The organism is Pseudomonas sp. NFACC10-1 (genome assembly GCF_900119195.1).
GTDB lineage: Bacteria > Pseudomonadota > Gammaproteobacteria > Pseudomonadales > Pseudomonadaceae > Aquipseudomonas > Aquipseudomonas cerasi.
Map to the genome: position 1 here is coordinate 515,708 of NZ_FPJB01000002.1, position 112,119 is coordinate 627,826.

The following is a 112,119-nucleotide window of genomic DNA, read 5'->3' on the forward strand; positions in this document are numbered from 1 at the left end:
AACGCATTCAGGACAAGGGGCCCCTCATGAGCATCGAAAGCATCGTCGACTTCAGTGAAGCCAGCACCGCCGCCGAGCACTATCGCCCTGCACCGGAAAAGGTCTTCAAGGGCGATCCGGCACAAACCCTCTACAACCACTACAACAGCCCCTGCGGACAGATGAGCGCGGGCGTCTGGAATGGCGAGCCCGGGCAGTGGCAGGTGAATTATTCGGAACACGAGTATTGCGAGATTGTGCAGGGTGTTTCAGTCCTGCGCGACGAGCAGGGCAACGCGAAAACCCTGCGCGCAGGCGACCGCTTTGTGATTCCGGCCGGTTTCAAAGGCACCTGGGAGGTGCTGGAAACATGCCGCAAGATTTATGTGGTGTTTGAGGCGGCTCCAGATAAATAAGTACCGCATCACATCGGGTTTTCTGGAGGATTCTGAGCGCGTCCAGTGAGGACATTCACTCAAAAAGGATTTTGAAAATGACCAACGAAGTTATCGCCCAAGCGCTTCAGTACCTTGTAGGCAGCCGCTATGTGCCTACCGTCAAAGCCTATATCAGCGAAATTACCGGTCTTCAGAAGGTGATCGGCCCTGGCGACATCACGACCCAGGACCTCAACCCGAACCGTCTGTACGTCAATGTCGACAAGGACGGTCTGGTGGCCGGCTTCAGCTTCGGCTGATCAGGCGACCGTACCTTCGTCGACCGACAGCAGCTTCACATGCTTGAAACGCCCGGCGCATCGCGTCGGGCGTTTTGCTGCCTGGATACTGCTGGCAGCTACGCCAGGAACGCAGGCACAAAAAAACCCGCCAAGGCGGGTTTTTTTGTAGCCGACAGAATCAATTACTTGATTTTGCCTTCTTTGTAGATCACGTGCTTGCGTACAACCGGATCGAATTTTTTGATTTCGATTTTATCCGGGGTAGTACGTTTGTTCTTGTCGGTGGTGTAGAAATGGCCTGTACCAGCGCTCGACACCAAACGGATCAATTCACGCATGATTTTCTCCCTTAAATTTTGCCGTCGCGACGCAGTTCAGCGAGCACAACTTCAATGCCACGCTTGTCGATGATACGCATGCCTTTAGCAGATACGCGCAGACGAACAAAACGCTTCTCGCCTTCAACCCAGAAGCGGTGATGCTGCAGGTTTGGCAGGAAACGACGACGGGTTTTGTTGTTTGCGTGGGAAATGTTATTCCCAGTCACCGGACCCTTACCGGTAACTTGACATACTCTCGACATGCCTCAGCCCTCTAAAACCACATGCCCAACCCGGCATGGGTTGGCCGCTTAATCTCTCAGTCATTTGGCGCCAGGCGCCGCGTTTCTTTAAGGGTCTTACCGGCTACACCTACAGTGAAGGAACCGGGCCCCTAGAAAAGAGCGCTGCTTTATACCAGAAAGCCTTTGGCACAACAACAGGCAAAGCACTTTGACCCGAATGATCACGCCTCGCGCAGCGGTATGCTCAAGCACTGCGGGGGCACAGGCAAATCGACCGCTCGTCGCGCCGAGACGATTGTTCTGCGCCAGTACATGGTCTAGGGTTAGTCCCTCACCAGACTGCACCGGCAGATGGGGCCCTTTCTGAACAGGAAATAACGCCATGCGCCTAGCTGCACTCCCTTTTCTACTCGTTCCACTCCTGCTTCCCGTCGCTGCCCAGGCATCGAACCTTGTGGTCTGCACCGAAGCCAGCCCCGAGGGCTTCGACGTTGTACAGTACAACTCGCTGACCACCACCAACGCATCGGCCGACGTGCTGATGAACCGCCTTGTGGACTTCGATGCCAAGAGCGGCAAGCTGGTGCCGAGCCTGGCAGAAAGCTGGACCGTGTCCAAAGACGGCCTGACTTACGACTTCAAGCTGCGCGCCGGAGTGAAATTCCACACCACTGACTATTTCAAGCCGACTCGCGAGCTGAGCGCGGATGACGTGCTATTCAGCTTCCAGCGCATGCTCGACCCGCAGAACCCGTGGCACAAGATCGCCCAGAGCGGTTTTCCGCATGCGCAATCCATGCAGTTGCCCGCGCTGATCAAGAGTATCGAAGCGCCCGATGCACACACCGTGCGCTTTACGCTCAACCATGCGGACTCGACCTTCCTGGCCACGCTGAGCATGGGTTTCGCCTCGATCTATTCAGCCGAATATACCGCGCAGCTGTTGAAGGCGGGCACGCCGGAAAAACTCAACAGCCAGCCGATCGGCACCGGGCCGTTCGTGTTCAAGCGCTTCCAGAAAGACGCCGCGGTGCGCTATGAGGCGTTCGACGATTACTTCGCCGGCAAGTCTGATATCGACACGCTGGTGTATGCCATCACGCCGGACGCCAATGTGCGCCTGCAGAAAATCCGTCAGGACGAATGCCAGATAGCGCTCTCGCCCAAGCCTCTGGATATTCAGGCAGCCAGCAAGGACGACTCGCTCAAGGTCGAGAAGACTGAAGCGTTCATGACCGCGTTTGTCGCGATCAACAGCCAGCACCCGCCGTTCGACAAGCCGGAAGTTCGCCAGGCCATCAACCTGGCGTTCGACAAGGATAATTACCTGAAAGCCGTGTTCGAAGGCACCGCTGAAAAAGCCAGTGGTCCTTATCCGCCCAATACCTGGAGTTACGCCAAGGACCTGCCTGGCTATCAGCACGATGTTGCCAAGGCCAAGGCGCTGTTGGCCAAGGCTGGTGTAAAGGAAGGCTTCAAGACCACTATCTGGACGCGACCTTCCGGGAGCCTGCTGAACCCGAACCCGAGCCTGGGCGCTCAATTGTTGCAGGCTGACTTGAAGCAGGTCGGCATTGATGCCGAGATCAAGATTATTGAGTGGGGCGAACTGATTCGCCGCGCCAAGGCTGGCGAGCATGACCTGCTGTTCATGGGCTGGGCAGGCGACAATGGCGACCCGGATAACTTCCTGACCCCGCAGTTCTCGTGTGCAGCCGTGCAGTCGGGCACCAATTTCGCCCGCTATTGCGACAAGACACTGGACAAGCTGATCGCAGACGGTAAATCAGTCAGTGACCAGGCCGAACGCAGCAAGCTGTATCACCAGGCCCAGCAGCAGATTCAACAGCAGGCACTGTGGATCCCCCTTGCCCACCCGACGGCTGCAGCCCTGGTACGCAAGGATGTCACTGGCTATCAGGTCAGCCCGTTCGGCAGGCAGGATTTCTATAAAGTGCAGGTCAAGTAAGTCCCTTGGCTGACCTGAGGCTCTCTGGGTGACGTCGTGCCAATGCCTGCATTGGCACGACCCTCTGGAGACCGGACGCAGAGCGTCCAGAACGGCATTACCACGCAGAGCGTGGGAGCGATAATCCGGGTGCCCGCCCCATCGCGCACATTGCTCTGCGTCAGCTCTTTACATCAAACCGCGTTCCACCATCGACAGTGGCTCACCGTCTCCCACGATCACGTGGTCAAGCACATGAACATCCACCAGCATCAGCGCTTCCTTGAGGCGCTTGGTCAGGTCGATGTCGGAACGGCTGGGCGTGGTGATACCGGAAGGATGGTTGTGGCAGAGGATCAGACTCGCAGCGTTATGCGCCATCGCTCGTTTTACCACCTGGCGCGGGTGCACGTAGGACGCGTTGATCGTCCCGCGAAACAATATCTCGAAGGTCATGACCCGGTGTTTGTTATCGAGAAACAGGCAGCCGAAGACTTCGTGCGGCTCATGCCGCAGGAGGGCCTTGAGATAGCTGCGAACCTGGGTCGGATTTTCCAGCGCTGACTCACGGCGCAAGGACTCGGCCATATGCCGACGCGCCATTTCCATGACAGCCTGCAACTGAGCGAACTTGGCGGGCCCAAGCCCCAGTTGCGAGGTGAATGCCGACAGATCCGCATCCAGTAACGGTCTGAGCCCGTCAAATTGATTCAGCAGATGACGCGCAAGGTCTACGGCGCTTTTTCCAGCCACGCCGGTGCGTAAAAAGATAGCCAGCAACTCGGCGTCGGAAAGGCTTGCCGCCCCCAACTCCAACAAGCGTTCCCGGGGGCGTTCAGCCGCGGGCCAACTGCGAATACTCATAGCACCTCCATGTGATTGGGCACCGCTGTTCCGGTGCGGTCGCTGTGCTATCTTAGCCCATCTTTTTTGCACGACGATCTGGCCTGGGGAGGCGTCATGGCCGTTGTGTGTTCACTTGACCAAAAAGGCAGGTCTATGCAGCGGCTGTATCGAAAACGCATCGTTCTTGGCGTCGGCGGCGGCATCGCGGCCTACAAGGGCGCTGAGCTGGTCCGCCGCCTGCGCGATCAGGGCGCTGAAGTGCGTGTAGTCATGACCCGGGGCGGTGCAGAGTTCATCACCCCGCTGACCATGCAGGCCCTGTCCGGGCACCCGGTGCACCTGGACCTTCTCGACCCGGCCGCCGAGGCCGCGATGGGCCATATCGAACTGGCCAAGTGGGCCGATCTGATCCTCATCGCACCGGCCACCGCCGACCTCATCGCGCGCCTGGCGCAAGGCATCGCCAACGACCTGCTGACCACTATCGTGCTGGCCACCGACGCGACTGTCGCCATCGCCCCGGCGATGAACCAGGCAATGTGGCGTGACGCCTCGGTGCAGGCCAATACCCGTCTGCTCGAAGAGCGCGATTTTCGTGTGTTCGGGCCGGCGTCCGGCAGTCAGGCGTGTGGCGATGTCGGCTTCGGGCGCATGCTGGAGGCCGACGACCTGGCCCAGTGCGCGGCCGACTGCTTCCAGCGCCTGACGCTGACCGGCAAGCATGTGCTGATCACCGCAGGCCCGACCCAGGAAAACATCGACCCGGTGCGCTACATCACCAACCACAGCTCGGGAAAAATGGGCTTTGCTCTGGCCGAAGCGGCTGTGGAGGCCGGCGCTCGCGTCACGTTGATCACCGGGCCGGTCAACCTGCCTACGCCTGATCGCGTCTCGCGCATCGACGTGGTCAGCGCCCGCGACATGCTGGCAGCGTGCGAGGCGGCCATCCCCTGCGACCTGTTCATCGCTTCTGCAGCCGTGGCTGACTACCGTCCGGAAGTCGTTGCCCCGCACAAGTTGAAGAAAGATCCTTCGAACGGTGACGGCTTGTTGCTGCAGATGGTGCGCAATCCGGATATTCTGGCGACCATCGCAACCCGCCCTGATCGCCCCTTCAGTGTCGGCTTTGCCGCCGAGACCGAACACCTGCTCGACTACGCTGCCCGCAAGCTCAAGGACAAGAACCTCGACCTGATTGTCGCCAACGATGTCGCCAACCCGAGTATCGGCTTCAACAGCGAGGAAAACGCCTGCAGCGTGATTGACCGGGCGTTGCACGCAACGCTTTTTGCCCAGACCAGCAAGGCCAAGATTGCCCGCCAGCTGGTCACTTTTATCGCCGACCGCATGAATCAGGTTTAACTACGAATGCACGCTCTACAAGCCAAGATCCTCGACCCTCGCATTGGCAACGAATTCCCGCTGCCGGCCTACGCCACTGTCGGCTCGGCTGGCCTGGACCTGCGCGCCATGCTCAAGGAGGACACGGTCCTCGAACCGGGGCAGACCCTGCTGATCCCTACCGGCCTGTCGATTTACATTGGCGATCCGGGCCTTGCTGCGCTGATCCTGCCGCGCTCCGGCCTGGGCCACAAACACGGCATCGTGCTGGGCAATCTGGTGGGCCTGATCGACTCCGATTATCAGGGCGAACTGATGGTCTCCTGCTGGAACCGCGGCCAGGCTGCCTTCAACATCGCCGTCGGCGAGCGCATCGCCCAATTGGTCCTGGTGCCGGTCGTACAGGCGCATTTCGAGCTGGTTGAAGCGTTCGACGAAAGTCAGCGTGGCGCTGGCGGCTTCGGTCATTCCGGCAGTCATTGATCGCCATTCGGCACATAATCCGGGTTCGGGACAAGACTCAGGGAGAGGTCGGTGAAAGGTAGTCAGCACAGCGCTTCACAGCACGCCATACCCGCCGATAACTCGCCTCCGGCTGCGAGCCTCAAAGGACTCGCGCCGGGCCTGGTGCCTGCCGCCATCGGCCTGCTGATTGCTGCGGCACTGGTCTGGACAGCTCTGGCCACCGGTCCGCAGCAACAGGACCAGCTTGTTCAGGCCTGGGGCGGCAGTCAGGCAGCAGCGGTGGGTCTGGCGCTGCATCAGATCAACGCGGACACCCAGTCGGCAGCCTCCGGTGCAGCTCTTGTGCAGACGCTTCAGAGTAATGACGCCGCTGCCCTGCTGGCCGCTCAGGAGCGATTTACCCGTTGGGACGGCCTTGCAGGCGCTCGGCTGTACTCCAAGGGGCTGGCCGATGTGGACACGCAAGGCGCACTGCCCGTCAGTTTCGCCACCCTGGACATGCTCAACAAGGCCGCACAAGGTGAGACGGTCGCCCCGGAGGCGCGCAAGGTCGGCGAGCGCTGGTTGATCTACAGCGCCGCACCGGTGCGTGCCACTGCCACTCAGCCGGTGATGGGTACATTGCTGCTGGCCTTTGACCTGCAGCGCTTGCTCAATGCCTTGCCGACGCTGCCTGCCGATGCCGGGCAAGTGGTGCTAAGCCAGCAATTCGGCAGCGGGCCTGCTCAGGTTTTCCTGCAGCGCGGTCAGGCCGATGACGGCAAAGCCCAGGCCTTCGATACCGGTTATCCAGGCTGGAAACTCGAGTTCACGCCCGGTCCCGGGCTGAAAACCTCTCCGTCCGTGATGCTTATGCTGCTGGCATTGATTATCGCTGCAGCGGGTGTGCTGCTTGGCTTGCACCGCAATGAACGGGCCCTGCAGAAGCGTATTTGCGCCGACGCACGGCAACTGGATCAGCTGCTCCAAGAACTCTCACGCGGAAAAGCCGTCAAACCCTTCGGTTTGAGCCTCCCGGCCCTTAGTGGTCTGGCTCAGGCACTTGCTCGTGTCTCGCTTCGTAGTCAGCCTCAGGCAGCGCCTGTCCTGGCGGCGGGCGAGCAGCGCGATGCAGATATTGCCAAAGGCAGTGCTTCGTCCACCGTGGCTGCATCACGCACCGACTGGACCGATCCGCTGTTTCAAGATACCGATATCCTTGATATCGACCTTCTCGACGAAAACCAGGACTTCCTGAGATCGGAGCATAACCTCGCTATGAACAGCCCAGCATCCGTGGCACCCAACCTTCCCGAGACTATTTTCCGTGCCTACGACATTCGTGGCGTGGTCGGGGACACCCTCAACGCTGAAACGGCTTACTGGATCGGCCGCGCCATTGGCTCTGAAAGCCTGGCGCAGAACGAACCCAACGTCAGCGTTGGCCGCGACGGTCGCCTTTCCGGCCCTGAACTGGTAGAGCAACTGATTCAAGGTCTGCACGACAGCGGCTGCCACGTCAGCGATGTGGGCCTGGTGCCAACGCCTGCGCTGTATTACGCAGCCAACGTGCTGGCCGGCAAGACCGGCGTCATGCTGACCGGCAGCCACAACCCAAAGGACTACAACGGCTTCAAGATCGTCATCGCCGGCGACACCCTCGCCAACGAGCAGATCCAGGCACTGCACGAGCGCATCAAGACCAACAACCTGACGTCGCAGAAAGGCAGCATCACCAAAGTCGACATCCTTGATCGCTACTTCCAGCAGATCAAGAATGACATCGTCATGGCGCGCAAGCTGAAGGTCGTGGTCGACTGCGGCAATGGCGCGGCAGGCGTGATCGCTCCGCAACTGATCGAAGCGCTGGGCTGTGAAGTGATCTCCCTGTTCGCGGAAGTGGACGGCAACTTCCCCAACCACCACCCGGATCCGGGCAAGCTGGAAAACCTGCAGGACCTGATTGCCAAGGTCAAGGAAACCGGTGCCGACCTGGGCCTGGCGTTCGACGGTGACGGCGACCGTGTCGGTGTCGTGACCAACGCTGGCAACGTGGTGTACCCGGACCGTCTGTTGATGCTGTTCGCGCTGGACGTGCTCAAGCGCAATCCGGGTGCCGACATCATTTTCGACGTGAAATGCACACGCCGCCTGACTCCGCTGATCAGCGAACATGGCGGTCGTCCGGTGATGTGGAAAACCGGTCACTCGCTGATCAAAAAAGAAATGAAGAAAAGCGGTGCGCTGCTGGCAGGCGAAATGAGCGGCCACATCTTCTTCAAGGAACGCTGGTTCGGTTTCGATGATGGCATCTACAGCGCAGCACGCCTGCTGGAGATCCTCAGCCAGGAAAAGGCCAATGCCGAAGACCTGTTCGAGACCTTCCCGAACGATATTTCGACGCCTGAAATCAACATCAAGGTGACGGATGTCACCAAGTTCAGCATCATCAAGGCCCTTGAAACGGATGCGCAGTGGGGCGATGCCAAACTGACCACCATCGACGGTGTCCGTGTGGACTATCCGAAGGGCTGGGGTCTGGTTCGTGCCTCCAATACCACGCCGGTGCTGGTGCTGCGTTTTGAAGCCGAAACCGAGGCCGAATTGCAGCGTATCAAGGACGTGTTCCACGCAGAACTCAAGAAAGTTGCGCCGGACCTCGACCTGCCATTTTGATTGTTTTTCCTTTTGACTGGAGCCCTGAATGACCCTCGAACGCGATGCCGCCTCTAATGTAGCCAAGGTCCTTTCCGAAGCGCTGCCTTACATTCGCCGCTTTGTCGGCAAGACGCTGGTTATCAAGTACGGCGGCAACGCCATGGAGAGCGAAGAGCTGAAAACCGGCTTTGCGCGCGACATCGTGTTGATGAAGGCGGTGGGCATCAACCCGGTGGTGGTTCACGGCGGCGGGCCGCAGATCGGTGATCTGCTCAAGCGTCTGTCCATCGAGAGCCACTTCATCGACGGCATGCGGGTTACCGATGCGCAAACCATGGATGTCGTGGAGATGGTACTGGGCGGCCAGGTCAACAAGGACATCGTCAACCTGATCAACCGTCACGGCGGCAGCGCGATCGGCCTGACCGGCAAGGACGCTGAGCTGATTCGTGCGAAGAAGCTCACCGTCACGCGCCAGACGCCGGAAATGACCAAGCCCGAAATCATCGACATCGGTCAGGTCGGTGAAGTGGTCGGGGTCAACACCGGGCTGCTCAACATGCTGGTCAAAGGGGATTTCATTCCGGTCATCGCGCCTATCGGCGTGGGCCCGGACGGCGAGTCGTACAACATCAACGCCGACCTGGTCGCAGGCAAGGTTGCCGAAGCCCTCAAGGCCGAGAAGCTGATTCTGCTGACCAACATCGCCGGCCTGATGAACAAGCAGGGCGAAGTCCTGACCGGACTGACCACCGAGCAGGTCGACGGCCTGATCGCCGACGGCACCATCTACGGCGGCATGCTGCCGAAGATTCGTTGCGCGCTGGAAGCGGTTCAGGGCGGCGTCAACAGCTCGCACATCATCGACGGTCGAGTGCCCAACGCGGTCTTGCTGGAGATCTTCACCGACAGCGGTGTAGGTACTCAGATCACCAACCGCAAGCGGCACTGATTCAGACGCAACACCCAAAGGCCCCGTGAGCTAACCCTCACGGGGCCTTTTTGTTGGCTGATGATCGAGAACACTATTGTGTCCATGCTCCGCGCTCAGCGTTATACACAAGTCTGCTCTTGATTCTGGCCGCTGGCCTTGGGAGCGAGCTTGCTCGCGAAGAGGCCAGTAGAGCCCCTGAAAATGGGGCGTCTGAACCCTGCTATTCGTGAGCATGCGGATCGCCGCCCGGTCACTCTCACGCACTTAGGGCAGAAGCCCGAAAGTCACGTTTCCCGGGCTCTTCAAGGCTTATGTATAACATTGAGTGCTCCGCGCGGGCACGCCGCTCTGGACGCTCTGCGTCCGGTCATTGAGTCAGGCGCTGGACGCGGGCGCGGTCGACGGCGAAGTCTGCTTCGGCCTTTATGCGTGCGGCCTGATACCCGGCGATATCGGCTTGCAGTTTCTGCTGCTGATCGCGCAAATCGTTCAGTTGATCGACAAGTGCCTGCTGGACCGGTCGTCCTGCGCGCTCAAGGTCGGCGGCCTGGCCTTGCAGACTGCGCTGCTGCGCCGCCAGCCCCTGAATGTTACCCTGGGCAACGCCAACCAGCGCGTCCAGCTCGGCCAGTTTGCGGGCCTTCATGCGGTCCACTTCAGCGACGCTGCTGTACAGGCTCAGTAGTTGTGCATCGGCGGCGGCCTGGCGTTTGTCTGCCTCGGACTGGCGAATCTGCTCGGCCGTTGGCGCAGGCGGTACGACCTGAACCACCCGACCACGACTGTTGAGCACTTCATAGCCTTTGGCAACGTAGTCGGGCGGCACGCCTTGCGTGTCGATCACCGTCACCCCGCGGCTGTCGACGTAGCGATAAAGCCGTGGCTCAGGTGCGTCGGCCGCTTGGGCGAGCATGGGCGCAAGCATGACCACAGCCAGCAAGGCCCGAAAACCGCTCAGCGCGCCTGAAACCGATCGCCAAGACCTGCCGCCGACTGCCATAGGCACGTCCTCAGATTCCGAATTGCGCGCGATAGGCTTCGACAGCAGGCAGATGCTGCTTGAGTTGCGGATCGTCGGCCAGGAACTCGAGCACCTGATTCAGCGACACGATACTCACCACCGGAATCCCGAAGTCACGTTCGACTTCCTGAATTGCCGACAGCTCGCCATTGCCACGCTCCTGGCGATTGAGCGCGATCAGCACGCCCGCAGCTGTCGCGTCCTGGTCCTTGATGATCTGCATGACCTCACGGATCGCAGTACCTGCAGTGATCACGTCGTCGATGATCAGCACGTTACCGGTCAGCGGGGAACCCACCAGACTGCCGCCTTCGCCGTGCGCCTTGGCTTCCTTGCGGTTGAAACACCACGGCAGATCACGGTCATGATGCTCGGCCAGCGCCACAGCAGTGGCCGATGCGAGCGGAATGCCCTTGTAGGCCGGACCGAAAAGAACGTCGAAGGCAATACCGCTTTCAACCACGGCTGCCGCGTAGAAACGCCCCAGCTGTGCCAGTGCGGAACCGGTGTTGAACAGCCCCGCATTGAAGAAGTAGGGGCTGGTGCGCCCGGACTTGAGAGTGAACTCACCGAAGCGCAGAACACCGCGATCGATGGCAAAACGAATGAAATCGCGTTGATACGCTTGCATGAAAAAAGCTCCGAATACCACGGATTTAGCTAATTAGGTAGAGCTCGGGTATCATACACGCACGTGATTTTTGGGGCCATTTATGCGGATCATCAGTGTGAACGTAAATGGCATTCAGGCTGCGGTCGAGCGTGGTTTGCTCAGCTGGCTGCAAGCTCAGAATGCCGACGTCATCTGCTTACAGGACACCCGCGCCTCCACCTTTGAACTGGACGATCCAGCCTTTCAGCTGGATGGTTACTTCCTCTATGCCTGCGAAGCCGAGGTTCCCGCTCAAGGTGGTGTGGCGCTGTATTCGCGGTTGCAGCCGAAGGCGGTAATCAGCGGCCTCGGCTTCGAGACAGCCGACCGCTACGGGCGCTACCTGCAAGCAGATTTCGACAAGGTCAGTATCGCTACCCTGCTCTTTCCGTCGGGGATGAATGGCGATGAAGACCTGAATCAGAAATTCAAGCTCATGGACGATTTCGGCAAGTACATGGACAAGCAGCGCCGCAAGCGTCGCGAATACATCTACTGCGGATCGCTCTATGTGGCGCAGCAGAAGCTCGATATCAAAAACTGGCGCGACAGCCAGCAGTCGCCGGGCTTTCTCGCGCCCGAGCGCGCCTGGATGGACGAGATCGTCGGCACCATGGGCTACGTCGATGCCCTGCGTGAAGTCAGCCGTGAAGGTGACCAGTACAGCTGGTGGCCGGACAACGAGCAGGCCGAGATGCTGAATCTGGGTTGGCGCTTCGATTATCAGATCCTGACCCCAGGCCTGCGCCGCTTCGTGCGCAGCGCCCGTCTGCCACGCCAGCCGCGCTTCTCGCAGCACGCGCCGCTGATCGTGGATTACGACTGGACCCTGACTATCTGATAGCCAGGCAGACAGCGAACACGAAAAAGCCGACTTGAAGTCGGCTTTTTGCGTTGCCTGAAGTGATGCTACTTGATCAGGCGCAAGGTGAACGGATAGCGATAATCGACGCCGTCATTGGCTTTTATCCCGGCAATGATCGCAAGCACTGCGGCTCCGATCCCCACCAGCGTCAGTAACGCAAAGCCGATGATCAGCAGCACCAGCAACATGCTGACGGTGGCCGCAATGGCGACCGTGATCTGAAAGTTCAGCGCTTCCTTGCCTTGCGCGTCGATAAACGGATCGGCATCTTTCTTCAATTGCCAGATAATCAGCGGGCCCAGCAGATTGCCGAACGGAAACATCAGCCCGGCAAACGCCGACAAGTGACAGAACATCGCCCACTGGCGAGCGCTTTGCGGCGGTTTGCTGAACGGTTGCAAGCTGTCACTCATTATCGGACCCCTTCTGGCTATCAGTCGGCCAACGCGGCGCGCTGCAATTCAAACAGCTCGGTCATGCCTTTTTGCGCCAGCGCGAGCATCGCGTTCAGCTCTTCAGGCTGGAATGGCGCGCCTTCGGCAGTGCCCTGTACTTCAATGAAGCCGCCTGCACTGGTCATGACCACGTTCAGGTCGGTTTCGGCAGCCGAGTCTTCGAGGTAGTCCAGGTCGAGCACTGGCTCACCCTGATACATGCCGACCGAAACGGCCGCGATCATCTGCTTGAGCGGGTCGCCGCCTTTCAGGCCGCCGCGCTTCTTGATCACCTTCAGCGCATCCGCCAGAGCAACCATCGCGCCGGTAATAGAAGCCGTACGAGTGCCACCGTCAGCCTGAATGACATCGCAATCGACGTATAGGGTAACGTCGCCCAACTTGGACATGTCCAGCGCAGCGCGCAGCGAACGACCGATCAGGCGCTGGATTTCGAGTGTGCGACCACCCTGCTTGCCGCGGCTGGCTTCGCGCTGATTACGCTCGCCGGTAGCGCGTGGCAGCATGCCGTATTCGGCGGTCAGCCAACCCTGGCCCTGCCCTTTGAGAAAGCGTGGTACGCCGTTTTCGACGCTGACGGTGCAAATCACCTTGGTATCACCAAACTCGACCAGTACAGAACCCTCGGCGTGTTTGGTGTAGTTGCGGGTGATGCGGATCGAGCGGAGCTGATCGGCGGCGCGACCACTTGGACGTTTCATCTGGGATACCTGTACTGAGACGGAAAACTGCTGGGCATTATAGAGGTCACAGCTGCCGCTGGGCATCTCTAAAAGCCGCCAATGCCGATCCAGCGACAATTGAAGGCCCTGGACCAAGGCTTTCGACGCGCAGATGTCGGTTAAAACAACGCCTTGCGTCACTTGTCACACTGTCGGATTGGGAGCCTGCGCCGCACTGCGCTACAATCCTGCGCCTCTACAGCCAGCCGGCTTTCACGACGCCCATGACCGCCACTTCTGCGCGCTCATGAACCGAACCACGCTTTTGAAAGCGAACCAAGAGGTATTTCCCATGGTGCACAGTATGACTGCCTTTGCCCGAGTAGAGCGGGCCGGTGCCCAGGGCACACTGAGCTGGGAACTGCGCTCGGTCAACCACCGCTATCTTGAGCCGCACCTGCGCCTGCCGGAGTCGTTCCGCGATCTGGAAGGCGCGATTCGCGAAGCATTGCGTCAGGGCCTGTCGCGCGGCAAGGTCGAGTGCACACTGCGCTTTGTCGAGGAAACCGCCGGCAAGCCGCTGCAGGTGGATCTTGAACGCGCAGGCCAATTGATCGCCGCAGCCGAGTCGGTTGCCGGCTTGATCAAACAGCCTGCTGCATTGAACCCGCTCGAGGTGTTGGCATGGCCGGGCGTGCTGGTCGCCGATGCCAACGATCCGCAGGTGTTGAACACCGAGGCCCTGAAGCTGTTCAATGATGCGCTGACCGAATTGAAACGCGGCCGCGGGCGCGAAGGTGCAGACCTGGCGCGGCTGCTCGACGAGCGCTTGTCTTCCATCGTCGAAGAAGTCGCCACCTTGCGCACGCTGGTGCCACAGATGCTCGCAACCCAGCGTCAGAAGGTGCTGGATCGCTTTGCCGACATGAAAGCCGAACTCGACCCTCAGCGTCTGGAGCAGGAAATGGTCCTGCTGGCACAGAAAAGCGACGTCGCCGAAGAACTGGACCGCCTCAGCACACACGTCACCGAAGTGCGTCGCGTACTCAAGGCTGGCGGCCAGGCAGGACGCCGCCTTGATTTCCTGATGCAAGAGCTTAACCGCGAAGCTAATACACTGGGCTCCAAGGCCTTTGACCCACGCAGCACGCAGGCCGCCGTCAACCTTAAAGTGTTGATCGAGCAGATGCGTGAGCAAGTGCAGAATATTGAGTAAGGCTGAACCTGACATGACCCATATCACTGGCACCCTGTACATCATTTCCGCTCCGTCCGGTGCGGGCAAGACCAGTCTGGTCAAGGCGCTGATGGACGCTCAGCAAGAGCCTCAGCACGGCGCGCAGGCAAAGATTCGCGTCTCTGTCTCGCACACCACACGCGCCATGCGCCCCGGTGAAGTGGACGGCGTGAACTACAACTTCGTCGATCGTGCCACGTTCCTGAGCATGATCGAGCACGGCGACTTTCTCGAGCAGGCCGAGGTCTTCGGCAACCTGTACGGCACGTCGCAGAGCCACCTGCAGCAGACGCTGGACGAAGGCCACGACCTGATTCTGGAAATCGACTGGCAGGGTGCGCGTCAGGTTCGTGCGCAGATGCCCCAGGCCCGCTCCATATTCATTTTGCCGCCGACTCAGCAGGCCCTGCGCCAGCGCCTGACCAACCGCGGCCAGGACAGCGACGAGATCATCGAAGCCCGGATGCGTGAAGCGGTCAGCGAAATGAGCCACTACAACGAGTATGAGTACGTAGTGGTCAATGATGACTTCGCCGGCGCGCTGGAAGACCTCAAGGCGATTTTCCGCGCCAATCGCCTCACTCAACAGCATCAGCAAGAGCAATACAGCGAGCTTTTTCAGGAGTTGCTGGCTTGATCGAAACGTTTCCAGCCATCAGGCAACAGGTTAAAAGCATGCCGTTGGTGGCATGCCGCTTGATGACTGGTGCTGTCCGCTTGTAAACTACCGAGTCCGCTCGCCCATCCGGGCATCGCGCATCCGCATTTGCTACGAGGAATACCCATGGCCCGCGTAACCGTTGAAGACTGCCTAGAACACGTGGATAACCGCTTTGAGCTGGTCATGCTCTCTACCAAGCGTGCCCGTCAACTGGCAACCGGCGGCAAAGAACCAAAGCTGGCCTGGGAAAACGACAAGCCTACCGTTATGGCCCTGCGTGAAATCGCCGCTGGCGTAATGGATTACTCTGTAATCGCAGAAGCTGAAATCGTTGAAGATGAGCCATTGTTCGCAGCGTTCGAGGACGAGTCCAACGAGGCCGTCTAAGCCTATGCCAGGTCGACGTAGTACGGCGCAGGGTAAAAGCCATTGGCAAGGGGTAGCGCCTTGCCGAGCATAGACGCCCTCGCCGACAGACTGTCGGCCTACCTCGGCAAGGACCAGGTCAATCTGGTCCGCCGAGCGTATTTCTACGCCGAACAAGCCCACGATGGCCAACGCCGTCGCAGCGGTGAAGCCTACGTCACCCATCCCCTTGCGGTGGCGAACATTCTTGCCGACATGCACATGGACCATCAGAGCCTGATGGCTGCGATGCTGCATGACGTCATCGAAGACACCGGGATTGCCAAGGAAGCGCTCAGCGCCCAATTTGGCGAGACCGTCGCGGAACTGGTCGATGGGGTCAGCAAACTGACCCAGATGAATTTCGAGACCAAGGCCGAAGCCCAGGCGGAAAACTTCCAGAAAATGGCCATGGCCATGGCGCGCGACATTCGCGTCATTCTGGTCAAGCTCGCCGACCGCCTGCACAACATGCGCACGCTGGAAGTCCTGTCTGGCGAAAAGCGTCGGCGCATCGCCAAGGAAACCCTCGAAATCTATGCGCCCATCGCCAATCGGCTGGGCATGCACAGTGTGCGTATCGAATTCGAGGACCTGGGCTTCAAGGCGATGTACCCGATGCGCTCCTCGCGAATCAACCAGGCGGTCAAGCGCGCCAGGGGCAATCGCAAGGAACTGGTCAACAAGATCGAAGAGTCCCTGAGTCATTGTCTGGCCGTCGATGGCATCGAAGGCGACGTCAGTGGGCGGCAGAAACATCTGTATGGCATCTACAAGAAGATGCGCGGCAAGCGTCGCGCCTTCAACGAGATCATGGATGTCTACGCGTTCCGCATCATCGTCGACAAGGTCGACACCTGCTATCGCGTGCTTGGCGCTGTACATAATTTGTACAAGCCGCTGCCCGGCCGATTCAAGGATTACATCGCGATACCCAAGGCCAACGGCTATCAGTCCCTGCACACGACGCTGTTCGGGATGCATGGCGTGCCTATCGAGATCCAGATTCGCACCCGCGAAATGGAAGAAATGGCCAACAACGGCATCGCGGCGCACTGGCTGTACAAGTCCAGTGACGATGAGCAGCCCAAGGGCACTCACGCTCGTGCCCGACAGTGGGTCAAGGGCGTACTGGAAATGCAGCAGCGCGCCGGCAACTCTCTGGAATTCATCGAAAGCGTCAAGATCGACCTGTTCCCGGACGAAGTCTACGTTTTCACCCCCAAAGGCCGGATCATGGAGCTGCCCAAAGGCTCTACGGCAGTGGATTTCGCCTACGCGGTACACACCGATGTCGGCAACAGCTGCATTGCCTGCCGGATCAACCGCCGCTTGGCACCGCTTTCCGAACCGCTGCAAAGTGGCTCGACGGTCGAGATTGTCAGCGCACCCGGCGCACGTCCGAATCCGGCCTGGCTGAACTTCGTCGTCACCGGCAAGGCGCGCACCCATATTCGTCACGCACTCAAGCTGCAACGCCGCTCCGAGTCGATCAATCTGGGCGAGCGACTGCTGAACAAGGTCCTCAACGGCTTTGAATGCAGCCTCGACAAGATCAGCCAGGAACGCATTCAACTGGTGCTCAACGAATACCGTGTCGAAGTGCTGGAAGACCTGCTCGAAGACATTGGCCTGGGTAACCGCATGGCTTATGTCGTTGCCCGCCGCCTGCTGGGCGAAGGCGATCAGTTGCCGAGCCCTGAAGGTCCGCTGGCGATTCGTGGCACCGAAGGCCTGGTGCTCAGCTACGCCAAGTGCTGCACACCGATCCCGGGCGACCCGATTGTCGGCCACCTGTCTGCAGGCAAGGGCATGGTTGTGCACCTGGACAACTGCCGCAACATCAGCGAAATCCGCCACAACCCGGAAAAATGCATCCAGTTATCCTGGGCCAAGGACGTGACTGGCGAATTCAACGTCGAGCTGCGTGTCGAACTTGAGCATCAGCGCGGCCTGATCGCGCTGCTGGCAAGCAGCGTCAACGCGGCGGACGGCAATATCGAAAAAATCAGCATGGACGAACGCGATGGTCGCATCAGCGTGGTCCAACTGGTGGTCAGCGTGCACGACCGCGTGCACCTGGCTCGTGTGATCAAGAAACTGCGCGCCCTGACCGGTGTCACACGCATCACCCGGATGCGCGCGTAGGCCATCCCACTATCAGGAGTTCTCATGACCAAGACTGTCATCACCAGCGATAAAGCCCCTGCGGCCATCGGCCCTTACTCACAGGCCATCAAAGCTGGCAATACCGTCTACATGTCTGGACAGATCCCGTTGGACCCGAGCACCATGGAACTGGTTGAAGGCATCGAAGCCCAGATCACTCAGGTTTTCGAAAACCTCAAGTCGGTTGCCGAAGCGGCGGGCGGATCGTTCAAGGACATCGTCAAATTGAACATCTTTCTGACCGACCTGGGCCACTTCGCCAAGGTCAACGAGCTCATGAGCACCTATTTCACTCAGCCTTATCCGGCCCGTGCGGCCATCGGCGTTGCGGCATTGCCGCGTGGCGCCCAGGTTGAAATGGACGCGATTCTCGTCATCGAATAAATCCCCGACGGAGCGTGCCTTGCGCTCCGTTCTCCCTGAAGGAAGGAATCCGTTATGCGCTCCGCGCTCGCCATCTCGCTGCTCGCCGTCATTATGGGCGGCTGCGCCAGCCACGCCGACCGCAATCCGGACGGCACCTGGATCAACCAGACCGCCATCGACGCCGCCGTCAAGCAAGGCAACTTGCGCCAGGCCCTCCTCGCCAATGGTCCCAACCTGGAGTGGAAAATCAACTCCAAGGCCAATCAGGCCATTTACTCCAATGGCTTCGAGCTAGGCGAAGGCAAGATCGTCAGCGCTGCCGAAGGCAAGCTGCATGTCGATTTCTACGGCAACTTCTTCGAAGACCTGAGCGTCAAGGGTGACGAACTGGTCCAGGCGGCCAGCGAGTCAGGCCCTGAACAGCACTTCCAGAAACCCGAAGATCCGGCTCCGGACGGCGCTCAGCCAGGCAGCAGCTTCGAGAAAGCGCTGTATGGCGCCTACATGGGCGGCAAATGGACGGTCGTAGAGGGCGACGGTCAGGGCAGCACCGTGCAATTCATGCCTGACGGCAGTGTGCAGGGGCTTCCGGAAAACGATCGTTACGCGCTCTGCCTGGCAGGCGATTGTGCAGCCATGAGCGGCGAATACGACAGCATGTGGCTGGAGAAAGCCGAGAAAGGCAACCCGTGGATTTTCGCCCGCAAAGGCAAGCAGCTGGAGATATTCCAGGCGGTGAACAACGCTGGCGCCGACCAGATGCCCGAGCTGCGTCCCGGCCCACGTCGCTGGTTGCTCGAACAGCAGTAAGCGATTCAGGTATCAGGAGCGCTCTTCACGGCGCTCCTGATCAACCACCGTTCTAGCCCAGCAACGCCGCATAGCCCGCCCGATAATCCGGGTACATCGGCGCCCATCCCAATGCTCGCGCCCTGGCATTACTGCAACGCTTGCTGCCCACGCGCTGCACGCTGACCTCCTCCGACCACTCGGTCACCCCCAGATACTCACGTATCCACGCCACCACATCGGCCAGCGCGGCCGGATCGTCGTCGACGCCCAGATAGCAACTCTCCAGCGCAACGCCGCGTTGATCCGCCAGCAGCAGGTGCCCGAGCAGACCGGCCGCATCGTCGGCATGAATGCGATTGGCGTAGACCGGCGGATCGATCCTCACGCTGTGCCCCTGACGAACGCGGTTCGACAGGTCACTGCGGCCTGGGCCGTAAATACCGGTCAATCTCACCGCCGTGGCCGGCAGTCCGCTGTTCAGCGCGACCTGCTCGGCTTCCAGCATCACCGTGCCGGTGTAGTTGCCGGGCTCGGTGGCGGAGGTTTCATCCACCCACTCACCATTCTGCTGACCATAAACACCGCTGCTTGAAACAAAGATCAAGCGCTTTGGCCGCTGCCCGGACTGCTCGAGCCAGCTCAATACGTTACGCAGCCCCTCGACGTAAGCCATCCGGTAACCCGCTTCGTCACGCTGCGAGGGGGTCGCGCAATACACCACATAATCCAGTGCCGCAGCTGGCCAGTGCGCAGGTTTTGGCGTCTCGAACAGATCGCCCGCCACACCGTGAACACCGGCAGGAAGCTCGGAAACAGTGCGCCGCAGCCCATGCACGGTCCAGCCGTGAGGCAGCAGGCGGTTAGCGAGTCGCGAACCAATGTCGCCACAGCCGGCGATCAGAAGTGAGGGAGCTGTCATTCGGTATCTCCAGAAAAGGCAGTGTCAGTATCGTTAAAAACGCTCATCGACAGGCAAGCGTTCGGGCGAATATGTAAAAAAAGATACTGTATTACTTTTGTTAACAAGAACGATTTGCAATAATGGCGGCCCATTCGTTCCCCGTAAGCGCCGACAGCATCACGCGACGCACTGGAACCATCCCCTTTTTCCTCTCAGGTCCGGCCAGCATGAAACGCATTCAATCAATCGCTTCGCCTACCCAGATGCCTCGCCTGCCTCGTGCATGGCGCGGTATCGCAGCCCTTGTCTTGAGCCTGATGTTCGTCCCCATGGCACTTGCGGATCAGTCGGCTCCGACCGCGGCCCCTGCGACCTCAAGCGCACCTGCGGCAACGGCACCTGCTGCACCTGACGCAGCAGCCCCGGTGCAGGCCATGGAGCCTGTCGCCGAAGACAACAGCCTGGGCATGGCGCATGACCTGTCGCCGTGGGGCATGTATCAGAATGCCGACGTCGTGGTCAAAGCGGTCATGATCGGTCTGGCCATTGCCTCGATCATTACGTGGACCATCTGGATCTCCAAGGGTTTCGAGCTGCTGGGTGCCAAGCGCCGGTTGCGCGGCGAAATCGTTAATCTGAAAAAAGCCCGCTCCCTGACTGAAGCGAGCGCCACCGCCAGCAAGGAAGGCACCCTCGCCCACCTGCTGGTGCATGACGCCCTCGAGGAGATGCGCCTTTCGGCCAACAGCCGTGAGCGTGAAGGGATCAAGGAGCGTGTCAGCTTCCGTCTCGAGCGCCTGGTCGCCGCCTGTGGCCGCAACATGAGCATGGGCACCGGCGTGCTGGCGACCATCGGTTCGACTGCGCCGTTCGTGGGCCTGTTCGGTACGGTATGGGGCATCATGAACAGCTTCATCGGCATCGCCAAGACCCAGACCACCAACCTCGCCGTGGTCGCCCCCGGCATCGCCGAAGCCCTTCTGGCCACTGCCCTGGGCCTGGTCGCTGCGATCCCTGCAGTGGTGATCTACAACGTCTTCGCCCGCTCCATCGCCGGTTACAAGGCTCAGGTGTCCGATGCCTCGGCACACGTTCTGCTGCTGGTCAGCCGCGATCTGGATCATCTGCCTGAGCCGTCCGAGCGCAATCAACAACAACCGCACATGGTCAAGGTGGGCTAACACGTGGGCCTGCATCTTAATGAAGGCGGCGACGATCTCGCCGAGAACCATGAAATCAACGTGACGCCGTTCATCGACGTCATGCTGGTGCTGTTGATCATCTTCATGGTGGCTGCGCCGCTGGCGACCGTAGACATCAAGGTTGATCTACCGGCGTCTACCGCCACACCGCAGCCCAGACCCGAGAAGCCGATCTTTCTCAGCGTGAAAACCGACAAGAGCCTGTACCTGGGCGAAGAGAAGGTTGCCCGCGAGCAGATCGGTCAGGTGCTGGACGCCCGCACCAAGGGCAAGAAAGACACCACGATCTTCTTCCAGGCCGACAAGGGCGTGGATTACGGCGATCTGATGGAGGTCATGAACACGCTTCGGGGTGCGGGTTACCTGAAGGTCGGTCTGGTAGGTCTCGAGACGGCTGGTAAGAAATGATCAGTACGCGCCAAAAACTGACGCGCTATAGCGGTAGTCTGTTGTTGGTGCTGGCCGTGCACGCCATCGCAATCATCATTGCCGTTCGCTGGCCCGCCTCTCAGGCGATCGAGCTGCCACCGGCAGCCATGATGGTCGAGCTTGCGCCTCTGCCAGAGCCCGCACCGCCGCCACCACCGAAGGTCGTTCAGCCGCCCCCGCCGCCAGCACCGGAGGAGCCGACACCGGTGCCGGAAGTCGTGCAGGCGCCGAAGCCGGAAATCGTGGTGCCCAAGAAGGTCGAGAAGCCCAAGCCCAAACCGCAGCCGCCAAAGCCGCAGAAGAAGCCTGAGCCGCCCAAGGAGAAGCCTGCTGACGAAAAGCCGGTCGATACACCGCCGACCACGGCGCAACCGGAAAAGCCGGTGGCTCCCAAGCCTGCTCCTGCACCTTCGCCACCCAGCAACGCATTGCCGAACTGGCAGGGCGATTTGCTCGGTCATCTGAGCAAGTACAAGAAGTACCCTGAGGATGCACGCCGTCGTGGCATGCAGGGTGTCGCTCGCTTGCGCTTTGTGGTGGACGCTGACGGCAACGTGCTTTCCTACTCGATTGCCAATAGTTCAGGCAGCCCTTCGCTGGATCGAGCGACCATGGAAATGATCCGTCGCGCTCAGCCTTTGCCCAAGCCGCCGAAGGAAATTCTCAACAACGGCACCATTGAAATCCTCGCACCGTTCGTTTATTCGCTGGATAAACGCTGAATTGTACTTTTGTTACCCATAAGTACTTCTGATAACGTGCGTCTATCGATCGCACCCGCTATGCTGGGGTCGCAACTTCATGGACGCACGTTATGACTCTTACAGAATTGCGCTACATCGTTACGCTCGCCCAGGAGCAGCACTTTGGCCATGCGGCGGAACGCTGCCATGTCAGCCAGCCAACGCTGTCGGTGGGTGTCAAAAAACTCGAAGACGAACTCGGCGTGCTCATTTTCGAGCGCAGCAAGAGCGCTGTGCGCCTGACACCGGTCGGTGAAGGCATCGTTGCGCAGGCGCAGAAAGTGCTGGAGCAGGCCCAGGGTATTCGCGAGCTGGCCCAGGCCGGCAAGAACCAGCTGACCGCCCCGCTGAAAGTCGGCGCGATCTACACCGTCGGTCCCTACCTGTTTCCTCACCTGATCCCGCAACTGCACCGGGTCGCCCCGCAGATGCCGTTGTACATCGAGGAAAACTTCACGCATGTGCTGCGCGACAAGCTGCGTAACGGTGAGCTGGATGCCGTCATCATTGCCTTGCCGTTCAACGAAGCCGACGTACTGACCCTGCCGCTTTACGACGAACCGTTCTCTGTCCTGATGCCGGCCGACCATCCCTGGACTCAGAAAGAGACCATCGATGCCTCGGCGCTCAACGACAAGAGCCTGCTGTTGCTGGGCGAAGGTCACTGCTTCCGTGATCAGGTTCTGGAGGCCTGCCCGACGCTGGGCAAAGGCAACGAAGGTGCCAAGCACACGACAGTAGAGTCCAGCTCGCTGGAAACTATTCGGCACATGGTCGCCTCCGGGCTGGGCATTTCGATCCTGCCGCTGTCGGCAGTCGACAGCCATCACTACGCGCCCGGCGTGATCGAAGTGCGCCCACTGACGCCGCCCGTGCCTTTCCGCACGGTCGCCATCGCCTGGCGTGCAAGCTTCCCGAGGCCCAAAGCCATCGAAATCCTCGCTGACTCTGCACGCCTGTGCTCGGTGGCACGTCCGAAAACAGTCGCTAGCTAGGCAGAACAGAAATGAGCGAGCTTTCCAGGGTCTCGGTCACGGCGCTCAAGGGTGTCGGCGAAGCGATGGCAGAAAAGCTGGCCAAGGTCGGGCTGGAAACCCTGCAGGACGTGCTGTTCCATCTGCCGCTGCGTTATCAGGACCGCACGCGCATCGTACCGATCGGTGCGTTGCGTCCTGGTCAGGATGCCGTCATCGAAGGCGTGGTCAGCGGTGCCGATGTGGTGATGGGCAAGCGTCGCAGTCTGCTGGTACGGCTGGGCGACGGCACCGGGGTCGTCAGCCTGCGCTTCTACCACTTCAGCAACGCCCAGAAAGAAAGCATGAAGCGTGGCACGCACCTGCGTTGCTTCGGCGAAGCGCGTCCCGGTGCTTCCGGACTGGAAATCTATCACCCGGAATATCGGGCGATTACCGGTGATGAGCCCGCGCCTGTCGAACAGACCCTCACGCCGATCTACCCGACGACCGAAGGCCTGACCCAACAACGTCTGCGCCAATTGTGCCAGCAGAGCCTGGCGATGCTCGGCCCCAAAAGTCTACCGGACTGGCTGCCTGACGAACTGGCCCGCGATTATCAGCTGGCGCCGCTGGACGATGCGATCCGTTACCTGCATCACCCACCCGCCGATGCCGACGTGGAGGAGCTCGCCCTCGGGCATCACTGGGCGCAGCACCGGCTGGCGTTCGAAGAACTGCTGACTCACCAGCTTTCCCAGCAGCGCCTGCGTGAAAGCCTGCGTTCACAGCGCGCACCGGCATTACCCGTTGCGAAAAAGCTGCCGAAACAGTTTCTCGCCAACCTCGGCTTTGCCCCCACCGGCGCGCAGCAGCGTGTCGGCAAGGAAGTGGCCTATGACCTGAGTCAGCCCGAACCGATGCTGCGGCTTATTCAGGGCGATGTGGGGTCGGGCAAGACCGTGGTCGCCGCGCTGGCAGCCTTGCAAGCACTGGAAGCAGGTTATCAAGTGGCGCTGATGGCGCCCACCGAGATTCTCGCCGAGCAGCACTACATCAACTTCCAGCGCTGGCTCGAGCCCTTGGGCGTGGGCGTGGCATGGCTGGCGGGCAAGCTCAAGGGCAAGGCGCGCGTCGCGTCTCTGGAGCAGATCGCCGGTGGCACACCCATGGTGGTCGGCACCCATGCGCTGTTTCAGGACGAAGTGCAGTTCAAGAACCTGGCGCTGGTGATCATCGACGAGCAACACCGGTTCGGCGTGCAGCAACGCCTGGCGCTGCGCAAAAAAGGGGTTGGCGGTCTGATGTGCCCGCATCAGTTGATCATGACTGCCACACCGATCCCGCGCACGCTGGCCATGAGCGCCTACGCCGATCTGGACACGTCGATCCTCGACGAACTGCCGCCGGGCCGGACGCCAGTCAATACCGTGCTGGTTGCCGATAGCCGCCGCCTGGAAGTCGTTGAGCGGGTGCGCGCCGCCTGCGCAGAAGGTCGCCAGGCCTATTGGGTGTGCACGCTTATCGAAGAATCCGAAGAGCTGACCTGCAAGGCCGCTGAAACCACGTACGAAGAATTGAGCAGTGCGTTGGGTGACGTGCGCGTCGGACTGATTCACGGGCGCATGAAGCCCGCAGAAAAAGCCGCGATCATGGCCGAGTTCAAGCAGGGTGCACTGCAATTGCTGGTGGCGACGACGGTCATCGAAGTCGGTGTCGACGTGCCGAACTCCAGTCTGATGATCATCGAGAACCCCGAGCGCCTCGGCTTGGCGCAACTGCACCAGCTACGCGGCCGCGTCGGGCGCGGCAGCGCGGTGAGTCATTGTGTGCTGCTCTACCATCCGCCGCTTTCACAGATCGGACGGCAACGACTGGGCATCATGCGCGAAACCAACGATGGTTTCGTCATCGCCGAAAAAGACCTCGAACTGCGTGGCCCCGGTGAGATGCTCGGCACCCGACAAACGGGCCTTCTGCAATTCAAGGTCGCCGACCTGATGCGTGACGCGGATCTGCTGCCGGCCGTACGCGACGCGGCTCAGGCCCTGTTGGAGCGCTGGCCCCAACATGTCAGCCCCCTGCTCGACAGATGGCTGCGTCATGGCCAGCAGTATGGCCAGGTGTGATGCAGGCTACGCTTTATAAACCGCGTGCGACCCAAATCGAATAACGTGGTTATACTTCAGAAAATGTAGGAATTTGGACATAGCTCATGACAGAAGTCGCCCACGTCAATGATCCGCACCATGCGCCGCCGGTAATCCGACAGCTGCTTGAAAAATTGGCTATCAGCTACAACGAAGTCGTGGACGAAAAGACCCTCCCTCCAGCGCGCAAGGTGCAGGCCGTGCTGGTCGAGGATGCTGTCGGTGCGTTGCTTATCCTGTTTCCGCAAAGCCAGTTGCTCGACCTCTCCCGCATCACCGAGCTGACCGGCCGCCAACTGACCGCTGTGCCGCATGATCGTTTGCAGCGCATGCTCACCAAGCACAACCTGCAAGTGCTGCCGGGGGTCCCGGCACTGACTAGCTCACCGTGCCTTTACGACAAACATCTGCTGGACGAGCCCATGCTGCTGGTGGGCTCGGGCGAGCCAGGCGTGCTGCTGGAAATCAGCAATGATGCGTTCAAAGTCATGGTGAACAAGGCCAGTGCGGCGAACTTCGGCGAGCCGCTGGCGAAGATTCATCCCAATCTTGATCGTCCTCACGACGATCCGGCAGAAATCACCCAGGCCATGCATGTCTTCACGGCGCGCCGCATCCAGCAGCGCCTGGAAGCGACTCTGGAGATTCCACCGCTGGCCGGCACTGCGCAGAAAATCATCAAACTGCGTGTCGACCCTGACGCAACCATCGATGACATCACCGGCGTCGTCGAAACCGATCCTGCGCTGGCCGCTCAGGTCGTCAGCTGGGCCGCTTCGCCGTATTACGCGTCGACTGGCAAGATTCGCTCTGTCGAAGACGCAATCGTCCGTGTACTGGGCTTCGATCTGGTGATCAATCTGGCGCTGGGCCTTGCATTGGGTAAAACCCTGAGCCTGCCCAAGGATCAGCCGCAACAGACCACGCCGTACTGGCAGCAATCCATCTACACCGCTGCCGTCATCGAAGGCCTGACCCGCGCCATTCCGCGCGCCAGCCGTCCGGAGGGTGGCCTGAGCTACCTCGCCGGTTTGCTGCACAACTTCGGTTACCTGCTGCTGGCGCACGTGTTTCCACCGCACTTCACCCTGATTTGCCGCCAACTGGAAGTGAACCCGCATTTGCACCACAGCTTTATCGAGCAGCACCTGCTGGGCATCAGCCGCGAGCAGATCGGGGCGTGGCTGATGCGCTACTGGGACATGCCGGATGAGCTCGCCATCGCGCTGCGCTTCCAGCACGACCCGCACTACAAGGGTGAGCATCACGTCTATGCCAACCTGGTCTATCTGGCGGTGCGCCTGCTGCGAGCCAACGGTATCGGCTCCGGTCCCGAACAGGATATCCCGGACGAACTGTTCGAACGCCTGGGCCTGACCCGCGACAAGGCCAACGAATCGGTGAAAAAGGTGCTCGAGGCCGAGGTGCTTCTGCGCGAACTGGCGTCACAGTTCAGCAAGTAACCTGCGGATGTAACGTACGAATAGTGCCGAAGGCTCCGGCCTTGGCACTCTCCCCTCGAGCCTTAGAAAGGCTCGCCTTCAACCCCCGGCAGGTGCTCATCCAGGCGTAGCCATGGAAGCCGGTTGGTAACACAGCCCGCCGCAATGGCAGCCACCCGAGTGTATATCGCTCATCCGTGCTTCTCCCGTTCATGCCCATAATCCCTGTGACAATAAAATTCCGGCAACTGCCGAATGAAAGCTCGGTGAAAGCTTGGCCAATTAGCATCAGCTCACTTCCGGCAAAAAGACCGGTTAGCCAGGAACGGACTCCAAGGTGTTTCAGGCCCAATTAACAACAATAATGGTGATTCCGATGCTTGCTGACTTCTCGCTCCACACTCTCCTTGCGCCCCCACTCCACGTACCGATCTGCTGAGCTGACTCGTTCATTTCACGTTCTGTAGCCGTATGACGTCTGGAGTATTCCCATGCTGACTTTCCTTGGCTTTGCCATGGTTATTGCGTTCATGTACCTGATCATGAGCAAGCGCCTGACTGCGCTGATCGCCTTGATCCTGGTTCCGATCATCTTCGCCCTGTTCGGTGGCTTCGCGTCGCAGATCGGTCCGATGATGCTGGCAGGTATCACCAAGCTGGCGCCGACCGGCGTGATGCTGATGTTCGCCATTCTGTACTTTGCGCTGATGATCGACTCCGGCCTCTTCGACCCGGCCGTGCGCAAGATCCTGAAAATGGTCAAGGGCGACCCGATGCGCATTTCGGTCGGCACCGCCGTGCTGGCGCTGGTGGTGTCCCTCGACGGTGACGGCGCGACCACCTACATGATCTGCGTTGCCGCCATGCTGCCGCTGTACAGCCGCGTGGGCATGAGCCCGCGCATCATGGCCGGCCTGATCATTCTGGCCGGCGGCGTGATGAACATGACCCCTTGGGGCGGCCCGACCGCTCGTGCGGCCAGCGCCCTGCACGTCGATGCCTCCGACATCTTTGTACCGATGATCCCGGCCATGCTGGCAGGTGTGATCGCGATCCTGGCGATTGCCTACTTCTACGGCAAACGCGAACGTGCCCGACTGGGTGAACTGCACCTGCAGGGTGATGAAGTCGACCACAGCGAAATCAGCGTCTCGCAATTCCCTGACGCGCGCCGTCCAAAGCTGATCTGGTTCAACGCCGCCCTGACTCTGGCACTGATGGTCGCCCTGATCATGGGCCTGCTGCCGCTGCCGGTCCTGTTCATGATCGCGTTCAGTATCGCGATGATCATCAACTACCCGAACCTGCAGGACCAAAAGGACCGCGTATCGGCCCACGCCGGTAGCGTACTGGCGGTGGTCGGCCTGATCTTCGCCGCGGGGATCTTCACCGGCATCCTGTCCGGCACCGGCATGGTCGACGCGATGTCGAAAAGCCTGCTGGCCGTGATCCCGGATGCGCTGGGCCCGTACCTCGCCGTGATCACCGCGCTGGTGAGCATGCCGTTCACCTTCTTCATGTCCAACGACGCGTTCTACTACGGCGTACTGCCAGTGCTGTCCGAAGCTGCTGCCCACTACGGCATCAGCCCGGTGGAAATGGCCCGCGCCTCGATCGTCGGTCAGCCGGTCCACCTGCTCAGCCCGTTGGTGCCTTCGACCTACCTGCTGGTGGCTCTGGCCGGTATCGAGTTCGGTGACCACCAGCGCTTCACCCTGAAATGGGCGATTCTGGTGTGCATGTGCATCCTGGTTGCCGCGCTGCTGATGGGGATCTTCCCGCTTTATAGCAGCATGTAAGCTTCTTTGGCTGACCCAAGGCTCGCCGTCGACTTGATCGTTGACGGCGAGTTTTTGCGTTTGGACGGTCAATTGGTTGAGGGCCGATACTGCAACGCCTCGGCCAGATGACTACGACTGATCGCATCCACCTGTTCCAGGTCCGCCAAAGTCCGCGCCACCTTCAGCAATCGATGCGCTGAGCGCAACGACAGGGTCAGACGCTCGCACGCCGTCTCCAGCCAGCTTTCATCGACACTGGACAGCGCGCAGTACTCACGCAGCCCCGGCAGATCGAGAAACGCATTGGCACAGCCCTGACGACGTTGCTGACGGTGTCTCGCCTCAGCGACCACAGCTGCGGCACTGGCGGTGTTTTCACTGGTGGTCGGGTCAGGGTTGAGGGCGGTGGCTTCGCGGGCGACGGTCAGGTGCAGGTCGATGCGGTCCAGCAGCGGGCCGGACAACTTGTTGCGATAGCGCTGCACCTGCTCAGTGGAACAGCGGCAGCGCCCAGTCGGCTCACCGAGATAGCCACAGGGACACGGGTTCATCGCCGCCACCAACTGGAACCGCGCCGGAAAGCGCACGCGATCCCGCGCCCGGGAAATCACGATATGCCCGGACTCCAGCGGCTCACGCAAAACCTCCAGCACGCGCCGGTCGAACTCCGGCAACTCATCAAGGAATAGAACGCCGTGATGCGCCAACGTGATCTCGCCAGGTTGCGGACGACTGCCACCGCCCACCAACGCAGGCCCGGACGCCGAGTGATGCGGCTGTCGAAACGGCCGCTGCGGCCAACTGGTCAGCGGCACCTGGCTGGCAACCGACTGAATCGCCGCCACCTCCAGCGCTTCGTGCTCGTCCAGCGGCGGCAACAAACCCGGCAGGCGGCTGGCGAGCAATGTCTTGCCGGTGCCAGGCGGCCCGCTGAACAGCAGGTTATGCGCACCGGCAGCGGCGATTACCAGCGCACGCTTGGCCGCCGTCTGGCCCTGCACTTCGCTTAAATCCGGATACGGCTTGGGCTGATGCAGCAAACCGCTGGACTGATAAGGGGTAATCACCGTGCGCCCGTTGAAATGCGCGACCAACTCCAGCAAGTGGCTCACCGCAATCACCCGCAGCCCCGAGGCCAAACACGCTTCCTCGGCGTTCACCGCCGGAATGATCAGCGTCCGCTCCGCCGCACGTGCCGCCAGCGCAGCAGGCAGCACACCCTGAATCGGCCGAATCGCCCCCGATAACGCCAACTCGCCCAGGCATTCAACATCCTGCAACGCAACCAACGGCACCTGCCCGCTGGCGGCCAGCAAACCCAGCGCAATCGCCAGATCAAACCGCCCGCCATCCTTGGGCAAATCAGCCGGCGCAAGGTTGAGCGTGATCCGCCGCGCCGGAAAATCCAGCCCGGAATTGAGAATGGCACTGCGCACCCGGTCCTTGCTCTCCTTGACCGCCCCCTCCGGCAAACCCACCAGCGTCAGGGCCGGCAGGCCGTTGGCCAGATGCGCTTCAACAGTAACCGCCGGGGCTTCCACCCCGACCTGGGCACGACTATGGACGATAGCCAGCGACATGGATCATTCCTTGATATGAGCGATGGGCGGGTATCGTGCTTTATTTACGGGGTGGGGGTGAGGGGGGAATGGATACAGGGTGTGAGTGGGGCAAGAAAGACGGATATATGTTTGGTTGCGTAGAAATGCCATAAACATTGCTTTAAATGCTGAAACACAACTAGCAGGAGCATTGATATGAGCATCCGCCTTGCCCTTCCCAAGGACTCGTTGCAGATAGCGACGATTCATCTTGAGTCATGGAGAAGTGCCTACGAGGGCATCATTCCCTCTGCCTATATCAATCGGATAACGCTTGAGGCGAGGCTGTCCCACTGGACCAAGGAGATCGCTTCAGGCGAATCGGACCTGTACGTCAAAGTCGACAGGTTAGACCGGGTCTTGGGCTGGATGGCCACGGGGGCTGACAGGGAACATCCCGAAGACCGCAGCGTCGCAGAAATACAGGCCATCTATGTCAGCCCAATGCAAACACGCCAGGGCATTGGGCGAGAGCTGTTCGACCATGTGATGCCTGTCTTTCAATCCGCTGGCCGCACCAGAGTTGTCGTTTGGGTGCTGGAGAGCAATGCCCCTGCCATCGATTTTTACCATCAGCGAGGGTTCGCAAAAGAGCCGATCAAAACCAAGACGATCGAACGAGACAATGTCAGGTTGGTCGAGATAAAACTTGAACTGCTCATCACGACACCGCCCTCAACGGTGCCCTGCTCACCCTAGTCAGGCCTACACCTCAATAAGCACTCCCCGTAGGCCGCACCACAATCTCGCTCACATCCACACCATCCGGCTGCTCGATCGCGTAAACAAGCGCTCGTGCGATCGCATCCGGCTCCAGCGCAACCTTTCGAAATGCTTTCATCGCTTCGCGCGCGGTCTCGTCGGAAATCGAGTCGGCCAGTTCTGATTCGACCACGCCTGGGCAGACGACGGTGACGCGGATTTTGTCGGTTTCCTGCCGAAGACCATCGGAGATGGCACGAACAGCGAATTTGGTGGCGCAGTACACTGCGGCGGTCGGGGAAACGGCGAGGCCGCCGATGGACGAGATGTTGATGATCTGGCCATGCCCTTGCGCTTGCATGCTCGGCAGCACGGCGGCAATGCCGTGCAGTACGCCGCGCACGTTGACGTCGAGCATCTGGTTCCACTCTGCGATTTTCAGTGCGGCGAGCGGCGACAGGGGCATGACGCCGGCGTTGTTGATGATCACGTCGATCTTGCCGAACGCGTGTGTGGCGAAGTCGACAAAGGCTTGCATGTCGAGCGCATCGGTCACGTCCAGCGCGCGGAAGCGTGCCGAGCCGCCCTGCGCTTCGATGTCTGCCGCCAACGTCTGCAGACGCTCGATGCGCCGAGCGCCCAGCACCATGTGTGCGCCCTTGGCCGCGATGAGTCGGGCGGCAGCTTCGCCAATGCCGCTGCTGGCACCTGTGATCAGTACGACCTTGCCTTGAATGTTCGACATGACTGGCTTTCCTCGTGAGTCATCGTTGGCTCAGTTTCAGCGCGCGGCTCAAACTGATTGCGATGACCATGCTACGAGTCGCTCATCACTGCGCGCATGCCGATACCTGCGCGACACTTGCCTATTCCTGTCTGTGGGTCTGCCTTACGCTGAATCGCCGCACAATGGCCGCTATGATGGAGTTCGATGCAAAGGAAAGGCGTGCAGCAACACTGACTTTGGGACGGGGTTCTTCATGGATACACACAATGCCGCGAGCGCTCCGGGCACCGATGTTTGCCGGGCTGAAATCATCCAGTTGCTGACGCAGCGCTTTGCGGCACCCGGTGTCTATGAAACCGCTATCGCGCCGCTGCACGTTATCCGCTGCGATGCGCCGTCCGAGCTGATTCATGCGCTGCATCGGCCAGCCCTTTGCGTGATCGTTCAAGGTCGCAAGGAGGTTGCGCTGGGCGATGAGCAGTATGTGTACGACCCGCTCAGCTATCTGGTCGTCGCGGTGACTGTTCCGGTCGCCGGGCGCGTGCTTGAGGCGACTGGCGAGGTGCCCTATCTGTGTATTCGTCTGGATTTCGAGCCTGCGCACATCGCCCAGCTCATTGCGGAGGCGCCACTGAACGGCGTTCCGGACGAGCCGCAGCGGGGCCTGTTTCTTGAGCAGATGGATCAGCCATTGCTGGAGACGGTGTTGAGGCTGGTGCGCCTGCTCGACACGCCTCGCGACATCGGAATGCTCGCGCCCCTTGCACTTAGGGAGCTCTACTATCGGCTGCTACGCGGCAACAACGGGCGGCGACTCTACGAAATCGCGGTCGGGGATTCGCAGACGCATCGCGTTACGCGGGCGGTCGACTGGCTGAACAGTCATTACACCGAGCCGCTGCGCATCGACGAGCTGGCGCGCATGGCCAACCTGGGTAATTCGACGCTGCACCACCGATTCAAGGCGCTGACGGCCATGAGCCCGCTGCAGTATCAGAAAAAACTGCGCCTGCAAGAGGCCCGACGACTGATCATCAATGAAGGCCTGGACGCCTCCAGCGCCTGCTATCGCGTCGGCTATGAAAGCCCTTCGCAATTCAGCAGGGAGTACAGCCGCCAGTTTGGCTGCCCGCCCTCAACAGATCTCAGTAGAGTGCGGCAGATCGGCTGACCTCCCCGTCCGGCATCAGCGACCGGGCGCGGCCAACCGCGCATATTGGTCCTGACTGATCCACCCGGTAAACGAGCGATCATTGGCACTGATGAACTCGACCTGAGCCGCGCCATCCTTGAATGCCAGAACCCCGACTACGTCATCCTTGACGATATAAGCGCCTCGGGTGGCCTTGGCATTCGGCGTTTTCTGCAGCCAGGCCTTGTCCGCGGTGACGGTCACCAGACCGGCCCACTGTTTGCTGGCGGTCCGGGTCAGATCCATGCCGGTGACGATGTCCGGTACCAACACGTTCATACAGCCAGGATGCTGCTGGCCTTGCTCTATCGTCAGAACCACGCCATCAGCCGAGGCCTTTAGTGTTCCTGGGTAGACGTCATCAAGCCAGGACGACACCGCTGCGCCCTTCCCGGCCTCGACCTTGCCTTGCAGATAGAACGCACAGCTGAATGCCTCGCCGCGCGTCTCCGAGTAATAACCCTCGACTTGATGATCAGGCGTCACGGCCAGCATCAACTGCTCGTATTTGCCGGAATGCAGTGCCGAGTCCTGAGCGAAAACCGACGTGCCAACACACAGCAATAGAGTTGCGGCCAGGGACCAGCGAGTAAGGGGACGTTTGTCAGTCATGCTTCCATCCATAGAACGTTCGAGTAGCCGGGAAGAGTGGCCAGTCCATGACTGGCGCGCCGAGACGTTAGCGTATTTCGGCGCGCAACTGTATCACTGAAAATCAGGGGCGATTCATGGCTGCGACGCGAACGCCAGTACACGTTTGAGCATCTCGTCACAGGCGTCAAGTTGCGCGACGCTGATGAACTCGTCCGGCTTGTGCCCCTGCTCCATGCTGCCCGGCCCGCAGACCACTGCCGGGATGCCTGACTGGTCGAACAACCCGCCTTCGGTTCCGAACGCCACCGTGCCGAACGCCCGGGAGCCGCAAAAACCGGCAATCAATTCCGCCGCATGGCTGTGCTGGGGAATATCCAGTCCCGGATAGCTCGACAATTCAGTGAAGCGAATCTCGCTCCGGGCACTGACCGCCTGCATGGCCGGCAACAGTTTTTGCGCGGCGTAGGTGTGCATAGAAGTGACGATCTGCTGCGGGTCCAGGGTGGGGAGAGCACGCACTTCGAAATCGAAACGACACTGTTCGGGCACAATGTTCAACGCCGTGCCGCCGCTGATTACGCCGGTCTGAATGGTCGAAAACGGCGGATCAAAGCGCTCGTCAAGGGCATCAGCTGCCCGTAATGCTTCGCCCAGGCGACCCAGTTCACCGATCAACTGCGCCGCATACTCAATGGCGTTGACGCCACTGGGCGCGTGGGCCGAGTGGCAGGCAGCACCCTGTACATCGCAGCGCACCGCGACCTTGCCTTTGTGGCCGAGTACCGGCTTCAGCTCCGTGGGTTCGCCAATCACGCATAGCATCGGCTTCACCGGCCGCGACCGCAGCGATGCCAGTAACGAGCGTACGCCCAGGCAACCCACTTCCTCGTCGTAGGACAGCGCGATATGCACCGGCATGTGCAGCGATGCCTGGGTCAGCGCCGGAACCAGCGCCAGCACGCAGGCAATGTAGCCTTTCATGTCCGCAGTGCCACGGCCGTAGAGTTTGCCATCCGCTTCGCTCAGTTCGAACGGCGGGAACGTCCATGGCTGGCCGTCGACCGGCACCACATCAGTGTGGCCGGACAATACGATGCCTGGCACGTCAGCCGGGCCGATGGTGGCGAACAGATTGGCCTTGGTTTTCTGCGCGTTGTAGATCAACTCGCAGGAGACGCCGAGGCGCTCGAGGTATTCACCCACAAAGTCGATCAGGGCCAGATTCGATTCGCGACTGGTGGTGTCGAAGGCCACCAGCCGCGCCAACAGCTCGCGGCTGGAGCTCATCGCTCATCTCCGGGCACGCCGTAGCCTGGTGCGCCAGCCGGGTTCAGGGCGCGGTCGAGGTAATCCTGCATTTGCGGCTGGTAGGCCTGCCAAAGACGTTTCAGCTCGCCTAGCGGGTCGTGCTCGGCCCAGTCGACGCGCAGATCAACGATGGGCCAGGACTGCTCGCCCACGACTTTCAGCGCCGCCGAATGGACCGGCCCTGCTTCGCCGCCTGCTGCCAGACCGGCCTGCATCGCCTGTAGCAGACGCTCGGCCAGGTGCCCGGTTGCCTGCTCGAAGCACTGAATCATCGCGTCGATGACGGCCTGGCTCGCCAGCATGTTGCCAGCCACCACGCACTGATCGCCGCTGCCCGCGTTGTTGATGCCCAGTGTTTCGCTGCCGCTGAAATGCGCGACTCGCCCCTGATGATCAATCGCCGTGATCTGCCGATACTCGCTGAACGGGCTGGCGTTCATGACCTGGTCCAGCGCTTGAGAGGCAGACATGCCCTGCTCCATCAGGTCCAGCGTTTGCGGTCCCAGGGCCGGCAGTGTGATGTTCTGCGACGACACCGCGCCGACACCCGCACGCAGCCAGGGGCAACGCGCGCCTACGGCAATACTCGACGAGCTGATGGCAATGCCCAGCTGGCCGGTTTTGGCACAGCGGGCGGCAATGGAAAAAGTCATGGGCAACAGTCCTTATTCAGGGATCACGGCGATCACGTCGATTTCCATCAGCCATTGCGGCTGCCCCAGCGCCGACACCACCAGCCCGGTGGAGATCGGGAACACGCCTTTCAGCCACTTGCCCACTTCGTGATAGACCGGCTCGCGGTAGCGCGGGTCGGTGATGTAAGTGGTGGTCTTGACGATGTGCGACAGGTCACTGCCCGCCTCTTCGAGCAATTGTTTGACGTTTTTCATCGCCTGCTGCGCCTGTGCAGCCGGATCACCGAGGCCGACCAGATTGCCGTCGAAATCGGTGCCGACCTGGCCCCTGACGTATACGGTATTGCCCGCGCGCACCGCCTGACACAGGTCGTTGTTCAGGCTTTGATTGGGATAAGTGTCCTTGGTGTTGAACATGCGGATACGAGTATGAGTCGGCGTAGTCATGGGTAACTCCTGGGGGCATTGAGCGCGATGATCAACCGTTGACGTTGCGCAACGGCACGACGGGGGTGGCACGTTTGCCGGCGTCATAGGAACGGTATTTGTGCTGCGTGGCGATCTGATCGGCGACGTGTTTGGCGTCGTGCCATACGCCCCAGATAAACGCGGAGCCGCGGCGTGACAGCCATGGCAGGCCGACGAAGTACAGGCCTTGCTCGCAGGACACGCCACGCTGGTGACGAGGTTTGCCTTTGCTGTCGAAGGCATCGACCTGCAGCCAGCTGTAATCCAGGGCATAGCCGGTGGCCCAGATGATCGACGTGACGCCTGACTCGATCAGGTCCAGCTCGCTGAGCGGATGGGTGATGCACGGCGCATCCGCCACGCGTTCACGGGCCGACGGCTCCAGCGGCAGGTCCAGGCCGTTGCGTGCGGCGTAGGCATCAGCGGCATCGAGCAGCGACAGGTAGTTCGCGTCGCCACTGTCGAGGTTGCTCACCAGATCATTCTGGAAGTGCACCTTGTTGCCGACGAAGCTTTCGGTCAGGCCCACGAGGTTCATTCCGGCCTGAGCCAGCCGGCGGAAATCGACCGTGTAGCCTCCCCTTGCACCACTGACCGCGATGGTCACGTGCTCCTTGCCGGGCTGCATGGTTTCGCTGTCCCACAACCCCAGCACACCCATCCACCAGCAGAAATCCCGGCCGCGATAGGCGCGCGGCGGACGGTCGTGAGGGCCGACCGACAAGTACACTTTGCGACCCGAGAGCAGCAGCTCCTCGGCGATTTGCACACCCGAGGAACCAGCGCCGACCACCAGTACGCCGCCCTCGGGCAGTTGTTGCGGATTGAAATAGTGCGCCGAGTGGATCTGATGAAGCGCCTCGTTAACCGGCGCAATCGGCGGGATGACCGGTTTCTGGAACGGCCCTGTCGCCGAGACCAGATGATTGACCACATAGGTGCCGGCACTGGTTTCGACGGTAAAGCCTGCACGCCCGGTATTGCGGGTAACGCGCTTGACCTCGACGCCGGTCTTGATCGGCGCATTGAATTTGCGGGCATAGCGCTCGAAGTACTCGGCCACTTGCTCCTTGCCCGCGAACCCGTCCTGATCCATGGCGAATTCAAGGCCGGGAAACCGGTCATGCCAGGCCGGACCGTTGGCTACCAGCGAGTCCCAGCGGCCACTGCGCCACGCCTCGGCAACGCGGTGTTTTTCAAGCACCAGGTGCTCGATGCCAAGACGGCTCAGGTGTTCGCTGGTGGCCACTCCGGCCTGTCCTGCACCTACGACGAGCGTATCGATTTCTATGATTTTTTCTGTCATCTCGGCATCCCTCGACAGGTGGCTTACGACCTGTTGGACGTAATGAAAAGTGTTGAAACGTCGATGCGCGGGCGCAAAAAGCCCTACGCCATCCGCAGACGCGCATCCAGTCAGTAGCAGGGGCGATCAGTCGACCAAAGAGGGGTCAGCCTGAATCATCAGCAGTTTCATTTCCTCGAAGTGCTGATGAGAGAAATCCGTAATCTTCTGCCAGTCACGGGCGGTCTTCTCGGCGACATCGTCCGCCAGCACCTTGAGCGGCTGGCCGGTGGACCAGGCCGTCACCAGAATCTGGCAAGCGCGCTCCAGGGTCCAGATGTCATCGAAGGCTTCGCCAACGGTGGGCGCGGTGACGATCACGCCGTGGTTGCCCATCAACAAGCGGCTCTTGTCCTCCAGCAAACCGGCCAGTCGAGCGCCCTCGGCGGTCGTGTCGGCCATGCCGCCGTAAAGCTCGTCTACCGCGATGCGGTTGAAGTAGCGCGCAGTGTTCTGATCGATGGGCGGAATATGCGGCTTGGCCAGGCACGCCACGGCTGTGGTGTAGACCGGGTGCAAGTGCAGCACCACGCGCGCATCGGGCAGACGCTGGTGGACCTGGCCGTGAATGGACCATGCCGTCGCATCGACATCAGGGCGATGCGCCGCGTCGGCATCATCGGCGTCGAGCAGCAACAGATCGCTGGCACGTATGCGTGAAAAATGTTTCCACTTCGGGTTGAGCAAAAACTGTTTGCCATCCGCCGAAATGGCCGCGCTGAAGTGGTTGGCGACCGCTTCATGCATACCCAGATGGGCGATGATGCGGAACGTCGCGGCCAGGTCTATGCGCGTCTGCTCTTCGAAATTAAGGGCCATGCTAATTGCTCTCCGGTCGAGCGTGCCTGCCGAACCTGCCAGGCACGTCCTTTGGTTGTCAGGGCTTGGGCATCAGGGCGGCGATGTCATCGGCTGTCGGTGCCTGGAACTTGTATTTCTCCAGCAACGCGGCGTATTCCGGGGTCTTGCTGTACTTCTCAAGGCCGTCTTCCAGGGCCTTGCGGACCTCGTCGTTGCCCTTCTTCACGCCAAAGCCGTTGAGCACCGGGTAAATCAGGGTTTCGGAAGAAATCACCACCCGGCTACCCAGTTTTTCGACCACGCCGCGTGCGACGGCTGCGTCAGTGATCTGCGCTTCGACGGCATGGGCCAGCATGGCCTGGGTGGTCTGTGGGTCGGTGCCGTACTCGCTGATGGCGATTGGTTGCAGGCCGTTCTTCACGCAGTAGTCGGTCGAAAGTTTCTGCAGTTGTTGCAGCCAGGAAGTGGCCGCCATGGAGCCGATCTTGTGGCCACAGAAGTCCTCTGGCGTCTTGGGCTGATAGTCGCTGCCCTTGACCGACAGAATCGCCTCGCCGCTTTTCAGGTAAGGAATCATGTCGATGACTTTCAGGCGGTCGGCGGTGATGTACATCGACGAGTTGGTGATGTCGAAACGTCCGCCCTGCAGCCCGCCGATCAGATTGGGAAAGCGCGTGTCGATGTTCTCGGCCTTGAGCCCCATGACCTTTGCCAGGCCGTCGAGAAACTCGATGTCGAAACCGGCGGGACGGTTCTTGTCCATGTATTCATAGGGGAAGAACGTCATGTCCGAGCCGGCGATGATCTTGCCGGGCTGCTGGAAAGCCGAAGCGGCAGACGAGGACATGGCAACCACCGCGCCCAGCAAAGCCAGGGCTACGGGACGAACAATCAGAGCTGACAGCTTCATAGGTATTCCTCGTGGAGTCATGGAGATCAGGCAACGGCGGCGTCTTTTCCGGCTTGCTGCACGAAAAATGAAGCACCCTTGGGTTTCTGCGGCAGGCGGATATGGTTCTCGGTGCTGCGTACCAGACCGCTCTCCTGGCCAGCGACCATCAACCCGGCATGCTCGCTGGGCAAAGGGTTCTCACCGAACGGCAATGCGTCTTCAGCCGCATAGACGCTGATGAACAGCGTGCGCGGGAACTCGGTTTCGTTGGGGCTTGAAGCATGCAGCAGGCGTGTGTGCATGAAGCACACCGAGCCCGACGGGCCATAGCAGGCGACCGGTTGCTGGCAATGCTGTTCAACCACCGCATCTTCCACGGCACCGGTGAAACGCTCGTTCTGCCAATGCGACCAAAGCGCCTGCTTATGGCTGCCCGGCGCGACGTTCAGCGGGCCGTTTTCGGGGGTCACATCGCTGATCATCAGCAACGCGGTAACCAGGTCATCGTTGCTGTGCGGTGTGAAGAGGAAGTCCTGATGCCACTTCACCTGAGTCGCGGTGTGCGGCAGCTTGGAGTTGATCTTGCTGTGATGAAAACGGGTGCCATTGCCGCCGATCAGCTGCGCCGCGATGGCTGCCATCCGTGACTGGAATGCCGCGTGCTGGTAGGCCGGCGAGATCTCCGTGGGCGAAGCCACGCGGCGCAGCGACGGGTGATCCGGCCGATGATCGCTTTCGATGTCGAAGCGCGGACGCCCGTCCTGAGTCTGCCCCCAGGCCTGACTCTGACTGCGGCTGTCGTCGACCCAATGGTCGAAGTCCTGCTGAAGCGCTGCCACTTCATCGGCTGCCAGCACGCCCTCCACTACCAGAAAACCCTGCTCGTGAAACTGGTCAATCTGCCATTGCTCGATCATGTTCTTCTCCTCTTCAACAAGGCCTCAGGCCAGTGAGACATCTTTAAGAAAGGCTTCAACGCGGGGGTGCTGGCCGTCGCGTAGCGTCTGGGGTTTGTCATCGCAGATCACGCGTCCCTTCTCCATAAAGACGATGCGGTCAGAGACCTTGAAGGCGAAGTTCATTTCATGGGTCACGATGACCATCGTGATGCCTTCCTGGGCCAGGGTTTCAATGACCTGCAACACCTCGTTGACCTTCTCCGGGTCAAGCGCCGAGGTGGGCTCGTCGAACAGCATGATTTGCGGGCGCATCATCAGGGCGCGAGCGATGGCGACACGTTGCTGCTGGCCACCCGACAACTGATGCGGGTATTTCCAGGCGTGCTCCAGCATCCCGACCTTGTTCAGCAATTCGTAGGCCTGCTGCTTGAGCTCGGGGACCGGCGCCAGGCGGTGATAACGCGGGGCCAGCAGCAGGTTGTTCAACACCGTCAGGTGCGGAAACAGGTTGAAGCTCTGAAACACCATGCCGATGTTCAGGCGGTAGGCGGCGTTCTCCACGTAACGCGGCTTTTGCGCGCCCTGGCGAACCAGGTGAATGAATGGCTGGCCGTTGATCTTGATGTCGCCGTTGTCGATCTGCTCAAGGCCATTGAGCAGCCGGATCAGCGTGGTTTTGCCCGAGCCTGATGGGCCGATCACCGACACCACCTCGCCGGAATTGATCTGCAGGCTGACCGCACCGAGTACTTCGATGTCGTTGTACGCCTTGTGCAGTCGCGTCGCTTGCAGTGCCGGCCCTTCGAAGTCGATGACAGGACGAGCGACAACCGCCGATTTGCGGCTGGCCAGCTCAAGCATTTCGGCGTCCGGCGTGCGGGTCACCTTGTGCTGCGTGACGTCCAGATAGCGCTCCAGGCGTTTGAGCAGGAAGTCGAATACGGTCACGATCAGCACGTAATAGAACGCCACGGCCGCCATGGTTTCCATCACCAGAAAGTTCTGCGAATACAGGCGCTGACCGACCATCAGGATCTCGGTCAGCGAGATCACTGAAACCAGTGAACTGAGTTTGACGATGGAGATGTATTCGTTGGTCAGCGACGGCAGCGCCACACGCAGCGCCTGCGGGATCACGATCCGCCATTGCGTGCCCACGAAACGCAGGCCCAGTGCCCGGGCAGCTTCGGTCTGGCCCTTGGCGATGGACAGCAGGCCGCCGCGATGAATTTCCGCGACGTAGGCCGTTTCGCACATCACCATGGCAATCAGGCCGGCCCAGAACGGATTGGCCAGCACCGCCGAGGTAGCGGGTACTGCCTGTGGCAAGTTGTAGACAAAGATCAGCAGTACCAGTAACGGTAAACTGCGAAATAACCAGATATAGGCTTTGGCCGGCAAGTTGATCAGCGGCAAAGATGATTGTTTGGCCAGCGCGAGAACAAAACCCAGAACAATACTGATGACCCAGGTCAGTACACTGAGTTGAATGACCGTCCAGGTGGCCATCCAGAATTCCGTATCGCTGAACAGGCCAAACATGTATTTCCAATCAAACGTCATTGTCGGCTCGCTCGGCAAATTGAATAGTGATGGGCGACGTCCTGTTGAAGTTGAAACGGGACGCTGTCCGTTTGCCCTTCTGAAGCCATCATGATTGATGCCAGGTCCGGTAGCCAAATAGTAAGTTTTAGCCCGCAGCATAGGAAAATCCTAAGCAGAGATGCCTGTATTCATCTTCAGGGTGGCAGCGCGTTAAAAAGGCTTAGTGATGCTTTAGTGTCACACCGAGTGGATTGCACACTTTTAGGGCGATTGAATAAAGACGCCGCGATAATCGCTCGTAATAGGTGCGCCGCCCGCATTTGCGGGCTTGTCTGGCAAGCGCCTATTATTTAGGGATGCTGCTGAATGACCATGGCCAGCGGCGGGCTCGACTAATACCGCAAGACGCGAGCGGCTGGCACGCTCCTCGCTAAGCATAGGTAAAAGCTATTCAAGTGCAGCCGTCCAGGGTCTGCTCAGCACGAGGTAACACGTGGCTCACTTCACCTTGAAACAGCTCAAGTATTTCGTGACAGCGGTCGAAATGGACAGCATTGCCGAGGCCTCGCGACAGCTGCATATTTCGCAGCCGTCTATTTCCGTCGCCATCAAAAACCTCGAAGAAGCCTTCAATCAGCCGCTGTTTGTCCGTCACCACGCTCAAGGTGTTTCGCTAACTTCCGGTGGCGGGAAAGTGTATGAGAAAGCCAAAGAGTTGCTGCGACTTTCCGAAGAGCTCGAACAAAACTCCCGGGCTGAAAACAAACATGTTTCCGGCACTATCGCCATTGGCTGTTTTGAATCGGCCGCCCCGCTTTACATGCCCAGACTGGTGGCCGGTTTCAAGCGCTTATACCCGGACGTCACCATTCAGCTCTATGACGGCGAGCAACATGAACTGATGCACGGGCTGCACCGTGGGCGCTTCGATCTGGCGTTTCTGTACGACCTGGAACTGGGAACCACGATCAACAAGGAGGAATTGAATGCACCGCACAAGCCCTATGCGCTGCTGCCGGCAGCCCACCCTCTGGCGAAGAAAAAAACCGTGACCTTGCTGGAGCTGAGCCACGAACCGATGATCCTGCTCGACGCCGTACCCAGCAGGACCTACTTCATCGATATCTTCACGGAAAAGGGCTACGCGCCGGTGGTCGCGTACAGTTCACCATCGATCGAAATGGTGCGCTGTATGGTCGGCCAGGGCCTAGGGTTTTCGGTGCTGGTCACTCGCCCCAGAACCAACATGACCTACGACGGTGAGCTGCTGGTGCAGCTCGATATCGAAGACGACATGCCCGCCTCCACGCTGGTCATGGCCTACCTGCGCAACAACCAGCCAACCCGTGCGACACGCCTGTTCATGGATTATTGCCGGACCATCGAGCTGGCACCGCCTGCAGCCTGAAGGCGCTTGCGAATCCTGCAACGAATGCTGGCTGAACCTGCAACTGACTCACCACCTGGGCAAGACAGAAATGGAAAAGGCCGTTCAGATTCGCGAGCAGGTCAGGTGCCTGGCTCGCTGTGCATGACAATGTTCAGCGCTGCAGCGCACTGACTGCAAAACAAGGAAAGCTTATTCGGCTTTTTCAGGCCCTGCGGCCCCGGCGGCCTTTTCTTCCAACTCGGCCATCTTGGCCTCCAGCGCTTCCAGGCGGGCGCGGGTGCGGGCGAGGACGGCCATCTGGCTGTCGAACTCTTCACGGCTGACCAGATCCAGTTTGCTGAAGCCGCTTTGCAGCAGGGCCTTGAACTGGGTTTCGAATTCGCTGCGCGGTACAGGCGTTTCGCCATTGAACAGGCGAGAGGCGTGGCCGCTGAGAGCGTCAAGAAAGGCTTTGGGCGCGAGCATGGTGATTTTCCTGAATCAGAGGGCGGCAGTGTAACACGCAGTGTCTATAGTCACTTCCAGGTGCGCGATGCACGCTTATGGAGCGCGATGACGGGCACATGAGCACCATTGCTGTGCATTCGCTCCTTGATGGACCCTGCAAGGTCGTGCAAAACCAGCCCAAGAGCCTGTATTCAATGAATATTCGCGAGATGGCAAGCTTTCTGCTTAGTGGCTTATGACCCATGCACTGATGCAGTCGCTGTGACGAATGCAGTGCGGCAGGCGGAGCGGGGAAGTGTTTCGTCAGAAGCGGTTTTCTGGAGTTGGTCTGGCCTGATCAGGCGGCCAGCACGTTACAAAGCCAGACACTGCGCTTAGACTTGAGTCGGGTTTGTTTTCCTGGGGCAAGTCCACCAAATTCGGGAGAAAGTTTTCATGAAGCTAGTCACTGCCATCATCAAGCCGTTCAAACTGGATGACGTGCGCGAGTCGTTGTCTGAAATCGGCGTGCAGGGCATCACCGTCACTGAAGTCAAAGGCTTCGGGCGTCAGAAGGGTCACACTGAGCTTTATCGCGGTGCTGAATACGTCGTCGACTTCCTTCCCAAAGTGAAGATCGATGTCGCCATCGATGACAAGGATCTGGATCGTGTCATCGAAGCCATAACCAAGGCTGCCAACACTGGCAAGATCGGTGACGGCAAGATTTTCGTGGTCAATCTGGAACAGGCCATCCGCATCCGTACCGGCGAGACCGATACAGACGCTATTTAAGCCGCCAAACCCAACGCCCCAGGAGAAAACAATATGACTCTGCGTCAATTCGCAGGGCTCGGTGCCCTGTTGTCCCTCGCATTACCTGGTCTTGCCCTGGCGGCTGACCCAGTGGCCGAGCCGGTGCTGAACTCTGGCGACACTGCATGGATGCTGACCTCGACCGCTCTGGTCCTGTTCATGACCATCCCCGGTCTCGCGCTGTTCTACGGCGGCATGGTTCGTTCCAAGAACATTCTGTCGGTGATGATGCAGTGCTTCGCCATCACCGGCCTGATCAGCATCCTGTGGGTCGTCTACGGCTACAGCATCGCGTTTGACACAACCGGCATGGAAGCGGGCGTCGTCAACTTCAATTCCTTCTTTGGCGGTATGGGTAAAGCGTTCCTGGCAGGCATCACGCCGGCAAGCATTACCGGTCCTGCTGCGTTGTTCCCTGAGGCGGTGTTCGTCACCTTCCAGATGACCTTCGCAATCATCACCCCTGCCCTGATTGTCGGTGCTTTCGCAGAACGCATGAAGTTCTCCGCGATGCTGGTGTTCATGGGTATCTGGTTCACTCTGGTCTACGCGCCAATCGCCCACATGGTCTGGGGCGGCGTCGGTGGTTTGCTGTGGGACTGGGGCGTTCTGGACTTCGCTGGCGGCACCGTCGTACACATCAACGCCGGTATAGCCGGTCTGGTGGCCTGCCTGGTACTGGGCAAGCGCAAAGGCTTCCCGACCACGCCGATGGCACCGCACAACCTGGGTTACACCCTGATCGGCGCAGCGATGCTCTGGGTCGGCTGGTTCGGCTTCAACGCCGGCTCCGCGGCTGCAGCCAACGGCACTGCCGGTATGGCCATGCTGGTTACTCAAATCGCTACCGCGGCCGCCGCACTGGGCTGGATGTTCGCCGAGTGGCTGACTCACGGTAAGCCAAGTGCTCTGGGTATCGCTTCGGGCGTGGTTGCCGGTCTGGTTGCCATTACCCCTGCCGCCGGTACCGTTGGCCCGATGGGCGCTTTGATCATCGGTCTGGCAGCGGGCGTGATCTGCTTCTTCTGCGCAACCAGCCTCAAGCGCAAGCTGGGCTACGACGACTCCCTGGATGCGTTCGGCGTTCACGGCATTGGCGGTATCGTCGGCGCGATCCTGACCGGCGTGTTCGCAGCACCTGCACTGGGCGGTTTCGGCACCGTGACTGACATCGGTGCTCAGGTCTGGATTCAGTTCAAGGGCGTTGCGTTCACCGTTGTCTACACCGCAATCGTGACCTTCATCATCCTCAAGGTGCTGGATGCGGTCATGGGGCTGCGCGTCACCGACGAGGAAGAGTCTGTCGGTCTGGACCTTGCGCAACACAACGAGCGTGGCTACAACTTGTAAGCTTCGGCCTACGCAAAAAAGAATGCCCGGTCTCCGGGCATTTTTTTGTCTGACGTTTGTGGATATACCGCCGCTTTTTGCTGTCATTGATCTTGCCCGTGTCAATGATTTCGGCACCGTGACGCAGCGCAGGTAACGAGGTTGCGACAGTCTTCGTCAACTTGCAGGGAAGCCGGTTTATTGCGCGCTTTGCTTTTTTCTCAGTCGAGTTAGAATGCGCGCCGAAGGTGCGGAGAACGGTATGTGGCATCAATCCAGGATTGCCTTGCGGGCCAGGCCCCGCGGGTTCCATCTGGTGACTGACGAGATAGTCGCGGGTTTGCCCGCATTACGCGATTGTCGTGTCGGTCTACTGCATGTATGGCTGCAACATACCTCGGCTTCGTTGACCGTCAACGAAAATGCCGATCCGGCGGTACGTCGCGACTTTGAGCGTTTTTTCAACCGTCTGGTGCCCCAGGGCGTGGACGGCTACGAACATGACGACGAAGGCCCTGATGACTTGCCAGCGCATTTCAAGGCCAGTCTGCTGGGCTGCCAGTTGCTGTTGCCGGTTACGGCTGGGCGACTGGCGCTGGGCACCTGGCAAGGTATTTACCTGGGCGAACATCGAGACGCTGGTGGATCTCGTAACGTCCTGGCCACCCTTCAGGGTGAGTAGACATCACCGCTGAGATCAGCGGTTGTTGAATTTTTCCGATCGCCTTAGCATTTCCGGGCGGTTGGGCTATAACTAATCAGCTTTCGCAAGTCATGAGGTACAACATGAGCGACGACGACGATATTAAGGATGATCTGGAAGACGATCTGGACGGCGAAGAAGACGATGGTCTCGCAGCTGCCTCCCCGGAAGACGAAGCAGCCGAACCAGACGATTCCGACGTTCCGGCGGCACCCGCAAAAGGCAAGGCCAAGGCTGCTGTCTCGGTCGATGAACTGCCCAGCGTAGAAGCCAAGAACAAGGAACGTGATGCGCTGGCACGTGCCATGGAAGAATTCCTGGCGCGTGGCGGCAAGGTGCAGGAAGTGGAGGCCAACGTGGTCGCCGATCCGCCCAAGAAGCCTGACAACAAATACGGTAGCCGCCCTATCTGAGGCTGCATGGCTGTATGAGGAAAGCCCGCCGTCGCTGCGGGCTTTTCTATGCGCGCCTGTCAGTGCGCTTTCAGGCCCAGCGCGCCAGCACCTCGGGCAGTTGCGACAGGTTGTGGATCTCGGCATCCGGCAGTCGATCCGCATCCCAGGCCTTGCCCTGCGGGTTGTACCAGATGGCGCGCATGCCAGCCTGCTGGGCGCCTGCGATATCGTCCCTGGGGTGGTCGCCGACATGCACCGCCGAGCCGGCATCGACCCTTGCGCGGCGTAGCGCCTCCACGAACGGCGCCGGGTCAGGCTTGCCGATGCCCAGGTCCTCGGCGCACAGCGCGAAGGCAAAGTAGTCTGCCAGTCCTAAACGACGCACATCGGCATTGCCATTGGTAATCACGCCCAGCGTGAAGGTCTTGGCAAGAATTTCCAGCATCGGTTGCACCTCAGGGAAAATCTGCACCTGATGGCGGCCATGCAGGAACACCTCAAAGCCCCGGTCGGCCAGGTCCTGTGCCGCGTCAGGGTCGTAACCGGCATCTTCGAGTGCATGGAACAGCACGCGGCGGCGCAAGGCGCTGATGCGGTGCTTGAAGGACGGGTCTTCAGCCACGAGACGCGAGCGGATTTCCCACAGGTGCTCGACAGGAACCGCCCCCAGCCTGGGCGCGTGTTCGCCCAGCCAGTCACGCAGCGTGACTTCGGCACCGGCAATGGCAGGAGCGGTGTCCCAGAGCGTGTCGTCAAGATCAAACGTCACCAGCTTAATCATCTGCAGCTCCTTTACGTTTGGCTCGGGGATGGGCGCTGTCATAAACAGTAGCCAAATGCTGGAAATCCAGGTGCGTATATATCTGCGTGGTCTTGATATCCGCATGACCCAGCAATTCCTGCACGGCGCGCAAGTCCTGTGACGATTCGAGCAGATGGCTGGCGAAGGAGTGACGCAGCATGTGCGGGTGCAGATTCTGCCCCAGCTCTCGCTCACCGGCCGCCTTGAGTCGCACCTGAATCGCGCGCGGGCCCAGGCGCCTGCCTTGCAGGCTGACAAATACCGCATCGTCCTGCGGATTGGTCAGGGCGCGTAACGGCAACCAGACTTCCAGTGCCTGGCGCGCCTTGCTGCCCACAGGCAATACGCGGGTCTTGCTGCCCTTCCCCAGCACCTGCACCAGACCGTCGCGCAGGTCCAGTTGATCGAGGTTCAGGCCAGTCAGTTCGGACAATCGCAACCCTGATGAGTAAAGCAGCTCCAGAATGGCCTGATCACGGTGCGCCAGAAAATCATCTTCAACGCCGCCGTCCAGCAATTGTGCGGTGCGGTCGGTGTCCAGGGTCTTGGGCAGACGCCGCTCGCCCTTGGGCGGTGACAGGCCGTTTGCCGGGTCGTGCTGGCAGATGCCTTCGCGATTGAGGTACTTGTAGAAGCCGCGCACCGCCGACAGCATCCGCGCCAGGCTGCGTGAAGACTGGCCCTGCTGGTGCTGGCGTGCAGTGAAGCTGCGCAGGTGCTGGATATCCAGGTCACTCCAGCTCGACAACCGGGCCTTCTGGCAATACGCCAGAACCTTGCCCAGATCGCGCCGGTAGGCTTCCAGCGTGTGAGGCGACACCTGGCGCTCACTGCGCAGGTGCATGCAGTAGGCGTCCAGATGCTGTTCCATGGCTAGCGAACCGAGCGTAATGAGTGGGCGAAGCGCGGCAGCAGGCGGCTCAGCACGTCGGCGATATAGCTGAGAAACAGGGTGCCGACCGAGCTTTTGTAATGCTGCGGATCGCGGCTGCCGATGGCCAGCACGCCATGCAGGCCCAGATGATTGAGGCTGGCGATGGCGGTCGAACCGACCTCCTTGCCCTGTTCTGCACCAAATAGAAACGCCAGTTCATGCTCACGCAGGGCGCCGCAGATGATCTTCTCGCCAATCAGGCCGCCGATGGCTTTCTGTGCTTCGGCACCGCTGACCCAGCGCCCCACGGGCATCGGGCTGTCGCTGAACAGGATCAGGCTGACGAAGGGCACCTGAAAGTCCTGACGCAGGCTGTCTTCGACGGCGATGACCAGCTCGTCCAGGCTGGTCGCATCCATCAGCGCGAGGTTCAGGCGTCGGGTCTTCTCGAACAGGCGGTCGTTGTCCCGTGCGACGTCCATCAATTGCGACAGGCGATGGCGCATTTCGATATTGCGCTCGCGCAGCAGCTTGAGCTGACGTTCGACCAGCGAAACGGTGTCGCCACGCTGGTGCGGGATGCGCATCGACACCAGCAGCTCGTCGTGCTCGGCGAAGAAGTCCGGGTGCTCGAGCAGGAAGGCGATGACCGCCTCTGCTTCAAGGTCTGGCGCTGCGCTATCGACAGGCGATTCGCAGGGGGTGCCTGTTGAAGCGGGAGGTTGATCGGTCATGGTACTTACTCACTCAAAGACGAACTTGGCCTTCATAAACCCTGACTGCGGGGCCGGTCATCATGACAGAATGTCCCGGCCCAGCCCATTCGATGGACAGGCGCCCTCCGGGCAGGTCGATCAGCAGTGGCGAATCCATCCAGCCCTGACTGATGGCAGCGACAGCCGCCGCACAGGCACCGGTTCCACACGCCTGGGTTTCCCCGGCGCCGCGTTCCCAGACACGCAACTGCGCCCGCTGACGGTCCACAACGTGGAGAAAGCCGACGTTGACCCGGGCCGGAAAGCGCGGGTGATGCTCGATCTTCGGCCCCAGCTCATGCACCGGTGCGTTATTGATGTCATCGACCCGCAGCACGGCATGCGGATTGCCCATGGACACAGCCGCCATTTCGATACTCTGTCCGTCGACGTCAACGGTGTAACAGGTGGCCTGCTCCGCTGCTTCGAAAGGTATCTCTTCGGGGACAAACCTTGGCGGTCCCATGTCGACGCTGATCTGCCCGTCGCTGCGGATATCCAGTTCGATGATGCCGCTCTTGGTCTCGACGCGGATCTGCTTTTTGGCCGTCAGACGCTTGTCGAGTACAAAACGGGCAAAGCAGCGCGCGCCGTTGCCGCATTGTTCGACTTCGGAGCCGTCTGAATTGAAGATTCGATAGCGAAAGTCCACATCCGGATTGTTCGGCGCCTCGACCAGCAAAAGCTGATCGAAACCGATACCGGTGTGGCGGTCGCCCCATTGTTTGGCGTGCTTGGGCAAGATATGCGCGTGCTGACTCACAAGGTCAAGGACCATGAAGTCGTTACCCAGCCCGTGCATCTTGGTAAAACGCAGCAGCATGGGGATTACTCCGGCAGCAGGCTTTCGCCAGCGAACAGCTCGGCCACGGTTTCGCGACGACGCACTTCAAAAGCCTGGGAACCGTCGACCAGCACCTCAGCGGCACGGCCACGGGTGTTGTAGTTCGAGCTCATGACGAAGCCATAGGCGCCGGCTGAATGAACGGCCAGCAGATCGCCCTCGGCCAGCGCCAGCTCGCGACCCTTGGCGAGGAAATCGCCGGTCTCGCAGATCGGCCCGACGATGTCGTACGCACGAGGTTCGCTGTCACGCGGACGCACCGCCGTGACATCCATCCAGGCCTGATACAGGGCAGGCCGGATCAGATCGTTCATCGCCGCATCGACGATGGCAAAATCCTTGTGCTCGGTGTGCTTGAGGTATTCGACACGGGTCAGCAGCGCGCCCGCGTTGGCGACGATGAAGCGTCCCGGCTCGAACAGCAGCCCCAGGTCGCGACCGGCCAGTCGCTCACGCACGGCCTTGATGTAGTCGGCCGCCAGCGGAGGTTCTTCGTCGCGATAACGCACGCCAAGGCCGCCACCCAGATCGATGTGGTGCAGATGAATGCCGCAGTCGCCCAGACGATCAACCAGGTCCAGCAGACGATCCAGTGCATCGATAAACGGTTCGAGCGTGGTCAGTTGCGAGCCGATATGGCAGTCGACCCCGATCACTTCGAGGTTCGGCAGTTGCGAAGCGCGAATGTACACGTCTTCAGCCGCTGCAATGGCGATGCCGAACTTGTTTTCCTTGAGGCCCGTGGAGATGTAGGGGTGAGTGCCTGCATCCACGTCCGGATTGACCCGCAGCGATATCGGCGCACGAACGTTGAGTTCGGCGGCCACTTCCTGCAGGCGCTCCAGCTCGTCGGTGGATTCGACGTTGAAGCAATGCACGCCGACTTCAAGGGCGCGACGCATGTCTTCGCGGGTCTTGCCGACACCGGAAAAGACGATCTTTTCGGCTTTGCCACCTGCCGCCAGTACACGCTCCAGCTCGCCACGCGAGACGATGTCGAAACCGGCGCCGAGGCGCGCCAGGACATTGAGCACGCCCAGGTTGGAGTTGGCTTTGACGGCGAAGCAGACCATGTGCGGCATGCCGCTCAGCGCGTCGGCGTAGGCACGGTATTGCGCTTCGATGTGAGCGCGCGAGTAGACATAGGTCGGCGTGCCGAAGCGCTCGGCAATGGCAGACAATGCTACCCCTTCCGCGAACAGCTCACCGTCGCGGTAGTTGAAGGCGTCCATTGGAGTCCCTTAAAGGTGCTTGTGCGATTGCGATTTGGCTTGTTCGTCCGGGGTCTTGGTGTCATCCGGCAGATACAGCGGGCCTTTCTGGCCACAGGCTGTAACAAGACAAGCGACCGCGACAAGCGCAGCAAGCGAAGAGATCAGGCGCTTCATGGCGAAATCCTTTGTAAAAGCATTAATTGCGCCCGAGTATACCGACCACCCGGCACCTTGCCTATGCGAGCGGCGTCCCGTCTGGCGGGCCTTTGGCGTGAAAGCCGCAGCAGAGCGGTGGTTGATCGGATTAATACGATCGTGTGTTGCCAATGATGAGTAAGCTTTGCATTTGCCTGCCTGCGTCCGTATCTTGCCCCTCTGCGCTATTTGCAGACACTTATCGAGGTTCCCGCAATGAGTTTGACCGAAGCCCGTTTTCACGACCTCGTCGATGCGACGCAGCAGGTGTTGGAAGATGTTTTCGACGAGAGCGGCCTGGATGTCGATCTGGAAAACTCGGCCGGCGTCCTCACCGTCAAGTTCGAAAACGGCTCGCAACTTATCTTCAGTCGTCAGGAGCCGCTTCGTCAGCTGTGGCTGGCAGCCCGCTCCGGCGGCTTTCATTTCGATTATGACGAAGAGAACAGCCGTTGGGCATGCGACACCAGTGATGAGCTGCTCAGCGAAATGCTTGCGCGCATCACCCTTGAGCAAGCCGGCGTCGAACTGGATTTCGACGAGATCTGATCGTGAGCCAGTCCCCCGTTCGACCGCCCAAGCCGCTTTTCAGCAACGTTAGCCCGGCAGTAGCCTCTCCGTGTATCAGCCTGTGTCGGCTCGATGAGCAGAAGGTTTGCCTGGGGTGCTTCCGTCATGTCGAAGACATCCGCGAATGGCGCTCGGCCGATGACGACCGCCGCCGCCAGATTCGCCATGAGGCCGATCAGCGTCGAGCCCGCGCCGAGGTTGATCAGGCCGCAGGCTGAAACCGCGTCGGGTTGTGTATTTATTGCGCTGTGTTAGTGTCAGGCCATGCCTCTGCAGATCAGGAGGCTCGTCAAACCCCGCCAATTGGTGGGGTTTTGTTTTATCAGGGAGAATAAAGGAGTCTGCCCAGACCATGACCACAGCACCTTCGATCATCCTCACCCGACTCGATGTACAGCGTCTTGAGAGCTTTATCGCCAGCCAGGACGAAGACACGCCGGGTATCCAGGCGTTGCAGGCCGAACTGGACCGCGCCGACCAGGTGGTTGGCCACGATGAAGTGCCTGCGGGCGTTGTGACCATGAATTCGCGTGTGCATTGCCGCGAAGAAGTCAGCGGCAAGGACTACCACCTCAAGCTGGTTTATCCACAGGATGCGGGCGCGGACGGCACCGTCTCGGTCCTGGCGCCAATGGGCTCGGCGCTGCTGGGCCTGCAAATCGGCCAACACATCGACTGGCCTGCACCGGGCGGCAAGACCCTGAAACTGACCTTGCTGGCAGTGGAGTATCAGCCGGAAGCGGCGGGCGAGTACGAGTAATCGAAGGCGCCGCATCCGCAGAGTGCGTCCGCATCCAGGATGCGGACGCAGAGCGTGCGGAACGATAGGCGCGCGCGGAAGGACAAGCGTACGTCAGGCCTGATCCATCGCCTCGTTCAGCAGCTTTTCCAGTTCGGCCTTGTGGCGCAGGAAGAGAATGCTTTGCCCGTGCTTGCCGTCCAGCAGACCGGACAGGTCCAGGTCGGTGATGTAACAGCGATAGCGCTGGGGCTCCAGGCGTTTGCCGAGGATTTGCTGCGCGACGGCGGCGTACAGTCGATCGCCGTATTCCAGTTCTGAAAACTCGCTGTTGTCGCAGTACAGGGTGGCGTTCAGTTGCCCTGGCGAGGTTTCTTCGATGATTGCCTGCACGTCGTAAAACGCCTTGTCCACTGCAATCGGCACCAGTCGATGTTCGACACGTCGTGCAGGCCCAGCACCGGAGGGCAGCATCTGATAGTAAAGGGTTTCCAGCGTAACCGGCGCGGACGGATCATCCAGCGGCAATGAAGCGCCGCGGCGATAAACCAGCGCGTTCAGAAAGCGCTGCAGCGGCACCAGCAGGCTTTGTTCATCGTGATACGGCAGACGCTGGTGCCAGAGCGAATTGTGTTCGTCGAGTACATACAGGTCAGCATCCGGCTCGTTGACCCGGTAGAACACCTGAATGCACTCAGGCTGACCCAGCGGCAGGATCAGGGACAGATCGTGATCATCGAGTGCCTGCGGGTCCAAGTGCAACGGGCTGTAGGACGACAGTTCCTCACCCAGGTACTTGAACAGACCCGGCAGGCTGTTGACCACCACATGTCCGATCTGACCCGGCTTCATCTCCAGCACGTGATACTGCTGCTGCACCTGAATCAGGTAACGGTGATTGAGCCGCCTCTCCAGTAACAAACGCGCCGTGCCGATCAGTTCTTCAACACGCTGGGCAATCGCGGGCGCGCGGTTGTGGCAGAAGCAGCGCACGTGAATCTGCGGCTGCTTACCACTCTGCGGCAGGCTGCCGAGCAGTTCGCTCATGCAGTCGAGCAGGGCGTGCGGGCCGTCGTAGCGGCTGACCAGGGTTTCGTTCCAGGTATTGAGGGTGATCTGGTCCAGCGTCAGCACCAGATTTTCCCGGACACCCGCATAACTGAGCGAGTCGGTGCGCTCGGTGGTCATCAGAATATTCAGGTCGCGGTGATGCCTGAGCGGATCGACGCCGACATTGATCAACAGCAGGATCTCACTGGGCGTACTGGGCATCAGCAACGCCTCATCGCTGACCTCGGGCAGTGGCAGTTGAATGCTCTGCTGCAAGGCGCCCATCAGGTTGAACAGCTCGAACTCGCTCAGGTCACTGGCGCCCGGGTGCAATGCCACGCGGGTGGTGCTGTCGATCACGGTATTGCGATGGCACCAGGTCAGCAGGTCAAGCAATTCACGGCTGCGTTTGATGGGTGAGAAATTCGGCCACTCATGAATGCCCAGATTGCCGTTGAACAAGGCCCACTGATGCTTGCCGGGCTCGCGCTTGTCGGGGGAATGCACCAGCGTCAGCGTATCTTCGGCAAGGTCAGGGGCGATGCCCGGGTTGATGAACTCGACCTTGCCCGCCTTGCGCTCAAAAGCCGCATAAAGGCGCCGCCCCAGAATGGTCAGGTCGCGGGCGTTGAGCGCATCGGCAGTGCTTTGCGTTTTGGCGAATCGGCTCTGAAAGCGGTAGCTGTAATTCAACTCGTTGACCAGTGCGCGGCGCTCGCCGGCCACCTGGCGGACTTTCCACTGGCTGCGGCTGTCGAGCAGCGCCAGTTGTCGCTCGTCCCAACCCCACTCCGTCGTCAGGCGTTCCAGCAGTTGACGCTGCCAACCGACGTTGCGCAGGCGGGTCGACCCGGTGAGCTTCTTGTTGACCTTCAGGTACAGGCTGCGCCGCACCAACTCCAGGCGTTCCGGCTCGTTGCGTGCCTGCAGGTGCTCCTCGATACGTCGGTACACGACCACGTAAGGGTCCAGCTCATCCGGGTCCAGTTGATTGGCGAACACCGCTTGCTTGAAACGCAGACTCAGGCACTGCACGCGAGGATGCTCGCTGGAATAGACCTCGATCAACAGCAGCTTGAGCACAGACTTGTAGGGCGACTCGATGCCTTTGAACAACTGCCACAATCCGGCACCGATGAACTCGGCCGGAGGAATGTGCGACATCGGACCGAGATCGAGCACCTCGCTGGCGCGGATGAAGCGCTTGCTCAGCAGGGTATGGGTGTAATCCTCGTAATTCTGCTCCTCATAGACCGGCACCAGCCACCACATCGGGGTGCGCCCGGCGAGCCAGATCGCCGTGCGATAAAACTCGTCGAGCAACAGGTAATGCTGAGTAGTCCCGCAATCGTCCGAGCTGAGCTGCGAATCGCGCTCGCCACTCTTGAAACGCTGTGGGTTGATCAGAAAGAAATGCGCCTCTGCGCCCATCGTCGCAGCCCAGGCTTCAAGTGCCTGGCATTTCTTGCGCAGTTCGACGATAGCCTCCGGGTCCAGCTCGCTGTCGTGGCAGACCCAGACATCCATATCGCTTTGTTCAGCCTGAGCCAGTGTGCCGAGGCTGCCCATCAGAAACAGGCCATGAATCGGCTGGGGCGGGTTGCCGTGCCGGGCCTTGTAGGAAAAGGAGCGTGTCAGCCGCTGCGCCTCGGCCAGGGCCAGCGTGTCCGGCTCGTAATGCGAAACGCCAGCAGGCGTGCTGCCGGAAACATAACCGGGCAACAGCGGATGATTGACGTGAAAGAACAGCGGCAGCAGGGTCAGAACGCTTTGCTGGCGAGTCGACATACCTTCCAGCGCACGCGCGTATCGCCCGTCGTTGAGCGACAGGAAACGGTTACGCAGCTGGCTGAGAACCTTGCGGTCGATGCCCTCATCCAGGTCGGGGCGAATTTCAGGATTACGCGTCATCGCAACTCAAGGCATCTGGCCTGTGCAGGCGTGGAATTACCGAGAAAGATGGCGGAGAAGGTTTGCAGCCGAGGGAAGCGGATCCGGTCGGATGGTTATTCTGGCGCCAACGTCCTGTATCGACTGGCGCTCGAATAAGTGAAGGGCCTGCCACGCTTTTTTGTGCGCAGGCCCTGCGCCTGTCAGGCAGCTTGTTTAGAGACGTTGAGGATGGTCAGCAATGATTGGGCATGCTGGGCGGCCTCGAGCCCGAGGCTGGTCAGATAACCGCCATCGACCTGGGTCGTCAGCCCTTTATCGAAGAGTCTTTGTGCTGCTGCGACGGCCGTGGGTGCCGCTACATGGTGGACTTTGAGGCCTTCCTGGGTGTTTCCCAGATTGAACAGTGCAAGGATTTCCAGTTCGGCAACCAACTCAGGGGTATACGACATAGGTACTCCAGACTTTTTGTAGTAGTACGACCTCACCGGCTGGTGGGTGTGCTCTGGAATCGACGTGTCCGATCTGCGCTCGTCGGTTCTGGATGACCGTTAAAGCCGGTTTGGCGTGTGGCCCCGGAGGATCAAGCGGCAGCGGGGCATTTGCAGTGTAGTCAGCGTCTGAAGTGTTTGCAGCATATATCTTGCTGGCATGCTCGGACCGCAGGATTACTTTTCCGGCGGCAGGTCGGGCAGGGCGCGCAGCGCTGCTTCATACCATTGAGTGTCGAACGGACGGTCCTGCTCCAGCAAGGCATCGATCTCGATAGCCAGCACGTGGGCCATCATCTCCAGAATATCCTCACGCTCATAGTTCACCAGGGTCAGCATGTTGAAGACCGCTCTGGCTGCAGGCGGATTACCGGCTTCGATCTGGTTTTCGATGGCTTCGATCAGGGTCGAGGCAGCAAAGTCTTCTTCGTCATTATCGATGTCGTCGGTCATGGTCACTCCTCAGGTAAGGCAGGCAGTCTAACCGGCGACCTGAAAACAACAAACCCCGGAGGTCCGGGGTTTGTCAGTACATTGGCGAAGATCAGTCCGCTGTCGGCTGGCCCATCGGTACAGGCTCTTTGCTGCGCCAGTGCGGCAGGGATTCCCAGTAGCGTTCGCCCTTGGCATCGTCGTACATGCCTTCCCAGCGCGAAATGACCAGCACTGCCAGCGCATTGCCGATCACGTTCAACGCGGTACGCGCCATGTCCATGATCCGGTCGACACCGGCGATGAATGCCAGGCCTTCCAGTGGAATACCGGCACTGCCCAGGGTCGCCAGCAGCACGACGAAGGAAACGCCTGGCACACCCGCGATGCCTTTGGAGGTGACCATCAGGGTCAGTACCAGCATCAACTGCGCGCCAATCGACAGGTCGATGCCGTACAACTGAGCGATGAAGATCGCTGCGATGCTCTGATAGAGCGTCGAGCCGTCGAGGTTGAACGAGTAGCCCGTAGGCACCACGAAGCTGCAGATCGCCTTCGGCGCGCCATACGCTTCCATCTTCTGGATCACGCGTGGCAGCACGGTTTCGGAGCTGGCGGTGGAGTAGGACAGAATCAGCTCGTCCTTGAAGATGCGCATCAGCTTGATGACCGAAAAGCCGAATGCACGAGCGATCAACCCCAGCACCACAAAGGCGAAGAAGGCGATGGCCACATAAACCAGAATCACCAGCTTGGCGAGCGGCAACAGGGAGGCGAAGCCGAAGTTGGCGACAGTCACCGCAATCAGGGCAAACACGCCGATCGGCGCGTAGTTCATGATCATGTGAGTGACCTTGAACATGGTTTCCGAGACACCCTGAAACAGTTTCACCAGCGGCTCACGGACCTCGGCCTGCAGGCTGGAAAGCCCCAAACCGAACAGCACTGAGAAGAAGATGATCGGCAGCATCTCGCCACGCGCCATGGCGGCGAAGATGTTGGACGGGATCAGGTTGAGAATGGTCGCGATAAATGCGTGATCGTGCTGAACCTCGGCCGTAGTCTGCTGATACTTGGAGATGTCAACGGTGCCCAGGGTGCTCATGTCGATGCCGGTGCCCGGATGGAACACGTTAGCCAGCACCAGGCCCACCAGAATCGCGATCGTGGTGACGACTTCGAAATAGAGGATGGTCTTGAGACCGATACGCCCCAACTTCTTGGCATCGCCCACACCCGCGATGCCGACGATCAGCGAGGCAACAACGATAGGGATAACGATCATCTTGATCAGACGAATGAAGATATCGCCTGCGGGCTGCAGGATGTTGGTGATCCACCAGGCCTTTTCTGCGCTGAAATGATTGAGTAACGCCCCCACAGCGATACCCAGTACCAGTCCGATCAGAATCTGCCAGGCCAGACTCAGCTTTGCCTTCTTCATATTATTACCCTTGTTCAAAGTGGCTTGGGCACGTCCAAAACCAATGCGCCGAGCTGCTTTTTCACAGCAGTTTCGGGGCAGAAGCTCCCTTTGGAAATGTCCCGAGAAGGTCACCGCAGACGAGCATCCCAGCTCTGTAGCAGGCGAAAAAAGTCGCAACTATTCCCATGGCGCGCGTATACGTCTAATGCCGTAAACGACTACCTCATGCATGATCGGCATACAAATACGGGAGAAATGTGTTGATTTATGTCACGCGGGAGGATGGCTATTCGGCGCGAAGCTGGCTATTACGTCGCCTTAAGCTGAACAGGGGGATACGGGTACAAAGACGCGATGCAAAGACCCGGACTCGACTACCAAGCCTATTTACCTGATGTACGGTAGCTGAGAGCCCAGGCCAGTCTGTCCGCAGACAGAACGCCGGCCCGAGCAATCTGAACGGGTGCGGGACCCGTCAGCCCTTACCTTTGGTACGGGTCATGTGCGGGCCGCTGTTTTTCTCGAGGTACTCGATAATCATCCCGGCCACGTCCTTGCTGGTGGTCACTTCAATGCCTTCCAGGCCAGGCGAGGAGTTGACCTCCATCACCAGAGGGCCGTGATTGGAACGCAGGATATCCACACCCGCCACGCTCAGTCCCATGACCTTGGCTGCACGCAACGCGGTCATGCGCTCTTCAGGCGTGATCTTGATCAGGCTGGCGCTGCCACCGCGGTGCAGGTTGGAGCGAAACTCGCCCGGTTTGGCCTGACGCTTCATCGAGGCAATGACCTTGTCACCGACCACGAAGCAGCGAATGTCGGCGCCGCCCGCTTCCTTGATGTACTCCTGAACCATGATGTCCTGCTTGAGGCCCATGAAGGCTTCGATCACCGATTCGGCCGCCGTGGCCGTTTCGCACAGCACCACGCCGATCCCCTGAGTGCCTTCAAGCACCTTGATGACCAGCGGCGCGCCGTTGACCATCTGGATCAGGTCGGGAATGTCGTCGGGCGAGTGAGCGAAACCGGTGACCGGCAAGCCGATCCCCCGGCGTGACAGGAGTTGCAACGAGCGCAGCTTGTCCCGCGAACGGGCAATGGCGACCGATTCATTGAGCGGAAACACGCCCATCATTTCAAACTGACGCAACACCGCACAGCCATAGAAAGTCACCGAAGCACCGATGCGCGGGATCACCGCATCGAAGCCCTCCAGAGGTTTGCCGCGGTAATGGATCTGCGGCTTGTGGCTGGCGATGTTCATATAGGCGCGCAGGGTGTCGATCACCACCATCTCATGGCCACGCTCAATGCCAGCTTCGACCAGACGACGGGTGGAATACAGACGCGGATTACGCGAAAGCACAGCGATCTTCATGCAACACCTGAGGAAGTAGAGGCCGGGAACACCGGCTTGTCTTGTACGTAAGTTATGCCCGGATTGACCACCAGCTGGCCGTCGATCAGAGCCTTGGAACCCAGCAGCAGTCGATAACGCATCGACTTGCGGCAGGCCAGTGTGAATTCCACCGGCCAGATAAGATCACCCAGCGCCAGCGTTGTGCGAATGACATAACGCACCTGCGCCTGACCGTTGGAGCTTTTAATGGTTTTCATGGCAACCAGTTGCGCCTCGCAGCGACGATGGCGCAACTGCACCACCGTGCCAAGATGCGCGTTGAAGCGCACCCATTTCTGGCCATCGCGTTCAAAAGGTTCGATTTCCGTGGCATGCAGACTCGACGTGCTCGCACCGGTATCGATTTTTGCCCGCAGGCCTGCCACCCCCAGATCGGGTAGCGCCACCCACTCGCGCAGGCCGATGACTGTCAGATGATCGAATGTCTTCAATGTGATTCCGTACTTCTCAAGACTTCTGCCAGGCCTCGGGACTTATCCGGGCCAGGGCTTTGAATGCAGGTTTTGCGAACAGATAACCCTGCATCAGGGAAATGCCGCAGTCGGCGAGAAAGTCTCGTTCCTCCACCTGCTCTATACCTTCGGCAATCAGCTTAATCCCCAAGTCCGAACACATTGTGACAACCCCACGAACAATGGACTGACGCGCGCGATTGCGGTGAATGTCGCGGATCAGGTTCATGTCGAGCTTTATCAGGTCGGGTTGAAAATCCGCGAGCAGCGTCAGCCCGGAATACCCGGCCCCGAAATCATCGATGGCGGTCATGAAGCCGAACTCGCGATACTCGCGCAGAATGTTGCTCAAATGACCGTTGTTGTTCACATGTTCGCTTTCGATGGTTTCGAAAATCAAACGCTCGATAGGGAAGTTGTGTTGCCTGGCGGCCTCCAGCGTACTGCGGATGCACAGCTCGGGACGATACACGGCGTTGGGCAAGAAGTTGATCGATAAACGCTCGGTCATGCCCAGTTTCGCGGCACCAGCAATGGCGGTGGTGCGACAGCTTTGATCGAATCGATAGCGGTTCTGGTCGGTGACCTGACTCAGGACTGACATTGCGCCCTCGCCATTGGGCCCGCGAACCAGCGCCTCATGAGCGAAAATCGACTGGTCGTGAAGGTTCACGATCGGCTGATAGGCGTAGTCAAACGAGAAATCCAGCTCTGGACTGCCAGTGCATCCAGCACACCCTTTTCTAGGGGCGGTCAACGAAGTTGGAAAATCTGTCACGTCGCGCTCCATTTAGGTGTGGGGCAATAAAAAGATGAATAGCTGTTTTTGACAAGCACATATCGGTTACTTCATGTTCATGGCGGCGCAGAAAAAGGGGGCGAGCGTGTGCCGTCGCTTTGTTTATCTGGCCTGGTAAAGTTCAGACTGTCACATTGATGAGGAATTCAAATGGCGCAAAAGCCAGAAGAAGACGATAAGGTCCGCCTGGATAAATGGCTCTGGGCCGCGCGCTTTTTCAAAACACGTGCGCTGGCCAAAGCGGCTATCGAAAGCGGCAAGGTGCACTGTCGCGGCGAACGTTGCAAGCCCGGCAAGGAGCCGCGTATCGGTGACGAGTTTCAGATTCGCATGGGCTTCGACGACCGCACGGTGGTGGTCGAGGCATTATCCATCGTTCGGCGTGGCGCGCCGGAGGCTCAAACGCTGTATCACGAGACGCCCGAGAGCATCGCCAGACGCGAGAACGCGGCGGCTCAGCGCAAGGCCGGCAACCTGGGTGTAACCACCGACGGAAAGCCGACAAAGAAGCAACGCCGGGAGCTTTTCGGTTTCCGCGCCAGCCAGAGCAACGACTGAAACACTGCACCGGGCAGCTCCGGCTATCAGTCCGAAGTGCCATCCAGCTTGGAAGCGCACCGGATAGCTCCTAAAATGCCGGTCAATCCGCATGGCCCACGGCGCTTTCGAGTGCCGGACGGCGTTTGCTCAGCCGCGTGCCATCCATTGTCATTACTTAAGATACCTTTCCTACCTATGCATGATTTCCCGGACATCGATTTCACCCAGCGCTTCATCTTCGACGAAAGCGACGTTCGCGGAGAACTGGTCGCTCTGGAGCGCAGTTACGCCGAAGTGCTCGCCAAGCATCCCTATCCGGAGCCGGTCGCGCAGTTGCTCGGCGAACTGATGGCAGCGGCGGCGCTGCTCGTCGGCACCCTCAAATTCGACGGCCTGTTGATCCTGCAGGCTCGCTCCAGCGGCGCAGTGCCATTGCTGATGGTCGAGTGCTCCAGCGAGCGTGAGTTGCGTGGCATCGCTCGCTACGACGAATCGCTGATCAACCCCGGCGCGGGCCTTCAGGACATGATGCCTGACGGATCGCTGGCGCTGACCGTCGACCCGCGCCAGGGCCAGCGTTATCAGGGCATCGTGGCGCTGGACGGCGTCGACTTGTCGGAAAGCCTCTCCAACTATTTCGTGATGTCCGAGCAGTTGGGTTCGCGTTTCTGGCTCAAGGCTGACAGTCACCGTGCGCGTGGCTTGCTGCTACAACAATTGCCTGCCGCGCAGATCACCGACGCTGAAGAGCGTGATGCCAACTGGGAGCATGTCATCACCCTGGCCAACACCCTCACGGCCGAAGAAATGCTGAGTCTGGATAACCAGACCATCCTGCATCGCCTGTTTCACGAAGACCCGGTTCGCCTGTTCGATATTCAACCGATCTGCTTCCGTTGCAGTTGCTCTCGCGAACGATCTGCCAATGCGCTGGTCAGTCTCGGGCTGGAGGACGCGCAGCAATTGGTTATCGAGCACAACGGTACGATCGAGATCGACTGCCAGTTCTGCAACGAACGCTATCTGTTCGATGCCACTGACGTCGCGCAGCTGTTTGCTGGCGGCGGTGTCGATTCGCCATCTGACACGCGCCATTAATCATCGCGTAAAGGGCCTCAGAATACGGTGTGGGCCCCTGTAATGCTGTTCTGACAGGAGGGTCCTACCATTTCCGGGCATTTCTGGCATAATCCGGCCCACTTTTACGCTGTAGTAGTGGTTGTTTTTTTACTACAAAACCGTTTGGAGCACTCGGCAACAGGCCGACGGGGAACCTCATGACGCAAACCAACAACGCTGTGTACACCGATCTGAGCACCGACGAACTGGTCAAGGAAGCCCTTGCCCGCAAAGAAGGCGTACTTTCCGATACTGGCGCACTGGTTGTGGAGACAGGCCATCGTACTGGCCGTTCGCCGGTCGATCGTTTCATCGTTGAAGAGCCGAGCACTCAGGACGCCATCGCCTGGGGCCCGATCAACCGCAAGTTCCCGGCCGAGAAATTCGACGCCCTGTGGAACCGTGTCGGTGCGTACCTCGCCGAGCGCGAGCGCTTCGTTTCCCATGTTCATGTAGGCTCCGATCCTGCGCACTACCTGCCCGTCAAGATGACCACCGAGACTGCGTGGCACAATCTGTTCGGCCGTTGCCTGTTCATCAACCCTGAACAGTACAACCCGGCTGGCAAGGACGAGTGGGAAATCCAGAACGCGCCATGGTTCGTTTGCGACCCTGAGCGTGACGGCACCAACTCCGACGGCACCGTGATCATCAACTTCGCAGCCCGCAAGGTGCTGATCGCAGGCATGCGTTATGCCGGCGAAATGAAGAAAGCCATGTTCTCGGTGCAGAACTTCCTGCTCCCGGCTTCCGACGTTCTGCCGATGCACTGCGCAGCCAACATGGGCGAAGAGGGCGATGTAACCCTGTTCTTCGGCCTGTCCGGCACCGGCAAAACCACCCTGTCCGCCGACGAAAGCCGTTACCTGATCGGTGACGACGAACACGGCTGGGGCGAAGGCGTGGTGTTCAACATCGAAGGCGGTTGCTATGCCAAGTGCATCGACCTGTCCGAGAAGAACGAGCCGGTCATCTGGAAAGCCATCCAGCACGGCGCGGTACTGGAAAACGTCGTACTCGACCCGGTTACCAAAAAAGCCGATTACGCCGACAGCAGCCTGACCCAGAACAGCCGTGCGGCCTACCCGCGCGAACTGATCGAAAAACGCGCACCGAAAAACCTCGGTGGCGAGCCGAACGCCGTTATCTTCCTGACCTGCGACCTGACCGGCGTACTGCCGCCTGTGTCGATCCTCAGCGAAGAACAGGCCGCCTACCACTTCCTGTCGGGTTACACCGCACTGGTCGGCTCGACTGAAATGGGTTCGGGTTCGGGCATCAAGTCCACCTTCTCCACCTGCTTCGGCGCACCGTTCTTCCCGCGTCCGGCTGGCGAATACGCAGAACTGCTGATCAAGCGCATCCGTGGCTTCAAATCCAAGGTCTACCTGGTCAACACCGGCTGGACCGGCGGCGGCTACGGCGTCGGCAAGCGCTTCAACATCCCGACCACCCGTGGCGTGATCGCAGCGATCCAGAGCGGCGCACTGATCGGTGCCGAAACCGAGCACCTCGACACCATCAACCTCGACGTACCGAAGTCGGTACCCGGCGTCGATACCGGCCTGCTCAACCCACGTAACACCTGGGCTGACAAAGCCGCCTACGACGAAGCCGCAAAAGCACTGGCTGGCCTGTTCGTGGAGAACTTCAAGAAGTTCGACGTGAGCGACGCCATCAAGGCTGCGGGTCCGAAGTTGTAATTAAACATCTTCAGGGTCACACGCCCGTGTGACCCTCGAAAATGCTCAAGCAAACGCCTCGACTTGTCGGGGCGTTTGCTTGTCTGGAATACTGATTTCCACTGAGAACGATGGCCAGGAGGTGTGTTGTGGGGGTAACCGGGATTCAGATACGGCGTTTCGTGCCGAGCGACGAGCAAGGTGTATCGGCGATGATTCTGCCCATCCAACGCGAAGAGTTCGGTATTCCCATCACCGCCGAAGACCAGCCTGACCTGAAAGCGATTCCGGACTTTTACCAGACCGGCACGGGGGATTTCTGGGTCGCGGTACAAGACGATCAGGTCATCGGCAGCATCGGCCTCAGGGACATCGGCGCAGGCCAGGCAGCACTGCGCAAGATGTTTGTCGCCGCGCCGTTTCGCGGCCGGGAATTCTCCGTTGCAGCCAGACTGCTCGAGCGCCTGATCGAGGAATCAACTCGCAAGGGCGTCACCGAAGTATTCCTGGGCACGACCGACAAGTTTCACGCTGCGCATCGCTTCTATGAAAAGCACGGCTTTAGAGAGATCACGAAGGAGGACCTGCCTGCGAGCTTTCCGTTGATCGCGGTGGACAGCAAGTTCTATGTGCTGGGCCTGAAAGAACAATGACGTGGCTACACCGCAGCGGTGTCGGCGAACCGCAATGCAGCAGAACGCGGACAGCCATAGAGGGCACGCGAACCCGCGTGCTCCGTCACAGGCGCTCAAGTCCCCTGAGTGCCTGACTGGCTTTTCAGCGTGTTAAAAATGTCCATCGCCGAGCTGTCCCCCGATGTAATGTTGGCGGCGTAATGGGCGGGGTATTGGGCTTTTTCTATGGGTGGCAGCTGATCGTAATGGGCGAGAAGCATGACCAGCGTTTGAGTACTTTTGCCGGTTTCGTTGTACTCGTCGGTATACCTTTGGCATATGGCCCTTTTCCATACTTGCTCTTGAGAGTAGTTTTCGGAGTAAGCAGCATTTCTTTCGTTTATTGTGAAGTCGCCACCCTCGTCATAAATAATCAACCTCAGTTGATCCTGAGATAAACCCGCGAATGGGTTTTTTCCTGCCCCGTTGTTGAACGAAGTCGCTTGCACGGCTCTTTCGAGCAATGCAGGGTCGTCCGTATCCGGAATCTCTGCGTCGTGCAGTTTTCTATTGGCGTAATAGCTGTTGCCTGCAACTTTATCACTAATATTTTTTGCCAAGCCCCCCAGGCTTTTGAAGTCAAGACTGCTGTCGCGAGCCTGAGCTCGTGCGGCACTACTACTTAATTGACGGGACAATGTCGAGAAGGTGGCACCGTCAATAGCAGATGCAGAATCAAGTTCTTTCAGGCTGGAGTTTAAAGTCGTGGCGGAGGTGCTTTTCTCGACAGTCGTTAGTGCAGTTTTATGGGTGAGGTGTGTGAGGGATGTTGTATCAATCATGCTGCGTCCTCGCGGCAGGGGCCAATCCATGGCTTTATATTCACTCTTTGTATCGGCCCAGCCAGACACCGCTTTAGTTTTCCGCTGAAAAGCGTGCGTATCAAAATGCGACACGCACGCTCCGGGGGCTTATTTCATGGTGAATTCAGCAGCCCACGCGTAGGTAGAGAGATTGGTGGCGCGAGACGTCGCCGCGCAGACAGCGCCGCCTTCAGAATTTGCAGTCCGGTTCCATTTCGGCACCTTGGCCCCGCCTGCACCGGGAAGCTTTATAAAGGTGGTCGAGAATACGCAAACCTTGGACCCCATGACGTAGCGAACACTGGCGTAGCTGGTATCCGGCGAGAGAGTGCTTTGCATCGAGTAAGTATCTGAACCTCCCGGGGGGACTGCAGAGTTAATCGGTGATTTAGCATTCAGCCGGGCAGATATCTCATTACGCGTAACGGGTTTATACTCCGCCACTTCGGAGCCCAGGTTTTTAAATGTAACAGTAACTGCTGGTCCCGCTTGCGCCGTAACGCTGGTGCACAGTGTTGCAAAAGCAAGGGAAGCCAATAAGGTCTTGTTGGTTTTCATCGGGAATAATCCTTGAGTTAAATGAGTAATTTCATATTGATTTTGAATAAGGTAAACGCGAGACGAAACGGGGTAGCGGTCGTTCGTGCCCATACGGATCGTTCAGCTTATAGCGTGTCGCGGAGGGTTAGTAAGTCGTGCGCACAGTGAATGCGTCGGTCAGATAAAGTATCTCCAGTCAACATGATAGATAAAGGTTAAGCGATGCATAAAGCGCATGACTGCCTTGATGGGCCCGTCAGGAGCAAATTTTAACTTGCTGAAATTAGTTATTGTTTTTTAACACAAGCGACACGGAAGGCAAGTAGGAAACTTCTGATTTTTCGTGCATTGGCGAAAGAAATTTTTAATTCTTGTCTTTTAGCGCTGCATTGGATTAACTGCGCTGGCGAGAGCTAAACATGTAAGTATATTGCGCCCTACAAGGCTGAAGGGCGCAATAACTTTCTTCACGTCACCGCATAAAACTTGCGCACATACCCCGTGCTGGTCCATTTGCAGGGCGCGCCCTGGGCGACGAATACGGTATCGCCGGTATTCACACTCAGGCTCGGGCCGTTTTCCAGGCTCAACACTACGCTGCCTTCGATCAGGTTCATCAGTTCATGGATCTTGTGCGGCCGCGAGATGCGCTCGTAGGGTGTGGAGTCCCAGACGCCGATGCGCAAAGTGCTTGCGGTGTCTTCAAACAGGTTGTTGCTGCGGCACTGCGGCAGCGCGCTGATCATGATCGCCGGGTCTGGCGGTGACGACGGCGTGAGCATGGCGAGGCGGTCGAGCGCGGTGATGCCGGGTTTGTCTGGCCCGCTGGCCTGGGTGGACGCGCAGAACGCCCAGAGGCTGTCCGGTTGCGCTTCGATACGTACTTGAGTGCCGCGCCCGATCACGGCACTTTCGCCGGTCTTGATCGTGATGCTCTCGGTGCCGGAGGTCAGAGTGGCGGACCCGCGATGCATCACCAGCATTTCGGTGTAGGGGTAGGCCTCTATCGAGAGCGCCGTACCCAATTCAACGATGCCAGCCGCAATACCTTGCTCATCGACAAATGCTGTGCGGCGGCCATTATCGAACGGGTCGTGCGCATCAATGGGGCCGGTGGTGAATTCGGTATCTACCGGGCTGAGGTCAGCGCGGGCCAATAGCAGGACTGTGGGGTGGGGCATTGAGTCGGGCTCCTGAAGTTGAAGAGTGGCTGATCGTTCCCACGCTCTGCGTGGTAATGCCTTTCGTGACGCTCTGCGTCACATGCTCAAGACCGGACGCAGAGCGTCCAGAACTGCATGCCAACGCAGAGCATTGGCACGATGATGTTCTTCCGGGCGATCAGCCGATCGCCTGGGTAATCAGCGCAAACTGGCGCACACCCTGACTGGCTTGCGGGACTGCGCCCATGCTCATGCAGGTCACGCTATCGACGCGCTTGAGGCCGGCGTCCTCCAGCCAGTCGGCCAGGCCGCTGTCGGTCGGGATGTCGATACGCACGAAGGCATAAGGCACGCGGGCCAGCAGTTCTCCGATCATGTGTTTGGCCTGGTCGACGCTCTGGGCGACGACAGGGCCGAGGCACAGGCCACGGCCGAACGGGCGCAGCAGAGCAAAGGCCTGTAACTGGCCGTCGTGCTCGATGCCGACGGCGTGCTCAAGGTTGTTCAGCACATCGCCCAGCGTCACCGAGCGGTCCATGCCCGAACCGGCGTTGGCCAGTTCCAGCACGCGAGGGTGGTCAGCCTCGCTCAGCCCCCGGCAACGTTCCTGTGCCTTCAATTCGGTGGTGCCGGTCGGTTGTGCCTGCCCCTGACGCTGCTGGATCTCGCCAAAACTGACAAACCCCATCTTCGCGTAGAGCGGCGCACCCGCCAGTGTGGCGTTGAGGACCGCCGTGCGGGGCGCGACGCAGCCGACGGCCAGCTCCATCAACTTGCGACCAATGCCCTTGCCCTGATATTCGTCGCTGACAATCACCAGACCAATGGTAGAAAACTCGCCCTGATGGCAGGCAAAGGCACTGCCGATCAACCGCCCGTTGTGTACCGCGACAAAGCCTTGGGCGACACGTTGCAGCATGGCCCAGTCCTCAAGCCGATGCGGCCACTTCAAGGCGATGGATAACTCGTGCGCGTTGCCGACGTCGGCTGCGGTCATGGGGCGAAATTCAAAATCGAGGCGTTGCTGAGCGAGCATGACGTGTCTCCGTCCAGAAGGATGCACAGGCAATAAAAGGATGCGTCAGGCATGTTGTATCCCACCTGCTGCGGACGGTGACAAGAGGGCTGCACGCATTCGGCAGATTCCACGAAGTGCCGTTCGCCAGACCACAGTTACTGCTTAAATCGGCGCGGCCTCCGGCAGCAAATGCTTAGGGTTTTCACCCCGTGTTCAAGCCTTTTATATAGGGCTCGGAGTTTGTCGCCCGCCAAGCGCTGTCGCGGCGCAGTTTCTGCGGCGCAAACCCGCGGGTTTGAGCCCGAGCGCCCTGAAAAGGGTCATAAAAGCGCCGAAAACCGGGCTCTGCCCAAGGCTGGAGCGCCCCGCAAAGTCTGCTGAGCGCGCACCTCAAAACGGTGGTTTCTATCAAGCAGCCATCACTTTTAACGCCATCTGCTGATTTCACGGTGTTGTAATGAGGTTGTGCTGCAGCGTGCATCACCGCCCCTGAACATCAGGCCGGATTGCTCGTCATGCCATGACCTCAACGAACTTTCAGGACCGCACACAATGAGCTTTCTTCGACCAAAATTCATTACGTTCGACTGCTACGGCACCTTGACCAATTTCCACATGGGCACCATGACGCGCGAGCTGTTTGCCGACCGCGTTGCGGCTGAACAGATGGATCAGTTCGTCAAGGATTTTTCGGCGTATCGTCTGGATCAGGTCATGGGTGACTGGATGCCGTACGACGAAATCCTCAAGGTCGCACTGGCTCGCACCTGCAAGCGCTGGAACGTTGAATACCGCGAAGAAGGCCAACTGTATTACGACGCCGTGCCGACCTGGGGCCCGCACGCCGATGTGCCCGCCGGCCTGTCGAAAATCGCCGACAAGATCCCGCTGGTGATTTTCTCCAACGCCAGCGACAGCCAGATCATGTCCAACGTCGAAAAGCTCGGCGCGCCGTTCCACAAGGTGTTCACCGCTGAACAGGCCAAGGCCTACAAACCGCGTCTGGCTGCTTTCGAGTTCATGCTCGACAACCTGGGTTGCGGCCCGGAAGACATCTTGCATGTGTCCTCGAGCTTCCGTTACGACCTGTTCTCGGCGCATGACATGAAGATCAGGAACAAGGCATTCGTGGCGCGTGGTCATGAGCAGCCAGCCAACAGCAGCTTCGAATACCACCAGATTCCCGATATCGGCGGACTGGCCGGGCTGGTCGGCCTGTAAGCCAGGCCCGACGCCTGACACCGGCATTTTTCAAGGTGCTCTTCGATGAGTGACAAGGGGAACGAGATGCGCAGTGAGTCTTACTGGCTCGATACGGCTCCAGGCTTTACCGGCGCGCAGGACGGCGCAGTGGAGGGGCAGGCTGACGTGGTAGTGGTCGGTGGCGGTTTCACCGGCCTTGCGGCGGCGCGTGCATTGGCCTTGAAAGGTGCCAGCGTGGTGGTTCTGGAAGCAGGCCGGGTGATCGGCGAAGCGTCGGGCCGCAATGGCGGACAGTGCAATACCGGCGTGGCCCAGGACTATGCGTCGCTGAGCGCAACCCTGGGTGCCGATCAGGCACGCGAGTATTACAAGGCTTACGAAAGTGCGGTGCAGAGCGTCGTGACCGTGATTGAGCAGGAAAACATCACCTGCGACATCAAGCGTAACGGCAAGCTCAAGCTGGCGGCCAAGCCAGGGCATTACGAGGGACTGGCGCGCACCTGCGAGCTGATCCGCCGTGAAGTCGATGCTGACGTCGAGCTGCTGTCCGCCCAGGACGTGCGCGCCGAAATCGATTCGAACGAGTTTCACGGCGGCCTGCTGCAGCGCAACGGCATACAGATGCATGTCGGACGTTTCGGTCTGGGTCTCGCCGACGCGGCGGTGCGTCATGGCGCAAGGGTCTATCAGAACGCAACGGTAAAGGACTGGAAGACCAACCGTGGCGGCTTTGTGGTCAACACCTCGAAGGGCTCGATCCAGGCCGGCCAGCTGCTGCTGGCGACCGGTGCCTGCCAGCATGGCGGACTGGGCTGGTATCGCCGGCGCATCGTGCCGGTCGGCAGTTTCGTCATCGTCACTGAAGTGTTGCCGCAAGCGCTGATCGACCAACTGTTCCCCCACCAGCGCGCTTACGTGACCAGCCGTTTGATCGGCAACTATTTCCGCCTCACGCCGGACAACCGCCTGCTGTTCGGCGGGCGGGCGCGCTTCGCCATGTCCAACAGCAGCTCCGACGCCAAGAGCGGCAAGGTGCTGCAGGCGGCCATGGTGCAGATGTTTCCGCAACTGGCACACGTCAAGGTCGACTACTGCTGGGGCGGGCTGGTGGACATGACCTCGGACCGTCTGCCGCGTGCAGGCGAACACAACGGGGTCTTCTACTCGATGGGTTACAGCGGCCACGGTGTACAGATGTCAGTGCACATGGGGCGGATGATGGCCGAAGTCATGGAAGGCAAGGCACAGGCCAATCCGTGGAAGGACCTGAGCTGGCCAGCCATTCCCGGCCACTTCGGCAAGCCATGGTTTCTGCCGCTGGTAGGCGCGTATTACCGCTACCAGGACAGCCGCCACTGAGTGTTTGTTTGACCGTCGTCGTGTGTGTTTGAAGGACGCTCCGGCCAACCGTGAGCAATTCGGAATTTCCCCTTTTCGACAGGTAGAACTGATATGGCTGATAACAAAACCGACTCCGCGTTGATCACAGGCCAAGACAGCCTGCGGGTTTTCGAAGGTCTCAATCGTGGCCTGTCGCGGCGCGATGCGTTGCGCATGCTGGGTGTTGCAGGTGTGGTTGCGGCGGGCTCCACCAGCCTGTTCGGCGCGGCCGGCAAGGTCTTTGCCGATGACGCGGATGCCCCTGTCAAAGGCAAGCCGGGCGGCCGCATTCGCGTTGCCGGCATGTCCAGTTCTACCGCCGACACGCTGGATCCGGCCAAAGGCGCGCTGTCTACCGACTACGTGCGTCATTTCATGTTCTACAACGGCCTGACCCGTTTCGACAGCCATCTGGTGCCGCACATGGAGCTGGCCGAGAAGATCGAAAGCGACAACGCGACCGTCTGGACCGTGACCCTGCGCCAGGGCGTGACCTTCCACAACGGCAAGGCGCTGACCGCTGGCGACGTGGTGTTCTCCCTGTCGCGCCACAAGGACCCGGCCACTGGCTCGAAAGTCCTGCCACTGATGGCACAGTTTTCCGAGATCAAGGCCACCGGCCCGCTGGAAGTGCAGATCACCCTCAGTTCGCCCAACGCCGAGCTGCCGTCGATCCTCGCCGTTTCACACCTGCTGATCGTGCCCGAAGGCACCACCGACTTCAGCAAAGGCATCGGCACCGGGCCATTCACCGTCAAGGAATTCAACCCTGGCGTGCGCTCGGTCAGTGCACGCAACCCCAACTACTGGAAGCCGGGCCTGCCGTACCTGGACGAGATCGAATTCATCGCCATCAGCGACGAGCCATCGCGGGTCAACGCGCTGCTTTCCGGCGACGTACACATGATCAACGAGGTCAATCCGCGCTCCACCACACGCATTGCCGCCAGCGCCGAACACCGCGTGGTCGATGCACCGTCCGGCAACTACACCAACCTGATCATTCGTCAGGACCAGATGCCCGGCAAGAGCCCGGAATTCACCGAGGCCATGAAGTACCTGCTGGACCGTGAACAGGTCAAATCGGCGGTGTTCCGTGGCTACGCGCGCGTGGGTAATGACCATCCGATCTCGCCAGGCTCGCGCTACTTCAACGCCGACCTGCCACAGCGCGCCTACGACCCGGAAAAAGCCAAATTCCTGCTCAAGAAAGCCGGCATGGAAAAGATCACCATGGCCGTCGCGGCATCGCCTGCCGCCACGGGTTCGGTGGACATCGCCGTGCTGCTGCAACAGTCCGCCAAACAGGCCGGGCTGACCCTCAACGTCAACCGTTTGCCAAGCGACGGCTACTGGTCCAACCACTGGATGAAACACCCGCTGAGCTTCGGCAACATCAACCCGCGCCCCAACGCAGACGTGATTTTCTCGCAGTTCTTCCAGTCCACCGCGCCGTGGAATGAATCCGGCTGGAAAAACGACCAGTTCGACCAGTTGCTGTTGCTGGCCCGTGGCGAAACCGACGACGCCAAGCGCGCCAAAATGTATGGCGACATGCAGGCGCTGGTGAGCCAGAACTGCGGCATCGGCATCCCCGTGTTCATCAGCAATATCGACGGTGTGGACAAGCGTATCCAGGGCTACTCCAGCAACCCGCTGGGCGGCTTCATGGGCTACATGTTCAGCGAGCAGGTGTGGCTGGACGCATAAATGCAACGCTGAACCGAGCAGGAGGATGCAGATGAATAGCAACACACTCTGGTTGATCGTGCAGCGCTTCGGCGCGGCGATCGTGACGTTGTTGATCGTTTCCATCGTGGTCTTCGCCATCACGGCGGTGTTGCCCGGAGACGCAGCGCAACAGGCCCTTGGGCAATTCGCGACGCCTGAACAGGTCGCGGCATTGCGTACCCAACTGGGCCTCGATCAGCCAGGTGTGGTGCGTTATCTGCATTGGTTGACCAACCTGCTCGGCGGCAACCTCGGCGAATCGGTCTCCAACGCGATGCCGGTTTCAGAGCTGATTGCCGGACGCTTTCCGAAAACCCTGATGCTCTCGGCCACCACCGCGCTGGTATCGGTGCCGGTTGCGCTGGCACTCGGCATCGGCGCCGCAATGGGCCGTGGCGGTCGCCTCGATGGCGCGCTGAATTTCATCACCCTGTCACTGGTCGCGGTGCCCGAGTTTCTGGTGGCGACGCTGGCGGTGCTGATTTTCGCCGTCAACCTGGGCTGGCTGTCCGCGCTGTCCTACGGCGCCGATGTCAGCTCGCCGTGGCAGTTCATGCGCACGTATGCATTGCCGGTGATGACCCTGTGCTGCGTGATCGTGGCGCAGATGGCGCGCATGACCCGCGCTGCGGTCATCGATCAGCTGGACAGCCCGTATGTGGAAATGGCGCGCCTCAAGGGCGTCAGCCCGGTGCGCATCGTCTTGCGCCATGCCTTGCCGAACGCCATCGGGCCGATCGTCAACGCCGTGGCACTGAGCCTGTCGTACCTGCTCGGCGGGGTGGTTATCGTCGAGACCATCTTCAACTATCCCGGCATCGCCAGCCTGATGGTCGATGCCGTGACCAACCGTGACATGGCCCTGGTGCAGGGCTGCACGATGCTGTTCTGCTCCGCTTACCTTGGGTTGGTGCTGATGGCCGACCTGTGTGCAATTCTTTCCAATCCGAGGCTGAGAACCCAATGACTCAATTCATTGCGAAATCGACGCCTGCGGCGCCGCAACCGGTGCTTCGCAAAAAGGTGTCCCGTCCGACCTCATGGCTTGGCCTGCTGGGCGCTACGGTGTGCTTCATCTGGTTGATGGTCGCCCTGTTCGGCCCCTGGCTCGCGCCGCATCCGGTGGGCGAAGTGGTCTCCGACAACATGTTCGAAAACATGAGCGCAGCCTACCCGTTCGGCACTGATTACCTGGGCCGCGACATGCTCAGCCGCGTGCTGGTCGGTGCGCGCTTCACCGTCGGTCTGGCATTGATTTCTGCCGTGCTGGCCAGCGGCCTCGGCACCCTGTGTGCGCTGCTGTCGGTGGTCGCGCCAAAATGGCTGGACGAAATCATCAGCCGCCTGATGGACGCGTTCATCTCGATCCCTAGCAAAATGCTGGCACTGATCATGGTCTCGGCGTTCGGCTCGTCCGAAGTGTTGCTCATCTGCACGGCGGTACTGAGCTACACGCCAGGCGCGTTTCGGATCGCCCGCAGCCTGGCGGTGAACATCGAGGCGCTGGAGTACGTGCAAGTGGCGCGCACACGCGGCGAGGGCCGTATCTACATTGCCTGCCGGGAAATCCTGCCGAACATGCTCAACCCGGTCATGACCGACCTGGGCCTGCGCTTCGGCTTCATCGTCTTGCTGCTCAGCGGCATGAGCTTTCTGGGGCTCGGTGTACAACCGCCTGACGCCGACCTTGGCTCGCTGGTACGCGAGAACATCGGCGGCCTCAGCCAGGGCGCTCCGGCCATCGTGATCCCGGCACTGGCCATCGGCACCCTGACCATCGGTGTCAACCTGTTCATCGACCGGCTGGCCTCGCGGCGCGGCCGTCGTTCGGGAGGGCATTGAGATGAGCCAGTTGATTCGTGTGCAAGACCTGCGTGTGGTTGCCGAGGGCGACCATGGCGAGCTGGAGATCGTCAAAGGCGTCAGCTTCTCGCTGGAAAAAGGTGAAGTGCTGGCACTGATCGGCGAGTCGGGCTCCGGCAAGACCACCATCGCGCTGGCCCTGCTCGGTTACGCCCGACGCGGTTGCAAGCTGGCTGGCGGGGTGGTTCAAGTGGGCGAGCACGACATGCTCAGCCTGCCCGAAAGCCAATTGCAGGGCCTGCGTGGCAACCGCGTTTCCTACATTGCACAAAGCGCCGCAGCCGCCTTCAACCCGGCGAAAAAGCTGATCGATCAGGTGATCGAAGGTGCGCTGATTCATGGCCTGGGCAGCCGCGCGGATCTGGAAGCCAAGGCTGTCGAGCTATTCCGCGACCTGGCCCTGCCCAATCCGGAAAGCATCGGCCGGCGTTACCCGCATCAGGTCTCGGGTGGCCAGTTGCAGCGCGTCATGGCGGCCATGGCGCTGATCAGTGATCCGTTGCTGGTGATCCTCGACGAGCCGACCACCGCACTGGACGTCACCACGCAGATCGACGTGCTGCGCGCATTCAAGCGGGTCGTCCGCGACCGGGGTGCCACGGCAGTCTATGTCTCCCACGACCTTGCGGTGGTGGCGCAGATGGCCGATCAGATCGTGGTGCTCAATGGCGGGCGGATCATCGAACAGAGCAGCACCGCCGAGCTACTCAAAGGCCCGGCGGATGCCTACAGCCGCAGCCTGCTGGCGGCGGCGCGTCCGGATAAAGTACTGAGTCCGGCCAGCGAAGTGGTCAAGGACAGCACGCTGCTGACCATCAAAGGCCTGACGGCGGGGTATGGCAAAAAAGACCTGCAAGGCATGCCGATGATTCGCGTGCTGGAAGACATCGACCTGACCATCCGCCGTGGTCAGGCCATCGGCGTGATCGGTGAGTCGGGCTCGGGCAAATCGACGCTGGCCCGTGTGGTCGCCGGTCTTCTGGACCCGGCGCATGGCAGCCTGACGTTCGACGGTGCCGACTTGTCCGGCACCCTGGCGGGTCGTACCGAAGAACAGTTCCGGCGCATCCAGATGGTGTTTCAGAACGCCGATACCGCGCTCAACCCGATGCACAGCATCAGCGCGATTCTGGCCCGCCCGCTGAAGATGTATTTCGGCCTGAAGGGCAAGGCCCTGCGCGAGCGCATCGATGAGCTGATGGACCTGGTGCGCCTGCCCCGCGAGCTGGCCGAGCGGCGTCCCAACGAACTCTCGGGCGGGCAGAAACAGCGCGTCAACCTGGCCCGCGCCCTGGCGGCCAAGCCGGACCTGATCCTCTGTGATGAAGTGACCTCGGCGCTGGATACCGTGGTCGGTGCATGCATCCTCGAACTGCTCGGCGAACTGCGCCGCAAGCTGGGAGTTTCCTACCTGTTCATCAGCCACGACATCTCCACCGTTCGCGCGCTGTGCGACGACATCGTGGTGATGTACAGCGGCCACAAGGTCGAAGAGGGCAGCCGCGAAGCCTTCAGCCGAGTGCCATTCCACCCTTACACCGATCTGCTGGTGCATTCGGTGCCGGAATTGCGCCAAGGCTGGCTGGAAACCTGCGGTGTGACCAGCGGCAAGCTGCCGCCCATCAGCGCACCGGCCAACAATCCGGAGCTGTGCACCTTCCTCAATCGCTGCCCGGCCCGCATCGAAGGCCTGTGCAACAAGACCGCGCCGGGTCGTCGCCTGATCGCAGGTGGCAGCGAGATCCTTTGCCACCGCGACAGCGACGAGCTGCAGGCCGTGCAAGAAAACCTGAACCCTGAAACCGTCGGAGCTTACGCATGAATGGCCGTTTTGTGAGACTGGGCGAACGCGAACGCCCGGTCGTGAGCCTGATGGTCGATGGCGCGCCCATCGAGGCATTGCAGGGCGATACCCTGATGGTGGCGTTGCTGACCCGCAAGGCCACATTACGCCAATCCGAGTTCGACACCGGGCGCCGTGCAGGTTTCTGCCTGATGGGCGCCTGCCAGGACTGCTGGGTCTGGACCCGCAGCGGCGAGCGGCTGCGCGCCTGCTCCAACGAGGTCCGCGACGGACTCGACATCGTCACCACCCAACCGGAGGCGAAATGGCCACTTCTTCACGGTTAGACGTTCGCAACCCTGGCAGCCCGAGAGTCGTCATCATCGGCGCCGGCCCGGCAGGCACCCGTTGCGCCGAAACCTTGCTGGCTGCAGGCATCAAACCGATTTTGATCGACGAAAACCGGCGTGACGGCGGGCAGATCTATCGCCGTCAGCCAGAGGGCTTCAAGCGCGATTATTCAGCGCTGTATGGCACCGAAGCGGCCAAGGCGCGTGACCTGCATGAAAGCTTCGATCGCCTGCGCACGCAGATCGACTACCGCCCCGACACGCTGGCCTGGAACCTGACCCACGGCGAACTGTGCTGCGCCAGTCAGGGCGTGCACACCGTGGTCGAATACGACGCACTGATCCTGTGTGCCGGGGCCACCGACCGCCTGATGCCGATCAAGGGCTGGCAGCTGGCAGGCACCTACAGCCTCGGCGGCTCGCAGATTGCGCTCAAGTCGCAATCGGTCTCGATTGGCAGTCGCGTGGTGTTCATGGGCAGCGGCCCGCTGCTGTACCTGGTCGCCAGCCAGTACGTCAAAGCCGGTGCCGATGTCGCTGCGGTGCTCGACACCTCACCGTTCGGCAAACGCGTCAGCGCGATGCCCAAATTGCTGGCGCGTCCCGGTCTGCTGTTCAACGGCATGAAACTGCTGGGCCAACTGTACAGCGCCGGGGTGCCGGTGCATCTGGGCGTGCAGCCCGAGGAAATCATCGGCAGCGAACAGGACGGCGTGGTCGGCGTGCGCGTGAAGCTGGCCAATGGCACCTCGCTGAACGTCGATTGCGATGCTCTGGCGCTGGGTTACCACCTGCGTCCGGAAACCCAGCTGGCTGATCTGGCCGGCTGCCAGTTACGCTTCGACGAAGCGTCCGGGCAATGGGTGCTGGCAGTTGATGAAGAGGGGCGTACTTCGGTCAAAGGTTTTTACGCCGCAGGTGACGGCGCGAAGATTCGTGGCGCCGATGCCGCCGAACAGGCCGGTCGACTGGTGGCGATGGCACTGCTGGAGGACCTCGGGCGACCTGTGGATAACTCGCGTCAGGAAGAAGTACGCAAGAGCCTGGTGGCAATGGATCGCTTTCGGGTCGGGCTGGCCGAGGCGTTCCCGTGGCCTGCGGCCCAGGCCGCTGCCTTGCCCGATGACGCCATTGTCTGCCGCTGCGAGATGATCAGCGCGGGAGAACTGCGCGGCGTCGTACGTGAAAAGGGCGCCTGCGAAGTCAATCGCGCCAAGGCTTTCAGTCGCGTCGGCATGGGCCGCTGCCAGGGCCGCTACTGCTCGCAGGCCGGGGCCGAGGTGATCGCGGCCGAAGCCGGTGTGCCGGTCGAACAGGTCGGTCGCCAGCGCGGTCAGGCGCCGGTCAAACCGTTGTCGATGCTGATCGACGAGGTGGTGTCATGAGGCAGCCGAGAGTCGATGTGCTGATTGTCGGCGGTGGCTTCATGGGCTCGGCGTCAGCCTTCTTTCTGCGCCAGCGCGGCAAGTCGGTGACGCTGCTGGAGCGCGACGTGATCGGCCAGTACGCCAGCGGCGTGAACTTCGGCAACGTGCGCCGTCAGGGGCGGCATCTTGGCCAGCTGGAACTCGCCAACCGTTCCAGAGCGTTATGGCAGCGGCTGCCGGAGCTGATCGGTGAAGACCTGGAATTCCTGCCCAGCGGCCACATGCGCGTCTGCTATCGCGAGGACGAAATCGCCGAACTGGAAGCCTACGCAGCGGCATCGGAAGCCCGTGAGCTGGACCTGAAAATCTATAGCGGGAAAGCGCTGCACGAGCGCTTTCCGTTTCTCGGGCCGGACGTGAAGGGCGGCTCCTACGCGCCACACGATGGCCACGCCAACCCGCGTCTGGCAGCACCGGCTTTCGCCCGCGCGGCGATTCGGGCCGGGGCGCGGATCGAAGAGCGTACCGAAGTGGCCCATGTGGAAAAGGTCGGTCACGAATTCGAAGTCACCACCACTGACGGGCGCATATTCACCGCCGATCAGTTGCTGATCACCGCTGGCGCCTGGGGACAGAAACTCTCCACGCAGTTTGGTGAATCCGTGCCGTTGGACACCCACGGTCCGCAGATGGCCGTGACCGAGCCGGTGCCTTATGCACTGCCGACAGTGATCGGTGTGTTCACCAAAATCCCTCACGAAGTGATCTACTTCCGGCAGATCGCACGCGGCAACATCGTCATCGGTGGTGGTTTTCGCAGCAAGCCGGACATGATCAACCGCCGCGCCTACGTCGAGCCGCGCAGCATCATCAATCAGGTGCAGCAAATGCGTCGCCTGTTGCCCGGCGTCGGCAACCTGAACATCATCCGCGTGTGGAGCGGCATCGAAGGCTACACGCCGGATTCGCTGCCGGTGATGGGTCGCAGCGGCAAGGTCGACGGCCTGTTCTATGCGTTCGGCTTCTGCGGCCACGGCTTTCAGCTCGGTCCGGGCGTGGGCGACGTGATGGCTGAGCTGATCAGCACCGGCGCGACCAGCACCTCGATCAGCCCGTTCGACATTCGCCGGTTTGATGTCAGCCTTGTGGACAACCTCACTGAACAGACGAGTAAAGCCTCATGAGCCCACGCGCACTGGAAATCCTCAAGCGCCTGATCGCCTTCGACACCGTGTCGTCGGAGCCGAACATGGCGCTGATCGAATACGTCCGTGAACTGTTGGCCAGCAAAGGCATCGAGTCGCTGATCGTCAAGGACGAGACCGGCAAGAAGGCCAACCTGTTCGCCAGCACCGGCCCGCGTGATGTACCCGGCGTGCTGCTGTCCGGCCACACCGACGTGGTTCCTGCGGCCGGTCAGGCGTGGACGATGCCGCCGTTTCAGGCCACCCTGCGTGACGGGCGCATCTACGGCCGTGGCACCTGCGACATGAAGGGCTTTATCGCCCTGGCTATCGACGCGATGCTCAATGCCGCGGACATGCCCCTGATGCGACCGCTGCAATTGGCGCTGTCCCACGACGAAGAGATCGGCTGTGTCGGTGTGCGGCGTCTGCTCGACGTCCTGCATCTGGCACCGGTACGCCCGTTCCTGTGCGTGGTTGGCGAGCCGACCCTGATGCAGTTCGCTGTCGGTCACAAGGGCAAGGCGTCCTATCGCACCTTCTGTCGAGGCCAGGAAGCGCATTCCTCGCTGGCCCCAAGAGCGGTCAACGCGATTCATCTGGCCAGCGATTTCATCGCCGAGCTGCGCAAGAGCCAGAAGCAGATCGAGCAGCAGGGCGCGCGTGACGAGGGCTACGACATTCCCTACAGCACCGTGCACATCGGCCGTATCGATGGCGGCAAGGCGCTGAACATCGTGCCCAACCTGTGCACCATGGAATTCGAGTTCCGCAACCTGCCGGGCGACAACCCCGATCTATTGCTGGAGCAGCTGCGCGAGCGTGCCGAAGTGCTGGTACGTGAAGCGCGACAGCTGTCGGGAGTGGCGGACATCGAGATCGAGGTCATGAACGAATACCCGGCGCTGGAGACTCATCCGAGCGTTGAGGCGGTGCGCATGCTGCATGCGTTTGCCGAGCCGGGCACACAGCACATCAAGGTCTCTTATGGCACCGAGGGCGGCCTGTTCGCCGGGCGCCTGAATGTGCCGGTGGTGGTCTGCGGGCCAGGCTCCATCGAGCAGGCACACAAGCCGGACGAGTTTATCGACGAGAGCCAGATGGACGCGGGCGAGCGGTTTCTGCAGAGCCTGCTGGGGTCTTTGAAGCAGTAGAGGCTGCCGTCCGCAGGCAAATTTCAGCATCGGACGCTGCCGTTATCCTGCTTTCAGCATCCTGGACTGTGGCGTCTGCCTAGACTGGCAGTCATCCCGGAACAGGACTCGATCATGCTCAAGAATCAGTTGAAAGACCCCAGCCTGCTGGTAGACCGCGCCTACGTCGATGGGCAATGGATCAGCGCTGACGATGGTGCAACCCTGACCATCAGCGACCCGGCCACCGGCGAGGCGCTGGCGCAGGTGCCGGCCCTGCAGGGCGTCGAAACCCGGCGTGCCATCGAAGCGGCCGATCGCGTCTGGCCTGCCTGGCGCGCGCGTCCCGCGGCCGAACGCGCGGCGCTGCTGGAGCGCTGGCATCAGGCAATGCTCGACAACGTCGAAGACCTGGCGCTGATCATGACCCTTGAGCAGGGCAAGCCGCTGAACGAGTCGCGCGGCGAGATCCGCTACGGTGCCAGCTTCGTCAAATGGTTCGCCGAAGAGGCGCGTCGCTCGTACGGTGAAACCATTCCCGCCCCCAGCGCAGACCGTCGCTTGATGACCCTCAAGCAGCCGGTGGGTGTCTGCGCCGCGATCACGCCGTGGAATTTCCCCAACGCCATGATCACCCGCAAGTGTGCGCCAGCCTTGGCCGCAGGGTGCCCGATCATCGTCAAGCCATCGGACCTCACGCCCTTGTCAGCCCTCGCGCTGGCGGTACTGGCCGAACGCGTGGGCATTCCTGCCGGGGTGTTCAATGTCATCACTGGCATGCCCGCCGGGATTGGCGAAGAACTGACCGGCAACCCGGTGGTGCGCAAGATTTCCTTCACCGGTTCGACGCCGGTCGGCCGTCTGCTGATGCGCCAGAGCGCTGAACACATCAAACGTCTGAGCCTCGAACTGGGCGGCAACGCGCCCTTCATCGTGTTTGACGACGCGGACCTGGAACAGGCGGTGACGGGCATCATGCTCAGCAAATTCCGCAACGCCGGGCAGACCTGCGTGTGCGCCAACCGGATTATGGTGCAAAACGGCATCTACGACCGTTTCGCTGCGCGGCTGGTGGAAGAGGTCGCCAAGCTCAAGGTCGGCAACGGCCTGGAAGAGTGCGTGACCATCGGCCCGCTGATCAACCCGGCAGCGGTCAGCAAAGTCGCCCGGCATATCGACGATGCGCTGAGCCAGGGGGCGAAACTGCTGCACGGCGGCTCTCCCGACGGCACCAGCCAGTTCGTCCAGCCCACGGTACTGGGCGATACCCACGCGGGCATGCTGCTGGCCAACGAAGAAACCTTCGGCCCGGTCGCGCCGCTGATGCGCTTCACAGATGAAGCCGAAGCGCTGGCACTGGCCAACGCCACGCCTTATGGCCTGGGTGCGTATTACTTCACCCAGGACCTGCGTCGCTCATGGCGTTTCGGCGAGGCGCTGGAGTTCGGCATGGTCGGCCTCAACACCGGCATCATCTCCATGGAAGTCGCCCCGTTCGGCGGCATCAAACAATCCGGCCTGGGCCGCGAAGGCTCCAGCTACGGACTGGATGAATACCTGGAAGTGAAGGCGTTTCATGTGGGGGGGTTGTAGCGTTCAGAACGGCGTACCAACGCGGAGCGTCGGCACGATAGTTGAGATTATCGTTCCTCACGCTCCAGCGTGGGGAACGATAATCCAACGCATCAGTAACCCTGGCCGCGATCCACCTGCCCCTGCATCGCTTCACCACGCTCAAAACGGCGAATGTTATCGAGCAGGCCAGGAAAGGCGCTTTCCGGCTGGGTCATGGCCGCCACATGCGGGGTCAGCAGGATCTTCGGGTGGGTCCAGAACGGATGGTCGGCTGCCGCCGGTTCCTGCTGCAGCACATCCAGTACCGCAGCGCTGAGTTGGCCGCTGTCCAGCGCTTCCAGCAAGTCCGCTTCCACCAGATGCCCGCCACGACCCATATTGATCAGCGCGGCACCCTTGGGCAATTGTTCGAAAAGCTGACGATTGAGGATGCCTTCGGTCTGCCCGGTCAGCGGCAGTACACACAGCAAAATGTCGCACTGCCCCAGAAAGGCTTGCAGTTGCCCTTCCCCGGCATAGCACTCGACAGCGTCGATTCGATGCTCGCTGCGCGCCCAGCCCGACAGTTGGAAACCGAACGGTTTGAGGCTCGACAGAATATGCTGCGCCTGCAACCCAAGCCCCATCACGCCCACTCGACGTTGCCTTGCCGGTATCAGCGGGTGGGCTTTCCAGACGCCTTCAACCTGCTGCTGCCGATAACGCAGCATTTCCCGGTGCAGGCTCAGCACGGCAAAGGTTGCGTACTCACACATCCCGTGACTGATGCCGGGGTCCAGCAGACGCACCACCGGCAGCGATTTCGGAATACGGCTCAGGTCCAGCTGGTCCACACCTGCCGAGAGGGCGAACAGCACTTTCAGGTTGGGCAGCAGCTCCTGCAGATCATCGGGCGCCAGCCAGGCACCCAGATAGTGGATGTCGGCCGGGTCGCCGATGTCCGGCCATACCCTCCATTCAATGTCCGGCGCGTGCTCGGCAAACAGGACACGCCATCGTTCGGCACGTGCGGGATCGGCTTTGTAGAGCAGGGCGGGCATGGGCATTTCCTGAGCATGAAAGGGGAGCCCCATCATGCCGCAAATGCAAAGCAGGATCTGTCGAAACGCCTGCTTCCTGGCCTCTCCAATGTCCGAAAAGCGCCGCTGCCCGGCAGATTGCATGGCGATTTGCGGGCATGAAGGAATCTGCCGTTTGCAAGGCGAAAAACAGTCGATATGGACATCTGAGGGGGCAAGTTCGGCGTAGATCATTTCGCTGAACGCTTAACCTGAACAGCATCGCAGCCACCCCGCCGGCTGCCTGGCCCACGACAGGTATAACCATGAACAGCAAAGTCGACGAAACCCCTCATCTGCTCCGCCAGCGCGATCAGTTCGTGCCGCGCGGGATTGTCACGGCCCACCCGCTGGTCATCGACCGGGCACAGGGTTCTGAATTGTGGGACGTCGATGGCAAGCGCTATCTGGATTTCGTCGGCGGTATCGGCGTGTTGAACATCGGCCACAACCACCCGAACGTGGTCGCGGCGATTCAGGCGCAACTGACCAAAGTCACCCACGCCTGCTTTCAGGTGGCGTCCTATCAGCCCTATCTGGACCTGGCCAAACGCCTGAGCCATCTCATCGCGGGCCAGAGCGGCATCGATCACAAGGCCGTGCTTTTCACCTCCGGCGCCGAAGCGGTCGAAAACGCGGTGAAAATCGCCCGCGCCCACACCAATCGCCCGGCAATCATCTCGTTCCGCGGCGGTTTTCATGGGCGTACGCTGCTTGGCACCACGCTGACCGGCATGAGCCAGCCGTACAAACAGAATTTCGGCCCGATGGCCCCCGAAGTGTTCCACACGCCGTACCCGAACGAGTATCGCGGCGTGACCAGCGAAGTCGCGCTGGCGGCGTTGCACGAGCTGTTGGCCACTCAGGTCGCACCGGAGCGTGTGGCGGCGATTCTGATCGAGCCAATGCAGGGCGATGGCGGCTTCCTGACTGCGCCAGTGGAGTTCATGAAGGCCTTGCGTGCGCTGACCGAGCAACACGGCATCGTGCTGATTGTCGATGAAATCCAGTCCGGTTTCGGGCGGACCGGCAAATGGTTCGGTTTCGAGCATTCGGGTATCCAGCCTGATCTGGTGACCGTGGCCAAGAGCCTCGCGGGCGGCATGCCGCTGTCGGGCGTGGTCGGGCGTGCCGAGATCATGGACGCACCGCTTCCGGGCGGCCTGGGCGGCACCTACGGCGGTAATGCGCTGTCGTGCGCCGCTGCGCTGGCAGTGATCGACACGTACGAGCAGGAAAACCTGCTGGCACGCGCCGAGCAGTTGGGCGAACGTCTGCGTGCGGGTCTGCTTGCGCTCAAAGAACGTTACGCGTGTATTGGCGACGTGCGCGGCACGGGTTTCATGCTCGCCATGGAGCTGGTCAAGAATGACGCGGCACGCAGTCCGGACGCCGATCTTAACCAGAAGGTCATCGATCAGGCGCGCATCGGCGGCCTGCTGGTGATCAAGTGCGGCGTGTACCGCAACGTCCTGCGTTTCCTGGCCCCACTGGTGACCACCGAGCAGCAGATCGATGAAGCACTGGGCATTCTCGACGCTGCCTTGGCACGAGTATTGAAGTCCAGCTGAGCGCAAGCGTGGTCGCGGCCGTCGCGAGACGCTGCGACCACCCGCGCTGGGGATCATTGTTGAATGGAGACGTTGCCTGCCATGGGGCTTATTGATTACCGCGCACTGCTGATCGATTGTGATGAAGTGCTGGTGGACCGTGATTCAGGTGTCTGGGCGGCGTTGCAGCCGTTGCTGGAAAACGGCCTGAATACGCCGGAGAAAGATCAGGTGCTGACCGAGTTCAATGACGTGGTCCGCACCTTGTACCCGCGCTTCGACGAACTGGGTTTCAGCGGGCTGCTGTGCTTTGCGCATCGACAGCTGGCCGAACGACTGGGGATCAAGGCGAGTTGGGAAGAGGGCATGACCTTCGCCCGCTCGGTGCCGAACTGGACGCTGTTCGAGGATGCGCCCGGCGCGATGCTCTACCTGCGCAAGTTCTATCGATTGCTGGTGTACGCCGACCGCGACCTGCAGGATCGCGGTGTGCTGTGCGAACGACTGGGGCTCGAGCCCGACAGCCTGCTGTCACTGACCACCCACCCGCTGGACGACACGGCGTGGCTTGCCGACATGGATCTGGAGCCGCGTGACACCCTGATAGTGTCACGCCCACCGGCCTCGGCGCTAAGCACCGGCGGGCTGTGCCTGATCCGCCGCAGCCGTGAGCAACACCGTCAGCCATGCACCGCCGACCTGTGCATCAACAGCATGGCCGATCTGGTCGCTCAGCATCAGCTGTCTTTACGGCGCTGATTTTGCTAGAAGGTAGGCACCGTGAATGGCAATACAAGAGGTAGGTAATGGAAGGCTTGGTCAAACTGGATCGGATTGATATCAATATTTTGGTAGAACTCCAGAAAGACGGGCGCATGACCAACGTCAGCCTGGCCGATGCCGTCGGACTTTCCGCGAGCCCTTGCCTGCAACGCGTCAAACGTCTGGAGTCGGCAGGTTATATTTCCAGCTACAAGGCGCACCTTAATCTGGCCAAGATCACCGAATCGGTCACCGTGTTCACGGAAATCTCCCTCAGCGACCATAAGCGCGAAGACTTCGCCAAATTCGAAGCCAACATCCGTCACGTCGACGAAGTGCTGGAATGCCACCTGATCAGCGGCGGCTACGATTACCTGGTGCGCTTCATGACCCGCAGCATTCAGCATTATCAGGAAGTGATCGAAGAGCTGCTGGACAAGAACATCGGCATCTCCAAGTACTTCAGCTACATCGTCATCAAATCCCCGGTCATGAAAGACGGCGTACCGCTGCGCAAACTGTTGCGCCACTGAAGCTCCAGCCAAGAGGACGCGGAGCGTCCGGAACGGCATACCCACTTCAGAGCATGGGCACGAGGGCCATGTGGATTGTGGGAGTGGCCGGGACGGCGATCTGCATTGCTTCGAAGGCGGTGGTTAAAGCGACCTCATATCAAGGCTTACTGGCCTCTTCGCGAGCAAGCTCGCTCCCACAGAATGTGTGTATCGCGCTGAGCCACGATGGTGTTTGCCCGAACACCTCGCGCGCCACCCGCTCCGCGATCTCCCTGACACCTATCGTTCCTCACGCTCCAGCGTGGGAATGCCTTGCGTGACGCTCCGCGTCACAGACCTGCGCAGCACCGCATACGCAGCCGTGAATACCGGGCAAAGAATATGTATTTCTGAAATTCTGGCATAGGGCTACTATCCGGACGGCACTTTGGCCGGGCTTTTGCTCATGCAGATTTGAAAACCGGCAGGAGCCCCTGTCGCCATGGATTTCAAAAGGATGTGTTCGATGCCCGTAGCCCCTCGTTTCCTTGACCATTACCGCAAGGCCGACCGGATCATGCTGGGTCTGATCTGGCTGTTGTTCATCTACGCGCTCGGGTTGGCGTTCTGGTTCGACACCTTCACCCAGGCAGTCGTCGTCGGTGGCGGCACCGCGGTGGTGCTGACCGGGCTGTATCGGGCCATCGGCGGCACCCGATTGATGCGTTGCTGCTTCGGTGTGGGCCTGATGGTCATGACCGCGCTGCACATCAATCAGACCCACGGGCAGGTCGAGATACATTTCGGCATCTTCGTCCTGCTGGCAGTGCTGACCTTCTACCGCGACTGGCTGCCGATTCTGGTCGCTGCCGTCACCATCGCTCTCCACCACATCGTTTTCCATGCCTTGCAGCACTCCGGCTTCCCGGTGTACGTCATGCACCACGGCTTCGGCTGGAGCATGGTCCTTGTGCATGCGGTGTATGTAGTCGTTGAAAGCGCGATTCTGGTTTACCTGGCCGTGCAGAATCAGGCCGAGGCGGTCGAGAATCAGGACATGCTGGACCGGATGCTGGCCACCACCAACCAGTTCTCTACCGATAGCCAGTCCAGCGAGCGCTCGGGCAAACATGTCTCGCTGGCGCAACGTTTCGAGCAGTTTCTGGCGCAGATCACCAGCCTGGTCGACGGTGTGGTACGTGACACTCGCGGGCTGGGCGAACTGGGTCATGACCTCGCCAAGGCCAGTGGTACGCTGGAAACCGGTGCGCAGCATCAGCTCAGTGAAATCGCCCGCATGACCAGCGCCATGCAGCGCATGGGCGAAGCCATGAACGATATCTCCAGCCACGTCGCGCAAGCTGTGCAGCGGGCCGGTGACGCCAGCGATCAGGTCGCCCACGGGCGCGACAGTGTCGACCGTGCGCAGAGCGAAATCACCCAGCTTGCCGCACGCATCACGACCACCGATGAAACCGTACAGGCCCTGGCCAACCAGTCAGAACAGATCGGCAAAGTGCTGGACGTGATCGGCAGCATTGCCGAGCAGACCAACCTGCTGGCCCTCAATGCTGCAATCGAAGCCGCACGCGCCGGTGAGCAGGGCCGAGGCTTTGCGGTGGTGGCGGACGAGGTGCGCAACCTCGCGCAGCGCACAGCGTCGTCGACCAAGGAAATCCAGACCATCATCGAAGACCTGCAAAAAGGCAGTCGTCAGGCCGCTACGGCCATGAACGACAGCCTGCAGGGCGTCGGGCGTTGTGTCGAGGACAGCCAGCGCGCTTCGGAATCCTTGCGCGCCGTCGGCGAAGGCATCGGCCATATCACCCAGCTCAACGGCCTGATTGCCACGACGACCGAACAACAGTCCACCGTCAGCCGGGAAATTGCCGATCAGCTGCGCTCGGTACAGACCATCGCCGAGCACACCGCTGCCAATATCGGTGTGTTGGCGACCAGCAGTCAGAGCCTGTCGCCGCTGGCCATTCGCCTGGAAGCGCTGGGCCAGAGCTTTCACGCGTAGCTTTCGGGCTCAGGCAAACACCAGCCCCGATGAGCGCAGCAGTTCCTGAGTGTAGGCCTGCTGCGGTGCGGCGAAGATCTCACGGGACGGGCCCTGCTCGACCACCTTGCCGTCCTTGATCACGATCAGATCATGGGCCAGGGCGTGAACCACCGCCAGGTCATGGCTGATGAACAGGTACGTCAGACCGCGACGGATTTGCAGGTCACGCAGCAGGGCGACGATTTGCTTTTGCACGGTCCGGTCGAGCGCCGAGGTCGGCTCGTCGAGCAGGATCAGATCCGGTTCAAGCACCAACGCCCGTGCGATGGAAATACGCTGGCGCTGACCGCCGGAAAACTCGTGCGGGTAACGATGCCGGGTGGCCGGGTCCAGGCCGACTTCCTGCAACACGCGGATCACCGTCTGTTCCCGCTCTTTCGGCGTACCTATGTTGTGCGTCACCAGGCCCTCGGCAATGATCTGTTCCACGGTCATGCGCGGGCTGAGGCTGCCGAACGGGTCCTGAAACACCACCTGCAACTGGCGACGCAACGGGCGCATCAGGTGCTGACTATGCAGGCTCAGTTCCTTGGTGCCGAAGCGTATGCTGCCCTCTGAATCGACCAGGCGCAAAATCGCCTGACCCAAAGTCGATTTACCCGAACCCGACTCGCCGACAATGCCCAGCGTCTTGCCCTTGAGCAGCTCGAAACTCACCCCGTCCACCGCCTTCACATACTGCGGCTCACGTTTGAACCAGGCCTTGCCCAGCGGGAACCAGACCTTCAGGTCCTGCACCGACAGCAGCGTGTTGCTGTGCGTGGACGGCACCGGTTCGCCATCCGGCTCGGCATTGATCAGCAGGCGGCTGTAAGGGTGCTGCGGACTGTCGAACAGGGTCTGGCAATCGGCCTGCTCGACAATCTCGCCCTCACGCATCACGCAGACCCGCTGAGCGATGCGCCGCACCAGATTGAGGTCGTGGCTGATCAGCAGCAGCGACATGTTCAGCCGCTGTTGCAGGGACTTGAGCAATTCCAGGATCTTCACCTGCACGGTCACGTCCAGCGCGGTGGTCGGCTCGTCGGCGATCAGCAGATCCGGCTCGTTGGCCAGCGCCATGGCAATCATGATGCGCTGCCGCTGCCCACCCGACAGTTGATGCGGATACGCCTTGAGACGTGACAGCGGGTCACGAATGCCGACCAGTTCCAGCAGCTCCAGGGTGCGGCTCAGGGCGGCCTTGCCCTTGAGGCCCTTGTGGGTCACGAGGATTTCGCCGATCTGTTTTTCGACCGTGTGCAGCGGGTTCAGCGAACTCATGGGCTCCTGAAAAATCATCGCCACGCGATTGCCGCGCAGGCTGCGCAACTGCTTGTCGCTGGCGCTGACCAGATCCAGCCCGTCGTAACGAATCGAGCCTTGCGTGCTGACGGTTTTCGCCGGCAACAGGCGCAGAATCGAATGCGCCGTGACCGACTTGCCCGAGCCGGATTCGCCCACCAGTGCCAGGCACTCGCCACGACGGATATCGAGGCTGACGCCATGCACCACTTCGCGGCCGTTGAAAGCGACCCGCAGGTCGCGAATTTCAATCAGGTTGTCTTGCATGTCAGCTCCGAGGATCGAACGCGTCGCGGCAGGCTTCGCCGATGAACACCAGCAGAGAAAGAATCAGGGCCAGCACCACGAACGCGGTCAGCCCCAACCAGGGCGCTTGCAGATTGCGCTTGGCCTCGCCGATCAGCTCGCCCAGCGACGCACTGCCCGCCGGCATGCCGAAGCCGAGAAAATCCAGCGCAGTGAGGGTGGCGATGGCGCCGGTGATAATGAACGGCAGGTAGGTCAGGGTGCTGGTCATCGCGTTGGGCAGGATGTGCCGCCACATCAGCGCAGCGTCGGTCAGGCCCAGTGCGCGGGCGGCTTTGACGTATTCCAGATTGCGCCCGCGCAGGAACTCGGCACGCACCACGTCAACCAGCGACAGCCAGGAGAACAGCGCCATGATCCCCAGCAGCCACCAGAAACTGGGGGACACGAAGCCGGACAGAATGATCAGCAGGTACAGCACCGGCAGCCCCGACCAGATCTCCTGAATGCGCTGGCCGATCAGGTCGGTCATGCCGCCGTAGTACCCCTGAATCGCCCCGGCACAGACGCCGATCACCGTGCTGATCGCGGTCAGCAGTAGCGCGAACAGAATGGAAATCCGCGCGCCGAACAACACCCGCGCCAGCACATCACGGGCCTGTTCATCCGTGCCCAGCCAGTTGATGTGGTCCGGCGGGCTGGGCGATGGCGCGTCCAGGTCGTAGTTGATGGTGTCGTAGCTGAACGGGATCGGCGCGAACAGCATCCAGCCGTTTTTTGCCGCGATCAGCTTGCGCACATAATCGCTGGCATAGTCCGGCTCGAAAGGCAGCTCGCCGCCGAAATCGGTTTCCATGTAGGTGTGCAACACCGGGTAATACATCTGCCCGTCGTAGCTGACCAGCAGCGGCTTGTCGTTGGCGATCAGTTCGCCGCACAGGCACACCAGCATCAGGCCGATGAAGATCCACAGCGACCACCAACCGCGACGGTTGGCCTTGAACAGGTCGAAGCGACGCCGGGTCTGGGGAGAGAACTCGAACATCAGGCGCTCCTCGCGGAAAAGTCGATGCGTGGGTCGACCAGCGTGTAACACAGGTCACCGATCAGTTTGATCAGCAGGCCGAACAGCGTGAACAGAAACAGCGTGCCGAATACGATGGGGTAGTCGCGCGAGACGGCTGCTTCGTAACTCATGCGCCCCAAACCATCGAGGCCGAAGATGGTTTCGATCAGCAGCGAGCCGGCGAAGAACACCTCGATCAAGGCCTGCGGAATACCGGCGATCACCAGCAACATGGCGTTACGAAACACGTGGCCGTACAGCACGCGATGCTCGGTCAGGCCCTTGGCGCGCGCCGTAACCACGTACTGGCGGCTGATCTCGTTGAGAAAGCTGTTCTTGGTGAGGATGGTCAGCGTGGCGAAGCCGCCGATTACCAGCGAGCTGACTGGCAACACCAGGTGCCACAGATAGTCCTTCACCTTGCCCCAGGTGCTCAGGTTGTCGAAGTTGTCCGAGAACAGCCCTTGCGCCGGAAACCAGCTCAGGTAACTGCCTCCGGCAAACACCACGATCAGCAGAATGGCGAACAGAAACGCGGGCGTGGCGTAACCGATGATCACCAGCGTGCTGCTCCAGACATCAAACGCGCTGCCATGCCGCACCGCTTTGCGAATGCCCAGCGGGATGGAAATCAGGTAGGTGATCAGCGTCGCCCAAAGCCCGAGTGACAGCGACACCGGAAGCTTCTGGGCAATCAGTTCGGTGACCGGCGCGCCGCGGAAGAAGCTGGTCCCGAAGTCCAGCTGTGCGTAATTCTTGAGCATCAGCCAGAGTCGCTCGTGCATCGGTTTGTCGAAACCGTAATGTTCCTTGATCTGCTCGATCAGCGCCGGGTCCAGCCCGCGCGTGCTGCGGCTGGCAGTGCCGGAGGCAGCCACTTCGCCCCCGCCGCCCCCCACACCGTTGGGGCTGAAGCCCTGAATGCGCGCGATGGCCTGCTCGACCGGTCCGCCGGGAGCGGCCTGCACGATCAGGAAATTCACAATCAGAATGGCCAGCAGCGTGGGAATGATCAGCAGCAGGCGTCGAATCACATAAGCCAGCATCTCAGTACTCCTTGGCGGCGGCAGGCTTGCCGGTCAGCGCAGCGGCCTGAGCATTGGTCAGCGGCGTCGGGCTGATCTGCCACCAGGTTTCCAGACCAACGTCATAGGTCGGTGCCACATCCGGCATGCCGAAACGGTTGGCGAACACCAGTGGCGTGCCCTTGGAGTAGTAGTTGGGAATCATGTAGTAACCCCATTGCAGGACCCGGTCCAGGGACCGTGCGTAGAGCACCATGTCATTGCGCGTATTGGCGCTGACCAGCCCGTCGATCAGCGTGTCCACCGCAGGATTGCGCAGCACTATGGCGTTGGAGCTACCCACTTCGGTGGCGCTTTGCGAGCCGTACAGGTTGTACAGCTCACGGCCAGGGGAAATGATCGGATTACCGTTTTTCGGCAGGCTGACCACGATCATGTCGTAGTCCCGCGCATTGAGCCGGTTGATGTACTGCGCCGAATCGATGCGCAGGAAATCCAGGGTGATGCCGATCTGCGCCAGCGTGCGCTTGAACGGCAGAATCAGCCGGTCGAAACCGCCTTGACCGTCGATGAAGCTGAACACCATCGGCTCGCCCGCCGCGTTGACCAGCTTGTTGTCCTTCGGATGCCAACCGGCTTCGGCCAGCAGCTTGAGGGCTTGCAACTGCTTGTCACGGATGTAGCCGCTGCCGTCGGTTTTCGGTGGCTGATAGACCTTACTGAACACCTCTTCCGGCACTTGGCCACGCAAGGGCTCGAGAATTTTCAGCTCGGCCGGGGTCGGCAGCTCGGTGGCGGCCATGTCGCTTTTCGGGAAATAGCTTTGTTCGCGCACGTAGAAATTGCGCATGACCCGACGATTGATCCAGTCGAAATCCCACAGCAACGACAGCGCCTCGCGCACGCGGCGGTCCTTGAACATGGGTTTGTCCAGATTGAACACAAAGCCCTGCGCGGCGACCGGACGTTGCGGTGCGAGGATGCGCTTTTGCAGGCGCCCGTCGTCAATCGCCGGGCCGCTGTAGCCGACCACGAAGCCTGAAGAGGAGAACTCGCGGTTGTAGTCGAACATCCCGGCCTGCAGCAACTGGCGGGCGATTTCGGTGTCGCCGTAGTAGTTCACGGTGAGCGTGTCGAAGTTGTACAGGCCACGGCTGACCGACAGGTCCTTGCCCCACCAGTCCTTGACCCGTTCGAAGGTGACGCTGCGCCCGGCGTCAACCTTGGCGACCCGGTACGGCCCGTTGCCCAAAGGCGGCTCGAAACCGCCGCCGTTGGCGAAGTCGCGGGTCTTCCACCAGTGTTCGGGGAGGATGTGCAGGCTGGCGATGTCCAGCGCCAGCATGCGGTTGAGGTTGTTCTTGAAGTCGAAGCGAATCTGCAGCGGCCCTTCGATGGTCACCTCTTTGACGTCGGCGAACATGGGTCGATAACTGAAGCTGGCCTTGGTGGTTATCAGCTCGAAGGTGTAGCGCACGTCTTCGGCGGTGACGGGCTTGCCGTCCTCGAAGCGCGCCTTGGGGTTGAGGAAAAAACGAATCCACAGACCGTCCGGGTCCATCTCCATCTTTTCCGCGATCAGGCCATACACCGTGTACGGCTCATCCAGCGAGCGATAGGCCAGTGGCGAGTACACCCAGCTGTCGACCTCGCGCACATTGATGCCCTGATCGACGTAGGGATTGAGGTAATTGAACTGGCCGATTTCTTCCGCCGACCGGGTCAGCGAACCACCCTTGGGAGCGTTCGGGTTGACGTAATCGAAGTGCTGGAAGCCGGCCGGGTATTTCGGTGCCTCGCCATAGACGGTCAAGGCGTGGGTCGGCGTCGCCAGCACAGTCTGCCAGCCACTGCACAGTGCAACACCCAGAAGCAGGCGCCGCAGAAAACGGTTAAGACGCGACATGGTGGGGCTTTCCTCGTACGCACTGAATGACGGAACACTGCGAAAAAGCCCCCGGCCGGGGAAGGCGGATGAAACCTGGGCCGGAGGGGGCGAGCTCGCAATCTGACGTGGCCCACGGAGCGTTATGGGCCACGTCGTCACACTCAGAAGTGGTAAGTCGCGCGGGCGAACAGGGTGCGCCCCAGCGGGTCGGCGTAACGAGGATCGTAGCCGGACTGGAAGTTGTAGGCCTGGTTGGAGAACGGCGGGTTGCGGTCGAACATGTTGCGCACACCGGCGTCGATATCCAGCACTTTGTCGAAGGTATGACCCACCGACATGTCCCACAACGCATACGATGCGACCCGCGCATTGGTGGTGCGGTCATAGTCGTTGTAGCCGCTGGTGAAGCGGTTGGTGATGGAGGCGCGGGTATCGCCCAGTGCCCAGGTACCGGTCAGCACGTGTTTCCAGCGCGAAATCACGCCGTCGCCCTGGAAGTCGCCGACCTTGTCGGTGTACGGGCCGTCGATGATGTTCTGGAAGTCATAACGCGTCACATAGGTGCCGGTCATGCCCAGACCGAACTGACCATAAGGCGTGTTCGGGAAGCGATAGTCGAGGGTTACGTCGACACCGCTGGTCTTGACGATGCCCAGGTTGGCGTTGCCGGTGACGATATTGGCGATCGAACCGTCGGCAGCGCGCACGTAGCGGTCGGCGTAGGTGTTGGGGTCATCGAACACGGTCGACTCGGGGAACGCCTGGATCTGGTTGGAAATGTGAATCCACCAGAAATCCAGGCCCATCGACAGGTTGTTGACCGGCTGATAGACGAAGCCCAGGGTCATGTTGCGGGCTTTTTCCGGGGCCAGCTCGGTGTTGCCTCCACCATTGTTGAGGAACTGCTGCTGGCAATCACGACCGGCGTTACCACCCGGCTGGACGACACCACCGGCACACAGCACCGGGTCGTTGTAATAGCCCTGGGTGAAAGTCGTACTGCGCGGGGCATACAGCTCGTAAAGCGACGGCGCGCGGAAACCTTCGCTGTAGGCACCACGGACCACCAGTTGCTTGAACGGCTGGTAGCGGAACGAGTATTTCGGGTTGGTGGTGCTGCCGAAGTCGCTGTATTTGTCGTGACGGACGGCGGCGGTCAGTTCAAGGCTGTCCAGCACGGGCACGTTCAGTTCGGCGTATTCCGCCTTGACGCTCCTGTCGCCTTCGACGCTACCGGCGGCATCTGCGCCCAGGCTGCTGATGTCGTTGACGTAGGCTTCGTACTGCTGATGCATTTTCTCTTTGCGGTATTCGCCGCCCAACGCCAGACCCGCAGGGCCTGCACCGAACCAGTCACCGATTTCCCGGCTGATGCGCGCATCGAGCCCGGCCACCCGGCCCACAGCACTGGAGTACTGGCCGTGATATTCGTTGGCATCGATCAGTGCCTGACCGGCAGCGGTTTGCGGGCCGAACGGGTTAAGGGTGCCATTGGCCAGGCCGTTGAGCATTGCAGCGTCACTGACATAACCGTTGGTGAGCGATGACAGGACTTTGTTCTGGTTGTAAGAAGCACCTACGTTGTAGTCCCAGCCGCCCACCAGGCCGTCGAAGTTCAGCAGGAAACGCTGGCTGGTGTTCTGGTCGCTGGACCCGCGTGGCCCGGCTGCGGTTTCTCGCCAGGCTGTGCTGATCGGTTGGGTCGGGTCGAGAGTAAAGTCGGTCGGTGCCGGAGTGATGCCGTTGCCGGGATAAAAAGGCGACGATGAGTCCAGAGACAGGCCGGTAAGGGGCGCAGGCCCGATATCGGTATGGTTGTTGTTACGAGCCCAGAAGTATTCGAGGCTGACGTTATGATCGTCTGCCAGCTTGCCGGTGGCCTTGCCAAAAAACGAGGTCTTTTCGGTTTGCGGGATCAGGTCGATGTATTCACGGGTGCTGAACCGGCAGATGCCGTTGCTGGCGATCAGGTTAGGGCCGCCGCAGTTTCTGCCCAGCGGGTTCGCAGAGTTGTCACCCTGGAAGTAATTGCCGGGATAGGCCGTACCGGAGGTCTGATTGAGCCCGCGTCCTGGCACGTAATCTCTGGCAAACGAGCGGTCGTTGGCGTCCAGGTTTTGCTGCTTGTTGTAGTTGAATACACCCATGACGTTGAAGCGGTCTTGCTCCAGATCACCAAAGCCCCAACTGGCGCTCATGTCCTTGGTGGCACCGCCGCCGCTGGCGGTCGGGGTTTCTCCACCCAGGGTCAGGCTGCCGTCGGTCAGGGATTTTTTGGTGATGAAGTTGATCACACCGCCAATGGCGTCAGTGCCGTACAACGCCGAGGCACCGTCACGCAACACTTCGACGCGGTCGATGGCGGCGAACGGGATCATGTTCAGGTCGATGGCGCTGCCGTTGGGCGTGCCCACACCCGACAGTGCGTTATTGGCCAGACGGCGGCCGTTGAGCAGCACCAGCGTCTTGTTGGCGCCGATGCCGCGCATATCGGCAAACGAGGCACCACCTGTTCCGGCGCCGACCGAGCCTGCGCTGTTGTTGATCGACTGGCTGCCGGTGATGCGCTGGACCATTTCCTGGGTGGTGGTCACGCCCTGTTTCTTCAGGTCGTCAGCGCGCAGGATGGTAATTGGCACGGCGGTTTCGGCATCGACCCGGCGGATCGCCGAACCGGTCACTTCTACACGTTGCAGTTGGGTTGTGGCAGGCACAACCGCTGCACTGGTGGACACGGCCGAGCCGCTGGTGTCCGCATCGACGGCGTCTGCCGCCTGGGCACCGCTCATGCCCATGGCCAATGCACAGAGCAGGGCACGTGGATGACGCCGGACCGCGAGGGCCAGTGGTTTGAGGGTGCAACCGGGAAGATTCATCAGCATGGTTAGTTCCGACTTGATCCAGACATTATTGAAATGGCCTTGTGAGCCCTCTGTTCCCGACGCGGTTGTGCCGAGCGGGAGTTCCACTTCTTCTTTTTCCAGCAAGCCGCTCCCCTCCAGGGGCTTTTCAGCCCACGGACAACCGCATTCACGGGGGTCGGGTCAGACGGCTTCGCGAGGCGAAGCCACCCGGTCAGTCGAGCGTCATTTCGCTGTCATGACGGATATCTTCGTAATGCCGGAACGTTCGATGGAGGCCATGGCCTTGGCCACCTGGCCATAATTCACGGCGGTATCGGCCTGCAACTGAACGCGGATTTCCGGGTCCTTGGCCTTTTCGTCCTGCAGGCTTTTTTCCAGCAGCTCCGGGGCGATTTCCGATTTGGCGAGGTAGAACTTGCCGTCCTGATCGACGCTGACCACCACCGGGTTTTTCTTCTCGGCGGGGGCGACTGCGTCGGTCTTGGGCAAGTTGACCTTGATCGCGTTGGTCATCAGCGGCGTGGTGACGATGAACACCACCAGCAGTACGAGCATCACATCCACCAGCGGCGTGACGTTCATCTCGCTGAGTACTTCATCGCTGTCCTGAGTAGAGAAAGACATTAGCTGGCCTCCCGAACGGCATGGCCATTCTTGCTGGCGATGGGCTGACGGGTGACCGCGAAGGCGCTGCGCTGGGCGAGGGCGTCGAAGTCGTGGGCGAAGTCATCCATGTCGGCCACGGCGAGCTTGAGGCGGCGCAGGAAGAAGTTGTAGATCAACACTGCTGGCACGGCTACGGCGATACCCACACCGGTGGCGACGAGCGCGTGACCGATAGGCCCGGCGACCGCTTCAAGGCTCGCCGAACCGGTCACACCGATGCTTTGCAGTGCTTCCATGATCCCCCAGACGGTACCGAACAGGCCAATGAAGGGCGCGGTGCTGCCGATACTGGCGAGAATCGCCTGGCCGCTTTCCAGCGCGCGACGCTCTTTTTGTATCTGCTGGCGCAGGTTGCGCTCCAGACGGTCCGAGCGGTTGATGGTGTGCGCCAGTTGTTGCGTGGTGCGCGGCGACTCATCGACCGCCATGGCTTCGAAGCCACTGTTGGCGATACGCGCCAGCGCGCCGGGGTATTGCGCAGAATGCTCGGCAGCGGTGAGCAGGTCCGGTGCGCTCCAGAAGGCTTTGGTGAATTGTTTGTTCTGGGACTTCTGGCGGACATACTGCGCCGACTTGATCAGCAACAGTGCCCAACTCAATACGGAAAACAGAATCAGTGCCCAGAGCACGGCCGGGACGATCATGGAGGAGAGCGATGCGTTCATGGTTTAAACCTCACCAGCTTTGATAATTGAAGTGTCGGTTGTCAGGTGCCGGATCATTCCGGCAACTTGAAGTCGATGGTCTGCGTCGCGAAGCCTTCTATCGGCGTGTCACCGCGTTTGGCCGGTATGAACTTCCAGTTGCGCACAGCCTCCACGGCCGCTTCGTCCAGTACCGGTTTGCCGCTGGATTTGGTCACCTCGACAGCGCCAGCGCGGCCGTTTGGCAGCACCTTGATGCGCAGAATCACGCGACCTTCCCAACTGCGTCGCAAGGCCAGCCCCGGGTATTCCGGCGGCGGGTTGCCCAGGCTGGCGAGCCCGGATACCGCAGCGCTTTCCTTGACCGGAGCCGGTGGCGCAGCAGGTGCCGGCGGCGCGGGCGCAGGCGTTGGCGGCGCGGGCGGGCTGGGTGCGGCGGCAGGCGTTGGCGCAGGCGGCGTCGGCTTTTTCACCGGCTCGACTTTCTTGACCGGCTTGGGCTTCTCGACCTTGGGCTTTTCCACTGGCTTGGGCGGCGGCTCGACCGCGTCCGGATCCTCGACCGGTTGTTCCGGTTCGGGGGGAGGCGGTGGAGGCGGCGGCGGAGGTGGTGGCTCGGGCGGCGGCGGTTCCGGTGCGGGTGGCGTAGGGCTGGTCAGTTCAATGGTCATTTCCGGAACTTGTGGTGCAACTTCCGGGACGTCTGGCTGGGCAGTTTGCATGTACCACCAGATCACACCATGAATAAGGACCGACGCAGCAATCAACACCATTACTTGCGGCTTGTTAAGGCCGCCCGGACGCGACGTATTGGCGCTGAAAGGAATACCCTGCCACGCCGTCGAAGTGTCATCGGGCGAGGGAGAGGGAACCGCTTTCATTATTACCGCATCATTCATTAACGCTCCCTCGGGTAGTTAAAGGGCAATAAGATTCCGCTCGAACAACGGGTAACTGTTCGATTGATGGAGACCTGCATATTGTGAATAGGCAGGGCAACGCGGTGGGTGCGCACACGGCGAACTCAAACGGTTAAAGGACGTCTTGAATCAGGGCACTGACATTGCAGATCCTTGCTTGCTTATCGTCATGTACGGGGACGTACAGCGATGTTCCTGAATGCTTACATTGCAACCGCTGTGCCAGAAAGCCCTCGCTGGAACCGCTGATGCAGAGCGGGTGTCGCATTCGTATAACTATTTATCGATTCCCGATTTCGTTGACTTCAAAGCGGCAGATATGAATAAGACTTTGAACAAAAAAACAGGCAAACAATGGCCCTCTGCTTGAGCAGACGCGTTCGAAAATCATGACCTGCAAGTCACTTTTTTAAATGCACCAATACTGTGTCATGAGGACCACGTTGGTGCGTTAGTTGATCAGCGCCTCATAAAAACAATACTCCGTGTGGGTACGGCGGTTGTGTGGACAGTTGTGGTTATTGAAATAAAAGCCACCCTTTTAGATGATGGCAAAATGAAAGCACTTAAAATAAAGTGTCGGACACTCTTTATAGGTCGACCGTCTTTTAATTAAAAACAACCCCGTGTGTACTTAATGACGCGCACAGGCGTGCAAGGCGCTGATTCATCATCAGAACATTCAAGGCACACGCGAAATGTCTTAAGTCCAGACGTGCAGGGCGGTCGAATAACAGCGCGCAGATCGGGACAAGGTTGAAGCGGCCGTGCCGGCATCGCTTGAGGCAGGTGATGCCCAAGGTGTGAATTGCCAGCGTAACGGTGGTCTGACGCAAGACTGATAGGGCACAGCTAGATTCCTTTCCTGGCGGGCAGCGAGACTTGTGGTCTGCTCCCCTGCACTGTTTGTGGACGCTTTGACGTCCGTGAACTGCACTTTGGTGCGTGTAGGCACCCCATGAATGCAGCGTGCACCATTGGTTTATGGCACGACCGTTCCACTTGAAAGATCTGTGCCAATTTGTGTCTTTTTGTATCTGGAGGGGTACATTTTCATCTGCAGACGAGTTTTTGCGGCTGCAAGGCGCAGTCATAGACCCTGGCGGGTATCAACTCGGCAGAGTGGCGCGGGTGCGCCGGGAGAGAGCCGCCCGGGATTAGGGCGGCCAATAGGCATGGTGAATTACCAGAACGCAGCAGGTGCGCTGAGCGCCTTGCTGAACACCTCGATGGCGCGCTCAACATCTGCCTGCGTGGTATAGCGGCCAAGGCTGACGCGCACGCTGGCCAGGGCCTTGGCTGAATCCATACCCAGAGCGAGCAGCACATGCGAGGGGGCATTGCTGGCCGAGTTGCACGCGGACGTCGAGGACAACGCCAGGCTGTGGGATAGCTGCGAGCTGGTGAAGCCACTGCGGGTGATGCACAGGTTCAGTGTGTGCGGAATGCGTTGTTGCGGACAGCCATTGAGCTGCACATCCGGCAGGCTCAACAAGCCTTCGCGCAGGTGGCGACTCAGCTCTTCAATACGACGGTTTTCAGTGTCGGCCTGGCTGATCGCCAACGCAAAGGCTGTACCCATGCCGACGATCTGATGGGTGGCCAAGGTGCCCGAACGAAAGCCGCCTTCATGTCCGCCGCCGTGGATCTGCGCTTTCAGCAACGAATGCGCGCGTGGGCCCACGTACAGCGCGCCAATGCCCTTGGGGCCGTAGGCCTTGTGCGCCGAGAACGACATCAGGTCGACGGCCAGACTCGCCAGATCGACCTTCACCTTGCCGACGCCCTGCGCAGCGTCCACATGAAACAGCGCACCGTGCTCGCGTACCAGCGCGCCAATGCTGGCGATATCGGTCAGCGTACCCAACTCATTGTTCACCAGCATCAGCGATACCAGCAGCGTGTCTTCGCGCAATGCAGCCTGTACGGCGTGAGGCTGGATCAGGCCCTGAGCGTCCGGCCTCAGCCAGGTGACGGGAAAGCCCTGGCGCTCCAGTGTGCTGACGGTGTCGAGCACGGCCTTGTGTTCCAGCACGCTGGTGATGATGTGACGGCGCTGCGCGCTGGCATCATGGGCGATGCCCTTGATCGCCAGGTTGTTGGACTCGGTTGCGCCGGAGGTCCAGACAATGGTGTCGACAGGCGCACCCACCGCATCGGCCACCTGCGCGCGTGCCTGTTCAACGGCCTGCCGCGCCACCTGCCCATAACCGTGCCCGCTGGATGCCGGATTACCGAAATGACCTTCGCGCCCCATGCAGGCAACCATAGCTTCGATGACCTGTTCATCAACAGGCGTGGTGGCGGCGTAATCCAGATAGAGCGCAGAAGTGGTCATGGGCAATTCGCTTTGTAATCGAGTCAAAATCAAGGGCTGGCATTACCAGACCGACTGCTTGAAAGATTACTGATCCGCAGGCGAAAATTTTTTGACATTTACACGGATACGAGCAGCCAAAGCGAAAAAATATTCGCTTACGCTTGGATTTTTAAGATTAAAAATTCTAGGATGCTGCTTCAGGCGCAGAGTCGCAGCCAGACACCCATCGTTCCTCACGCTCCACGTGGGAATGCAGTTCTGGACGCTCCGCGTCCAATCCGAGGATGCAAGGGGCTGCACCGTTGGGTGACGCAGAGCGTCACGAAATGCATGCCAACGCGGAGCATTGGCACGATAGTCATGCCGCGTGAGGCGCAGATCGTAGCCAGACACCATCGTTCCTCACGCTCCGCGTGGGAATGCAGTTCTGGACGCTCCGCGTCCAATCCGAGAACGCAAGGGGCTGCACCGTTGGGTGACGCAGAGCGTCACGACAGGCATTCCCACGCGGAGCGTGAGGAACGATCAGTGTAAAGCGACTAACGCAGGAAACCGCTAGTGGACAAATTCGACCGGGCAATCCTCGACATCCTGCAAACCGACTGCACCCGTTCGGTGGCGGACATCGCCGAGCGTATCGGCCTGGGCAGTACCGCGTGCTGGCGACGTATCCAGAAGCTGGAAGAGGCCGGCATCATCGACCGCCGGGTCGCGCTGCTGAACCCGCAACGGCTGAACGTCTCAGTCAGCGTCTTCGCCGCCATCCGCACCAACCAGCACAACGCCGCCTGGCTCGAACAGTTTCACGCCACCGTCGGCGAGCTGCCTGAAGTAGTCGAGTGCTACCGCATGGCAGGCGACACCGACTATATGCTGCGCATCGTCGTAGCCGACATCGCAGGGTACGACGCGGTGTACAAACAACTGATCAGCATCCCCGGGATCAGCGACGTAAGCTCCAGCTTCGCCATGGAACAGATCAAATTCACCACCGGCCTGCCCTTGCAATACGCATCGTTTGGCGGCTGAGCACCGCCACGCTCATCGATTGAATCGAACCCTCAGCCCGATGCCACGTCCACTTTCTTTGGCAAACGAAAAAGGTGGCTGACATGACAACCGATCACATACTCACAAACAGCGTGCCCAAAGAAGACCCCGCCAGCCCGCAACTCGGCCAGTACGACCGTGAAGCAGACCCGGTCCTCGCCATGAATGCGAACAGACCCGGTGTCGGTTCGGAACGCGGCGACGAGGTCAAGAAACGCACGGAAGGCGACGAGGCTTACGAAGATGACGAGCCGGAAGTGTATTCGGATGACCCGGATATCGTCGCGGATGAGGGTGGTGGTGTTTCGCCGGGCTGAGGGAGCACAAATATGGCGCTAAGGTGATGTAACAGCTCAAACGTGTTCATGTAAGTGACGTTGAGCTGTTCACAGAGGTTGGGGATGATGAATACGCCGACTCAAGGCCGAGAAGCAATCTCGTCCAGATGACTCAGCAGATCCAGCGGGTCCTCATAAACCCTTAACGCGCCAGCACGCTCAAGCTCGCCTATGTCATAGCCACCCGACAGCAGACCGACGCCGGTTGCCTTGCAGCGACGTGCCGCCAGCATGTCCCAGATCGCGTCCCCTATCACCAGACACTCGTCAATCGGAGCGTTTATCTTCTTTGCAGCCGCCAGAAACAGGTCGGGGTCAGGCTTGCCATAGCTCACGTCATCGCGCGTAACGATGTTGATCTTTTTGATGTCCAGTTTCAGCGCTTTCAGGTTGATCGTCGCCGTATCGATCCCGCCGCTGGTGGCGATGCACCACTTGAGGTTTTCCTTGTCGAGCGTCTCCAGCAACTCGACGGCGCCGGGCAATGCGATGATCTGTCCTTGCAGCCGCTCGTAAGCCTGAGCATGTTTCTCGCTGAGCCGTTCGGCTTGTTCTTCGCTGATGTTCAAGCCGGTTTCACGCGACAGTGATTTCAACATCAGTCCGCCGCTCATGCCGATCTTGCGGTGAATACGCCACATCGCAAGCGGGATTTCTTCTGCGTCCAGTGCTTCTTTCCAGGCGGCAACGTTTTGATAAACGCTGTCGGTCAGCGTGCCGTCCAGGTCGAAGATGAAGGAGGTTTGGGGTCTCATAGGGTTACTCTTTTTGAATGCGGATTGACCATCTGGCGAGGTTCGGGGCGTTGTGGTCGACACCTGTTCGGCGGTGTCGGAATGCGGCGATCATCAATGAAGCGAGGGCTGTACCGGGGCTTCGAATACGGCACTGCCAGATGGAGGGAAAGGGCTGGTTTTTTGAGGTCACACACTTTCGAGTACGTGATGGAATGGCGGTTCGATCTTTCGGGCGGGAGGGCGGCTTGGTAGCAGAAAAGCCTGATGGCTTTCCAGTCGGTTTGAAGACTCTCCAGCCGCGTTAACGCTGTACGTAACCCTCCACCAGCGCCTGAACCCGCGCTGCGTCCTCATGGGTAACCGGGTTATAAACAATCATCGACAGATCCGGCCGGCCATCCACTGCGAAACCCGAATACTCCAGCTCAATCAGCCCATGAACCGGATGCCTCAGGCGCTTGGTGCCTTCGCCCTGTAAACGCACATCGTTGTCGCGCCACAACGCAGCGAAATCAGCACTGAGCGTGCAGAGTTCGTCAGCGAGTTCACGGAGTTCCGAGGCGGCTCCGGCACGGGTCGCGTCGGCCCTGAATGCGGCGACTATGAAGCGCGCGACGGCCTGCCAGTCGTCCTGCTTTGCACGCGTGCCAGCATTGCAAAACATCAGGCGCAGGATGTTGCGCTGCTCTACGGGCAGCAGGTTGTAGTCAGTAAATACGGCGGCAGCAGCGTTGTTCCAGGCCAGAACATCCCAGGTGGCGGTCTTGATAAAAGCAGGGCTGAACGCGAGCGTATCCAGAATACGCTGCAAGCGTGGCGATACGCCCTCGGGCGCGCTGTAGACCACTTCGGGCAGATGACCAAAAGCGAGCATGAACAGGTGTTGCCGCTCGGGCTCGGTCATCAGGAGGCTTTGCGCGATCCGGTCCAGAACCTGAGCAGACGGCGCGCCGCCGCGTCCTTGTTCCAGCCACGTGTACCACGTTGCGCTGATATTGGCGCGCTGGGCAACTTCTTCCCGACGCAAGCCTGGCGTGCGTCGACGCGCAGTGGAAAGCCCCAGACTCGCGGGGTCCAGACGCGCCCGACAGTCCTTCAAATACGTTCCCAGCGGGTTGGCCATGATGATCCTGTTGGTTTTTATACCCTGATAACGTCACGTCTTTTACGGGATAAACGTTACGCGCACTCTGCCGACTTCAGCAAAGAGAGATTTGACTATGCGCGTATTTATAACCGGCGCCACAGGCTTTATTGGCACTCACGTCACTTGGGAACTGATCAACGCAGGCCATCAGGTAGTGGGGCTGACACGTTCAGAAGAGGGTGCTCGAGCTCTACTTGCCATGGGAGCCGATCCGCATCGCGGTGATATCGAAGACCTGTCCAGCCTTCAGCGTGGCGTGGAGAAGTGCGACGCGGTGATTCACACGGCGTTTGATCACAACTTCGCGCACTTCGTCGCCAACTGCCAGCACGACGCTCGCGTTATCGACGCATTGGGTTCTGCCCTGGCAGGCTCTGCGCGCCCGCTGGTGATCACCTCCAGCACGGCGATGGGCTCTTCAGCACCCGGGCAGGCCGCAGACGAGGACTACTTCGACCCAGCCCATCCCAACCCTCGCGTCGCATCGGAGCTCGCCGGGCAGGCGCTGTTGCAACGTGGCGTCAACATAGTCGTCATGCGCCTCTCGCAAATTCATAACCCGGTCAAACAGGGCTTGGTCAGCGAAGTCATCAAACAGGCCAAGGAGAAAGGCTGCTCGGCCTATATCGACCAAGGCCTTAATCAGTGGTCCGCAGCGCACCTTGAAGACACGGCGCGCCTGTATCGCCTCGCCCTGGAGAAACATCTGCCGGGGGCTCGTTATCACGCGACTGCCGAATCAGGCATCACCTTCCGCCTGATTGCCGAAACCATCGGAGAACACCTCGGCCTGCCCACGCTGGCCTTGCCCGCCCATGAAGCTGCCGCACACTTTGGCTGGCTGTCGACATTCGCGACCAAGGACATGAGCAGCCTGAGCCACAAGACACGCGAACGCTTGGACTGGCAGCCCAAGGGGCCAGGTTTGATTGAGGATTTGGAAGGTGTTTGAAGGGGTAGTGTCTGCAGGCGGAACAACTCTGCAATTGCAGATGATCATCGTGCCAATACTCTGCGTTGGCATGCAGTTCGTGACGCTCTGCGTCACACATCTACAGTCTGGCAACGCAGCCCAAGGACCCTACAGAATCGCGTGTAATCAGCGAGATTACTGGTGAGTATCCGCATTCTCAGCGGGATAAAACTCACCCTTGCTGCCCATCCTTTCCAGCCGCTCACGAACGAGCGCCTCGACGCTGGCCACTGCAGCCCGGTCGTCAGGGTTGACCAGTTGCAAGTGCAGGCGACTATTGTTCTGATCGTGGGTACCCTCGCTGAGCATGTCGTGTGTGACGACTTGTTCGCCACGCCACAGACATAGCTGAGTATGGGTATCACCAAGCCATATCTCTTTAACTGATCTGAGGTCAGTTTTAGCCAGTTGGTCCACGGTGATCGTCTTTTCCATTGCCTTGTCCATTGTGCTGTACCTTTTCAGTGAGCCGATACAGGTCTGACGAATAGCCGCCGCGGATCGTTCCCGGCGTCGGCTATTCCACCGCGCCAACGGTAATGAGTCGACGCAAGGATCAAGATCGATCAATCGGTAGTTGCACGCGGCAAAGCTTTATTTCTTCAGCCAGCCCTCAACAACATCGGCACCATGCTCCGCTTTCCACTCCTTCAAGACCTTGTGATTTCCACCCTTCGTCTCGATCACTTCACCGGTTTTCGGATGTTTATAAACCTTGAGTTCGCGCGGCTTACGCTTGCCCGCAGGCTTTTCAGCGGTCTGTCCGCGAGCCGAGGTCTGTGGGTCCAGCAGATTGATGATGTGCTTCAGGCTGAAGCCATAGTGCTCAAGCAGCTTGCGCAGCTTGGTTTCGAACTCGATTTCCTTCTTGAGCCCCTGGTCGCCCTTCATCGTCTCCAGTGCCTGGAGTTGCTCGGCGAGGTGCTTTTCCAGCTGGCGGTATTCTGCGAGTTTGGACATGGTGTTTTCCTTATAAACAGGTGTGCGTAGTTATTGAGAGAGATCGCGCCCGTTACAAGTTCAGCCTATTTTCCGCAGGTCGGTTGGCTTTCAATACGTGGGAGTAACGCCATAAACTGGATAATCCGGGATTCCAGTTATTTTCAGAAAATGCGATTTTCCGGGCGCAGGATCATCAGCTTTCGACCAGAGCAGTCATTGAGGTCGCCCAAGCGATCTACCTCATCTCAGGAAGTAGTAGTAGGGAAATAGCGTAGGTATCCAGCGATGTTCGACCCGCTTCCTGCCGTTCTATCCTTCGGATGAATTCGCCCTTCGCTGACTGGAACCTCTTCAAAATCAAATGGACTGACGCCTTCAAGACAGGCCACATTAACTCCGTATTGAGCCGGGTTGGAGCGTCGCTGGTGATGTGTATATATCCCGCATTGTGAGCAAAAATAATGCTTCGCTTGCCGGGTATTGAACTGATAGAGCTTGAGCATCGCCTCGCCAGAAGTGATCTCAATATCCTCCAGGGCTGCTGAAACCGCGATTGCACCGCGCATGCGGCAATAGGAGCAGTTGCAGCGCCGGACGGTCTTGAACCCGTCACTCAGCCGAACTTGAAATCGTACAGCGCCGCAATGGCAGGTGCCTTGTAACGTTCCGTCAGAGGTGTCCATATAAAACAGTGCCTCCATCTATGGGCTGCGCCGCGAACCGATCCCGACAGTGACGCCCGTTAGCGCGGAAGGAAGCATTTCCGCTAAATCCGCATCACTTATCATCATGCCGTGCTCTGTTCATACCAGTGGATATCGAAAATATCATAGGCCTGAACAGGTTCTAAATGTTCACAAGTAAAACAAGTCACCAGACAATCGGCTTATCGTCCCAGGCCCAGAAGGTCCCGCTGTCGGCCGGTCCATGTGCGCCTACCACCTCAATGATGCGATCCGCCGAGAAAGCTGGTTCGAACAGTTGTCCTTCGGGCACGTTCGCCTGGAAGGGCTGAGACAGCTCCGTATCAGTCGTGCCTGGGTGTATTGCCAGGACAGTAGAGGCCGGGTTAAGGCGTTTCAATTCGATACTGGCCGTGTGCAGCAACTGGTTCAGCGCCGCTTTGCTGGCTCTGTAGCTGTACCAGCCACCCAGTCGGTTATCGCCAATAGAACCCACCCTCGCGGAGAGCGCCGCGAAGGTAGAAGGTTGTTTGCGCAGTAGTGGGAGTAGGTGTTTGAGCAGCAGGATCGGAGCAAAGGTGTTTGTCGCGAAACTCGCTTGCAGGCTCGCAAGTGTCAGTTGTGCCAGGCCCTTTTCTGCTTTTGCGCCGTCCTGATGAAGAATGCCTAGCGTACTGATGACGAGGTGCAGATGCTCGCATCCATCAAGCGTCTCGCTCACGAGCGCTTCGAGGGATTGTTCATTGCGCGCGTCGCAGTCGACGCGTTTGATGCGTTGGCCATATTGCTCTGCAAGCGTTGCCAGCTCTGTGGAAGTGCTGGCTTGTCGCGCGACCGCCCATACCTGAGCCACATCATCGCGAGCAAGCAACGCCGCGCACATTGCCAAGCCAATACCTCGGCTGGCTCCGCATATCAGCACGTTGGCCTCGCTGTTCAGTTCGGGTATCAAACTCATAAGGCACCTTGAGGAGCATGGTTGAAGTGTTTTTGACTTCTCTGGGGCAACTATAGCCCTACCGCTTCGCCAACAACCGCGCCAACCCAGCCGTCACCACGACAGCCAGCAAAACGGCAGCTGCGATAGACAGAAGCGCGCCCCATTGCACTATGGAGTACCTGAGGGTCAGGTAGAAACTCACCACCCCCACAGCGCCAATGGCATTGCCGCGGACTATTGCCGCCAGTTCATAACGCCCGCCTTGCACATGGACAAACACGGCAAGCGGCCAGGCGATCACCGGGATCGGCGCCAGCAGCCCACTGACCACCGGCCCGAGCCAGGTAGCGCTTGCGGTAATCGCCAGCAGCAGAAGGGTGGCGGTCAGCATTCGCATCGGGATGACCCAGCGCGGCATTGCAACGTACGACGCTACGTCCGGCGGAGCCTGTTTCGAGGTGGCAACGACGATCAACCCAACCATCAGCAGCGTGACAATAATCGACAGCGCCAGTGAGCCCGACAGGTTCACCACAAAGGCCGTCGCGCCATACACCGCGAGCGCCAGGATGCATCCCACCAACGCTGAAACGCGTCGAGTGACCAAGAAATAAAACAGATAAGTCGCCTGAATTGCCGCCAGCCCGGCCAATGCGCCGGGCACTGCCATCGATGCGAACTGGGTGCCCTGCTCAAGGCTGAGAAACAGCATGACCAGCGCCGAGGTCATCGGCAGGCCGGAAAGCAGCCCTGCCACGCCGGTACCCCAGCGCTTTGCCGCCAATGAAATAGCCAGCATCAGCGCGGGGGTGATGAGTAACTTGAGGTAGAAGGCCGTCATGCAGAAAACTTCACATCCGAAAGTGGGCTGAATGCTAAACCTTTTGGCGGTGGGTAACGATGGATGTCAGCGCTTACTCCATCGCTCGACAGCGCATCCGCCAATCGCCAGAAACAGAAAAGCCCGGCGAACCGGGCTTTCTGAAACCGAGCGGTGCTTATTTAGCGGTTTTCAGCTTGATCACGTCACCAGAAACGGTAGTGGTGTAGCCGTTCAGGACCCAGGCCCAGAACCACTTCTCCTGCACTTGGGTATTGATCAGCGCATCGCCACCCTTGGCCTGAATGGCGCTGTTCTGCGCACGAACGAAACGGTCGTTCTGACGAATCGGGATCAGACCGAACAGCATCAGGCCGGTGGCGCTTGCTTCACTGTGACCGACGACGGTGTATTGGCTGCTGTCGTATTGCGGGGTTTTCATAGGGGTGCCGGTGCAACCCGCCAGAACCAGACCACATACTGCTGCGGCGACAACTTTACTAACTGACTTCAAGGTGAAACTCCATGGGAAAACCCGGATCCACGTCTCGGGCGGCGGTACTTTACTCGCAGGGTTCATGCTTGAGGTAATTTTTTGAAATTGCCTCACAGCGCGCTCACGACCGAGCATCCGCCAACTCCGAGAGTGACTGTTTCCGGTTGTAGCGGGGCGCTCCACCTCCAAGATATTCAGCACGCCTGCAAAAGTATTAACGCAGCAGGCGGAAGGTCTCACGCACATGCTCGGTGAGCGTTTTCGGGTTTTCCATGGCCGCGAAGTGGCCGCCGTGCTCGGCTTCCGCGAAGAACCGCAGGTCGTCAAAACGCGCCTGCGCCCAGCGCCGTGACAGGCGCAGCAGCTCGCCCGGGAACATGCTTACGCCGGCAGGGATCGGCATCGCGGGGGCAGGGCCTTGCTGTTGCATTTCGCGCATACCTTCCCAATAGAAACGCACCGAGCTGGGGCCGGCATTGGGCAGCCAGTACAGCATGATGTCGTCGATCAGCGCATCGAGCTCGATTACCCGCTCAGGCTCGCCGCCGCTGTCGGAGGCATCCTGAAACAGTGCATACACCCACGCCGCCAGGCCAACGGGCGAATCCGCCAGGGCGAATACTACTGACTGCGGCCGGGTGCTGTGCACTTTCATGTAACCGGAAAGCTCTCGGTCGTAGCGCTGCGCGTCGGCCAACATGCGCTGTTCTTCAGGCGTGGCCTGGGCGATTTCCGCCTCGGTGGGTTGGTACATGACCATGTTCAGGTGAATGCCGATCAGGCCAGGCGGGCGCATGTGCCCAAGGGCGGTGGTCACGGCCGCCCCCCAATCCCCACCCTGAGCGGCCCAGCGCTGGCCATAGCCCAAACGGTCCATCAACTGTGCCCAGGCCGCCGCCGTTTTGCCCACGCCCCAGCCTGTAGAACGCGGCTTATCACTGAAACCAAAGCCCGGTAGCGCCGGGATCACCAAATGGAACGCATCGCTGGCCTGCCCACCGTGGGCGACGGGGTCGGTGAGTGGCCCGATCATCTTCCTGAACTCAAGAATCGAGCCCGGCCAACCGTGGGTCATCAGCAAGGGCAAGGCGTCAGGATGAGGCGAGCGGATGTGCAGAAAGTGAATACCAAGGCCGTCGATCTCGACTCGGCTGCTGTTCCAGTGGTTGAGCTGGGCTTCGGTGGCCCGCCAGTCATAGCCATTGCGCCAGCGCTCGACCAACGCACGCAGACGCTCGAGCCGTGGTCCCTGACTGTTGTCGGACACGGTTTCGGGGTCAGGCCAGCGGGTTTGCGCAAGGCGCTGAGCCAGATCGTCGAGTTGCGCCTGGGGGACTTGAAGAGGAAAAGGCTCGATAAGGTAGGTCATTGGTTGCTCCCTTGCACATGGGTACGGGCCAGCGTGTCACGCACGGACGCCCATTCACGTTGGCCATAGCGGTCGTTATCCAGATTGAGCAGCTTGCCGCGCCCGCTCATCATGTCGCGCAGGTATTGCATGCCCTGCCAGGCCGGGAACGGCTTGTCACTGGCCGGCGTGAGCGCGCGCACCACGCCGATGAGGGTGGACAGCGTGCCGATATTGCCGGGGCGCAGGGTGCGGTAACGCTGCCCGGTCAGTTCGGTGAGGAGGCTGGCGATCTGCGCAGGCGACAGACTGTTACCAGCAATGCGCAGAAAGCGCGGCGTGTGAGAATCCAGCGCGGCATCGGCGGTGAAGGCGGCTACGTCGTCCTTGGCCGTGAAGTCCAGCGACTGTTGTGCATCACCGAAATGCAGCACCCACCGTCCGGGCAGCACGATAGGTGCGTCGCCTTCGAGCAGTTCCAGAAAGCCACCGTTAAGGATCGAGGTCACGCTGATGTCGGCCGCATCAAGCTGAGTGACGAAGCGCCGGCGAAGGTCCAGGTTGCGGTTATCACCAGGCCGGGTACGGGTGTAGTCGAGCGAATAATCCGAGGGAATGAACCTGGGCACGCCAGCCGCCACCGCAGCCTCCAACAGCCTGCCCTGCTGCTCGATGATCACCTCTTCCAGGCCGTTGAGCGTAGACACCACACAACACGAGCCGGCAATAGCACGGCGCAGGCCCTGGGCGTCATCCAGTGAAACAGGCGTGATCGTCGTGCTGCTGTTGCGCAGGCCATTCAGCCGGGCTGGTTCAGTGCCCGGCCGAACCAGCGCTATGACATGGGCACCGCGCTCTGCCAAGGCCCGCACGACGCGGTGGCCCAGATCTCCCGTAGCGCCAGCAACCACAATGGGTAAAGCAGTCACGTCATTCACAAGCGCTTCCTTGGTCGTTATGAATAGGTAGAAACGGCGTTCACCTGCTTCCATTTAACTGAACGTTACCGTTTAGTTGACGAACAAACAAGCGGGCTGTAAGTTGCCGGCCATGACAGCGATCAAGACCAAATCCAAAGGCGGCAGGCCCAGGCAAGACCAGGCGGGCGAGGCCGAGCGTCGATTGCTGGATGCCGCCCTGCAACGCTTTCTGGCCTGCGGTTTCGAAGGTACCTCATGCGAAGACATCGCCCGCGCCGCAGGTGCAAGCAAAGCCACCCTCTATGCCCGTTACGCCAACAAGGAAGCGCTGTTCGAAGCCGTGGTGCGACGCCACGTAGCGACCTTGCTGGGGCCCGCCGAAACAACTCCCGCGCTCCCACTCGAAGGCCGCCTGCGGCACGTGGGCCACGGCATCCTCGAACATGCATTGCAAGCCGATACCCTGGCCATGATGCGCCTGGTGATCGCCACCTCTAACCGCACCCCGCTGCTGGCGGCTGAAGTGAATCGAATCGGGTGGGAAGGCGGTTTCATCAGAGTACGTTCGGCGATTTTGGCAGGCCCGGACCAGCCCACGGCCCCTGATGCACTGGCCCGTCAATTCATCGATCTTGTGTTTGCTCCCCATCAGCTTAAAGCGCTGCTGGGGGAGGATCGGGGGGTGTTGATTCAGGGTATTCCGGAGCGGGTGGAGTGGGGGTTGAGGATGGTTGGAGGTGCCGGGTTGTTGGGGTGAGGTGTTGGGTTTTAAATGTTTGTGAGGCAATGGGCCTGGACCGTACAGTCCTCGTAGAGCATTTGCTGGCGATCCGCTAACGCGTGATTCTCGGCAGTGTCATATAGATCAGCCTAATAAAGCTGTATGGCGCACTGCACGGTCAGGACCAAGCAGATTTTGGCAGTAAACGACACCCTTACGAACCAGCCAGGCGTCATTTGAACTGAAGGCTGCAAGGCCTTATTTCATTGGGCTTATCGGCTTTCAGTTTTTGCAGGCATACACACAGGCATACACAGTTAGCGCTGCTGGACGCCCTAACGGGCGATTTCTTGAGTTCTGGCCTACGTCCGATTGGTGGTGCTTGGATCGCCTTCAGGTGGCAGAGACTTTTTCTCCTTTGCCTGGAGCTTCGGCTTGAGTAATACCTTCCTCATCACGCGGTTTGAGGAATTGTCGACTTTGTAAACCATGTCTTTGACTTGAATGAAGGAGGCCTTCGTGTCAGCCACGATCAATCGTCCAGTAAGTGTTTCCTTCTGTTCCGTAACGATGGTGTGCTCTCTCGTCATCCCTAAAGGAGCCTTTACGTTGGTCTCGGCCTCGTAGGTTTCCCCGGCTCTTTCTACGCCGTTCCGAACAGCTACAGCTGGAGCAAGAAAAACCAGTAGAAGCGCTACTCCCACAAGCGCGCCGCCCTGAAACATGTCTCGTATGGATCTGGCGCCGTGCATTGCAAGGAAAAGGGCTGTTGCGGCTGCGCCTATGATTACAAATACGCCGCCTGGTATGAATGATCCGAAAACAGGAAATCGATCTACAGCGCTCATTAGCCCGGAAAAAAGGTAGCTGTACCCATAAACCAGAAGAGTGGGAGTACCTAGCTCCAGCTCGCTTGTTCGAATACCGAACTGCTCGTAATACGCAGCAAGCTCCAAGTAACCCCACACAATCATAGCGGCCTGCATAACCACGATGAAGAACGTTGCAAATTTGAACGTCAGGTCCGCATCGAAACGCTT

The 112,119-nt window shown here is 60.1% G+C and carries 112 protein-coding genes and 1 pseudogene (1 of these 113 running past the window's edge); 54 read left to right on the top strand and 59 right to left on the bottom strand.

Features of this window, described 5'->3' with window-relative positions; all coding sequences use genetic code 11:
• Positions 1-26 precede the first annotated feature (26 nt).
• Entirely contained in the window at positions 27-395 is a 369-nt protein-coding gene (locus BT119_RS06935) for a cupin domain-containing protein (RefSeq protein WP_003367469.1), read from the top strand.
• A gap of 77 nt (positions 396-472) precedes the next feature.
• Positions 473-676 carry an I78 family peptidase inhibitor gene (locus BT119_RS06940; protein ID WP_003367470.1) on the top strand — a complete coding sequence of 68 codons (204 nt, stop codon included), beginning with the start codon at positions 473-475 and terminating at the stop codon, positions 674-676.
• Between the two features lie 164 nt (positions 677-840).
• Here BT119_RS06940 and rpmG read toward each other — a convergent pair whose 3' ends face one another.
• Both rpmG and rpmB read right to left on the bottom strand, forming a co-directional pair.
• A complete protein-coding gene (rpmG, locus tag BT119_RS06945) occupies positions 841-996 on the bottom strand; it encodes a 50S ribosomal protein L33 (protein WP_002551515.1) in 156 nt (51 codons plus the stop codon).
• 11 nt (positions 997-1,007) lie between these two features.
• Positions 1,008-1,241, bottom strand: a complete 234-nt coding sequence (gene rpmB, locus BT119_RS06950) for a 50S ribosomal protein L28 (protein WP_002551514.1) — start codon at positions 1,239-1,241, stop codon at positions 1,008-1,010.
• A 364-nt stretch (positions 1,242-1,605) separates the two neighbouring features.
• Between rpmB and BT119_RS06960 the strand changes: the two genes are divergently transcribed.
• Positions 1,606-3,192, top strand: coding sequence for an ABC transporter substrate-binding protein (locus BT119_RS06960; protein WP_072365182.1), 1,587 nt, complete (start codon positions 1,606-1,608; stop codon positions 3,190-3,192).
• Positions 3,193-3,360: 168 nt separating this feature from the next.
• Here BT119_RS06960 and radC read toward each other — a convergent pair whose 3' ends face one another.
• The gene (gene radC / locus BT119_RS06965; RefSeq protein WP_003432182.1) at positions 3,361-4,035 is read right to left on the bottom strand and encodes a RadC family protein; all 675 of its coding nucleotides are present in this window, start codon (positions 4,033-4,035) and stop codon (positions 3,361-3,363) included.
• Positions 4,036-4,170: 135 nt separating this feature from the next.
• On the opposite strand from radC, the gene coaBC reads away from it, so the two are divergent.
• Genes coaBC through argB form a run of 4 tightly spaced genes read left to right on the top strand, consistent with a single transcriptional unit; the run spans position 4,171 to position 9,412 of the window.
• Positions 4,171-5,379 (top strand): bifunctional phosphopantothenoylcysteine decarboxylase/phosphopantothenate--cysteine ligase CoaBC, encoded by a 1,209-nt coding sequence (coaBC, locus tag BT119_RS06970; protein ID WP_003367473.1) that lies wholly within the window; start codon positions 4,171-4,173, stop codon positions 5,377-5,379.
• A gap of 6 nt (positions 5,380-5,385) precedes the next feature.
• Positions 5,386-5,841, top strand: coding sequence for a dUTP diphosphatase (gene dut / locus BT119_RS06975; RefSeq protein WP_003367474.1), 456 nt, complete (start codon positions 5,386-5,388; stop codon positions 5,839-5,841).
• 51 nt (positions 5,842-5,892) lie between these two features.
• A complete protein-coding gene (locus tag BT119_RS27730; RefSeq protein ID WP_032609272.1) occupies positions 5,893-8,478 on the top strand; it encodes a phosphomannomutase/phosphoglucomutase in 2,586 nt (861 codons plus the stop codon).
• A gap of 28 nt (positions 8,479-8,506) precedes the next feature.
• Positions 8,507-9,412, top strand: a complete 906-nt coding sequence (gene argB / locus BT119_RS06985) for an acetylglutamate kinase (RefSeq protein ID WP_002551508.1) — start codon at positions 8,507-8,509, stop codon at positions 9,410-9,412.
• Positions 9,413-9,761: 349 nt separating this feature from the next.
• On the opposite strand, the gene BT119_RS06990 is transcribed toward argB, so the two are convergent.
• A complete protein-coding gene (locus tag BT119_RS06990) occupies positions 9,762-10,394 on the bottom strand; it encodes a hypothetical protein (RefSeq protein ID WP_003432178.1) in 633 nt (210 codons plus the stop codon).
• Between the two features lie 10 nt (positions 10,395-10,404).
• Positions 10,405-11,046 (bottom strand): orotate phosphoribosyltransferase, encoded by a 642-nt coding sequence (gene pyrE, locus BT119_RS06995; protein ID WP_002551506.1) that lies wholly within the window; start codon positions 11,044-11,046, stop codon positions 10,405-10,407.
• An 82-nt stretch (positions 11,047-11,128) separates the two neighbouring features.
• On the opposite strand from pyrE, the gene BT119_RS07000 reads away from it, so the two are divergent.
• Positions 11,129-11,908 (top strand): exodeoxyribonuclease III, encoded by a 780-nt coding sequence (locus tag BT119_RS07000; protein ID WP_002551505.1) that lies wholly within the window; start codon positions 11,129-11,131, stop codon positions 11,906-11,908.
• Between the two features lie 68 nt (positions 11,909-11,976).
• Here the strand turns inward: BT119_RS07000 and BT119_RS07005 are convergent, their stop codons facing one another.
• Both BT119_RS07005 and rph read right to left on the bottom strand, forming a co-directional pair.
• Positions 11,977-12,345, bottom strand: a complete 369-nt coding sequence (locus BT119_RS07005) for a DUF4870 domain-containing protein (protein WP_003367477.1) — start codon at positions 12,343-12,345, stop codon at positions 11,977-11,979.
• A 20-nt stretch (positions 12,346-12,365) separates the two neighbouring features.
• Complete coding sequence (gene rph / locus BT119_RS07010) at positions 12,366-13,088, bottom strand: ribonuclease PH (protein WP_003313989.1); 723 nt, start codon at positions 13,086-13,088, stop codon at positions 12,366-12,368.
• Between the two features lie 313 nt (positions 13,089-13,401).
• Between rph and BT119_RS07015 the strand changes: the two genes are divergently transcribed.
• The 6 genes from BT119_RS07015 to BT119_RS07040 all read left to right on the top strand — a co-directional run bounded on the left by BT119_RS07015 (position 13,402) and on the right by BT119_RS07040 (position 18,697).
• The gene (locus BT119_RS07015) at positions 13,402-14,265 is read left to right on the top strand and encodes a YicC/YloC family endoribonuclease (protein WP_003432173.1); all 864 of its coding nucleotides are present in this window, start codon (positions 13,402-13,404) and stop codon (positions 14,263-14,265) included.
• Positions 14,266-14,278: 13 nt separating this feature from the next.
• Positions 14,279-14,923: a guanylate kinase gene (gmk, locus tag BT119_RS07020; protein ID WP_003344442.1), complete on the top strand. Its 645-nt coding sequence runs from the start codon at positions 14,279-14,281 to the stop codon at positions 14,921-14,923.
• A 147-nt stretch (positions 14,924-15,070) separates the two neighbouring features.
• Positions 15,071-15,334: a DNA-directed RNA polymerase subunit omega gene (rpoZ, locus tag BT119_RS07025; RefSeq protein WP_003320174.1), complete on the top strand. Its 264-nt coding sequence runs from the start codon at positions 15,071-15,073 to the stop codon at positions 15,332-15,334.
• Positions 15,335-15,394: 60 nt separating this feature from the next.
• Positions 15,395-17,500 carry a bifunctional GTP diphosphokinase/guanosine-3',5'-bis pyrophosphate 3'-pyrophosphohydrolase gene (spoT, locus tag BT119_RS07030; protein ID WP_003367484.1) on the top strand — a complete coding sequence of 702 codons (2,106 nt, stop codon included), beginning with the start codon at positions 15,395-15,397 and terminating at the stop codon, positions 17,498-17,500.
• A gap of 24 nt (positions 17,501-17,524) precedes the next feature.
• Positions 17,525-17,905 (top strand): RidA family protein, encoded by a 381-nt coding sequence (locus BT119_RS07035; RefSeq protein WP_003367486.1) that lies wholly within the window; start codon positions 17,525-17,527, stop codon positions 17,903-17,905.
• 54 nt (positions 17,906-17,959) lie between these two features.
• Positions 17,960-18,697: a lipoprotein gene (locus tag BT119_RS07040; protein WP_003432171.1), complete on the top strand. Its 738-nt coding sequence runs from the start codon at positions 17,960-17,962 to the stop codon at positions 18,695-18,697.
• 52 nt (positions 18,698-18,749) lie between these two features.
• On the opposite strand, the gene BT119_RS07045 is transcribed toward BT119_RS07040, so the two are convergent.
• On the bottom strand, positions 18,750-19,598 hold the full coding sequence (locus BT119_RS07045) for an NAD-dependent epimerase/dehydratase family protein (protein ID WP_072365188.1): 849 nt from the start codon (positions 19,596-19,598) through the stop codon (positions 18,750-18,752).
• A gap of 209 nt (positions 19,599-19,807) precedes the next feature.
• Here BT119_RS07045 and exbB point away from each other — a divergent pair, with 209 nt between their 5' ends.
• From exbB to BT119_RS07080, 7 genes are all read left to right on the top strand, one after another.
• Positions 19,808-20,761 carry a tonB-system energizer ExbB gene (gene exbB / locus BT119_RS07050; RefSeq protein ID WP_003367491.1) on the top strand — a complete coding sequence of 318 codons (954 nt, stop codon included), beginning with the start codon at positions 19,808-19,810 and terminating at the stop codon, positions 20,759-20,761.
• Positions 20,762-20,764: 3 nt separating this feature from the next.
• The gene (gene exbD, locus BT119_RS07055; protein ID WP_002551495.1) at positions 20,765-21,190 is read left to right on the top strand and encodes a TonB system transport protein ExbD; all 426 of its coding nucleotides are present in this window, start codon (positions 20,765-20,767) and stop codon (positions 21,188-21,190) included.
• A complete protein-coding gene (locus BT119_RS07060) occupies positions 21,187-21,933 on the top strand; it encodes an energy transducer TonB (RefSeq protein WP_054081208.1) in 747 nt (248 codons plus the stop codon). Before exbD ends, BT119_RS07060 begins: the two co-directional genes overlap by 4 nt.
• 92 nt (positions 21,934-22,025) lie before the next feature.
• Positions 22,026-22,949: a hydrogen peroxide-inducible genes activator gene (locus BT119_RS07065; RefSeq protein ID WP_002551493.1), complete on the top strand. Its 924-nt coding sequence runs from the start codon at positions 22,026-22,028 to the stop codon at positions 22,947-22,949.
• Between the two features lie 11 nt (positions 22,950-22,960).
• A complete protein-coding gene (recG, locus tag BT119_RS07070; RefSeq protein WP_003367498.1) occupies positions 22,961-25,036 on the top strand; it encodes an ATP-dependent DNA helicase RecG in 2,076 nt (691 codons plus the stop codon).
• A gap of 86 nt (positions 25,037-25,122) precedes the next feature.
• A complete protein-coding gene (locus BT119_RS07075) occupies positions 25,123-26,520 on the top strand; it encodes an aminoacyl-tRNA deacylase and HDOD domain-containing protein (RefSeq protein ID WP_003432160.1) in 1,398 nt (465 codons plus the stop codon).
• Between the two features lie 470 nt (positions 26,521-26,990).
• Positions 26,991-28,298, top strand: coding sequence for a CitMHS family transporter (locus BT119_RS07080; protein ID WP_003432156.1), 1,308 nt, complete (start codon positions 26,991-26,993; stop codon positions 28,296-28,298).
• Between the two features lie 68 nt (positions 28,299-28,366).
• Here the strand turns inward: BT119_RS07080 and BT119_RS07085 are convergent, their stop codons facing one another.
• Positions 28,367-29,860: a YifB family Mg chelatase-like AAA ATPase gene (locus tag BT119_RS07085; RefSeq protein WP_072365191.1), complete on the bottom strand. Its 1,494-nt coding sequence runs from the start codon at positions 29,858-29,860 to the stop codon at positions 28,367-28,369.
• 177 nt (positions 29,861-30,037) lie between these two features.
• On the opposite strand from BT119_RS07085, the gene BT119_RS07090 reads away from it, so the two are divergent.
• Positions 30,038-30,580 (top strand): GNAT family N-acetyltransferase, encoded by a 543-nt coding sequence (locus BT119_RS07090; RefSeq protein ID WP_072365193.1) that lies wholly within the window; start codon positions 30,038-30,040, stop codon positions 30,578-30,580.
• A 13-nt stretch (positions 30,581-30,593) separates the two neighbouring features.
• Here BT119_RS07090 and BT119_RS07095 read toward each other — a convergent pair whose 3' ends face one another.
• Entirely contained in the window at positions 30,594-31,328 is a 735-nt protein-coding gene (locus BT119_RS07095; RefSeq protein WP_072365195.1) for an SDR family oxidoreductase, read from the bottom strand.
• Between the two features lie 235 nt (positions 31,329-31,563).
• On the opposite strand from BT119_RS07095, the gene BT119_RS07100 reads away from it, so the two are divergent.
• The gene (locus BT119_RS07100) at positions 31,564-32,481 is read left to right on the top strand and encodes an AraC family transcriptional regulator (protein ID WP_072365197.1); all 918 of its coding nucleotides are present in this window, start codon (positions 31,564-31,566) and stop codon (positions 32,479-32,481) included.
• Between the two features lie 15 nt (positions 32,482-32,496).
• On the opposite strand, the gene BT119_RS07105 is transcribed toward BT119_RS07100, so the two are convergent.
• The 9 genes from BT119_RS07105 to BT119_RS07150 all read right to left on the bottom strand — a co-directional run bounded on the left by BT119_RS07105 (position 32,497) and on the right by BT119_RS07150 (position 41,007).
• The gene (locus BT119_RS07105; protein ID WP_175550555.1) at positions 32,497-33,114 is read right to left on the bottom strand and encodes a hypothetical protein; all 618 of its coding nucleotides are present in this window, start codon (positions 33,112-33,114) and stop codon (positions 32,497-32,499) included.
• Between the two features lie 114 nt (positions 33,115-33,228).
• Positions 33,229-34,383 (bottom strand): acetylornithine deacetylase, encoded by a 1,155-nt coding sequence (gene argE, locus BT119_RS07110; protein ID WP_072365201.1) that lies wholly within the window; start codon positions 34,381-34,383, stop codon positions 33,229-33,231.
• Positions 34,380-35,057: a DUF1028 domain-containing protein gene (locus BT119_RS07115; protein ID WP_054082344.1), complete on the bottom strand. Its 678-nt coding sequence runs from the start codon at positions 35,055-35,057 to the stop codon at positions 34,380-34,382. The genes argE (BT119_RS07110) and BT119_RS07115 overlap by 4 nt, the downstream gene beginning before the upstream one ends.
• Positions 35,058-35,069: 12 nt before the next feature.
• Positions 35,070-35,486 carry a RidA family protein gene (locus tag BT119_RS07120; RefSeq protein WP_003408344.1) on the bottom strand — a complete coding sequence of 139 codons (417 nt, stop codon included), beginning with the start codon at positions 35,484-35,486 and terminating at the stop codon, positions 35,070-35,072.
• A 31-nt stretch (positions 35,487-35,517) separates the two neighbouring features.
• Positions 35,518-36,813, bottom strand: a complete 1,296-nt coding sequence (locus tag BT119_RS07125) for a flavin-containing monooxygenase (protein ID WP_054082343.1) — start codon at positions 36,811-36,813, stop codon at positions 35,518-35,520.
• Positions 36,814-36,939: 126 nt separating this feature from the next.
• Positions 36,940-37,671, bottom strand: a complete 732-nt coding sequence (locus BT119_RS07135; protein WP_003367530.1) for a class II aldolase and adducin N-terminal domain-containing protein — start codon at positions 37,669-37,671, stop codon at positions 36,940-36,942.
• A gap of 58 nt (positions 37,672-37,729) precedes the next feature.
• Positions 37,730-38,563: a transporter substrate-binding domain-containing protein gene (locus BT119_RS07140; RefSeq protein WP_003367532.1), complete on the bottom strand. Its 834-nt coding sequence runs from the start codon at positions 38,561-38,563 to the stop codon at positions 37,730-37,732.
• 26 nt (positions 38,564-38,589) lie between these two features.
• Positions 38,590-39,462 carry a phytanoyl-CoA dioxygenase family protein gene (locus BT119_RS07145; protein WP_072365203.1) on the bottom strand — a complete coding sequence of 291 codons (873 nt, stop codon included), beginning with the start codon at positions 39,460-39,462 and terminating at the stop codon, positions 38,590-38,592.
• 24 nt (positions 39,463-39,486) lie between these two features.
• Positions 39,487-41,007 (bottom strand): amino acid ABC transporter permease/ATP-binding protein, encoded by a 1,521-nt coding sequence (locus BT119_RS07150; RefSeq protein ID WP_072365205.1) that lies wholly within the window; start codon positions 41,005-41,007, stop codon positions 39,487-39,489.
• A 526-nt stretch (positions 41,008-41,533) separates the two neighbouring features.
• On the opposite strand from BT119_RS07150, the gene BT119_RS07155 reads away from it, so the two are divergent.
• Positions 41,534-42,397: a LysR family transcriptional regulator gene (locus tag BT119_RS07155; protein ID WP_044310527.1), complete on the top strand. Its 864-nt coding sequence runs from the start codon at positions 41,534-41,536 to the stop codon at positions 42,395-42,397.
• A gap of 171 nt (positions 42,398-42,568) precedes the next feature.
• On the opposite strand, the gene BT119_RS07165 is transcribed toward BT119_RS07155, so the two are convergent.
• Positions 42,569-42,844, bottom strand: coding sequence for an accessory factor UbiK family protein (locus BT119_RS07165; protein ID WP_003367538.1), 276 nt, complete (start codon positions 42,842-42,844; stop codon positions 42,569-42,571).
• Positions 42,845-43,261: 417 nt separating this feature from the next.
• Here BT119_RS07165 and glnK point away from each other — a divergent pair, with 417 nt between their 5' ends.
• The 4 genes from glnK to sutA all read left to right on the top strand — a co-directional run bounded on the left by glnK (position 43,262) and on the right by sutA (position 46,066).
• Entirely contained in the window at positions 43,262-43,600 is a 339-nt protein-coding gene (gene glnK, locus BT119_RS07175; RefSeq protein WP_002555808.1) for a P-II family nitrogen regulator, read from the top strand.
• 33 nt (positions 43,601-43,633) lie between these two features.
• Entirely contained in the window at positions 43,634-44,971 is a 1,338-nt protein-coding gene (locus BT119_RS07180; RefSeq protein ID WP_003435008.1) for an ammonium transporter, read from the top strand.
• 241 nt (positions 44,972-45,212) lie between these two features.
• Positions 45,213-45,632, top strand: a complete 420-nt coding sequence (locus BT119_RS07190) for a secondary thiamine-phosphate synthase enzyme YjbQ (RefSeq protein WP_003367544.1) — start codon at positions 45,213-45,215, stop codon at positions 45,630-45,632.
• A 104-nt stretch (positions 45,633-45,736) separates the two neighbouring features.
• The gene (sutA, locus tag BT119_RS07195; protein ID WP_003367546.1) at positions 45,737-46,066 is read left to right on the top strand and encodes a transcriptional regulator SutA; all 330 of its coding nucleotides are present in this window, start codon (positions 45,737-45,739) and stop codon (positions 46,064-46,066) included.
• A 70-nt stretch (positions 46,067-46,136) separates the two neighbouring features.
• Here sutA and BT119_RS07200 read toward each other — a convergent pair whose 3' ends face one another.
• Genes BT119_RS07200 through BT119_RS07225 form a run of 6 tightly spaced genes read right to left on the bottom strand, consistent with a single transcriptional unit; the run spans position 46,137 to position 50,711 of the window.
• Positions 46,137-46,829: an HAD family hydrolase gene (locus BT119_RS07200; protein WP_003435013.1), complete on the bottom strand. Its 693-nt coding sequence runs from the start codon at positions 46,827-46,829 to the stop codon at positions 46,137-46,139.
• Positions 46,822-47,721: a tyrosine recombinase XerC gene (gene xerC / locus BT119_RS07205; protein WP_072365207.1), complete on the bottom strand. Its 900-nt coding sequence runs from the start codon at positions 47,719-47,721 to the stop codon at positions 46,822-46,824. Before xerC ends, BT119_RS07200 begins: the two co-directional genes overlap by 8 nt.
• A 2-nt stretch (positions 47,722-47,723) precedes the next feature.
• Positions 47,724-48,458, bottom strand: a complete 735-nt coding sequence (locus tag BT119_RS07210) for a DUF484 family protein (protein WP_003367552.1) — start codon at positions 48,456-48,458, stop codon at positions 47,724-47,726.
• Between the two features lie 13 nt (positions 48,459-48,471).
• The gene (gene dapF / locus BT119_RS07215) at positions 48,472-49,302 is read right to left on the bottom strand and encodes a diaminopimelate epimerase (RefSeq protein ID WP_044310515.1); all 831 of its coding nucleotides are present in this window, start codon (positions 49,300-49,302) and stop codon (positions 48,472-48,474) included.
• A 5-nt stretch (positions 49,303-49,307) separates the two neighbouring features.
• Positions 49,308-50,555: a diaminopimelate decarboxylase gene (gene lysA / locus BT119_RS07220; protein ID WP_003425829.1), complete on the bottom strand. Its 1,248-nt coding sequence runs from the start codon at positions 50,553-50,555 to the stop codon at positions 49,308-49,310.
• A 9-nt stretch (positions 50,556-50,564) separates the two neighbouring features.
• Complete coding sequence (locus BT119_RS07225) at positions 50,565-50,711, bottom strand: LPS translocon maturation chaperone LptM (RefSeq protein ID WP_002555817.1); 147 nt, start codon at positions 50,709-50,711, stop codon at positions 50,565-50,567.
• A 237-nt stretch (positions 50,712-50,948) separates the two neighbouring features.
• On the opposite strand from BT119_RS07225, the gene cyaY reads away from it, so the two are divergent.
• The 3 genes from cyaY (at position 50,949) to rnk (ending at position 52,062) form a co-directional block, all read left to right on the top strand.
• Positions 50,949-51,281, top strand: coding sequence for an iron donor protein CyaY (gene cyaY / locus BT119_RS07230; RefSeq protein ID WP_002555818.1), 333 nt, complete (start codon positions 50,949-50,951; stop codon positions 51,279-51,281).
• Positions 51,282-51,283: 2 nt separating this feature from the next.
• The gene (locus BT119_RS07235; RefSeq protein ID WP_003318094.1) at positions 51,284-51,520 is read left to right on the top strand and encodes a DUF1289 domain-containing protein; all 237 of its coding nucleotides are present in this window, start codon (positions 51,284-51,286) and stop codon (positions 51,518-51,520) included.
• Between the two features lie 134 nt (positions 51,521-51,654).
• A complete protein-coding gene (rnk, locus tag BT119_RS07240) occupies positions 51,655-52,062 on the top strand; it encodes a nucleoside diphosphate kinase regulator (RefSeq protein WP_003367560.1) in 408 nt (135 codons plus the stop codon).
• A gap of 93 nt (positions 52,063-52,155) precedes the next feature.
• On the opposite strand, the gene BT119_RS07245 is transcribed toward rnk, so the two are convergent.
• The 7 genes from BT119_RS07245 to BT119_RS07275 form a co-directional block, all read right to left on the bottom strand.
• Positions 52,156-55,002: a class I adenylate cyclase gene (locus tag BT119_RS07245; protein WP_072365208.1), complete on the bottom strand. Its 2,847-nt coding sequence runs from the start codon at positions 55,000-55,002 to the stop codon at positions 52,156-52,158.
• A gap of 182 nt (positions 55,003-55,184) precedes the next feature.
• Positions 55,185-55,433, bottom strand: a complete 249-nt coding sequence (locus tag BT119_RS07250) for a TIGR02647 family protein (protein WP_003367562.1) — start codon at positions 55,431-55,433, stop codon at positions 55,185-55,187.
• Positions 55,434-55,649: 216 nt separating this feature from the next.
• On the bottom strand, positions 55,650-55,925 hold the full coding sequence (locus BT119_RS07255; protein WP_003344493.1) for a hypothetical protein: 276 nt from the start codon (positions 55,923-55,925) through the stop codon (positions 55,650-55,652).
• Between the two features lie 91 nt (positions 55,926-56,016).
• On the bottom strand, positions 56,017-57,348 hold the full coding sequence (gene gltP, locus BT119_RS07260) for a glutamate/aspartate:proton symporter GltP (RefSeq protein WP_003367565.1): 1,332 nt from the start codon (positions 57,346-57,348) through the stop codon (positions 56,017-56,019).
• Between the two features lie 457 nt (positions 57,349-57,805).
• Complete coding sequence (gene rimK, locus BT119_RS07265) at positions 57,806-58,711, bottom strand: 30S ribosomal protein S6--L-glutamate ligase (protein WP_003318100.1); 906 nt, start codon at positions 58,709-58,711, stop codon at positions 57,806-57,808.
• Complete coding sequence (locus tag BT119_RS07270; protein ID WP_175550560.1) at positions 58,708-59,151, bottom strand: retropepsin-like aspartic endopeptidase RimB; 444 nt, start codon at positions 59,149-59,151, stop codon at positions 58,708-58,710. Before BT119_RS07270 ends, rimK begins: the two co-directional genes overlap by 4 nt.
• Before the next feature lie 49 nt (positions 59,152-59,200).
• On the bottom strand, positions 59,201-59,983 hold the full coding sequence (locus BT119_RS07275; protein WP_003367569.1) for a S6 modification regulatory phosphodiesterase RimA: 783 nt from the start codon (positions 59,981-59,983) through the stop codon (positions 59,201-59,203).
• Positions 59,984-60,154: 171 nt separating this feature from the next.
• On the opposite strand from BT119_RS07275, the gene BT119_RS07280 reads away from it, so the two are divergent.
• The 4 genes from BT119_RS07280 to BT119_RS07295 all read left to right on the top strand — a co-directional run bounded on the left by BT119_RS07280 (position 60,155) and on the right by BT119_RS07295 (position 63,998).
• The gene (locus tag BT119_RS07280) at positions 60,155-60,562 is read left to right on the top strand and encodes an RNA-binding S4 domain-containing protein (protein ID WP_044310511.1); all 408 of its coding nucleotides are present in this window, start codon (positions 60,155-60,157) and stop codon (positions 60,560-60,562) included.
• A gap of 177 nt (positions 60,563-60,739) precedes the next feature.
• On the top strand, positions 60,740-61,642 hold the full coding sequence (gene hslO / locus BT119_RS07285; protein ID WP_003367572.1) for an Hsp33 family molecular chaperone HslO: 903 nt from the start codon (positions 60,740-60,742) through the stop codon (positions 61,640-61,642).
• Between the two features lie 179 nt (positions 61,643-61,821).
• Complete coding sequence (locus BT119_RS07290; RefSeq protein ID WP_003367573.1) at positions 61,822-63,366, top strand: phosphoenolpyruvate carboxykinase; 1,545 nt, start codon at positions 61,822-61,824, stop codon at positions 63,364-63,366.
• Between the two features lie 128 nt (positions 63,367-63,494).
• Positions 63,495-63,998 carry a GNAT family N-acetyltransferase gene (locus BT119_RS07295; RefSeq protein WP_003435032.1) on the top strand — a complete coding sequence of 168 codons (504 nt, stop codon included), beginning with the start codon at positions 63,495-63,497 and terminating at the stop codon, positions 63,996-63,998.
• Between the two features lie 95 nt (positions 63,999-64,093).
• Here BT119_RS07295 and BT119_RS07300 read toward each other — a convergent pair whose 3' ends face one another.
• The 4 genes from BT119_RS07300 to BT119_RS07315 form a co-directional block, all read right to left on the bottom strand.
• Positions 64,094-64,801 carry a hypothetical protein gene (locus tag BT119_RS07300; protein ID WP_003367575.1) on the bottom strand — a complete coding sequence of 236 codons (708 nt, stop codon included), beginning with the start codon at positions 64,799-64,801 and terminating at the stop codon, positions 64,094-64,096.
• A 129-nt stretch (positions 64,802-64,930) separates the two neighbouring features.
• Entirely contained in the window at positions 64,931-65,380 is a 450-nt protein-coding gene (locus tag BT119_RS07305; RefSeq protein ID WP_003367576.1) for a hypothetical protein, read from the bottom strand.
• 449 nt (positions 65,381-65,829) lie between these two features.
• Positions 65,830-66,543 carry a cupin domain-containing protein gene (locus tag BT119_RS07310; RefSeq protein ID WP_003367577.1) on the bottom strand — a complete coding sequence of 238 codons (714 nt, stop codon included), beginning with the start codon at positions 66,541-66,543 and terminating at the stop codon, positions 65,830-65,832.
• A gap of 160 nt (positions 66,544-66,703) precedes the next feature.
• Positions 66,704-67,561 carry a GNAT family N-acetyltransferase gene (locus tag BT119_RS07315; protein WP_003367578.1) on the bottom strand — a complete coding sequence of 286 codons (858 nt, stop codon included), beginning with the start codon at positions 67,559-67,561 and terminating at the stop codon, positions 66,704-66,706.
• Between the two features lie 534 nt (positions 67,562-68,095).
• On the opposite strand from BT119_RS07315, the gene BT119_RS07325 reads away from it, so the two are divergent.
• The 11 genes from BT119_RS07325 (at position 68,096) to BT119_RS07375 (ending at position 81,130) form a co-directional block, all read left to right on the top strand.
• The gene (locus BT119_RS07325) at positions 68,096-68,764 is read left to right on the top strand and encodes a haloacid dehalogenase type II (protein WP_003367579.1); all 669 of its coding nucleotides are present in this window, start codon (positions 68,096-68,098) and stop codon (positions 68,762-68,764) included.
• Positions 68,765-68,830: 66 nt separating this feature from the next.
• Entirely contained in the window at positions 68,831-70,105 is a 1,275-nt protein-coding gene (locus tag BT119_RS07330) for an NAD(P)/FAD-dependent oxidoreductase (RefSeq protein WP_003367580.1), read from the top strand.
• Between the two features lie 93 nt (positions 70,106-70,198).
• Complete coding sequence (locus tag BT119_RS07335) at positions 70,199-71,836, top strand: ABC transporter substrate-binding protein (protein WP_072365214.1); 1,638 nt, start codon at positions 70,199-70,201, stop codon at positions 71,834-71,836.
• Between the two features lie 31 nt (positions 71,837-71,867).
• A complete protein-coding gene (locus tag BT119_RS07340; RefSeq protein WP_003367584.1) occupies positions 71,868-72,824 on the top strand; it encodes an ABC transporter permease in 957 nt (318 codons plus the stop codon).
• A complete protein-coding gene (locus tag BT119_RS07345) occupies positions 72,821-73,699 on the top strand; it encodes an ABC transporter permease (protein ID WP_072365216.1) in 879 nt (292 codons plus the stop codon). Before BT119_RS07340 ends, BT119_RS07345 begins: the two co-directional genes overlap by 4 nt.
• A gap of 1 nt (position 73,700) precedes the next feature.
• Positions 73,701-75,542, top strand: coding sequence for an ABC transporter ATP-binding protein (locus tag BT119_RS07350; RefSeq protein ID WP_003367587.1), 1,842 nt, complete (start codon positions 73,701-73,703; stop codon positions 75,540-75,542).
• Positions 75,539-75,850 carry a (2Fe-2S)-binding protein gene (locus BT119_RS07355; protein WP_003367589.1) on the top strand — a complete coding sequence of 104 codons (312 nt, stop codon included), beginning with the start codon at positions 75,539-75,541 and terminating at the stop codon, positions 75,848-75,850. Before BT119_RS07350 ends, BT119_RS07355 begins: the two co-directional genes overlap by 4 nt.
• Positions 75,829-77,238 (top strand): FAD/NAD(P)-dependent oxidoreductase, encoded by a 1,410-nt coding sequence (locus tag BT119_RS07360; RefSeq protein ID WP_072365218.1) that lies wholly within the window; start codon positions 75,829-75,831, stop codon positions 77,236-77,238. The genes BT119_RS07355 and BT119_RS07360 overlap by 22 nt, the downstream gene beginning before the upstream one ends.
• Positions 77,235-78,404: an NAD(P)/FAD-dependent oxidoreductase gene (locus tag BT119_RS07365; RefSeq protein WP_046718776.1), complete on the top strand. Its 1,170-nt coding sequence runs from the start codon at positions 77,235-77,237 to the stop codon at positions 78,402-78,404. Before BT119_RS07360 ends, BT119_RS07365 begins: the two co-directional genes overlap by 4 nt.
• Positions 78,401-79,558 carry an acetylornithine deacetylase gene (gene argE / locus BT119_RS07370; protein ID WP_054082331.1) on the top strand — a complete coding sequence of 386 codons (1,158 nt, stop codon included), beginning with the start codon at positions 78,401-78,403 and terminating at the stop codon, positions 79,556-79,558. The genes BT119_RS07365 and argE (BT119_RS07370) overlap by 4 nt, the downstream gene beginning before the upstream one ends.
• A 114-nt stretch (positions 79,559-79,672) precedes the next feature.
• Positions 79,673-81,130 (top strand): NAD-dependent succinate-semialdehyde dehydrogenase, encoded by a 1,458-nt coding sequence (locus BT119_RS07375; RefSeq protein WP_072365221.1) that lies wholly within the window; start codon positions 79,673-79,675, stop codon positions 81,128-81,130.
• Between the two features lie 92 nt (positions 81,131-81,222).
• Here the strand turns inward: BT119_RS07375 and BT119_RS07380 are convergent, their stop codons facing one another.
• Positions 81,223-82,152, bottom strand: a complete 930-nt coding sequence (locus BT119_RS07380; protein ID WP_044310401.1) for a 2-hydroxyacid dehydrogenase — start codon at positions 82,150-82,152, stop codon at positions 81,223-81,225.
• 284 nt (positions 82,153-82,436) lie between these two features.
• Here BT119_RS07380 and gabT point away from each other — a divergent pair, with 284 nt between their 5' ends.
• From gabT to BT119_RS07405, 4 genes are all read left to right on the top strand, one after another.
• Positions 82,437-83,741, top strand: a complete 1,305-nt coding sequence (gene gabT, locus BT119_RS07385) for a 4-aminobutyrate--2-oxoglutarate transaminase (RefSeq protein WP_072365223.1) — start codon at positions 82,437-82,439, stop codon at positions 83,739-83,741.
• 81 nt (positions 83,742-83,822) lie between these two features.
• Entirely contained in the window at positions 83,823-84,479 is a 657-nt protein-coding gene (locus tag BT119_RS07390; protein WP_032631801.1) for an HAD family hydrolase, read from the top strand.
• A gap of 47 nt (positions 84,480-84,526) precedes the next feature.
• On the top strand, positions 84,527-85,015 hold the full coding sequence (locus BT119_RS07395; RefSeq protein WP_002555947.1) for an Lrp/AsnC family transcriptional regulator: 489 nt from the start codon (positions 84,527-84,529) through the stop codon (positions 85,013-85,015).
• Between the two features lie 487 nt (positions 85,016-85,502).
• A complete protein-coding gene (locus BT119_RS07405; RefSeq protein ID WP_057458807.1) occupies positions 85,503-86,999 on the top strand; it encodes a methyl-accepting chemotaxis protein in 1,497 nt (498 codons plus the stop codon).
• A gap of 9 nt (positions 87,000-87,008) precedes the next feature.
• Here BT119_RS07405 and BT119_RS07410 read toward each other — a convergent pair whose 3' ends face one another.
• The 9 genes from BT119_RS07410 to BT119_RS07450 all read right to left on the bottom strand — a co-directional run bounded on the left by BT119_RS07410 (position 87,009) and on the right by BT119_RS07450 (position 99,982).
• On the bottom strand, positions 87,009-88,592 hold the full coding sequence (locus BT119_RS07410; protein WP_003435075.1) for an ABC transporter ATP-binding protein: 1,584 nt from the start codon (positions 88,590-88,592) through the stop codon (positions 87,009-87,011).
• A 1-nt stretch (position 88,593) separates the two neighbouring features.
• The gene (locus BT119_RS07415; protein WP_003435077.1) at positions 88,594-89,616 is read right to left on the bottom strand and encodes an ABC transporter permease; all 1,023 of its coding nucleotides are present in this window, start codon (positions 89,614-89,616) and stop codon (positions 88,594-88,596) included.
• Entirely contained in the window at positions 89,616-90,683 is a 1,068-nt protein-coding gene (locus BT119_RS07420; RefSeq protein ID WP_044310395.1) for a microcin C ABC transporter permease YejB, read from the bottom strand. Before BT119_RS07420 ends, BT119_RS07415 begins: the two co-directional genes overlap by 1 nt.
• Before the next feature lies 1 nt (position 90,684).
• Positions 90,685-92,568 carry an extracellular solute-binding protein gene (locus BT119_RS07425; protein WP_072365227.1) on the bottom strand — a complete coding sequence of 628 codons (1,884 nt, stop codon included), beginning with the start codon at positions 92,566-92,568 and terminating at the stop codon, positions 90,685-90,687.
• A 143-nt stretch (positions 92,569-92,711) separates the two neighbouring features.
• Positions 92,712-95,537 carry a TonB-dependent receptor gene (locus BT119_RS07430; protein WP_024661789.1) on the bottom strand — a complete coding sequence of 942 codons (2,826 nt, stop codon included), beginning with the start codon at positions 95,535-95,537 and terminating at the stop codon, positions 92,712-92,714.
• A 99-nt stretch (positions 95,538-95,636) separates the two neighbouring features.
• Complete coding sequence (locus BT119_RS07435) at positions 95,637-96,038, bottom strand: ExbD/TolR family protein (RefSeq protein ID WP_002555939.1); 402 nt, start codon at positions 96,036-96,038, stop codon at positions 95,637-95,639.
• Positions 96,038-96,724: a MotA/TolQ/ExbB proton channel family protein gene (locus BT119_RS07440; RefSeq protein WP_003435083.1), complete on the bottom strand. Its 687-nt coding sequence runs from the start codon at positions 96,722-96,724 to the stop codon at positions 96,038-96,040. The genes BT119_RS07435 and BT119_RS07440 overlap by 1 nt, the downstream gene beginning before the upstream one ends.
• Positions 96,725-96,798: 74 nt before the next feature.
• On the bottom strand, positions 96,799-97,605 hold the full coding sequence (locus BT119_RS07445; protein WP_003435085.1) for an energy transducer TonB: 807 nt from the start codon (positions 97,603-97,605) through the stop codon (positions 96,799-96,801).
• Between the two features lie 1,222 nt (positions 97,606-98,827).
• Entirely contained in the window at positions 98,828-99,982 is a 1,155-nt protein-coding gene (locus tag BT119_RS07450) for a cysteine desulfurase family protein (protein ID WP_060708487.1), read from the bottom strand.
• Positions 99,983-100,522: 540 nt separating this feature from the next.
• On the opposite strand from BT119_RS07450, the gene BT119_RS07455 reads away from it, so the two are divergent.
• Positions 100,523-100,993: an Lrp/AsnC family transcriptional regulator gene (locus BT119_RS07455; protein WP_072365229.1), complete on the top strand. Its 471-nt coding sequence runs from the start codon at positions 100,523-100,525 to the stop codon at positions 100,991-100,993.
• An 83-nt stretch (positions 100,994-101,076) separates the two neighbouring features.
• A complete protein-coding gene (locus BT119_RS07460) occupies positions 101,077-101,331 on the top strand; it encodes a hypothetical protein (RefSeq protein ID WP_003367627.1) in 255 nt (84 codons plus the stop codon).
• Here the strand turns inward: BT119_RS07460 and BT119_RS27445 are convergent.
• The 3 genes and pseudogenes from BT119_RS27445 to BT119_RS07475 all read right to left on the bottom strand — a co-directional run.
• Positions 101,250-101,423 (bottom strand): annotated as a pseudogene (locus tag BT119_RS27445) (DUF4411 domain-containing protein); the annotation flags it as partial. The gene BT119_RS07460 and the pseudogene BT119_RS27445 sit on opposite strands and share 82 nt — an antisense overlap.
• A gap of 9 nt (positions 101,424-101,432) precedes the next feature.
• Positions 101,433-102,107 (bottom strand): HAD family hydrolase, encoded by a 675-nt coding sequence (locus BT119_RS07465; protein WP_072365231.1) that lies wholly within the window; start codon positions 102,105-102,107, stop codon positions 101,433-101,435.
• A gap of 283 nt (positions 102,108-102,390) precedes the next feature.
• The gene (locus tag BT119_RS07475) at positions 102,391-103,212 is read right to left on the bottom strand and encodes a helix-turn-helix transcriptional regulator (RefSeq protein WP_072365235.1); all 822 of its coding nucleotides are present in this window, start codon (positions 103,210-103,212) and stop codon (positions 102,391-102,393) included.
• A gap of 97 nt (positions 103,213-103,309) precedes the next feature.
• Here BT119_RS07475 and BT119_RS07480 point away from each other — a divergent pair, with 97 nt between their 5' ends.
• A complete protein-coding gene (locus tag BT119_RS07480; protein ID WP_072365237.1) occupies positions 103,310-104,188 on the top strand; it encodes an SDR family oxidoreductase in 879 nt (292 codons plus the stop codon).
• Positions 104,189-104,344: 156 nt separating this feature from the next.
• Here BT119_RS07480 and BT119_RS07485 read toward each other — a convergent pair whose 3' ends face one another.
• The 8 genes from BT119_RS07485 to BT119_RS07520 all read right to left on the bottom strand — a co-directional run bounded on the left by BT119_RS07485 (position 104,345) and on the right by BT119_RS07520 (position 110,376).
• The gene (locus BT119_RS07485; RefSeq protein ID WP_002555839.1) at positions 104,345-104,644 is read right to left on the bottom strand and encodes a hypothetical protein; all 300 of its coding nucleotides are present in this window, start codon (positions 104,642-104,644) and stop codon (positions 104,345-104,347) included.
• A gap of 159 nt (positions 104,645-104,803) precedes the next feature.
• Positions 104,804-105,169 carry a histone-like nucleoid-structuring protein, MvaT/MvaU family gene (locus tag BT119_RS07490; RefSeq protein WP_003435103.1) on the bottom strand — a complete coding sequence of 122 codons (366 nt, stop codon included), beginning with the start codon at positions 105,167-105,169 and terminating at the stop codon, positions 104,804-104,806.
• A 227-nt stretch (positions 105,170-105,396) separates the two neighbouring features.
• Complete coding sequence (locus BT119_RS07495) at positions 105,397-105,834, bottom strand: GFA family protein (protein WP_072365239.1); 438 nt, start codon at positions 105,832-105,834, stop codon at positions 105,397-105,399.
• 187 nt (positions 105,835-106,021) lie between these two features.
• On the bottom strand, positions 106,022-106,792 hold the full coding sequence (locus tag BT119_RS07500) for an SDR family NAD(P)-dependent oxidoreductase (protein WP_072365241.1): 771 nt from the start codon (positions 106,790-106,792) through the stop codon (positions 106,022-106,024).
• 58 nt (positions 106,793-106,850) lie between these two features.
• Positions 106,851-107,615 carry a hypothetical protein gene (locus BT119_RS07505; protein ID WP_072365243.1) on the bottom strand — a complete coding sequence of 255 codons (765 nt, stop codon included), beginning with the start codon at positions 107,613-107,615 and terminating at the stop codon, positions 106,851-106,853.
• Positions 107,616-107,772: 157 nt separating this feature from the next.
• Complete coding sequence (locus tag BT119_RS07510) at positions 107,773-108,108, bottom strand: hypothetical protein (protein WP_016566852.1); 336 nt, start codon at positions 108,106-108,108, stop codon at positions 107,773-107,775.
• 196 nt (positions 108,109-108,304) lie between these two features.
• Entirely contained in the window at positions 108,305-109,459 is a 1,155-nt protein-coding gene (locus BT119_RS07515) for an epoxide hydrolase family protein (protein ID WP_072365248.1), read from the bottom strand.
• Positions 109,456-110,376, bottom strand: a complete 921-nt coding sequence (locus tag BT119_RS07520) for an NmrA family NAD(P)-binding protein (protein WP_054082322.1) — start codon at positions 110,374-110,376, stop codon at positions 109,456-109,458. Before BT119_RS07520 ends, BT119_RS07515 begins: the two co-directional genes overlap by 4 nt.
• Before the next feature lie 112 nt (positions 110,377-110,488).
• Here BT119_RS07520 and BT119_RS07525 point away from each other — a divergent pair, with 112 nt between their 5' ends.
• Positions 110,489-111,115, top strand: coding sequence for a TetR/AcrR family transcriptional regulator (locus BT119_RS07525; protein WP_054082321.1), 627 nt, complete (start codon positions 110,489-110,491; stop codon positions 111,113-111,115).
• 326 nt (positions 111,116-111,441) lie between these two features.
• Here the strand turns inward: BT119_RS07525 and BT119_RS27450 are convergent, their stop codons facing one another.
• Positions 111,442-112,119 carry the 3' portion of a hypothetical protein gene (locus BT119_RS27450; RefSeq protein ID WP_230082025.1) on the bottom strand. It continues 117 nt past the right edge of the window, so only the last 678 of its 795 coding nucleotides appear in the window; the start codon falls outside the window, past its right edge; it ends in the stop codon at positions 111,442-111,444.

What these genes read in the sequence shown, in the direction of transcription:
- BT119_RS06935 (WP_003367469.1), top strand. Translation starts at nt 27, where the DNA reads ATGAGCATCGAAAGCATCGTCGACTTCAGTGAAGCCAGCACCGCCGCC.
- BT119_RS06940 (WP_003367470.1), top strand. Translation starts at nt 473, where the DNA reads ATGACCAACGAAGTTATCGCCCAAGCGCTTCAGTACCTTGTAGGCAGC.
- rpmG (WP_002551515.1), bottom strand. Translation starts at nt 996, where the DNA reads ATGCGTGAATTGATCCGTTTGGTGTCGAGCGCTGGTACAGGCCATTTC.
- rpmB (WP_002551514.1), bottom strand. Translation starts at nt 1,241, where the DNA reads ATGTCGAGAGTATGTCAAGTTACCGGTAAGGGTCCGGTGACTGGGAAT.
- BT119_RS06960 (WP_072365182.1), top strand. Translation starts at nt 1,606, where the DNA reads ATGCGCCTAGCTGCACTCCCTTTTCTACTCGTTCCACTCCTGCTTCCC.
- radC (WP_003432182.1), bottom strand. Translation starts at nt 4,035, where the DNA reads ATGAGTATTCGCAGTTGGCCCGCGGCTGAACGCCCCCGGGAACGCTTG.
- coaBC (WP_003367473.1), top strand. Translation starts at nt 4,171, where the DNA reads ATGCAGCGGCTGTATCGAAAACGCATCGTTCTTGGCGTCGGCGGCGGC.
- dut (WP_003367474.1), top strand. Translation starts at nt 5,386, where the DNA reads ATGCACGCTCTACAAGCCAAGATCCTCGACCCTCGCATTGGCAACGAA.
- argB (WP_002551508.1), top strand. Translation starts at nt 8,507, where the DNA reads ATGACCCTCGAACGCGATGCCGCCTCTAATGTAGCCAAGGTCCTTTCC.
- BT119_RS06990 (WP_003432178.1), bottom strand. Translation starts at nt 10,394, where the DNA reads ATGGCAGTCGGCGGCAGGTCTTGGCGATCGGTTTCAGGCGCGCTGAGC.
- pyrE (WP_002551506.1), bottom strand. Translation starts at nt 11,046, where the DNA reads ATGCAAGCGTATCAACGCGATTTCATTCGTTTTGCCATCGATCGCGGT.
- BT119_RS07000 (WP_002551505.1), top strand. Translation starts at nt 11,129, where the DNA reads ATGCGGATCATCAGTGTGAACGTAAATGGCATTCAGGCTGCGGTCGAG.
- BT119_RS07005 (WP_003367477.1), bottom strand. Translation starts at nt 12,345, where the DNA reads ATGAGTGACAGCTTGCAACCGTTCAGCAAACCGCCGCAAAGCGCTCGC.
- rph (WP_003313989.1), bottom strand. Translation starts at nt 13,088, where the DNA reads ATGAAACGTCCAAGTGGTCGCGCCGCCGATCAGCTCCGCTCGATCCGC.
- BT119_RS07015 (WP_003432173.1), top strand. Translation starts at nt 13,402, where the DNA reads ATGGTGCACAGTATGACTGCCTTTGCCCGAGTAGAGCGGGCCGGTGCC.
- gmk (WP_003344442.1), top strand. Translation starts at nt 14,279, where the DNA reads ATGACCCATATCACTGGCACCCTGTACATCATTTCCGCTCCGTCCGGT.
- rpoZ (WP_003320174.1), top strand. Translation starts at nt 15,071, where the DNA reads ATGGCCCGCGTAACCGTTGAAGACTGCCTAGAACACGTGGATAACCGC.
- BT119_RS07035 (WP_003367486.1), top strand. Translation starts at nt 17,525, where the DNA reads ATGACCAAGACTGTCATCACCAGCGATAAAGCCCCTGCGGCCATCGGC.
- BT119_RS07040 (WP_003432171.1), top strand. Translation starts at nt 17,960, where the DNA reads ATGCGCTCCGCGCTCGCCATCTCGCTGCTCGCCGTCATTATGGGCGGC.
- BT119_RS07045 (WP_072365188.1), bottom strand. Translation starts at nt 19,598, where the DNA reads ATGACAGCTCCCTCACTTCTGATCGCCGGCTGTGGCGACATTGGTTCG.
- exbB (WP_003367491.1), top strand. Translation starts at nt 19,808, where the DNA reads ATGAAACGCATTCAATCAATCGCTTCGCCTACCCAGATGCCTCGCCTG.
- BT119_RS07060 (WP_054081208.1), top strand. Translation starts at nt 21,187, where the DNA reads ATGATCAGTACGCGCCAAAAACTGACGCGCTATAGCGGTAGTCTGTTG.
- BT119_RS07065 (WP_002551493.1), top strand. Translation starts at nt 22,026, where the DNA reads ATGACTCTTACAGAATTGCGCTACATCGTTACGCTCGCCCAGGAGCAG.
- recG (WP_003367498.1), top strand. Translation starts at nt 22,961, where the DNA reads ATGAGCGAGCTTTCCAGGGTCTCGGTCACGGCGCTCAAGGGTGTCGGC.
- BT119_RS07075 (WP_003432160.1), top strand. Translation starts at nt 25,123, where the DNA reads ATGACAGAAGTCGCCCACGTCAATGATCCGCACCATGCGCCGCCGGTA.
- BT119_RS07080 (WP_003432156.1), top strand. Translation starts at nt 26,991, where the DNA reads ATGCTGACTTTCCTTGGCTTTGCCATGGTTATTGCGTTCATGTACCTG.
- BT119_RS07085 (WP_072365191.1), bottom strand. Translation starts at nt 29,860, where the DNA reads ATGTCGCTGGCTATCGTCCATAGTCGTGCCCAGGTCGGGGTGGAAGCC.
- BT119_RS07090 (WP_072365193.1), top strand. Translation starts at nt 30,038, where the DNA reads ATGAGCATCCGCCTTGCCCTTCCCAAGGACTCGTTGCAGATAGCGACG.
- BT119_RS07095 (WP_072365195.1), bottom strand. Translation starts at nt 31,328, where the DNA reads ATGTCGAACATTCAAGGCAAGGTCGTACTGATCACAGGTGCCAGCAGC.
- BT119_RS07100 (WP_072365197.1), top strand. Translation starts at nt 31,564, where the DNA reads ATGGATACACACAATGCCGCGAGCGCTCCGGGCACCGATGTTTGCCGG.
- BT119_RS07105 (WP_175550555.1), bottom strand. Translation starts at nt 33,114, where the DNA reads ATGACTGACAAACGTCCCCTTACTCGCTGGTCCCTGGCCGCAACTCTA.
- argE (WP_072365201.1), bottom strand. Translation starts at nt 34,383, where the DNA reads ATGAGCTCCAGCCGCGAGCTGTTGGCGCGGCTGGTGGCCTTCGACACC.
- BT119_RS07115 (WP_054082344.1), bottom strand. Translation starts at nt 35,057, where the DNA reads ATGACTTTTTCCATTGCCGCCCGCTGTGCCAAAACCGGCCAGCTGGGC.
- BT119_RS07120 (WP_003408344.1), bottom strand. Translation starts at nt 35,486, where the DNA reads ATGACTACGCCGACTCATACTCGTATCCGCATGTTCAACACCAAGGAC.
- BT119_RS07125 (WP_054082343.1), bottom strand. Translation starts at nt 36,813, where the DNA reads ATGACAGAAAAAATCATAGAAATCGATACGCTCGTCGTAGGTGCAGGA.
- BT119_RS07135 (WP_003367530.1), bottom strand. Translation starts at nt 37,671, where the DNA reads ATGGCCCTTAATTTCGAAGAGCAGACGCGCATAGACCTGGCCGCGACG.
- BT119_RS07140 (WP_003367532.1), bottom strand. Translation starts at nt 38,563, where the DNA reads ATGAAGCTGTCAGCTCTGATTGTTCGTCCCGTAGCCCTGGCTTTGCTG.
- BT119_RS07145 (WP_072365203.1), bottom strand. Translation starts at nt 39,462, where the DNA reads ATGATCGAGCAATGGCAGATTGACCAGTTTCACGAGCAGGGTTTTCTG.
- BT119_RS07150 (WP_072365205.1), bottom strand. Translation starts at nt 41,007, where the DNA reads ATGACGTTTGATTGGAAATACATGTTTGGCCTGTTCAGCGATACGGAA.
- BT119_RS07155 (WP_044310527.1), top strand. Translation starts at nt 41,534, where the DNA reads ATGGACAGCATTGCCGAGGCCTCGCGACAGCTGCATATTTCGCAGCCG.
- BT119_RS07165 (WP_003367538.1), bottom strand. Translation starts at nt 42,844, where the DNA reads ATGCTCGCGCCCAAAGCCTTTCTTGACGCTCTCAGCGGCCACGCCTCT.
- glnK (WP_002555808.1), top strand. Translation starts at nt 43,262, where the DNA reads ATGAAGCTAGTCACTGCCATCATCAAGCCGTTCAAACTGGATGACGTG.
- BT119_RS07180 (WP_003435008.1), top strand. Translation starts at nt 43,634, where the DNA reads ATGACTCTGCGTCAATTCGCAGGGCTCGGTGCCCTGTTGTCCCTCGCA.
- BT119_RS07190 (WP_003367544.1), top strand. Translation starts at nt 45,213, where the DNA reads ATGTGGCATCAATCCAGGATTGCCTTGCGGGCCAGGCCCCGCGGGTTC.
- sutA (WP_003367546.1), top strand. Translation starts at nt 45,737, where the DNA reads ATGAGCGACGACGACGATATTAAGGATGATCTGGAAGACGATCTGGAC.
- BT119_RS07200 (WP_003435013.1), bottom strand. Translation starts at nt 46,829, where the DNA reads ATGATTAAGCTGGTGACGTTTGATCTTGACGACACGCTCTGGGACACC.
- xerC (WP_072365207.1), bottom strand. Translation starts at nt 47,721, where the DNA reads ATGGAACAGCATCTGGACGCCTACTGCATGCACCTGCGCAGTGAGCGC.
- BT119_RS07210 (WP_003367552.1), bottom strand. Translation starts at nt 48,458, where the DNA reads ATGACCGATCAACCTCCCGCTTCAACAGGCACCCCCTGCGAATCGCCT.
- dapF (WP_044310515.1), bottom strand. Translation starts at nt 49,302, where the DNA reads ATGCTGCTGCGTTTTACCAAGATGCACGGGCTGGGTAACGACTTCATG.
- lysA (WP_003425829.1), bottom strand. Translation starts at nt 50,555, where the DNA reads ATGGACGCCTTCAACTACCGCGACGGTGAGCTGTTCGCGGAAGGGGTA.
- BT119_RS07225 (WP_002555817.1), bottom strand. Translation starts at nt 50,711, where the DNA reads ATGAAGCGCCTGATCTCTTCGCTTGCTGCGCTTGTCGCGGTCGCTTGT.
- cyaY (WP_002555818.1), top strand. Translation starts at nt 50,949, where the DNA reads ATGAGTTTGACCGAAGCCCGTTTTCACGACCTCGTCGATGCGACGCAG.
- rnk (WP_003367560.1), top strand. Translation starts at nt 51,655, where the DNA reads ATGACCACAGCACCTTCGATCATCCTCACCCGACTCGATGTACAGCGT.
- BT119_RS07245 (WP_072365208.1), bottom strand. Translation starts at nt 55,002, where the DNA reads ATGACGCGTAATCCTGAAATTCGCCCCGACCTGGATGAGGGCATCGAC.
- BT119_RS07250 (WP_003367562.1), bottom strand. Translation starts at nt 55,433, where the DNA reads ATGTCGTATACCCCTGAGTTGGTTGCCGAACTGGAAATCCTTGCACTG.
- BT119_RS07255 (WP_003344493.1), bottom strand. Translation starts at nt 55,925, where the DNA reads ATGACCGACGACATCGATAATGACGAAGAAGACTTTGCTGCCTCGACC.
- gltP (WP_003367565.1), bottom strand. Translation starts at nt 57,348, where the DNA reads ATGAAGAAGGCAAAGCTGAGTCTGGCCTGGCAGATTCTGATCGGACTG.
- rimK (WP_003318100.1), bottom strand. Translation starts at nt 58,711, where the DNA reads ATGAAGATCGCTGTGCTTTCGCGTAATCCGCGTCTGTATTCCACCCGT.
- BT119_RS07280 (WP_044310511.1), top strand. Translation starts at nt 60,155, where the DNA reads ATGGCGCAAAAGCCAGAAGAAGACGATAAGGTCCGCCTGGATAAATGG.
- hslO (WP_003367572.1), top strand. Translation starts at nt 60,740, where the DNA reads ATGCATGATTTCCCGGACATCGATTTCACCCAGCGCTTCATCTTCGAC.
- BT119_RS07290 (WP_003367573.1), top strand. Translation starts at nt 61,822, where the DNA reads ATGACGCAAACCAACAACGCTGTGTACACCGATCTGAGCACCGACGAA.
- BT119_RS07300 (WP_003367575.1), bottom strand. Translation starts at nt 64,801, where the DNA reads ATGATTGATACAACATCCCTCACACACCTCACCCATAAAACTGCACTA.
- BT119_RS07305 (WP_003367576.1), bottom strand. Translation starts at nt 65,380, where the DNA reads ATGAAAACCAACAAGACCTTATTGGCTTCCCTTGCTTTTGCAACACTG.
- BT119_RS07310 (WP_003367577.1), bottom strand. Translation starts at nt 66,543, where the DNA reads ATGCCCCACCCCACAGTCCTGCTATTGGCCCGCGCTGACCTCAGCCCG.
- BT119_RS07315 (WP_003367578.1), bottom strand. Translation starts at nt 67,561, where the DNA reads ATGCTCGCTCAGCAACGCCTCGATTTTGAATTTCGCCCCATGACCGCA.
- BT119_RS07325 (WP_003367579.1), top strand. Translation starts at nt 68,096, where the DNA reads ATGAGCTTTCTTCGACCAAAATTCATTACGTTCGACTGCTACGGCACC.
- BT119_RS07330 (WP_003367580.1), top strand. Translation starts at nt 68,831, where the DNA reads ATGCGCAGTGAGTCTTACTGGCTCGATACGGCTCCAGGCTTTACCGGC.
- BT119_RS07335 (WP_072365214.1), top strand. Translation starts at nt 70,199, where the DNA reads ATGGCTGATAACAAAACCGACTCCGCGTTGATCACAGGCCAAGACAGC.
- BT119_RS07340 (WP_003367584.1), top strand. Translation starts at nt 71,868, where the DNA reads ATGAATAGCAACACACTCTGGTTGATCGTGCAGCGCTTCGGCGCGGCG.
- BT119_RS07345 (WP_072365216.1), top strand. Translation starts at nt 72,821, where the DNA reads ATGACTCAATTCATTGCGAAATCGACGCCTGCGGCGCCGCAACCGGTG.
- BT119_RS07350 (WP_003367587.1), top strand. Translation starts at nt 73,701, where the DNA reads ATGAGCCAGTTGATTCGTGTGCAAGACCTGCGTGTGGTTGCCGAGGGC.
- BT119_RS07355 (WP_003367589.1), top strand. Translation starts at nt 75,539, where the DNA reads ATGAATGGCCGTTTTGTGAGACTGGGCGAACGCGAACGCCCGGTCGTG.
- BT119_RS07360 (WP_072365218.1), top strand. Translation starts at nt 75,829, where the DNA reads ATGGCCACTTCTTCACGGTTAGACGTTCGCAACCCTGGCAGCCCGAGA.
- BT119_RS07365 (WP_046718776.1), top strand. Translation starts at nt 77,235, where the DNA reads ATGAGGCAGCCGAGAGTCGATGTGCTGATTGTCGGCGGTGGCTTCATG.
- argE (WP_054082331.1), top strand. Translation starts at nt 78,401, where the DNA reads ATGAGCCCACGCGCACTGGAAATCCTCAAGCGCCTGATCGCCTTCGAC.
- BT119_RS07375 (WP_072365221.1), top strand. Translation starts at nt 79,673, where the DNA reads ATGCTCAAGAATCAGTTGAAAGACCCCAGCCTGCTGGTAGACCGCGCC.
- BT119_RS07380 (WP_044310401.1), bottom strand. Translation starts at nt 82,152, where the DNA reads ATGCCCGCCCTGCTCTACAAAGCCGATCCCGCACGTGCCGAACGATGG.
- gabT (WP_072365223.1), top strand. Translation starts at nt 82,437, where the DNA reads ATGAACAGCAAAGTCGACGAAACCCCTCATCTGCTCCGCCAGCGCGAT.
- BT119_RS07390 (WP_032631801.1), top strand. Translation starts at nt 83,823, where the DNA reads ATGGGGCTTATTGATTACCGCGCACTGCTGATCGATTGTGATGAAGTG.
- BT119_RS07395 (WP_002555947.1), top strand. Translation starts at nt 84,527, where the DNA reads ATGGAAGGCTTGGTCAAACTGGATCGGATTGATATCAATATTTTGGTA.
- BT119_RS07405 (WP_057458807.1), top strand. Translation starts at nt 85,503, where the DNA reads ATGCCCGTAGCCCCTCGTTTCCTTGACCATTACCGCAAGGCCGACCGG.
- BT119_RS07410 (WP_003435075.1), bottom strand. Translation starts at nt 88,592, where the DNA reads ATGCAAGACAACCTGATTGAAATTCGCGACCTGCGGGTCGCTTTCAAC.
- BT119_RS07415 (WP_003435077.1), bottom strand. Translation starts at nt 89,616, where the DNA reads ATGTTCGAGTTCTCTCCCCAGACCCGGCGTCGCTTCGACCTGTTCAAG.
- BT119_RS07420 (WP_044310395.1), bottom strand. Translation starts at nt 90,683, where the DNA reads ATGCTGGCTTATGTGATTCGACGCCTGCTGCTGATCATTCCCACGCTG.
- BT119_RS07425 (WP_072365227.1), bottom strand. Translation starts at nt 92,568, where the DNA reads ATGTCGCGTCTTAACCGTTTTCTGCGGCGCCTGCTTCTGGGTGTTGCA.
- BT119_RS07435 (WP_002555939.1), bottom strand. Translation starts at nt 96,038, where the DNA reads ATGTCTTTCTCTACTCAGGACAGCGATGAAGTACTCAGCGAGATGAAC.
- BT119_RS07440 (WP_003435083.1), bottom strand. Translation starts at nt 96,724, where the DNA reads ATGATCGTCCCGGCCGTGCTCTGGGCACTGATTCTGTTTTCCGTATTG.
- BT119_RS07445 (WP_003435085.1), bottom strand. Translation starts at nt 97,605, where the DNA reads ATGAAAGCGGTTCCCTCTCCCTCGCCCGATGACACTTCGACGGCGTGG.
- BT119_RS07450 (WP_060708487.1), bottom strand. Translation starts at nt 99,982, where the DNA reads ATGACCACTTCTGCGCTCTATCTGGATTACGCCGCCACCACGCCTGTT.
- BT119_RS07460 (WP_003367627.1), top strand. Translation starts at nt 101,077, where the DNA reads ATGACAACCGATCACATACTCACAAACAGCGTGCCCAAAGAAGACCCC.
- BT119_RS07465 (WP_072365231.1), bottom strand. Translation starts at nt 102,107, where the DNA reads ATGAGACCCCAAACCTCCTTCATCTTCGACCTGGACGGCACGCTGACC.
- BT119_RS07475 (WP_072365235.1), bottom strand. Translation starts at nt 103,212, where the DNA reads ATGGCCAACCCGCTGGGAACGTATTTGAAGGACTGTCGGGCGCGTCTG.
- BT119_RS07480 (WP_072365237.1), top strand. Translation starts at nt 103,310, where the DNA reads ATGCGCGTATTTATAACCGGCGCCACAGGCTTTATTGGCACTCACGTC.
- BT119_RS07485 (WP_002555839.1), bottom strand. Translation starts at nt 104,644, where the DNA reads ATGGAAAAGACGATCACCGTGGACCAACTGGCTAAAACTGACCTCAGA.
- BT119_RS07490 (WP_003435103.1), bottom strand. Translation starts at nt 105,169, where the DNA reads ATGTCCAAACTCGCAGAATACCGCCAGCTGGAAAAGCACCTCGCCGAG.
- BT119_RS07495 (WP_072365239.1), bottom strand. Translation starts at nt 105,834, where the DNA reads ATGGACACCTCTGACGGAACGTTACAAGGCACCTGCCATTGCGGCGCT.
- BT119_RS07500 (WP_072365241.1), bottom strand. Translation starts at nt 106,792, where the DNA reads ATGAGTTTGATACCCGAACTGAACAGCGAGGCCAACGTGCTGATATGC.
- BT119_RS07505 (WP_072365243.1), bottom strand. Translation starts at nt 107,615, where the DNA reads ATGACGGCCTTCTACCTCAAGTTACTCATCACCCCCGCGCTGATGCTG.
- BT119_RS07515 (WP_072365248.1), bottom strand. Translation starts at nt 109,459, where the DNA reads ATGACCTACCTTATCGAGCCTTTTCCTCTTCAAGTCCCCCAGGCGCAA.
- BT119_RS07525 (WP_054082321.1), top strand. Translation starts at nt 110,489, where the DNA reads ATGACAGCGATCAAGACCAAATCCAAAGGCGGCAGGCCCAGGCAAGAC.